Source organism: Pseudomonas sp. FG-3G, from assembly GCF_901007645.1.
GTDB classification, from domain to species: domain Bacteria; phylum Pseudomonadota; class Gammaproteobacteria; order Pseudomonadales; family Pseudomonadaceae; genus Aquipseudomonas; species Aquipseudomonas rhizophila.
Genome location: NZ_CAAKGZ010000024.1, coordinates 1 through 111,107, shown reverse-complemented (window position 1 = coordinate 111,107; position 111,107 = coordinate 1). Strand labels below are relative to the sequence as shown.

The 111,107-nt window shown below is 61.0% G+C and carries 103 protein-coding genes and 4 pseudogenes (1 of these 107 running past the window's edge); 42 read left to right on the top strand and 65 right to left on the bottom strand.

Going from position 1 to position 111,107, the window contains the following annotated elements; translation table 11 throughout:
- The 3 genes from PSEUDOMOFG3G_RS16845 to PSEUDOMOFG3G_RS16835 form a co-directional block, all read right to left on the bottom strand.
- Positions 1-1,082, bottom strand: partial view of a lactate dehydrogenase gene (locus PSEUDOMOFG3G_RS16845; protein WP_257220822.1) — the 5' portion only. 496 nt of this gene lie to the left of the window's left edge; 1,082 of the gene's 1,578 nt are visible here — the first part of the coding sequence; its start codon is at positions 1,080-1,082; the stop codon falls past the left edge of the window.
- A 377-nt stretch (positions 1,083-1,459) separates the two neighbouring features.
- Positions 1,460-1,723: a hypothetical protein gene (locus PSEUDOMOFG3G_RS16840; protein ID WP_047229356.1), complete on the bottom strand. Its 264-nt coding sequence runs from the start codon at positions 1,721-1,723 to the stop codon at positions 1,460-1,462.
- Between the two features lie 131 nt (positions 1,724-1,854).
- Positions 1,855-2,526, bottom strand: a complete 672-nt coding sequence (locus tag PSEUDOMOFG3G_RS16835; protein WP_139050665.1) for a bifunctional 2-polyprenyl-6-hydroxyphenol methylase/3-demethylubiquinol 3-O-methyltransferase UbiG — start codon at positions 2,524-2,526, stop codon at positions 1,855-1,857.
- Between the two features lie 225 nt (positions 2,527-2,751).
- On the opposite strand from PSEUDOMOFG3G_RS16835, the gene PSEUDOMOFG3G_RS16830 reads away from it, so the two are divergent.
- Positions 2,752-3,456 (top strand): TetR/AcrR family transcriptional regulator, encoded by a 705-nt coding sequence (locus tag PSEUDOMOFG3G_RS16830; RefSeq protein WP_107322866.1) that lies wholly within the window; start codon positions 2,752-2,754, stop codon positions 3,454-3,456.
- Entirely contained in the window at positions 3,446-4,231 is a 786-nt protein-coding gene (locus PSEUDOMOFG3G_RS16825; RefSeq protein ID WP_139050664.1) for a pyrroline-5-carboxylate reductase, read from the top strand. Before PSEUDOMOFG3G_RS16830 ends, PSEUDOMOFG3G_RS16825 begins: the two co-directional genes overlap by 11 nt.
- 275 nt (positions 4,232-4,506) lie before the next feature.
- Here PSEUDOMOFG3G_RS16825 and PSEUDOMOFG3G_RS16820 read toward each other — a convergent pair whose 3' ends face one another.
- A complete protein-coding gene (locus tag PSEUDOMOFG3G_RS16820; protein WP_139050663.1) occupies positions 4,507-6,543 on the bottom strand; it encodes an NADH:flavin oxidoreductase in 2,037 nt (678 codons plus the stop codon).
- Between the two features lie 359 nt (positions 6,544-6,902).
- Between PSEUDOMOFG3G_RS16820 and PSEUDOMOFG3G_RS16815 the strand changes: the two genes are divergently transcribed.
- On the top strand, positions 6,903-7,805 hold the full coding sequence (locus PSEUDOMOFG3G_RS16815) for a glycine betaine ABC transporter substrate-binding protein (RefSeq protein ID WP_076385501.1): 903 nt from the start codon (positions 6,903-6,905) through the stop codon (positions 7,803-7,805).
- A 135-nt stretch (positions 7,806-7,940) separates the two neighbouring features.
- On the opposite strand, the gene PSEUDOMOFG3G_RS28420 is transcribed toward PSEUDOMOFG3G_RS16815, so the two are convergent.
- Positions 7,941-8,708 carry a methyl-accepting chemotaxis protein gene (locus tag PSEUDOMOFG3G_RS28420; RefSeq protein ID WP_372241386.1) on the bottom strand — a complete coding sequence of 256 codons (768 nt, stop codon included), beginning with the start codon at positions 8,706-8,708 and terminating at the stop codon, positions 7,941-7,943.
- Positions 8,709-8,801: 93 nt separating this feature from the next.
- Positions 8,802-9,884 (bottom strand): annotated as a pseudogene (locus PSEUDOMOFG3G_RS28415) (cache domain-containing protein); the annotation flags it as partial.
- A 279-nt stretch (positions 9,885-10,163) separates the two neighbouring features.
- On the opposite strand from PSEUDOMOFG3G_RS28415, the gene PSEUDOMOFG3G_RS16805 reads away from it, so the two are divergent.
- Positions 10,164-11,204, top strand: coding sequence for a GlxA family transcriptional regulator (locus PSEUDOMOFG3G_RS16805; RefSeq protein ID WP_139050662.1), 1,041 nt, complete (start codon positions 10,164-10,166; stop codon positions 11,202-11,204).
- Positions 11,205-11,286: 82 nt separating this feature from the next.
- On the opposite strand, the gene PSEUDOMOFG3G_RS16800 is transcribed toward PSEUDOMOFG3G_RS16805, so the two are convergent.
- Positions 11,287-11,700, bottom strand: a complete 414-nt coding sequence (locus tag PSEUDOMOFG3G_RS16800) for a hypothetical protein (RefSeq protein WP_139050661.1) — start codon at positions 11,698-11,700, stop codon at positions 11,287-11,289.
- A gap of 313 nt (positions 11,701-12,013) precedes the next feature.
- On the bottom strand, positions 12,014-12,736 hold the full coding sequence (locus PSEUDOMOFG3G_RS16795) for a pirin family protein (protein WP_139050660.1): 723 nt from the start codon (positions 12,734-12,736) through the stop codon (positions 12,014-12,016).
- A gap of 321 nt (positions 12,737-13,057) precedes the next feature.
- Here PSEUDOMOFG3G_RS16795 and PSEUDOMOFG3G_RS16790 point away from each other — a divergent pair, with 321 nt between their 5' ends.
- Positions 13,058-14,008 carry a GlxA family transcriptional regulator gene (locus PSEUDOMOFG3G_RS16790; RefSeq protein WP_139050659.1) on the top strand — a complete coding sequence of 317 codons (951 nt, stop codon included), beginning with the start codon at positions 13,058-13,060 and terminating at the stop codon, positions 14,006-14,008.
- A 183-nt stretch (positions 14,009-14,191) separates the two neighbouring features.
- Positions 14,192-15,670 (top strand): winged helix-turn-helix domain-containing protein, encoded by a 1,479-nt coding sequence (locus tag PSEUDOMOFG3G_RS16785; RefSeq protein WP_139050658.1) that lies wholly within the window; start codon positions 14,192-14,194, stop codon positions 15,668-15,670.
- On the opposite strand, the gene PSEUDOMOFG3G_RS16780 is transcribed toward PSEUDOMOFG3G_RS16785, so the two are convergent.
- The gene (locus PSEUDOMOFG3G_RS16780) at positions 15,617-18,427 is read right to left on the bottom strand and encodes a winged helix-turn-helix domain-containing protein (protein WP_139050657.1); all 2,811 of its coding nucleotides are present in this window, start codon (positions 18,425-18,427) and stop codon (positions 15,617-15,619) included. The genes PSEUDOMOFG3G_RS16785 and PSEUDOMOFG3G_RS16780 overlap by 54 nt on opposite strands.
- Before the next feature lie 346 nt (positions 18,428-18,773).
- Here PSEUDOMOFG3G_RS16780 and PSEUDOMOFG3G_RS16775 point away from each other — a divergent pair, with 346 nt between their 5' ends.
- From PSEUDOMOFG3G_RS16775 to PSEUDOMOFG3G_RS16745, 7 genes are all read left to right on the top strand, one after another.
- Complete coding sequence (locus PSEUDOMOFG3G_RS16775) at positions 18,774-19,595, top strand: alpha/beta fold hydrolase (protein ID WP_047229364.1); 822 nt, start codon at positions 18,774-18,776, stop codon at positions 19,593-19,595.
- A gap of 132 nt (positions 19,596-19,727) precedes the next feature.
- A complete protein-coding gene (locus PSEUDOMOFG3G_RS16770; protein ID WP_047229365.1) occupies positions 19,728-20,675 on the top strand; it encodes a LysR family transcriptional regulator in 948 nt (315 codons plus the stop codon).
- Positions 20,672-21,085 carry a DoxX family protein gene (locus tag PSEUDOMOFG3G_RS16765; protein ID WP_139050656.1) on the top strand — a complete coding sequence of 138 codons (414 nt, stop codon included), beginning with the start codon at positions 20,672-20,674 and terminating at the stop codon, positions 21,083-21,085. Before PSEUDOMOFG3G_RS16770 ends, PSEUDOMOFG3G_RS16765 begins: the two co-directional genes overlap by 4 nt.
- Positions 21,078-21,704, top strand: coding sequence for an antibiotic biosynthesis monooxygenase (locus PSEUDOMOFG3G_RS16760; RefSeq protein ID WP_139050655.1), 627 nt, complete (start codon positions 21,078-21,080; stop codon positions 21,702-21,704). Before PSEUDOMOFG3G_RS16765 ends, PSEUDOMOFG3G_RS16760 begins: the two co-directional genes overlap by 8 nt.
- Positions 21,705-21,849: 145 nt before the next feature.
- Entirely contained in the window at positions 21,850-23,688 is a 1,839-nt protein-coding gene (locus tag PSEUDOMOFG3G_RS16755) for an amidohydrolase (protein ID WP_076385492.1), read from the top strand.
- Positions 23,689-23,834: 146 nt separating this feature from the next.
- Positions 23,835-24,470, top strand: a complete 636-nt coding sequence (gene ycaC / locus PSEUDOMOFG3G_RS16750) for an isochorismate family cysteine hydrolase YcaC (RefSeq protein WP_139050654.1) — start codon at positions 23,835-23,837, stop codon at positions 24,468-24,470.
- Between the two features lie 250 nt (positions 24,471-24,720).
- On the top strand, positions 24,721-25,599 hold the full coding sequence (locus tag PSEUDOMOFG3G_RS16745; RefSeq protein WP_139050653.1) for a LysR family transcriptional regulator: 879 nt from the start codon (positions 24,721-24,723) through the stop codon (positions 25,597-25,599).
- A gap of 55 nt (positions 25,600-25,654) precedes the next feature.
- Here the strand turns inward: PSEUDOMOFG3G_RS16745 and PSEUDOMOFG3G_RS16740 are convergent, their stop codons facing one another.
- The 15 genes from PSEUDOMOFG3G_RS16740 to PSEUDOMOFG3G_RS16670 all read right to left on the bottom strand — a co-directional run bounded on the left by PSEUDOMOFG3G_RS16740 (position 25,655) and on the right by PSEUDOMOFG3G_RS16670 (position 42,510).
- Positions 25,655-26,131 (bottom strand): hemerythrin domain-containing protein, encoded by a 477-nt coding sequence (locus tag PSEUDOMOFG3G_RS16740; RefSeq protein WP_047227744.1) that lies wholly within the window; start codon positions 26,129-26,131, stop codon positions 25,655-25,657.
- Positions 26,132-26,332: 201 nt separating this feature from the next.
- Complete coding sequence (locus PSEUDOMOFG3G_RS16735) at positions 26,333-27,436, bottom strand: NAD(P)/FAD-dependent oxidoreductase (protein ID WP_139050652.1); 1,104 nt, start codon at positions 27,434-27,436, stop codon at positions 26,333-26,335.
- A gap of 131 nt (positions 27,437-27,567) precedes the next feature.
- Positions 27,568-29,031: an NADH-quinone oxidoreductase subunit NuoN gene (gene nuoN, locus PSEUDOMOFG3G_RS16730; RefSeq protein ID WP_047227742.1), complete on the bottom strand. Its 1,464-nt coding sequence runs from the start codon at positions 29,029-29,031 to the stop codon at positions 27,568-27,570.
- 7 nt (positions 29,032-29,038) lie between these two features.
- A complete protein-coding gene (gene nuoM / locus PSEUDOMOFG3G_RS16725) occupies positions 29,039-30,571 on the bottom strand; it encodes an NADH-quinone oxidoreductase subunit M (RefSeq protein WP_047227741.1) in 1,533 nt (510 codons plus the stop codon).
- Between the two features lie 39 nt (positions 30,572-30,610).
- On the bottom strand, positions 30,611-32,464 hold the full coding sequence (gene nuoL / locus PSEUDOMOFG3G_RS16720) for an NADH-quinone oxidoreductase subunit L (protein WP_139050651.1): 1,854 nt from the start codon (positions 32,462-32,464) through the stop codon (positions 30,611-30,613).
- A complete protein-coding gene (gene nuoK, locus PSEUDOMOFG3G_RS16715) occupies positions 32,461-32,769 on the bottom strand; it encodes an NADH-quinone oxidoreductase subunit NuoK (protein ID WP_044463936.1) in 309 nt (102 codons plus the stop codon). The genes nuoL and nuoK overlap by 4 nt, the downstream gene beginning before the upstream one ends.
- Before the next feature lie 4 nt (positions 32,770-32,773).
- Positions 32,774-33,274 carry an NADH-quinone oxidoreductase subunit J gene (gene nuoJ, locus PSEUDOMOFG3G_RS16710; RefSeq protein ID WP_047227739.1) on the bottom strand — a complete coding sequence of 167 codons (501 nt, stop codon included), beginning with the start codon at positions 33,272-33,274 and terminating at the stop codon, positions 32,774-32,776.
- Positions 33,275-33,283: 9 nt separating this feature from the next.
- Entirely contained in the window at positions 33,284-33,832 is a 549-nt protein-coding gene (gene nuoI, locus PSEUDOMOFG3G_RS16705) for an NADH-quinone oxidoreductase subunit NuoI (RefSeq protein ID WP_047227738.1), read from the bottom strand.
- A gap of 11 nt (positions 33,833-33,843) precedes the next feature.
- Complete coding sequence (nuoH, locus tag PSEUDOMOFG3G_RS16700) at positions 33,844-34,851, bottom strand: NADH-quinone oxidoreductase subunit NuoH (protein ID WP_047227737.1); 1,008 nt, start codon at positions 34,849-34,851, stop codon at positions 33,844-33,846.
- Positions 34,848-37,562, bottom strand: a complete 2,715-nt coding sequence (gene nuoG, locus PSEUDOMOFG3G_RS16695) for an NADH-quinone oxidoreductase subunit NuoG (RefSeq protein ID WP_139050650.1) — start codon at positions 37,560-37,562, stop codon at positions 34,848-34,850. Before nuoG ends, nuoH begins: the two co-directional genes overlap by 4 nt.
- A 137-nt stretch (positions 37,563-37,699) precedes the next feature.
- The gene (nuoF, locus tag PSEUDOMOFG3G_RS16690) at positions 37,700-39,058 is read right to left on the bottom strand and encodes an NADH-quinone oxidoreductase subunit NuoF (protein ID WP_139050649.1); all 1,359 of its coding nucleotides are present in this window, start codon (positions 39,056-39,058) and stop codon (positions 37,700-37,702) included.
- Positions 39,055-39,552, bottom strand: a complete 498-nt coding sequence (gene nuoE, locus PSEUDOMOFG3G_RS16685) for an NADH-quinone oxidoreductase subunit NuoE (RefSeq protein ID WP_003203372.1) — start codon at positions 39,550-39,552, stop codon at positions 39,055-39,057. Before nuoE ends, nuoF begins: the two co-directional genes overlap by 4 nt.
- Before the next feature lie 2 nt (positions 39,553-39,554).
- Positions 39,555-41,339 (bottom strand): NADH-quinone oxidoreductase subunit C/D, encoded by a 1,785-nt coding sequence (gene nuoC / locus PSEUDOMOFG3G_RS16680; RefSeq protein WP_047227734.1) that lies wholly within the window; start codon positions 41,337-41,339, stop codon positions 39,555-39,557.
- Positions 41,340-41,411: 72 nt separating this feature from the next.
- Positions 41,412-42,086 (bottom strand): NADH-quinone oxidoreductase subunit B family protein, encoded by a 675-nt coding sequence (locus PSEUDOMOFG3G_RS16675; protein WP_024779314.1) that lies wholly within the window; start codon positions 42,084-42,086, stop codon positions 41,412-41,414.
- Between the two features lie 10 nt (positions 42,087-42,096).
- On the bottom strand, positions 42,097-42,510 hold the full coding sequence (locus tag PSEUDOMOFG3G_RS16670) for an NADH-quinone oxidoreductase subunit A (RefSeq protein WP_011062185.1): 414 nt from the start codon (positions 42,508-42,510) through the stop codon (positions 42,097-42,099).
- An 872-nt stretch (positions 42,511-43,382) separates the two neighbouring features.
- On the opposite strand from PSEUDOMOFG3G_RS16670, the pseudogene PSEUDOMOFG3G_RS28410 reads away from it, so the two are divergent.
- Together PSEUDOMOFG3G_RS28410 and PSEUDOMOFG3G_RS28405 are read left to right on the top strand one after the other, a co-directional pair.
- A pseudogene (locus PSEUDOMOFG3G_RS28410) lies at positions 43,383-44,402 on the top strand (methyl-accepting chemotaxis protein); the annotation flags it as partial.
- A complete protein-coding gene (locus tag PSEUDOMOFG3G_RS28405; protein ID WP_371516483.1) occupies positions 44,388-45,305 on the top strand; it encodes a methyl-accepting chemotaxis protein in 918 nt (305 codons plus the stop codon). The pseudogene PSEUDOMOFG3G_RS28410 and the gene PSEUDOMOFG3G_RS28405, both read left to right, overlap by 15 nt.
- A 223-nt stretch (positions 45,306-45,528) precedes the next feature.
- Here PSEUDOMOFG3G_RS28405 and aceA read toward each other — a convergent pair whose 3' ends face one another.
- The 9 genes from aceA to PSEUDOMOFG3G_RS16620 all read right to left on the bottom strand — a co-directional run bounded on the left by aceA (position 45,529) and on the right by PSEUDOMOFG3G_RS16620 (position 56,296).
- Complete coding sequence (gene aceA / locus PSEUDOMOFG3G_RS16660; protein WP_014337679.1) at positions 45,529-46,854, bottom strand: isocitrate lyase; 1,326 nt, start codon at positions 46,852-46,854, stop codon at positions 45,529-45,531.
- Positions 46,855-47,311: 457 nt separating this feature from the next.
- Entirely contained in the window at positions 47,312-48,073 is a 762-nt protein-coding gene (locus PSEUDOMOFG3G_RS16655) for a secretin N-terminal domain-containing protein (protein WP_047227731.1), read from the bottom strand.
- 231 nt (positions 48,074-48,304) lie between these two features.
- Positions 48,305-48,730, bottom strand: a complete 426-nt coding sequence (locus tag PSEUDOMOFG3G_RS16650; protein ID WP_139050647.1) for a GNAT family N-acetyltransferase — start codon at positions 48,728-48,730, stop codon at positions 48,305-48,307.
- The gene (locus PSEUDOMOFG3G_RS16645) at positions 48,723-49,889 is read right to left on the bottom strand and encodes a cupin domain-containing protein (protein ID WP_047227729.1); all 1,167 of its coding nucleotides are present in this window, start codon (positions 49,887-49,889) and stop codon (positions 48,723-48,725) included. Before PSEUDOMOFG3G_RS16645 ends, PSEUDOMOFG3G_RS16650 begins: the two co-directional genes overlap by 8 nt.
- Positions 49,890-49,972: 83 nt before the next feature.
- Positions 49,973-51,343 carry an adenylosuccinate lyase gene (purB, locus tag PSEUDOMOFG3G_RS16640; RefSeq protein WP_047227728.1) on the bottom strand — a complete coding sequence of 457 codons (1,371 nt, stop codon included), beginning with the start codon at positions 51,341-51,343 and terminating at the stop codon, positions 49,973-49,975.
- Between the two features lie 258 nt (positions 51,344-51,601).
- A complete protein-coding gene (gene hflD / locus PSEUDOMOFG3G_RS16635) occupies positions 51,602-52,225 on the bottom strand; it encodes a high frequency lysogenization protein HflD (RefSeq protein ID WP_047227727.1) in 624 nt (207 codons plus the stop codon).
- Positions 52,222-53,346 carry a tRNA 2-thiouridine(34) synthase MnmA gene (mnmA, locus tag PSEUDOMOFG3G_RS16630; RefSeq protein WP_047227726.1) on the bottom strand — a complete coding sequence of 375 codons (1,125 nt, stop codon included), beginning with the start codon at positions 53,344-53,346 and terminating at the stop codon, positions 52,222-52,224. Before mnmA ends, hflD begins: the two co-directional genes overlap by 4 nt.
- 59 nt (positions 53,347-53,405) lie before the next feature.
- Positions 53,406-53,852 (bottom strand): NUDIX hydrolase, encoded by a 447-nt coding sequence (locus tag PSEUDOMOFG3G_RS16625; protein ID WP_139050646.1) that lies wholly within the window; start codon positions 53,850-53,852, stop codon positions 53,406-53,408.
- Between the two features lie 218 nt (positions 53,853-54,070).
- Complete coding sequence (locus tag PSEUDOMOFG3G_RS16620) at positions 54,071-56,296, bottom strand: NADP-dependent isocitrate dehydrogenase (RefSeq protein WP_047227724.1); 2,226 nt, start codon at positions 56,294-56,296, stop codon at positions 54,071-54,073.
- A gap of 481 nt (positions 56,297-56,777) precedes the next feature.
- Here PSEUDOMOFG3G_RS16620 and icd point away from each other — a divergent pair, with 481 nt between their 5' ends.
- The gene (gene icd, locus PSEUDOMOFG3G_RS16615) at positions 56,778-58,034 is read left to right on the top strand and encodes an NADP-dependent isocitrate dehydrogenase (protein WP_047227723.1); all 1,257 of its coding nucleotides are present in this window, start codon (positions 56,778-56,780) and stop codon (positions 58,032-58,034) included.
- Positions 58,035-58,115: 81 nt separating this feature from the next.
- Here the strand turns inward: icd and cspD are convergent, their stop codons facing one another.
- A complete protein-coding gene (gene cspD / locus PSEUDOMOFG3G_RS16610; RefSeq protein WP_047227722.1) occupies positions 58,116-58,388 on the bottom strand; it encodes a cold shock domain-containing protein CspD in 273 nt (90 codons plus the stop codon).
- Between the two features lie 227 nt (positions 58,389-58,615).
- Here cspD and clpS point away from each other — a divergent pair, with 227 nt between their 5' ends.
- Complete coding sequence (gene clpS, locus PSEUDOMOFG3G_RS16605) at positions 58,616-58,978, top strand: ATP-dependent Clp protease adapter ClpS (protein WP_015094394.1); 363 nt, start codon at positions 58,616-58,618, stop codon at positions 58,976-58,978.
- 29 nt (positions 58,979-59,007) lie between these two features.
- On the top strand, positions 59,008-61,278 hold the full coding sequence (gene clpA / locus PSEUDOMOFG3G_RS16600) for an ATP-dependent Clp protease ATP-binding subunit ClpA (protein ID WP_047227721.1): 2,271 nt from the start codon (positions 59,008-59,010) through the stop codon (positions 61,276-61,278).
- A gap of 245 nt (positions 61,279-61,523) precedes the next feature.
- On the opposite strand, the gene infA is transcribed toward clpA, so the two are convergent.
- From infA to trxB, 4 genes are all read right to left on the bottom strand, one after another.
- On the bottom strand, positions 61,524-61,742 hold the full coding sequence (infA, locus tag PSEUDOMOFG3G_RS16595; RefSeq protein ID WP_002553999.1) for a translation initiation factor IF-1: 219 nt from the start codon (positions 61,740-61,742) through the stop codon (positions 61,524-61,526).
- Positions 61,743-61,842: 100 nt separating this feature from the next.
- The gene (locus tag PSEUDOMOFG3G_RS16590; RefSeq protein WP_047227720.1) at positions 61,843-62,550 is read right to left on the bottom strand and encodes an arginyltransferase; all 708 of its coding nucleotides are present in this window, start codon (positions 62,548-62,550) and stop codon (positions 61,843-61,845) included.
- A gap of 57 nt (positions 62,551-62,607) precedes the next feature.
- Entirely contained in the window at positions 62,608-63,288 is a 681-nt protein-coding gene (aat, locus tag PSEUDOMOFG3G_RS16585) for a leucyl/phenylalanyl-tRNA--protein transferase (RefSeq protein WP_047227754.1), read from the bottom strand.
- Between the two features lie 70 nt (positions 63,289-63,358).
- The gene (gene trxB / locus PSEUDOMOFG3G_RS16580) at positions 63,359-64,318 is read right to left on the bottom strand and encodes a thioredoxin-disulfide reductase (protein WP_139050643.1); all 960 of its coding nucleotides are present in this window, start codon (positions 64,316-64,318) and stop codon (positions 63,359-63,361) included.
- 318 nt (positions 64,319-64,636) lie between these two features.
- Between trxB and PSEUDOMOFG3G_RS16575 the strand changes: the two genes are divergently transcribed.
- The 6 genes from PSEUDOMOFG3G_RS16575 (at position 64,637) to cysG (ending at position 72,280) form a co-directional block, all read left to right on the top strand.
- The gene (locus PSEUDOMOFG3G_RS16575; protein ID WP_076385477.1) at positions 64,637-67,042 is read left to right on the top strand and encodes a DNA translocase FtsK; all 2,406 of its coding nucleotides are present in this window, start codon (positions 64,637-64,639) and stop codon (positions 67,040-67,042) included.
- A gap of 58 nt (positions 67,043-67,100) precedes the next feature.
- Positions 67,101-67,724 (top strand): outer membrane lipoprotein chaperone LolA, encoded by a 624-nt coding sequence (gene lolA / locus PSEUDOMOFG3G_RS16570; protein ID WP_047227717.1) that lies wholly within the window; start codon positions 67,101-67,103, stop codon positions 67,722-67,724.
- A gap of 168 nt (positions 67,725-67,892) precedes the next feature.
- Positions 67,893-69,218: a replication-associated recombination protein A gene (locus tag PSEUDOMOFG3G_RS16565; RefSeq protein ID WP_047227716.1), complete on the top strand. Its 1,326-nt coding sequence runs from the start codon at positions 67,893-67,895 to the stop codon at positions 69,216-69,218.
- Positions 69,215-69,589 (top strand): fluoride efflux transporter CrcB, encoded by a 375-nt coding sequence (gene crcB / locus PSEUDOMOFG3G_RS16560; RefSeq protein WP_047227715.1) that lies wholly within the window; start codon positions 69,215-69,217, stop codon positions 69,587-69,589. Before PSEUDOMOFG3G_RS16565 ends, crcB begins: the two co-directional genes overlap by 4 nt.
- A gap of 15 nt (positions 69,590-69,604) precedes the next feature.
- Positions 69,605-70,885, top strand: a complete 1,281-nt coding sequence (serS, locus tag PSEUDOMOFG3G_RS16555) for a serine--tRNA ligase (RefSeq protein ID WP_047227714.1) — start codon at positions 69,605-69,607, stop codon at positions 70,883-70,885.
- Complete coding sequence (gene cysG / locus PSEUDOMOFG3G_RS16550) at positions 70,886-72,280, top strand: siroheme synthase CysG (RefSeq protein ID WP_076385475.1); 1,395 nt, start codon at positions 70,886-70,888, stop codon at positions 72,278-72,280.
- 139 nt (positions 72,281-72,419) lie between these two features.
- On the opposite strand, the gene PSEUDOMOFG3G_RS16545 is transcribed toward cysG, so the two are convergent.
- From PSEUDOMOFG3G_RS16545 to PSEUDOMOFG3G_RS16510, 8 genes are all read right to left on the bottom strand, one after another.
- On the bottom strand, positions 72,420-73,424 hold the full coding sequence (locus tag PSEUDOMOFG3G_RS16545; protein ID WP_076385473.1) for a glutathione S-transferase family protein: 1,005 nt from the start codon (positions 73,422-73,424) through the stop codon (positions 72,420-72,422).
- Between the two features lie 88 nt (positions 73,425-73,512).
- Positions 73,513-74,514, bottom strand: a complete 1,002-nt coding sequence (locus PSEUDOMOFG3G_RS16540) for a glycosyl transferase family protein (protein WP_076385471.1) — start codon at positions 74,512-74,514, stop codon at positions 73,513-73,515.
- Complete coding sequence (locus PSEUDOMOFG3G_RS16535) at positions 74,511-74,846, bottom strand: TusE/DsrC/DsvC family sulfur relay protein (protein ID WP_076385469.1); 336 nt, start codon at positions 74,844-74,846, stop codon at positions 74,511-74,513. The genes PSEUDOMOFG3G_RS16540 and PSEUDOMOFG3G_RS16535 overlap by 4 nt, the downstream gene beginning before the upstream one ends.
- Positions 74,843-75,136, bottom strand: a complete 294-nt coding sequence (gene tusB, locus PSEUDOMOFG3G_RS16530) for a sulfurtransferase complex subunit TusB (protein ID WP_076385467.1) — start codon at positions 75,134-75,136, stop codon at positions 74,843-74,845. Before tusB ends, PSEUDOMOFG3G_RS16535 begins: the two co-directional genes overlap by 4 nt.
- Positions 75,136-75,498 carry a sulfurtransferase complex subunit TusC gene (tusC, locus tag PSEUDOMOFG3G_RS16525; RefSeq protein WP_076385465.1) on the bottom strand — a complete coding sequence of 121 codons (363 nt, stop codon included), beginning with the start codon at positions 75,496-75,498 and terminating at the stop codon, positions 75,136-75,138. Before tusC ends, tusB begins: the two co-directional genes overlap by 1 nt.
- Positions 75,498-75,890, bottom strand: a complete 393-nt coding sequence (tusD, locus tag PSEUDOMOFG3G_RS16520) for a sulfurtransferase complex subunit TusD (RefSeq protein ID WP_076386709.1) — start codon at positions 75,888-75,890, stop codon at positions 75,498-75,500. Before tusD ends, tusC begins: the two co-directional genes overlap by 1 nt.
- A gap of 91 nt (positions 75,891-75,981) precedes the next feature.
- Entirely contained in the window at positions 75,982-76,317 is a 336-nt protein-coding gene (locus tag PSEUDOMOFG3G_RS16515) for a DUF6388 family protein (RefSeq protein ID WP_076385463.1), read from the bottom strand.
- Positions 76,318-76,319: 2 nt separating this feature from the next.
- On the bottom strand, positions 76,320-76,580 hold the full coding sequence (locus PSEUDOMOFG3G_RS16510; RefSeq protein WP_047227706.1) for a hypothetical protein: 261 nt from the start codon (positions 76,578-76,580) through the stop codon (positions 76,320-76,322).
- A gap of 142 nt (positions 76,581-76,722) precedes the next feature.
- On the opposite strand from PSEUDOMOFG3G_RS16510, the gene PSEUDOMOFG3G_RS16505 reads away from it, so the two are divergent.
- A complete protein-coding gene (locus PSEUDOMOFG3G_RS16505) occupies positions 76,723-77,073 on the top strand; it encodes a hypothetical protein (RefSeq protein WP_047227705.1) in 351 nt (116 codons plus the stop codon).
- Between the two features lie 177 nt (positions 77,074-77,250).
- On the opposite strand, the gene PSEUDOMOFG3G_RS16500 is transcribed toward PSEUDOMOFG3G_RS16505, so the two are convergent.
- Complete coding sequence (locus PSEUDOMOFG3G_RS16500) at positions 77,251-77,685, bottom strand: N-acetyltransferase (RefSeq protein ID WP_076385461.1); 435 nt, start codon at positions 77,683-77,685, stop codon at positions 77,251-77,253.
- Positions 77,686-77,886: 201 nt separating this feature from the next.
- Between PSEUDOMOFG3G_RS16500 and PSEUDOMOFG3G_RS16495 the strand changes: the two genes are divergently transcribed.
- Genes PSEUDOMOFG3G_RS16495 through PSEUDOMOFG3G_RS16485 form a run of 3 tightly spaced genes read left to right on the top strand, consistent with a single transcriptional unit; the run spans position 77,887 to position 80,351 of the window.
- On the top strand, positions 77,887-78,420 hold the full coding sequence (locus PSEUDOMOFG3G_RS16495; protein ID WP_139050641.1) for a cysteine hydrolase family protein: 534 nt from the start codon (positions 77,887-77,889) through the stop codon (positions 78,418-78,420).
- A 37-nt stretch (positions 78,421-78,457) separates the two neighbouring features.
- Positions 78,458-79,684, top strand: a complete 1,227-nt coding sequence (locus PSEUDOMOFG3G_RS16490; RefSeq protein WP_139050640.1) for an HTH domain-containing protein — start codon at positions 78,458-78,460, stop codon at positions 79,682-79,684.
- Between the two features lie 34 nt (positions 79,685-79,718).
- Positions 79,719-80,351 carry a DUF5074 domain-containing protein gene (locus PSEUDOMOFG3G_RS16485; RefSeq protein WP_107322306.1) on the top strand — a complete coding sequence of 211 codons (633 nt, stop codon included), beginning with the start codon at positions 79,719-79,721 and terminating at the stop codon, positions 80,349-80,351.
- 56 nt (positions 80,352-80,407) lie between these two features.
- On the opposite strand, the gene PSEUDOMOFG3G_RS16480 is transcribed toward PSEUDOMOFG3G_RS16485, so the two are convergent.
- Positions 80,408-81,379 (bottom strand): DMT family transporter, encoded by a 972-nt coding sequence (locus PSEUDOMOFG3G_RS16480; RefSeq protein ID WP_076385453.1) that lies wholly within the window; start codon positions 81,377-81,379, stop codon positions 80,408-80,410.
- A gap of 298 nt (positions 81,380-81,677) precedes the next feature.
- On the opposite strand from PSEUDOMOFG3G_RS16480, the gene PSEUDOMOFG3G_RS16475 reads away from it, so the two are divergent.
- Both PSEUDOMOFG3G_RS16475 and PSEUDOMOFG3G_RS16470 read left to right on the top strand, forming a co-directional pair.
- A complete protein-coding gene (locus tag PSEUDOMOFG3G_RS16475) occupies positions 81,678-82,808 on the top strand; it encodes a sensor histidine kinase (protein ID WP_076385451.1) in 1,131 nt (376 codons plus the stop codon).
- A 97-nt stretch (positions 82,809-82,905) separates the two neighbouring features.
- Complete coding sequence (locus tag PSEUDOMOFG3G_RS16470) at positions 82,906-83,997, top strand: SMP-30/gluconolactonase/LRE family protein (protein ID WP_047227698.1); 1,092 nt, start codon at positions 82,906-82,908, stop codon at positions 83,995-83,997.
- Between the two features lie 114 nt (positions 83,998-84,111).
- On the opposite strand, the gene PSEUDOMOFG3G_RS16465 is transcribed toward PSEUDOMOFG3G_RS16470, so the two are convergent.
- The 4 genes from PSEUDOMOFG3G_RS16465 to PSEUDOMOFG3G_RS16450 form a co-directional block, all read right to left on the bottom strand.
- The gene (locus tag PSEUDOMOFG3G_RS16465) at positions 84,112-84,492 is read right to left on the bottom strand and encodes a DUF1850 domain-containing protein (RefSeq protein WP_139050639.1); all 381 of its coding nucleotides are present in this window, start codon (positions 84,490-84,492) and stop codon (positions 84,112-84,114) included.
- Entirely contained in the window at positions 84,489-86,516 is a 2,028-nt protein-coding gene (locus PSEUDOMOFG3G_RS16460; protein ID WP_139050638.1) for a TRAP transporter permease, read from the bottom strand. Before PSEUDOMOFG3G_RS16460 ends, PSEUDOMOFG3G_RS16465 begins: the two co-directional genes overlap by 4 nt.
- 80 nt (positions 86,517-86,596) lie before the next feature.
- Entirely contained in the window at positions 86,597-87,547 is a 951-nt protein-coding gene (locus tag PSEUDOMOFG3G_RS16455; RefSeq protein WP_047227696.1) for a TAXI family TRAP transporter solute-binding subunit, read from the bottom strand.
- A 112-nt stretch (positions 87,548-87,659) separates the two neighbouring features.
- Positions 87,660-88,679, bottom strand: a complete 1,020-nt coding sequence (locus PSEUDOMOFG3G_RS16450; RefSeq protein WP_139050637.1) for a LacI family DNA-binding transcriptional regulator — start codon at positions 88,677-88,679, stop codon at positions 87,660-87,662.
- Between the two features lie 178 nt (positions 88,680-88,857).
- Between PSEUDOMOFG3G_RS16450 and PSEUDOMOFG3G_RS16445 the strand changes: the two genes are divergently transcribed.
- The 3 genes from PSEUDOMOFG3G_RS16445 (at position 88,858) to PSEUDOMOFG3G_RS16435 (ending at position 92,548) form a co-directional block, all read left to right on the top strand.
- The gene (locus PSEUDOMOFG3G_RS16445; RefSeq protein ID WP_139050636.1) at positions 88,858-90,024 is read left to right on the top strand and encodes a Gfo/Idh/MocA family protein; all 1,167 of its coding nucleotides are present in this window, start codon (positions 88,858-88,860) and stop codon (positions 90,022-90,024) included.
- Positions 90,021-91,121, top strand: a complete 1,101-nt coding sequence (locus PSEUDOMOFG3G_RS16440; RefSeq protein WP_139050635.1) for a sugar phosphate isomerase/epimerase — start codon at positions 90,021-90,023, stop codon at positions 91,119-91,121. Before PSEUDOMOFG3G_RS16445 ends, PSEUDOMOFG3G_RS16440 begins: the two co-directional genes overlap by 4 nt.
- Before the next feature lie 194 nt (positions 91,122-91,315).
- The gene (locus PSEUDOMOFG3G_RS16435) at positions 91,316-92,548 is read left to right on the top strand and encodes a nucleoside permease (protein WP_139050634.1); all 1,233 of its coding nucleotides are present in this window, start codon (positions 91,316-91,318) and stop codon (positions 92,546-92,548) included.
- Between the two features lie 15 nt (positions 92,549-92,563).
- Here PSEUDOMOFG3G_RS16435 and PSEUDOMOFG3G_RS16430 read toward each other — a convergent pair whose 3' ends face one another.
- Complete coding sequence (locus PSEUDOMOFG3G_RS16430) at positions 92,564-93,220, bottom strand: polysaccharide lyase family 7 protein (protein ID WP_047227751.1); 657 nt, start codon at positions 93,218-93,220, stop codon at positions 92,564-92,566.
- Positions 93,221-93,457: 237 nt separating this feature from the next.
- Here PSEUDOMOFG3G_RS16430 and PSEUDOMOFG3G_RS16425 point away from each other — a divergent pair, with 237 nt between their 5' ends.
- Entirely contained in the window at positions 93,458-93,793 is a 336-nt protein-coding gene (locus PSEUDOMOFG3G_RS16425) for a lipoprotein (RefSeq protein WP_047227691.1), read from the top strand.
- 68 nt (positions 93,794-93,861) lie between these two features.
- Here PSEUDOMOFG3G_RS16425 and PSEUDOMOFG3G_RS16420 read toward each other — a convergent pair whose 3' ends face one another.
- Both PSEUDOMOFG3G_RS16420 and PSEUDOMOFG3G_RS16415 read right to left on the bottom strand, forming a co-directional pair.
- Positions 93,862-94,416, bottom strand: coding sequence for a thioesterase family protein (locus PSEUDOMOFG3G_RS16420; protein WP_047227690.1), 555 nt, complete (start codon positions 94,414-94,416; stop codon positions 93,862-93,864).
- Between the two features lie 332 nt (positions 94,417-94,748).
- Positions 94,749-95,129, bottom strand: a complete 381-nt coding sequence (locus PSEUDOMOFG3G_RS16415) for a RidA family protein (RefSeq protein WP_047227689.1) — start codon at positions 95,127-95,129, stop codon at positions 94,749-94,751.
- A gap of 131 nt (positions 95,130-95,260) precedes the next feature.
- Between PSEUDOMOFG3G_RS16415 and PSEUDOMOFG3G_RS16410 the strand changes: the two are divergent.
- Positions 95,261-95,464, top strand: a pseudogene (locus PSEUDOMOFG3G_RS16410) (aldo/keto reductase); the annotation flags it as partial.
- Here PSEUDOMOFG3G_RS16410 and PSEUDOMOFG3G_RS16405 read toward each other — a convergent pair.
- Entirely contained in the window at positions 95,464-96,243 is a 780-nt protein-coding gene (locus tag PSEUDOMOFG3G_RS16405; RefSeq protein WP_139050633.1) for an MBL fold metallo-hydrolase, read from the bottom strand. The pseudogene PSEUDOMOFG3G_RS16410 and the gene PSEUDOMOFG3G_RS16405 sit on opposite strands and share 1 nt — an antisense overlap.
- Here PSEUDOMOFG3G_RS16405 and PSEUDOMOFG3G_RS16400 point away from each other — a divergent pair.
- Complete coding sequence (locus PSEUDOMOFG3G_RS16400; RefSeq protein WP_257220821.1) at positions 96,229-97,305, top strand: GlxA family transcriptional regulator; 1,077 nt, start codon at positions 96,229-96,231, stop codon at positions 97,303-97,305. The genes PSEUDOMOFG3G_RS16405 and PSEUDOMOFG3G_RS16400 overlap by 15 nt on opposite strands.
- 14 nt (positions 97,306-97,319) lie before the next feature.
- Here PSEUDOMOFG3G_RS16400 and kefC read toward each other — a convergent pair whose 3' ends face one another.
- From kefC to PSEUDOMOFG3G_RS16380, 4 genes are all read right to left on the bottom strand, one after another.
- Positions 97,320-99,146, bottom strand: coding sequence for a glutathione-regulated potassium-efflux system protein KefC (gene kefC, locus PSEUDOMOFG3G_RS16395; protein WP_139050632.1), 1,827 nt, complete (start codon positions 99,144-99,146; stop codon positions 97,320-97,322).
- 1 nt (position 99,147) lies between these two features.
- On the bottom strand, positions 99,148-99,669 hold the full coding sequence (gene kefF, locus PSEUDOMOFG3G_RS16390) for a glutathione-regulated potassium-efflux system oxidoreductase KefF (RefSeq protein WP_139050631.1): 522 nt from the start codon (positions 99,667-99,669) through the stop codon (positions 99,148-99,150).
- 102 nt (positions 99,670-99,771) lie between these two features.
- Positions 99,772-101,118, bottom strand: a complete 1,347-nt coding sequence (locus PSEUDOMOFG3G_RS16385) for an ATP-binding protein (RefSeq protein WP_139050630.1) — start codon at positions 101,116-101,118, stop codon at positions 99,772-99,774.
- The gene (locus PSEUDOMOFG3G_RS16380; RefSeq protein WP_047227685.1) at positions 101,115-101,825 is read right to left on the bottom strand and encodes a response regulator; all 711 of its coding nucleotides are present in this window, start codon (positions 101,823-101,825) and stop codon (positions 101,115-101,117) included. The genes PSEUDOMOFG3G_RS16385 and PSEUDOMOFG3G_RS16380 overlap by 4 nt, the downstream gene beginning before the upstream one ends.
- A 261-nt stretch (positions 101,826-102,086) precedes the next feature.
- Between PSEUDOMOFG3G_RS16380 and PSEUDOMOFG3G_RS16375 the strand changes: the two genes are divergently transcribed.
- The 3 genes from PSEUDOMOFG3G_RS16375 to PSEUDOMOFG3G_RS16365 are packed head-to-tail and all read left to right on the top strand — an operon-like array spanning position 102,087 to position 103,653.
- Positions 102,087-102,875: a VacJ family lipoprotein gene (locus PSEUDOMOFG3G_RS16375; RefSeq protein WP_139050629.1), complete on the top strand. Its 789-nt coding sequence runs from the start codon at positions 102,087-102,089 to the stop codon at positions 102,873-102,875.
- Positions 102,868-103,113, top strand: a complete 246-nt coding sequence (locus PSEUDOMOFG3G_RS16370; RefSeq protein WP_047227683.1) for a hypothetical protein — start codon at positions 102,868-102,870, stop codon at positions 103,111-103,113. Before PSEUDOMOFG3G_RS16375 ends, PSEUDOMOFG3G_RS16370 begins: the two co-directional genes overlap by 8 nt.
- Before the next feature lie 60 nt (positions 103,114-103,173).
- On the top strand, positions 103,174-103,653 hold the full coding sequence (locus PSEUDOMOFG3G_RS16365; protein ID WP_139050628.1) for a VOC family protein: 480 nt from the start codon (positions 103,174-103,176) through the stop codon (positions 103,651-103,653).
- A gap of 163 nt (positions 103,654-103,816) precedes the next feature.
- Here PSEUDOMOFG3G_RS16365 and PSEUDOMOFG3G_RS16360 read toward each other — a convergent pair whose 3' ends face one another.
- Positions 103,817-104,221 (bottom strand): RidA family protein, encoded by a 405-nt coding sequence (locus tag PSEUDOMOFG3G_RS16360; protein WP_139050626.1) that lies wholly within the window; start codon positions 104,219-104,221, stop codon positions 103,817-103,819.
- A gap of 130 nt (positions 104,222-104,351) precedes the next feature.
- Between PSEUDOMOFG3G_RS16360 and PSEUDOMOFG3G_RS16355 the strand changes: the two genes are divergently transcribed.
- Entirely contained in the window at positions 104,352-105,278 is a 927-nt protein-coding gene (locus PSEUDOMOFG3G_RS16355; protein ID WP_139050625.1) for a LysR family transcriptional regulator, read from the top strand.
- Positions 105,279-105,311: 33 nt separating this feature from the next.
- Positions 105,312-105,704, top strand: a complete 393-nt coding sequence (locus tag PSEUDOMOFG3G_RS16350) for a GFA family protein (protein WP_139050624.1) — start codon at positions 105,312-105,314, stop codon at positions 105,702-105,704.
- Between the two features lie 15 nt (positions 105,705-105,719).
- Here the strand turns inward: PSEUDOMOFG3G_RS16350 and PSEUDOMOFG3G_RS16345 are convergent, their stop codons facing one another.
- The 4 genes from PSEUDOMOFG3G_RS16345 to PSEUDOMOFG3G_RS16330 all read right to left on the bottom strand — a co-directional run bounded on the left by PSEUDOMOFG3G_RS16345 (position 105,720) and on the right by PSEUDOMOFG3G_RS16330 (position 110,391).
- Positions 105,720-105,872, bottom strand: a complete 153-nt coding sequence (locus PSEUDOMOFG3G_RS16345) for an aldehyde dehydrogenase family protein (RefSeq protein WP_305777676.1) — start codon at positions 105,870-105,872, stop codon at positions 105,720-105,722.
- Between the two features lie 20 nt (positions 105,873-105,892).
- Positions 105,893-108,067 (bottom strand): ATP-binding protein, encoded by a 2,175-nt coding sequence (locus PSEUDOMOFG3G_RS16340; RefSeq protein WP_139050623.1) that lies wholly within the window; start codon positions 108,065-108,067, stop codon positions 105,893-105,895.
- A 290-nt stretch (positions 108,068-108,357) separates the two neighbouring features.
- Positions 108,358-109,311, bottom strand: a complete 954-nt coding sequence (locus tag PSEUDOMOFG3G_RS16335) for an alpha/beta fold hydrolase (protein WP_139050622.1) — start codon at positions 109,309-109,311, stop codon at positions 108,358-108,360.
- Positions 109,312-109,479: 168 nt separating this feature from the next.
- Positions 109,480-110,391 carry a LysR family transcriptional regulator gene (locus PSEUDOMOFG3G_RS16330; RefSeq protein ID WP_083714446.1) on the bottom strand — a complete coding sequence of 304 codons (912 nt, stop codon included), beginning with the start codon at positions 110,389-110,391 and terminating at the stop codon, positions 109,480-109,482.
- A 249-nt stretch (positions 110,392-110,640) separates the two neighbouring features.
- Here PSEUDOMOFG3G_RS16330 and PSEUDOMOFG3G_RS16325 point away from each other — a divergent pair.
- Positions 110,641-111,107: pseudogene (locus tag PSEUDOMOFG3G_RS16325) on the top strand (hypothetical protein); the annotation flags it as partial.

Here is a 111,107-nt window from a genome sequence, read left to right as displayed (position 1 = left end):
GACAGGTGCATCGGGTTGGACGCCTTGTTAGTCTGAGTGATGGACGCCTCGAAGTCTGCCAGTCCGGTCAATAGGCCTTTGTCCGCCGCATTACGGGTCAATCGGTCAGGTAGGGTAATGCCCTCTGGGTAGTGGCTGTTCATGGCGCTGAACGCATCCTTGAACATCTCCATCAGGGCCGCCTTGGCGTTGCCACGCTCCTGCACTCGGTCAAACTGGGCAAGGTAGCTGTTCAGTGCGTTGGCCTGTTGCTTGGCATCGCCCAGGATTGCGCTGTTCTTCAGGTCAACGCTCAGGTTCAGTTTGCCCTCCGGACCGCTCATTTGCGTGGTGCGGCGTTGGTTGTCGGCGCTAAAGGCGAGGGTCAGATCTTCACCGTCCACGCCCTTAAGCTTGGCGTTCAGGTCAATGGATGCCAATACGCTGGAGTCAAACTGCGTCAGCTTGCTCAGGTCGAGCTTGGGTGGCTCGGCGGTCAACCCGTCGACAGCCGCCTGAAAGGCACTGCTCAGAGCGCCAATCGCCTTGAGTTCCTCCTCGCTCAGCGGGCCACCATTCACGGTAGCCTGGACGCCAAGACCATCGTCCTGGCTTGTCAGGCTGAAGGTGACCGTCTTGCCGCTGGCGGTCTTGATGCTGAGACTGATCAGGTTGTCGGCTTTATTGTGCAGTAGCGTCTGTTCGGATTTTATCCCGGCGACGTCGTAAGCCCTGTCCGTGGTGGTATGGAGCACTGACTGGGAAATGCTCGAACCATTCTTGGCGAACTGCTCCACCAAGACCGCACCCAGGCGGTGAAAGCGGTTGGCTATCGACAGCGATCTGGGGTTGGTTCCCATGATGTTGGTGATAGCGTCCTGACCTTCCTTTTCCCAAACACGAACATTCTCCTGGCCAGGCAGTTGCCCGAGGCGGGTATAGGTCTGTGATTCAACATCGACCACCGGGCTGCCCAGGCTGACGATTGCCGACGGTCGAGCCGGGAAGACATCAGCACTGTCTATCGCTGTTGCAGGCGATGCCGCGACAGCGGAGCGAGTCTGGAGGGGAATGGCGGAAGTGATCGAGGATAGGGTAGTCATGACAGTCCGTGTCAACAGAGCAGAGTTGCACTCAATGTAGTGAATACACCACCCGATTGAAAGCGGGGTGGGTGAAATAAATGGCAAAGAGCTATTATGCATTTGCCCGTTAGCGAATTCCCGGAGCGGTTCAGCCCAATCTGCAAAGATTGGGCTTTTTTCACGCCTTGAGAAACGGCGTTCCCAGGCCTGTGGTCGACACTGTCGCCGTCAGAAGACCAGCTTGAACAGGGCGATGACCACGATCAGGCCGATTATGAAAATGATACCTACGGTGCCGCCAAGAAATTTCAACATAATGATGCTCTCATCGGATGGGCTTAATTTTCTAGACCACCCTCGACAACGCTCGTTTCGTTGAATTTCACCCGCAGTGATCAATGAACCGCCCAAGACCTCGGAACAGGCACCTGATCAAACTTCGAAACGGTCTTGATCCAGTAGCGCCGATAGTCGGTCTGGTCCGGCGCCAGGGGTTTGTGGGTTGACCATGGATGCTCCGCCTTCAGGCTCGCCCGGTAGGCTTCCCATTCTTTCTGCTCGGCCACTTCCCTGGCTTTGGTCCTGTCATCGAACCAACCCAGGACGTACGCTTCGCCCTGATCCGTGCCGTGTGCTATCAGCAGATAAATCTCTGTCATTACCTGATCCGCCGTTCAATCCTGAAACCCAGTCACTGGGGTCTTACCTTGGGTATCGGCAGCTTTTTTGTGTTGTTGAGGTTTATTGATGATCGGCGTGCGGTTGAAAGTCTGCCCCGTAGCAAACGCCCTTAGTCTCGCCGCTCGGCTACTAATAGTAACGATTGTGGCATCGCACTTTGCGGGTGCTGTGGCTCCTGTAGGCCGGCGAGCCGAAAGCCGGCCATGTCCAGTGCGTTGAGCCAACTGGATAAGGTTCGCAAGTACCACGGCATGGGTTGCCACTGTCCCTTGAAACCGGTGAAAGTCTCTTCCCGCCAACCATCCTGGTAGTCGTCCGCTGCCATGACCCACGGGTGCAGCGTCTGAATCACCAGCGTACCGCCAGGGGCGAGCAGGGCGTTCATGGCTGCGAGCAAAGGGACGATGTCTTGATGCAGCAGAGCGAAGTTGGCGCAGATCACGTTGTAGTCGCTGCCGATGTCCACCTTGGCCTGCGCCAGCTCTTCGTAGCTGGCCAAATATACCCGCGAAGAACCGACGGCCCGCGCGGCCTCAACCAGCGTAGCATCGCCATCTACACCGACCGCCTCGATACCTCGTTCAGTCAGGGCACGCAACAACCAACCCTCACCGCAACCCAGGTCGAGCACACGCTCGGGTTGGCGGCCTAGCACCGCCAGTATGATGGCCTGGTTGGTGACCTTGAGACGGCTTTCGAGGGTGCCGGTGCGGATGGCTTCGATCCAGGATTGGGCGTTGTGGTGCCAGCTTTGGAGGAGGGTGGATTCGCAGGTGGGCATTCGACTCTCCGGGTGGGTGATTAATGCAAGGATAGGACAAATGCTAATGGAGGCTTTGCCTGCCAGAGATACCGGTCAGGCAATTTGTGTAACCGAGAAACGATGGCGATAAGGCTGATGGTCGACTTCAAGACATATGTCTGTTCATGTCAATAAAATGTACTCACATGTACATTTTTGGGTCGTAGAGGTACATTGGTTTATGTATTTTGAAGGAGGCATGGGATGTCCCAGTTAGGGAAAGCACGTGGCAAGGCTCAAGACGCAGGCTGGCGGGGTTCGCCGGAGGGGTGGCTGGAAGCGGCCTACGAGGCTCTGAAGGAGTCGGGCATCGATGCTGTTCGGGTCATGCCGCTGGCCAAGCGCCTGGGCTTGTCACGCACCAGCTTCTACTGGTTCTTCGAGGACCGCGAGCAGTTGCTGGCGGCTTTGTTGTCTCGGTGGCGGGAGACCAATACCGGGGGCTTGATCAGGCAAAGCGAAAGTTATGCCGAAAGCATTTCCGAGGCGATCCTGAATGTGTTCGAGTGCTGGCTCAACCCGCAGTTGTTCGACTCGCAGTTCGAGTTTGCCGTGCGCAGTTGGGCGCTACAGTCCGCTGAAGTGGCTCAAGAGGTCGCTGCCGTAGACGAGCAGCGGATGAATGCTCTGGCGAGCATGTTCAAGCGCTTCGGTTATGACAGCCAAGGCGCTGATACCCGGGCCCGAACGATTTATCTGACGCAGATCGGCTATATCACCATGAATACGAGTGAGCTGATTACTGTGCGCTTCCAGCGCATTCCGCATTACGTGAGTATTTTCACCGGCAAAGTCCCCAAGCAGCGCGAGCTGGATCGCTTCTATGGGAAGTTCGGCTATGCCGAAAAGGAGCCTGGGATCTTTGTTCCCTTGACCGACACTTTCGAAGGCAGCACCGATGATCAATGAGACCGTGGGGATCATTGGCGGTACCGGCTGGCTGGGCGGGTCGATTGCCAAGGCGATGTTGGCGAAGGGACTGTTGCCGGCGGCGAACCTGGTCATTTCCAATCGTTCGGGAAACCACCCGTTGGCTCAGCAAGGTGCTTGCCTGGTCGCGGACAACCAGGACCTGGTGGATCGCAGCGACGTCGTGATCATCGCCGTTCGCCCCGAGCATTTCGCCAGCCTGAACATCAACGCGACGGGTAAAACCGTTATTTCTCTGATGGCTGGGATTGGCGCACAGACAATTGCTGCACAGACCTCGGCTGCGGCAGTGGTGCGGGCGATGCCCAATGCGGCGGTGGAGATCGGGCAGTCCTTTACGCCTTGGTATTGCTTTGCAGAGGTAGCGGCAACGACGAAAAGCCTCGTGCAGCGCTTGTTCGAGTGTGTAGGCACGGCGGCAGAGGTGCAGCAAGAGGACTTCATCGATTACCTCTCGGCGCTCTCGGGTACGGGCCCGGCTTTCCCTGCCTTGTTGATGACGACGCTGGCCAATCAGGCGATGGCTGCCGGCATTCCCTGCGATATCGCCCAACGTGCCGCGAAAAATGTGGTGGTAAGCAGCAGCCAGTTGTTGGCCAGTCACGATGCCCAACACATGATCGACGCCCTGGTGGCCTACCGTGGGGTGACGGCTGCCGCCTTGCAAGCGATGATCGATGGGCACTTCGAGGAGCAGGTGGGCAGGGCGTTGCAGGCAGGTGCAGCGGTTGCTCGTCAGGGGCTTCAAGCCTGAAAAAAGCAGCCCCTGCGCGATCGGGGCTCGTGTGTGTATCGGTTGCTGGGGTAGCAGTTATCGCGAGCAGGCTCGCTCCCACATTCAATCTTCAGTCGATCTAAAATTCATGTCCAACACAGACCCCCTGTGGGAGCGAGCCTGCTCGCGATGACAACAGCACATCCGGCATCCACGTAGCTGAACCACCGCTATCGCCAGCAGGCTCGCACGGGGTGAAAGTCAATGTTAAGTCTCAAAAATGCCCCTGACTCATGGGGTCAGGGGCATGACCTTCAGACGTCTTTCACCAGCCGCAGTGCATCGTAGATAGCGGCATGGGTATTACGTGCCGACACCGCGTCGCCGATCCGGAACAGTTGGAAACGACCCTCGGGGTTGGTCACGATATTTTGGGTTTTCCCGGCGATCAGATCGTGCTGTTCAACCGCACCGTTGTTGCTCGAATGCGGGCGCAGGTCGAAGTACAGATCGTCCAGGGGCAGGGTGCCGTGGTTGATCACCACCTGATCGACCACGCGCTGCTTGTGCACTTGGCCATAATCGCTGCCGAAGCTGGCCACCAGCTGACCGTCGCGCGTCTCTACGGAGTCGACGCGATAGGTGACCGTGAAGGTGACGTTCAGGTCCTGCAGGCTGCGCATGTAAGGCACCAGGTTCATCGCCATCACCTCCGGCGCAAACGACCGGTCCGGCGTGACGATCTCCAGTTTTGCACCGCTGTTGGCAATGACCTCGGCCGCCTGTAGCGCCGCGTGGTCGCCGGCGTCGTCGAAGATCAGCACGTTCTTGCCAGGCTTGACGTCGCCGGAAATGATGTCCCAGGTCGACACCACCAGTTCATTGCCCTGCTTGAGCACCTCGGTGTGCGGCAAGCCGCCTGTGGCGACGATCACCACGTCCGGTTCCTCGGCGATGACGGTCTCGGCTTCGGCCCAAGTGTTGAAATGGAACTTCACGCCCAAGCGTTCGCATTGCGCCATGCGCCAATCGATGATGCTGATCATCTCGCGACGCCGTTCGCTCTGCGCGGTCAAGCGGATCTGGCCGCCGGGTTGGTCAGCCACCTCGAACACCGTGACGTCGTGGCCGCGCTCGCCGGCGACCCGCGCTGCCTCCAGGCCCGCCGGGCCGGTACCGATCACCACCACCTTGCGCTTGGTGGGTGCCTTGGGGATCTCGTGGGGCATGGTGGTTTCGCGCCCGGTGGCGGCGTTGTGGATGCAATACGCGGCGCCGCCCTGATAGATACGGTCCAGGCAGTAGTTGGCGCCGACGCAGGGGCGGATGTCTTCTTCGCGTTTTTCGATAATTTTGCGCACGATGTGTGGATCGGTCATGTGCGCCCGCGTCATGCCGATCATGTCCACCTTGCCCGAGGCGATGGCGTGCCGTGCCGTGGCCACGTCCGGGATCTTGGCCGCATGGAACGTCGGGAAACCGGTGGCCGAGCGGATCTCGCCGGCAAAATCCAGGTGCGGCGAGTTGCGCATGCCCTGGATTGGAATCACGTCGGTGAGGCCGGCATCGGTGTCGATGTGCCCGCGCACGACGTTGAGAAAATCGACCAGCCCACTGTCCTTGAGCATGTGAGATATCTGAATGCCGTCGCTGGCACCGAAGCCCCCCGGCAGGTTTTCATCGCCGGTGTAGCGCACTCCCAGCAGAAAGTCCTCGCCGCAGCGCTGGCGTATGCCACGCAGCACATCAAAAGTGAAGCGCAAGCGGTTTTCCAGCGAGCCGCCGTAGGGGCCGTCGAGGTCGTTGGTCAGCGGCGACCAGAATTGATCCATGAGGTGCCCGTACGCCTGTAACTCCAATCCATCAAGGCCTGCGGCCTTCATGCGTTCGGCGGCATCCACGTAGTCCTTGATGATCCGGTCGATGTCCCAGTCTTCCAGTTTCTTCGGAAAGGCCCGGTGGGACGCTTCGCGGCGATGAGAGGGCGATACGACCGGGAGCCAGTCGGCCTTGTCCCAGCGTGTACGCCGTCCCAGGTGGGTCAGTTGAATCATCACCGCGGCGCCATGTTCATGGCACTCGTCGGTCAGGTCCTTCATCCATTTGACCACCTCATCCTTGTACGCCAGCACGTTGTTGAACACCGGCGGGCTGTCACGGGAAACGGCAGCGGAACCTGCGGTCATGGTCAACGCCACGCCGGCCTTTGCCCGTTCAACGTGATACGCCCGGTACAGGTCCTTCGGCATGCCGTCGACGGGGTAAGCGGGCTCATGGGAGGTGGTCATGATCCGGTTTCTGAGCGTCAGGTGTTTGATCTTGTAAGGCTGCAGCAAGGGGTCGCTGGACATGGTGTTGCGCTCCGGAGCAGAACGTCAGGCGTGGTTTTGACATAACGGTAAGTTGGATGTTCATGTGTGTCAATTATTCAGACAGTGGTGTACATTTTTCTTGCGCCGTCAAAATGCCAGGATTAAGATCGGCTCGCAGCGAGGTGATTTGGCTTGCTCGGGGTGAGGGAACCCAGGCTTGGGCTCAAGAGGGCTAGAGGCACTGAAAATGTCTGCCGCAGTGAACGGCGCCATTGACCCCAACGTGAACGTAGAGATCAAAACCGCCTGAAGATGAGGGCGCTTTTGCGCTCATGAGTGAAGGTAATTGCTTCTGCTGTCCTGCCAACAACAACTCACACAGAACGCGGAGAGGCACTATGGTTACGTTATCCAGTAAGACTTTTAGCGGCTGGCTTGCAGGCCTGTGTATGGTCTTTTGCAGCTTGCTTGCCCATGCCGAGGAGCCTGCGCCTGTGCGCATTGGATGGGTGAATTGGTCGGATACGGAAATCGCTGTAAAGCTGGCAAGCACCGCCCTGCAAGACCACCTCAAGCAACCGGTCAAACTGGTGCTGGCCGATATCGGCATTCAGTTCCAGGCGCTGGCTAACGGTAATATCGACCTGATCCCGATGGTCTGGCTGCCGAGCACTCACAAAGCCTTCTATGACAAGTACAGCGACAAGCTCGAAGACCTTGGCGTGTTGTATGAAGGTCGGATCGGTATGGCGGTGCCAACTTCCATTGCCGCCAGTGAGATCGCCAGCATCGAGGATCTCAACAAACCAGATGTGCGGGAAAAGCTCGGCGGCAAAATCCTCACTTCAGAAGTGGGCAACGGCCAATACAAGCTGACAGAAAAAGCCATTGAGCTATACAAACTCGATGGCTACAAAATGGTTGCTTCGTCCGAATCCGGGATGTTGAGTGAGTTGGATCGTAACCTCAAGCGTGACAAATGGTCTTTGGTCAACGCCTGGAGCCCGCATTGGATGTTCTCCAAATGGTCGCTGCGCTATCTGGATGATCCCAAGAAGATTTTTGGTGGCGCAGAGCAGATTCACGCGGTGGCCCGCAAAGGTTTTAGCGCGGAATATCCCGACGTCGCCCGCTTCTTCACTCACTTCAATATTCCTCAAGCTGACCTTGAGAGATTGATGGCGGCGGCGCGGGACAGTTCGGCAGACAAGGTGGTCGCCGAGTACTACGCAGCCAACAAACCGCGCTTCGAGGCCATGTTTGGCGGGCAAACCGCATCGGTGACAACAGGGCCGCAATGACTCGGTGACACAGCAAGTGTGGGAGCGAGCCTGCTCGCGATAGCGTCAGCACATTCAATATCAATGCAAGCTGACCCACCGCCATCGCGAGCAGGCTCGCTCCCACATTTGGGGTGGCTGTCTCAGGCTCTACAACTAGAACTTGAACCGCCCCACCAACCCTTTGAGCTGTCCGGAAATATCCGTCAAGCGCCCCGAGCCCGTCTGCGCCGAGTGGGCATATTCTTCCACCAGTTGTGCATCGGTATGGATTTGCGAGATGTGCCGGTTGATGTCCTCGGCCACCTGGTGCTGTTCCTCGGCCGCCGTGGCGATCTGGGTGTTCTGGTCGCGAATCGAGTCCACCGAGATACGGATCTTGTCGAAGCTGTCGCGGGCCTGCTGGATGCGTTCAACGCTGGTTTTGGAGCCCTGCAGACTGCCCTGCATCTGCAGGGTGACTTCCTGGGTCCGGCGCGCGAGGTTGCCCAGCAGGCTGTCGATCTCGCCGGTGGAGTCGGCGGTACGCCGGGCCAGGGCGCGGACTTCATCGGCCACCACGGCGAACCCACGACCTTGATCGCCGGCCCGCGCGGCCTCGATGGCGGCGTTGAGGGCCAGCAGGTTGGTCTGTTCGGCAATCGAGCGAATGGTGTCGAGGATGGTGTTGATGTTCTTGCTGTCCTGCTCCAGCGCCTGCATGGTCTGGGTCGACTTTTGCAGATCCTCGCTCAATTTCAGCACACTGCCCGTGGCTTCGCCGATGTGATGCTGGCCGTCGTGCACGTCGCGATAACCTTCGTCCGCGCTGGAGGCCGCCTGGCTGCAAGAGCGGGCGACCTCATTGGCGGTGGCGACCATTTCGTTGAACGCGGTGCTTACCAGTTCAACGGCCTGGCGTTGACGTCCGGCGGCTTCGTTCATGTTTTGCGCCACTTCGCTGGTATCGGCGGCGGCGCTTTGCAGGTCGGAGGAGGCGCTGCCGATGCGCTGCACCAGTTGGGCGATCATGCCCAGGAACTGGTTGAACCAACTGGCCAGGGTGGCGGTTTCGTCCTTGCCTTGCACCGAGAGCTTGCGGGTGAGGTCGCCTTCACCTTCGGCGATTTCCTGCAGGCCATTGGCGACACCGCGAATCGGTCGCACGATCACGCTGGCGAAACTGGCGCCGACGATGGCGAACACCACTGCCAGCGCGGCGGCGATGATGGCGATCAACCAGGTCAGGCTCGCGGCTTCGGCCATGACTTCGTCGCGTTTGATCAGGCCGATGAAGCGCCAGCCCAGGCCTTTGGAACTGACGACGTTGGCCATGTAGGGCACCCCGTCGATCTCGATCTGAGTCACGCCATCACCGCTTTTGGCCAGTTCGGCATAGTTGGGGCCAATTTCTGCCATGGGCTTGAAGTTGTGCTTGGCATCGCTGGGATCGACCAGGACGTTGCCATTGGCTTCGACCAGCATCAGGTAACCGCTATCGCCCAGCTTGATGTTCTTGACCAGTTCGGTCAGTTGCTTGAGCGACACATCCAGGCCCACCACACCCACCAGCTTGCCGGCGGCGTCGGAGACCGTATGGACGATGCCGATCAGCGACACGTCGTCCGGTGCCCAGTAATAGGCGTCTGTGCGCACGGTGGTGCCCGGCGAAGCGATGGCGGCCTTGTACCAGGGGCGTACGCGGGGGTCGTAATTGGAAATTTTGGGGTCGTCAGGCCAGCTGGCGTAACCGCCGTCGGCCAGCCCCAGAGAAAGATAGGCGGTGGTCGGGTGGCTTTTGGCGAATCTGTCGAATATGTCCAGCAGCTGTTTGTTGTTCTCAGGCAGCGGAATTTGTGCAGCGTCGGCACCGGAATAATTTTTCAGATCCTTGGCCGCGATAATCCGTGGGTCCTTGGCGAAGAACTCGACGTTCTGGCTGATGCCATCGAAGAACTGCTTCATGCCGTTGTCGATCTGGCGGATTTCACGGCCGCTGCTGTCCAGGAAGTTGGTTTGTGCGGCGTCGCGCAGGTTCAACACGACCAGCACCGCCACCAGGATAACTGGCAGGCAGGCGATGGCCGCGAACGCCCATGTCAGCTTCTGTTTGATATTCATGACTTCTCCCGCGGATATTTATAGGTGTTGAAACGGCGGAAACAGGAAACAGTAGCGGTGCGCGTTGCGAGTTTCTGGAACGGGGGAAGCGCCCATGCGTACCTACACGATATCGACCAGAATCGACGGTACTTGAGGTCGAGGAGGGGGCGATGACCCTGCGGTGTCGCGAGTCGATTGCAGCCGTCGTGGTTAATCTGGAAGATGTGCCAATTGCTCTGCTGCTTAAAGCGCGAGCGTGATGCAAGTCCTGATGCCTTCATGTATTGACGAGGCCCTATGCCAAGCGCATTCGAGAGCGTACTTAAAAACAAAAACATGGCTTACCGGCCGCTCGGATCCTCAGGTGCTGACCAGGCTCCGGTTCGTGTCGCGTTCGTATTGATGGACAACTTCTCGATGATGTCCTTTACCGGTGCGGTGGATGCGCTGGTGACGGCCAACCTGATGAGCGACAGGCCTCTGTATGAGGTGCTGACGGTTGGGGCCTCGGGGAGTCAGGTGACCAGTGACCTGGGGATCGTCATCTCGGCCGATATCGAGTTGGCGCAGTTGCCGGAAAACCAGGACGTCCTGATCGTCGCCGGTGGCTTTCGCGTGAAGTTGCAGGGCATGCCGCTGCTGCGACGCAAGCTGCGCGCCAACGCCGCGTCCGGTTCAATACTGGGCGGGTTGTGGAACGGCGTTTTTTTCGTCGCCGATGCCAGTTTGCTCGATGGTTTCGAGTGCGCGGTTCACCCGGAAAGTCGCGCCATGATGGCGGAGGTTTTTCCCCATGTGAAAGTTTCCAGCCGCGCTTATGTGGTGGACCGGCAGCGGGTCAGTTGCGCAGGTGCCAACAGCTCGCTGCGCATGATGCTTCAGTTGATCCGCCAGACGGGAGGCGAAGCGCTGGTGGGGGCGATCGAGGAGATCCTGCGGTGTGATGAGTCGGGCGACGCGTCGGATCTGCCGCCGGTCTTCGTCGAAACCGATCCGACGCTGCCAGAAAGTCTCAAGCTGGCGTTGGAGTTGATGTGGCAAAACATCGAGGAGCCGTTGACCATCGATGAGCTGGCGGCATGCGTGAAGATTTCCAAGCGGCAGTTGGAGCGGCGCTTCTGCAGTTTCCTCGGCGCAACCCCGACACGTTATTACCTGGAACTGCGCCTGACCCGTGCGCGCCAACTTATCCAGCAGACCAATCGATCCGTCACAGAAATCGCCGTGGCGACGGGCTTTGTCAGCTCGCCGCACTTTCAGCGTCGTTTTCGGGATTTCTTCGGCGTTCCGCCTGGCAGTTATCGTTCGACGTTTGAGCGAAAACAAGCGTTGCGCTGAGGTCGCGCAGTTCACGCGGGCCTGCGCTAACGTGTGGCGTTGGCGCAGGTGCGAAGGTGCACCGCAGACCGGCGGCGTGGAATCAGGTTTTATCGTCGGGCAGTTCGTCGGCAGGCAGCTTGTCTGTCTGCGAGGCGGTCTGGGAGGCGGTCATGGTTGTACCCTTGCAGAGCACTTTGCCAACCTCGTCGGCTATCGAGCCTTCAATAATGCGACCTTGCATCTGGTCGAACTGGGCTTTTTCCAGGCCATCGAGGCTGTTGTACATCCCCATGTGGCGAACATTGCGCGAGGCGCAATCGATTTCCAGTTTTGTATAGTTGGTAAAGTAGCGGCCCGATCTTTGCAACGTGGCCTGGATGGATGAATCGCTTTCAACAAACGAGACGATGGAGTATTCAGCGTCTGAATCGTCGTATTGGTAGGTGATTGTCTGGACGTCCGCAGTGGCGCAGCACGCAACGGATAGTGCAACGAAAGAAATAACCGTTTTCATACTTTCTTCCATGAAATAAGCAGAAGCCAGGGGATTTTAATGGCCAAGTGAGATCATTTTGCTTGGCTTGTAACATTCAGTCAATATCACAGAGTGATGGCATCGCCCACCATTGGTCTGAAAGTTCAGTTGAACGGGAACTTATCCAGGCGTTTTTCCCATCAACCAAAGAGCGCATGGAAGGAGGGCGCCGCCCTTGGATCCCATGCGCTACCTCTGATAGCAAAGCTCGATTGCGCCGGATTGCCCGACTTTTTTTAGACGCTTTTAGCGCCCATTGCTCAAGTGTTATAGCCGCGGTAATGGCGACCGCTCATGGCATCTGCGGCAATTCCTGTGGACGCAGATCAAACACCAGGACCTCGGCATCCTGACCGTTGCTCAACGTCAGCAGCTGTTCCTCGCGCACCCGTACACCGTCACCTTCCTGTAACGGCACCCCATTGAGCTCGACACTGCCGCGGGCTACATGCACGTAGGCATAACGATCAGGCGCCAATGTCAGGGTGGCGTTTTCCTTGCCGTCGAACAGCCCGGCATAGACCCGTGCGTCCTGGCGCACCTGGAGCGAGCCGTTGGCGCCGTCCGGGGAAATGATCAATTGCAGACGACCCCGTTTCTGTTCGGCGCTGAAGTGCTCCTGCTGATAGCGCGGTGTGACGCCACTGACGTTGGGCACGATCCAGATTTGCAGGAAGTGCACCAGCTCCTCGGCACTGTGGTTGAACTCGCTATGGGCCACGCCGCTGCCGGCGCTCATCAGTTGCACATCACCGGGGCGAATGACGGAGCCGGTACCCAAGGTGTCCTTATGCTCCAGCGCGCCTTCAAGTACATAGGAAAAAATCTCCATGTCCCGATGAGGATGCTGGCCGAAGCCCTTGGCCGCGGCGACCCGGTCGTCGTTGATGACCAGCAGGTCGGAGAAGCCTTGTTCATTGACGTTGCGGTAGCTGGCAAAGGAAAAGGTATGGAACGAGGTCAGCCAGCCGTGGCGGGCAATGCCGCGGTCTGAAGCTTTGCGAAGGGTCAGCATGGTAGCTCTCCTGATGTGTATGGGCGGCGGCGTTGGGCGTTCGCCAGGTTCAGAAGAAGGTTAATGGTTATTGAATTGTTCAATAAGCAGGTGGAAAACGAAATACTGTCCGTTTTGAGTGGACAATAAGCGGTGCCTACCCGCAGGCGCGTGGCTTCGACATAATGTTGGTTTTGCAGGCTACACAAACCCTGTGGGAGCGAGCCTGCGTGCGTAAAGCCGCTTCAGCTTGGCCCTTTGTTGGTTGCCAGTGCGCTATCGTGAGCTGGCTCGCTCCCACAAGTGGCATCTGCAGGTCCTGAATATTTTGGCGTATTTTTGATGAAAACCGTTGCAATGGTGCTGTTCCCGGATTTTTTATTGCTCGACATGGCCGGGCCTCTTGAAGTGTTTTCCATCGCCAATCGTTACCTTGAACCCGCTCTTCGTTATCAATTGCTGACCCTGGGAACCGAGCGCGGCGCGTTGCGAGCGTCCAATGGCGTGGCGGTACAGGCCGATATCCACATCGACCAGGCTTGGGCGGCCTATGACGTGTTGCTGGTGCCGGGTGGGCCGGGCGCCTATAACGACCAGCATCCGGGATTGCACACCTGGTTGCGCGCGGCAGCGCCGCGGGCCACGCGCTACGGCTCCATTTGCACCGGCGTATTTGTGCTAGGCGAGGCAGGGCTGCTTGACGGCTACCGCGTCACCACCCATTGGCACTACACCGAACGCCTGATCCAGCGTTTCCCCAAGGCACGGGTGGAGACCGACAAAATCTTCCTGCAGGATCGACGCTTGTTTACCTCCGGTGGGGTCACCGCCGGCATCGACCTGGCGTTGTCCATCGTCGCTCAGGACCACGGTCGTAAAGTCGCGCTGGATGTGGCCAAGGTGTTGCTGGTGGTGATGAAGCGCCAGGGCGGCCAGGCGCAGTTCAGCCCGCTGGTGGCGGCGGTGGCGGCTCAAGAGTCTGCCATTACCCGGGTGCAGCATCATGTGATGGAGCACCTGGAGGAACCGTTCACCATCGAACGCATGGCCGCGATCGCCGCCATGAGTTCGCGCCATTTCGCCCGGATGTTCGTTCGCGAAGTGAAGATGACGCCCATGGAGTTCCTGCAAGGTGCGCGCATCGACCGCGCCCGCCAGTTGCTGGAATCCACGGATTTGCCCCTCAAGACCGTGGCGTTTCGCAGTGGCTTCGGCAGTGTGCGGCACATGCGCTCGCTGTTCAGCGAAAAGCTTGGCCTGACCCCCGTGCAATACCGCCAGCAGTTCAGTTGAGCCGTCGGTGTCCGTCCAGGGCACCGCAATGTCCGTGATGCGCCCTGTGCCAGCATTGTCCTCTGGGCGATGGCTGCCAAGATAACCGCGAACCCTCTTGAAAGGATGCGCAGGAGCCAGGGCAGACGCGTTCGGATTGCCGTAGTGTCATGCCCGCGATGGTTATCCGGCGCTGGATCGCCCATGAACAGTTTCGCCAGACCCGACACCGAGCCGGCGGTGTGCTTCGGCCCGTTTAGCTTTTATCGCCAGCAGCGACTTGTCACGCGTGACGGCGAGCCTCTGGTATTGGGCGGTCGCGCCCTGGACATTCTTCAAGTATTGCTGGAGAACGCCGGTCACTTCGTCAGCAAGCAAGCGCTTATCGCGCGCGTCTGGCCTGACAGCGTGGTGGAAGACATCAACCTGCGGGTGCACATCGCGGCGCTGCGGCGGGCTTTCGGTGACGCGGCGCAGGGGGCGCGCTACATCCTCAATCATCCCCGGCAGGGCTATTGCTTTGCCGCGCCCGTGGTCGTGGATGCTGACGTCGAGCAGCCGATCGAGCGCCACAACCTGCCCGCGCGCCTGAGCCCGGTGATCGGTCGCGACAAAGTGCTGGGCCGGTTGCTCAGCGAGGTGCCCCGTCAGCGCCTGACCACCGTGACCGGACCGGGTGGGGTCGGCAAGACCACCGTGGTGCTGCGGGTGGCCGAACTGTTGCTGGAACACTTTGACCACGGTGCCTGGTTTGTGGACCTGTCCGCCATCAGCGACCCGTCGCAGGTGACGAGGCAGGTTTCCCGCACCCTGGGCCTGGGACATGGCGCCTTGGGCCAGCAACTGAAATCCTGGCGGGTTTTGCTGGTGCTCGATGGCGGCGACCATCTGCTCGACGCCTGCCGGGACCTGGCCCGGGCGTTGGGCGCATCGGCCCCGCAGGTCTCGCTGTTGTTCAGCAGCCGCGAGCCCTTGAATCTGACGGATGAGCGCGTCGTACAACTGCCGGGGCTGACAGTGGCCTCGCCCCGTGAGCCGGCGCACCAGATATTGGCGTGTCCGGCGGTGCAGTTGTTGATCGATCAGGTCGCTGCCCGGCAGCAGGGTTTCGAGCCCAATGACCGCGAGCTGGCGGTGATTGTCCAGATATGCCAACGCCTGGACGGGTTGCCGCTGGCGCTGGAACTGGCGGCGGCCCAGGTGGGTGTGTTGGGCGTGGTGGGGGTCTTGGAACAGTTGGATTGTGGGCTGTCACTCTTGAACCATGGACGCCGCACGGCTGTGGCGCGCCATCGCAGCCTGGAGGCCATGCTGGATTGGAGTTTCGAGCGTTTGAGTGACGATGAGCAAGCCGTGTTCCAGCGCCTGGCCGTGTTCGATGGGCCGTTTACGCTCAAGGCTGCGCTGGCCGTCATCAGTTGTGCCGAGCTGGAAGCAGGGCAACTGCCTGGTCTGCTGTCACGGCTGGCGAACCAATCGCTGGTCATGGTTGAGCAGTGCGTGGACGGGGTTCGGTTCCACTTGCTCCACACCACGCGCGCCTATGCCCTGGAAAAATTGCGGCGCAGTGGTCAGTGGGTTGTTTTCAGCCGGCGCCACGCGCTGCAAGAAGCCTGGGAGGTTCGTCGTTCAAGGCCCCAGCCGTCGGGCCAGTTTTTGCAGGAGCGCGCCAGCTTGCTGTAGGTCGGGGGTGTTGAACCCTTCGCTGAAACGACGATAGACCGGCCCGAGCAGATCCTGGGCGGCATGGTCCATGCCCCGGCGTTGCCACAGCCGGGCCAGGGACATGGCGCTGCGCAATTCCCAAGCCAAGGCATTTTGCCGCCGGGCCACCGTCAGGGCGCTCAGCAGTTGCTCTTCGGCGCAGCGCTCAAGGGCGGGGTCGTTTTGCGCCAGCAGGGCTTCGGCATCGGCCCGCAAGATCTCCGCCGAACACCAGCCTGCCGCACCGTTGCGGGCGCGCTCGACCTGTGCCTGGTTGACGCAATCGATGCGCAGGGTGACGACGATGTCCTCGATCAGTCCTGCGTGGGTCGAACTCGCTTCCAGGGTTTCGTCATCGAAAGCGCGGGCATAGTGGCTGGCCCAGTCATGGAACAGCATGACCGAATGTTTTTTCGCCTGGTGCTTCAACAGTTCGAGCCTTTCCCGGGCGCGTGAATGATCGCCGTTGTAGTTCGCAATCACACAACCGCTCAGCGCCAGGGTGTAGCAGATCGAGATGCCGTGGTTGATCTGCAAGGCAATCTGCAGCGCAAGGTCGGCGGTGCGCCGGGCTTTCTCGGCAAAGCCTTGCAGCCAGAGAATGCGCGCCAGCACGGTCAGTGCCGCCACGCTCTGATCGTATTGCACGCCGAAGCCGTGGGAGAAACGGCTGAGGTGGCCGCTCTGGGCCAGGCGCTGGATCACTTGTTCGGCATCACGCCGGGCGGCCGTCTGGTCGCCGGTGAAATGCTGCGCCAGCACCCGCAGGCGTTGGGTGCTCAAGGACAGGGTCGGGTCGCCGTGCATGCCCAGTCGGTCGAAATCCAGGCTTTGCTCCAAGGCCTCTTGGTAGTTGCCGCAGCTGAGGTTGACGGTCATGAGCCCCGACACGGCTCGCAGCTCGCCAGCCAGGTCCTGGCATTGTTGCGCCAGCCCCCGGGCCGTGGTGAAGGCTTCGACAGTGGCAGGCGTGCCGCCTTGGGTATGGTAATTGAAACTGGCATGGGCCAGTTCCAGGGCCAGGGTCAGTCGTGGGCACGGCACGGGGCTTTGGCGCAATAACGCCCGCGCCTTGCTCACGTAAAGCCCGTGCTCCCTGAGCAGCGACAACTCCTGCCAGAGGGGCAGGGTGCGGGCAGTCAGGCGGATCGCTACCGCATGCGACCCCTGCGGGCCCAGCCCTCGGTCGAGCGCGGCACGGATGTCGTCGCGATAGAGGGCGTAGCGGGCGATCCACTGCCGCGTGGGGGTCGTTTCCCAGTCTTTTTCGGCATGCTCCATCAGTGTCAGGCAGCGCTCGGCGTGACGCTGGTGGCTGGCAGCCAGTTCCCCGGCTTCAGTCAGTTTTTCCAGGGCATAGCTGCGGGTGGTGTCCAGCAGGCGATAACGCACCTCTTCATCGCCGACCTCGACGTTGAGCAGCGATTTGGCGACCAGCTGGCTGACCGACATCAGCACCTGGTCCGGCGCGATATGTTGACCCACGATCACCGCTGCGGCCGACGCCAGATTGAAGCTGCCCATGAACACCGCCAGCCGTCGCAGGCAGGTTTGCTCGCAGTCGGTAAGCAGCGCAAAACTCCAGTCCAGCGTGGCCCGCAGGGTTTGCTGGCGTGGTGCGGCGACGTTGGTGTCGTTGTGGAGCAGGGCGACGCTGTCTTGCAGTTGCCGGTGAAGTGCCTCCAGTCCGAATACCCCGATCTGACCGGCGGCCAGTTCGATGGCCAGGGGGATACCGTCCAGCCGACGGCAGATGTCGACCACCAGCGGTATGTCCTGATCCGTCAGCTCGAAGCTGTCATGACTGGCCATTGCCCGTTCGGCGAACAACTGCAGCGCCGGGAACTCCAGGGCCGGATACCCCTCGATGGGCATCTCCCGGGGTGGGAACGCCAGGGAATCCAGATGCTGCACGTGCTCGCCTTCGGCCCGCAGGCCTTCGCGGCTGGTGGCCAGGATGTGCAAGTGAGGCGCACCGCGCAGCAGGGTTTCACTGAGCTGGGCGATGGCATCGATCAGGTGCTCGCAGTTATCGATGACCAGCAGCAGGTGTTGCTCTTTGAGTCGCCGGGTGATGGCATCCAGCGGGTCGCCTTCATGCAGCGGCAGGTCCAGCAGCGCACACAGGTTTGGGACAATCATGCACGGATCGTTGAGCGACGCCAGGTCCAGCAGGTAGGCGCCGTCGCGGTAGTGACCGATCAACCGCTCAGCGACACGCAAGGCGACGGTGGTCTTGCCGATCCCGCCGGTACCCACCAGGGTGATGAACCGTTTTCTCGGCAGCTGGGCCACCAGGTTTTCCACCAGCCCCTGGCGTCCGATCAGCCGGGTGCGGCGCGGCGGCAGGTTGTGGGCCAGGGAAGGGTGCGGGATGCGCGCCAGTTGCTCGACCGGCTCCAGGGACACCGGTGCGACGAAACTGTAACCGCGCTGCGCCACAGTGATGATGTAACGCTGCCCGGACTGGCCGTCTCCCAGGGCCTTGCGCAGCGCCGCCACGTGCACCCGCAGGTTGGTGTCTTCCACCACGCTCTTGGGCCAGACACGGGCCATCAGTTCGTGCTTGCTCACCACGTTTCCAGCGTGTTCGAGCAATACCAGCAGGATCTCCACTGCCCGGCGTCCCAGGCGCAACGGCTGCCCGGCCTCCAGCACCAGCCGCTGGCGAGGATGGACGCGGTAAGGGCCGAAATGCACCGTCTGTTCGACAGGCAGGTTGAGGTATTGGCTCATGTTGCTCTCAATGTTCTGGTCCCGGTGCAGGGGGCTTTTCCCGAGCATATTCCTCAGGTTTTGTTTCAAGCGCAACGGTGAACGTTTTCCAGACGCCGCATTCTCTGTGGCGAGGGAGCTTGCTCCCGCTGGGCTGCGAAGCGGCCCCCAAGGCCCCGTTCCCAATCAATCTGGCACGCCGAGGTGACAGTCTTGGGGCTGCTGCGCAGCCCAGCGGGAGCGAGCTCCCTCGCCACAAAAGCAGTTTTCACACCAACGCTCCAAAAAAATTAACAACGTTTAACTCACGCAAATGCCCCCTCTGACCGGACCATTGAGCAATCCACCCACCTCAAGGAGTCACGTCATGAGCACCTTCATCACCCGCGACGGCACCGAGATCTACTACAAGGATTGGGGCAGTGGTCAACCGGTGGTCTTCAGCCACGGCTGGCCGTTGAACTCGGACAGTTGGGAGGCGCAGATGATGTTCCTGGCGTCCAACGGTTACCGCGTGATCGCCCATGACCGCCGCGGGCACGGGCGCTCCAGCCAGCCTTGGGACGGCAACGACATGGACACCTATGCCGATGACCTGGCCGAGCTGATCGAGCGGTTGGACCTCAAGGAAGCGGTGCTGCTGGGCTTCTCCACCGGCGGTGGCGAAGTCGCCCGCTACATGGGTCGTCATGGTGCCGCCCGCGTCGCCAAACTTGGGCTGATTTCGGCGGTGACCCCGTTGATGCTCAAGACCCCGGCCAACCCGGGTGGCTTGCCCGTGCAGGTGTTCGACGGTTTCCGCCAGGCCTCCCTGGCTGACCGATCTCAGCTATACAAAGATGTGGCCAGTTCGTTCTTCGGTGCCAATCGGCCGGGCGCCAAGGTCTCCCAAGGCATGATCGACTGGTTCTGGATGCAGGGCATGCTCGCCGGTCACAAGAACACCTACGACTGCATCAAGGCGTTCTCGGAGACGGATCTGTCCGAAGACCTGCGCAATATCGATGTGCCGACCCTGGTGGTGCATGGCGATGATGATCAGGTGGTCCCCATCGAAACCGCCGGCATCGCCGCCGCCAAGTTGCTCAAGAACTCGCAGTTGCTGATCTACCCTGGCGCGCCGCATGGCCTGACCGATACCCACAAGGACCGCCTGAACGCGGACCTGCTGGCGTTTATCCAGGGTTGACCAAGCCGCAAGCCTGTGGGAGCGAGCCTGCTCGCGAAAGCGGTGGGTCAGCTGGCACTTATGTCGACTGTGCTACCACATTCGCGAGCAGGCTCGCTCCCACAGGACCGGTATTCAACAGGAACAACACCCATGAACCGCAATGATTTACGCCGCCTCGACATGAACCTGCTGGTGATCTTCGAGGCGCTGATGTTCGAGAAGAACCTGACCCGTGTCGCCGAAAAGCTGTTCATGGGCCAGCCGGCGGTAAGCGCTGCGCTGGGACGGCTGCGGGATCTGTTTGACGATCCGCTGCTGATCCGCAACGGTCGCGGCATGGAGCCGACGCCGCGGGCCCTGGCGATCCTGCAGGAACTGCAGCCGGCCATGGATACGATTTCGGGCGCGGTCAGCCGGGCCAAGGCTTTCGATCCATCCACCAGTTGCGACGTGTTCCGCATCGGTTTGTCCGACGATGCCGAATTCGGCCTGTTTCCACCCTTGCTCAGTCAACTGCGCGAAGAAGCACCCGGCATCATTGTGGTGGTGCGCCGGGCCAATTTTCTGCTGATGTCGTCGCTGTTGGCCAGTGGTGAAATCAGCGTCGGCGTGAGTTACACCACCGACCTGCCGGCCAATGCCAAGCGCAAGAAATTGCGCGACATTCCCTGCAAGGTCTTGCGCGGAGACCAGCGCCCTGGGCCGCTGACCCTGGACGAATACTGCGCGCGGCCCCATGCCATGGTTTCGTTTTCGGGCGACCTGAGCGGCAACATCGACCTGGACCTGGCTCGCATCGGTCGAACGCGCAAAGTGGTGTTGGCGGTGCCGCAGTTCAGCGGTCTGCGAGCCTTGCTGGCAGGCACCGAACTGATCGCCACCGTGCCTGACTACGCCGCCTGCGCGCTGGTGGAAGGCTGCGCGTTGCGCGCGGAGGATCCGCCGTTCCAGATCAATGCCGCCGAGTTGTCGATGGTTTGGAGCGGTGTGCATGACAACGATCCGGCCGAGCGCTGGCTGCGCTCGCGCATTGCCACCCACATGTCTCAATCGTTACCGGCCGCCGCCTATGCGGATCTGGATGGAGTACAGCGATGAGCAATGTGCACGAACGTTCCCTGCAGGATCTGGGTTTGCTGTTTCTGCGCCTGAGCGGTGGGCTGTTTTTACTGTGGGTCCACGGTCTGCCCAAGCTGTTGCATTACAGCGTTGAGCTGACGCGCATCGAGGATCCGTTTCACCTGGGCGCCGCGCCCACCCTGATGCTGGCGATTTTCGCCGAAGTGCTTTGCCCCCTGTTGATCATGGCCGGGGTCCTCGTGCGTCTGGCGTGCGTGCCCATCCTGTTTCTGCTGGCCGTCGCACTTGTGGTGGTACACCCGCAGTGGACCCTGGAAGAAGGGCAGTTCGGCTGGCTGCTGCTGATTGTATTTACCAGCGTGTTGATTGCCGGGCCTGGGCGTCTGGCGATGAACACGCGTTTTGTTGGAGTGCTACGTCATGTCTGAATCTCAAACCGTTGAATCCACCAGCGGCCCTGCAAAACCCGGCTTCGACGAAATCGTCACCCTGGTGATCAAGCACCGGATCAAGTCCGGCCAGGACGCGGCTTATGAGGCCTGGTTGCGCCGCACCGTGCGGGTGGCTGGTCAGTGGCCTGGGCACTTGGGTGTGGATGTGGTGCGGGGCAAGCTGGGCGGGCTGTCGCTGTTTACCTGCGTGCTGCGTTTCTGCTCCACCGAGGCGATGCAACGCTGGCTGGATTCGCCCCAGCGCCGCGAGCTGGTGGAAGAGGCCGCGCCGCTGCTGGCTGATGGCGACCAGACCGAAGTCGCCCCCCACAAGGAGTTCTGGTTCGCCCCGCTGGCCGATGCCGCCATTCCTCCGCCACGCTGGAAACAGGCGGTGGTGACGCTGTTGGTCATCCTGCCCCACACCTTGCTGGTACCGCTGATCTGGGGGCCTGTGCTGCAACTTCACGCATTTCTTTCCAACTACGTAGTCGCCACATTCCTGATCACCCTGACCATCGTGCTGTCGGTGGTGTACGTGTGCATGCCGCTGGCCACCCGCCTGTTCGCGCCGTGGCTAGAAGCCTCCCAAACCCACGAACACCTGGAGCCCTAAGCAGCGCCGAGCTGTTGTGACAAACACTGTTGTGGCGAGGGGATTTTGTGGCGAGGGGATTTATCCCCGCTGGCTGCGGAGCAGCCCCCTGCTAAATGCCACCACCGATTGATTCACCTGCACATTTATCGCCAAAGGAAGTCTGATGAACGCCGATCTGATTCTATTCAATGGCCAGTTCCATACCGTCGACCGTGAGAAACCCCGCGCCAGTGCGGTCGCCATCAGCCAGGGGCGCTTCGTCGCGGTAGGGACCGACGCCGAGGCCATGGCCCTGCGCGGCAGCGGCACCCAGGTTATCGATCTCAAGGGCCGTACCGTCATCCCCGGGCTCAATGACTCGCACTTGCACCTGATCCGTGGTGGCCTGAACTACAACCTGGAACTGCGCTGGGAAGGCGTGCCTTCCCTGGCCGATGCCTTGCGCATGCTCAAGGACCAGGCCGATCGCACACCGACGCCGCAATGGGTGCGGGTGGTGGGCGGCTGGAACGAATTCCAGTTTGCCGAAAAACGCATGCCGACCCTTGAAGAACTCAACCAGGCAGCCCCGGACACCCCGGTATTCGTCTTGCACCTGTATGACCGAGCCTTGCTCAACCGCGCGGCGCTACGAGTTGCTGGCTACACCCGCGATACGCCAAACCCGCCGGGCGGCGAGATCGTGCGCGACAGCAAGGGCGAACCCACCGGCATGCTGGTGGCGCGGCCCAACGCAATGATCCTTTACTCGACCTTGGCCAAGGGGCCGAAGCTGCCTTTGGAGTACCAGGTCAACTCCACGCGCCAGTTCATGCGTGAACTCAATCGCCTGGGCCTGACCAGCGCCATTGATGCCGGCGGCGGTTTCCAGAATTACCCGGATGATTACGCGGTGATCGAGCAGTTGGCCCGGGAGCAGCAGTTGACGGTGCGCATCGCCTACAACCTGTTCACCCAGAAGCCCAAGGAAGAACTCACCGACTTCAAGAACTGGACCGGCAGCGTCAAGTTGCACCAGGGCGATGACTTCCTGCGGCACAACGGCGCCGGTGAGATGTTGGTGTTTTCGGCAGCGGATTTTGAAGACTTCCTCGAACCGCGTCCGGACCTGCCACCGGGCATGGAGCAAGATCTGGAGCCGGTGGTTCGGCACCTGGTGGAGCAGCGCTGGCCGTTCCGCCTGCATGCCACCTATGACGAATCCATCAGCCGCATGCTCGATGTGTTCGAGAAGGTCAACCGCGACATTCCGTTCAACGGTCTGCCGTGGTTCTTCGACCACGCCGAGACCATCACACCGAAGAACATCGAACGCGTGCGAGCGCTGGGCGGCGGTATCGCAATCCAGGACCGCATGGCCTTCCAGGGTGAATATTTCGTCGATCGCTACGGTGCCAAGGCCGCCGAAGCCACGCCACCGATCAAGCGCATGCTGGCCGAAGGCGTACCGGTGGGGGCTGGTACCGACGCTACTCGGGTGTCGAGCTACAACCCCTGGACCTCGCTGTACTGGATGGTCAGCGGCCGCACCGTCGGTGGCCTCTCGTTGCACGAAGAAGGCCTGCCGCGCCTGACGGCGCTGGAACTGTTCACCCATGGCAGCGCCTGGTTCTCCTCGGAGCAGGGCAAGAAAGGCCAGATCAAGGTCGGCCAACTGGCGGACCTGGCGGCACTGAGCGCGGATTTCTTCAGCGTCGAGGAAGAGGCCATCAAGTGGATCGAGTCGGTGCTGACAGTGGTCGACGGCAAGGTGGTGTACGCCGCCGGCGACTTCGAAAAACTCGGCCCCGCCAGCGTGCCGGTACTCCCGGACTGGTCGCCGGTGGTCAAGGTGCCCGGCCACTGGCGTCCGACTTCACCGTTGCAGGCGCAAGTCCACCAGTGCAGCGGCCCGTGCACGGTGCACGCCCATAGCCATGAACGGGCGCGGCTGTCGAACGTTCCAGTCAGCGATTTCCAGGGCTTCTGGGGCGCGTTTGGCTGTTCCTGTTTTGCTTTCTGACTAACGCACCGATTTTCTCCTGTGGGAGCGAGCTTGCTCGCGATGGCGGCGGAACATTCAACATCGCCTCCGCCTGACATTCCGCTATCGCGAGCAAGCTCGCTCCCACAGGGTTTTGTCACAAACCATCCCAAAGGAGTCATCCCATGAGCAACGTTCCTGCTTACGCTTACAATCGCCTGAACAAGGACGACGCAGTCGTTCTGCTGGTCGATCACCAGACGGGTCTGATTTCCCTGGTCCAGGACTTCTCGCCCAACGAGTTCAAGAACAACGTGCTGGCCCTGGCTGACCTGGCGAAATTCTTCGAGCTGCCAACCATCCTGACCACCAGCTTCGAACAAGGCCCCAACGGCCCGATCGTGCCGGAGCTCAAGGAAATGTTCCCGGACGCGCCGTACATTCCGCGCCCAGGCCAGATCAACGCCTGGGACAATGAAGACTTCGTCAAGGCGATCAAGGCCACCGGCCGCAAGCAACTGATCATCGCTGGCGTGGTAACCGACGTCTGCGTGGCATTCCCGACGCTGTCGGCGCTGGCCGAAGGTTTCGAAGTGTTCGTCGTCACCGACGCTTCGGGCACGTTCAACGAAACCGTGCAACAGGCGGCCTGGGTGCGCATGACGGCTGCTGGCGCGCAGATGATGAACTGGTTCTCGGTGGCCTGTGAGCTGCACCGCGACTGGCGCAACGACATCGAAGGCCTGGGCAATCTGCTGTCCCAGCGTATTCCCAACTACCGCAACCTGATGAACAGCTATTCGGCGCTGACCGCCAAGTAAGCTGAGTGGTTGCTGCTGGATGACGCCCGCCTTGTGCGGGCGTTTTTGTGCCTGGCATCCACTTTTCGGCAAGCTGATCGGCCGTCATCGCGAGCAGGCTCGCTCCCACATTTATTCAGGGTGACCACAAGATCCTTGTGGGAGCAAAGCTTGCTCGCGATGACGGCTACACCTTCACCCTCTATGCAACCTGTCTCACCCTATCCACAATACCCACCAGAACATCCTGACTGTCCACCCTGGAATGACAATGAACCCCTTCGAAGAAATGCGCATTTTTGCCCAGGTCATGGAGTCGGGCAGTTTCACCGCGGCGGCGGAAAAGCTCGGGCTGTCCAAGCAGTTCGTCAGCCGCAAGCTCATGGAACTGGAGCAACGACTGGGCGTGCGTTTGCTCAATCGCTCGACACGACGGCTGGATGTGACACCGCTGGGCCAGCGCTATTACGAAGCAGCGCTGCGCCTGCTCAGTGAAGTCGAACAGGTGGAGCAGGGCATCAGCGGCCAGACCAGCGAGCCTCGCGGCACCATTCGTCTTAGCGCACCACTTTCGTTCGCGGTCGCGCACCTGGGCAGCCTGTTACCGCTGTTCTTGCAGCGCCACCAAGAGGTGAGTGTCGAAGTGGATTTGAGTGATCGCTCGGTTGACCTGCTGGGGGAAGGCTACGACATTGCGCTGCGCATTGGCGTGCTGGAGGATTCGACGTTGATCGCCCGGCGTATCGCGACCATCGAGCGAGTGTACTGCGCTAGCCCCGCCTACCTGGCGCAACGCGGTACGCCCGAACGGCCCGAAGACCTGCGCAATCACGATTGCCTGCCCTATGGGCATAGCCGTCAGGTGCAATGGCGGTTCGGTGGACGCAGCAAACCGCTGACCCTGGAGGTCGCCGGACGCATGCGTGCCAATAACGGCGATTTACTCAGGGACGCGGCTATCGCGGGCATGGGCATCACGTATCTGCCGACGTTCATTGTCGGAGAGGCATTGAAGGACGGTCGATTGATCAAGGTGCTCGAAGGCTTCGAGACAGAGGCCTTGGCGCTGTCGGCGGTCTATCCGCAACATCGGCAAAGTTCGCGCCCGGTGCAGGCGCTGGTGGAGTTCTTGCGAGAACAGATGCAGTGAGCTGCCCGGCTGCGTTCAGCCGTGGCAAACGGCTGAACGCATCGGCAGCGCCTGATCAAGCGGCCAGGCTGGAGCTGCTCATTTCTTTTTTGTACTGCGCCTTCATGGCTTCCATCTGCTCGCCCAACGACTCCAGCGTCGCTTTGCCCAGCAGTTTTTTGGCTTGAGGGAACATCTCGGTTTCCTCTTCTTCGATATGGTGCTCAAGCAACTCTTTGACCACTTTCACCCGGCCGGCAAATTCTGGGGTGGACGGGTCGGTGTTCTTCAGGTCCGGCAGCACCAGCGAGTCGACGGTGCGGTGCTCTTCCTTGGCCTCATAGTACATCTCGGCCTGCTCCTTGCCGCCGGCCTGCTTGTAGGCCGGATAGAGAATCTCTTCTTCCAGTCGGGTATGAATGGAGATTTCCATTTCCAGCTTCGCCAACAGGTCGGTGCGTTTCTTGATGCCCCGGCTGGTTGATTCGCTCAGCTGGGCAAGGATGGCCTTGACGCGTTCATGGTCGGCTTTCAACAGGTCGATGGCGTTCATATGTAGCTCCTGGCAATTCACGGATGCGGGCCGGCTTCAAGCGCCAACGCCGCGTTACAGGGAAATTGCATCAGTCGTGCCAGCCAAGGAGTTATATAAACTCGTTTTAAAACAACAGGTTATATCGGCCTGTTTTTTGCGGGTCGTGCAGCCTGCATGAGGGCATGGAAAAATGCATTGCACTTTGCGCTGCCCCCACCGCTAGACGATCAGTTGCCGCACCCGCCCGGCAAGCGCCAGGCAGGAGGTCAGCCCTGGCGATTCGATCCCGAACAGATTGATCAGCCCCGGGACCTGATGCTCGGCGGGGCTGCTGATGAGGAAGTCCCGGGCCGGCTCATCGGGGCCGGAAATTTTCGGACGGATGCCGCTGTAGCCCGGTTGCAGGCTTTGGTCCGGCAAGCCAGGCCAATAATTGCGAATCGCCGGGTAGAAGGCCTCGGCCCGGGCCGGGTCCACGCGGTAGTCCTCGCGCTCGAGCCACTCGGTGTCCGGGCCGAATCGGGCCTGGCCCGCCATATCCAAGGTCATGTGAATGCCCAGGCCGGCAGCTTCCGGAGCGGGGTAGATCAGATGCCGGAAAGGCGCGCGTCCAGTCAGGCTGAAGTAGCTGCCCTTGCACAGATAATCGCGGGGCACCGAGTGCGGCGTCAGGCCTTCGATACGGCGGGCGAGGGCGGGCGCCTGGAGGCCGGCGGCGTTGATCAGTCGGCGGCAGGACAGACTCATCTGCGCCGTACCACCCAGCTCCAGCATGAAACCTCCGGTGATGGTCCGTGCCCTCAGCAAGGGCGTGTGGAATACGATGTCGGCACCGGCCGCTTCGGCATCCCCCTGCAAGGCCAGCATCAGTGCGTGCGCGTCGACGATACCGGTGGAAGGCGAATACAGCGCGGCCACGCACGCCAGAGCGGGCTCCAGCTCCAGCGCCTGCTGTTGATCGAGCAGACGCAGGTCGTCGACACCGTTCTTCAATCCTCGCTCAAGCAAGGTCTTGAGCCCCTCCACCTGAAGCTGATCCTTGGCAACGATCAATTTGCCAAGCCTGTGGGTCGCGACCCCGTGACTCTCGCAATACGCGTACAACCGCTGGCGACCCTCGACGCATAGTTGCGCCTTGAGGCTCCCCGGAGGGTAATAAATGCCGGCATGGATGACTTCGGAATTGCGCGAGCTGGTGCCCATGCCGATGGCTTCGCCGGCTTCGATCAACAGCACTTCGTGACCGGCCTGAGCCAGTTCCCGAGCCACGGCGAGCCCGACCACGCCCGCGCCCACCACCACGCAATCGATGTCCATGCCCAAAGCCTTTCCCTCTTGGAGTCGTATGTTCAAGCGCCTCAGGATAGCCCGAGGTAGGCGACTTCTACAGCCAAAAAAAAAAATGCCCGTATCCAGCGATACGGGCATTTTTTGATGCTACAGCGTTCGGGTGATCAACCCGTCAGGCCGGCCTGCTGAACCAGGGTCAGCAACGGCTGCGGGTACACACCGAGGAAGAAAGCCAGTACGGCGATAGCCAGCAGCATCACGCCGCCTGCCTTCTGTTCCCAGTGCAACTCGGCATCGTGGCGACGCAGGTTCGGTTCCATCAGGTACAGGGTGACCATCACGCGCAGGTAGTAGAACACGCCGATGGCACTGCCCAGCACCAGGGAGCCGACCAGCCACCATTGGTGAGCCTCGACGCCGGTGGCAATGATGTAGAACTTGCCGATGAAGCCTGCGGTCAGCGGGATGCCGGCCAGGGACAGCATCATCACAGTCAGCACGGCGGTCAGGTACGGACGGCGCCAGAACAGGCCGCGGTATTCGTACAGAGCGTCGGCGTCACGGCCGTTGTACGGCGAGGACATCAGGGTGATCACGCCGAACGCGCCGAGGCTGGTGATCACGTAGGTGACCAGGTACACGCCGATGGCTTCCACCGCCAGGCCCTTGCTGGCGATCAGCGCGATCAGCAGGTAACCGAAGTGGGCGATGGACGAGTAACCCAGCAGACGCTTGAGGTTGCTCTGGGTCAGCGCCAGCAGGTTACCGAACAGAATCGACGCGATGGCAATGATGGTCAGCACGTCACTCAGCACACCGCTGCTGGCCACTGGCGAGATCTGGAACAACCGCACCATCACCGCGAACACTGCGACTTTCGACGCGGTGGCCAGGAACGCCGCCACCGGCGCCGGGGCGCCTTCGTAGACGTCCGGGGTCCAGAGGTGGAAAGGCACCAGCGACAGCTTGAACGCCAGGCCGATCAGCATCATGCCCAGGCCCAGTTGCGCGATCGGGCTAGGCAGGCCGGTGGCCGCCAGGGCCTGACCGATGCCGACGAAGCTCAGGGTACCGGCTTCGGCGTAGAGCAGGGCCATGCCGAACAACAGGAACGCGGAACCGGCGGCCGACAGCACCATGTACTTGATGCCGGCTTCCAGGGAGCGCTTGTTGAAGAAGGCATAGGCCACCAGACCGTAGACCGGCACCGACAGCAGCTCCAGACCGATGAACAGGCTGGCCAGGTGCTGCGCGCTGACCAGGACCAGGCCACCGGCGGCGGCCATCAGGATCAGCAGGTACAGTTCTTCACGGTTGCCCGGGTAACCCGTACCGCCATCGCCGAGGTAGGCGTGGGCGAGGGTGACGCAGGCGAGGGTGGCGACCAGGATCAGCGCCATGTACAGGCAGGCGAAGCTGTCGATCTGCAACAGCGGGGTGACCGCCAGCGGCGCGACTTTCAGGGCCGGCAAAATCGACAGCAGGGCCAGGTTCAGCCCCGCCACCGACAGCAGGAAGGTCTGTGAGTGATTGCGCCGCCAGGCGATCGCCAGCATCACCACGATGATCGTGGCGCTGGTGATCAACAGCGGCGCAAGCGCGATAAAGTGTTGAATCGTGAATTCCATAGCGCTCTTACCGGGCCGAAGCGAGTTGAGAGAAGGCGGTGCCGAGCCACTGCTGCACGCCATGCATCGTGGCGGCAGAGGTGTCGAGGAACGGTTGCGGGTAGACGCCGAGGTAAACCAGCAGCACCGCAAGGCCGAGCACCATGATCAGTTCGCGACCGTCCATGCCGCGCAGCACTTCATCCGACTTGGTCGGGCCGAAGTAGGCGCGGTGGATCATGATCAGCGAGTAGACCGAACCGAATACCAGGCCAGAGGTGGCGATGGCGGTGATCCACGGAGCGCTGACGAACGAGCCGATCAGGATCAGGAACTCGCCGACGAAGTTACCGGTGCCCGGCAGGCCCAGGGACGCCGCGGCGAAAAACAGACTGATGGCCGGCAGGTAAGCGATGCGCGACCAGATACCGCCCATTTCACGCATGTCCCGAGTGTGCAGACGCTCGTACAACTGGCCGCTGAGGATAAACAGTGCCGCAGCCGACAGGCCGTGGGCCAGCATCTGGATCACCGCGCCTTGCAGGGCCAACTGGCTGCCGGAGTAGATCCCGATCAGCACAAAGCCCATGTGCGAAACACTGGAGAAGGCGATCAGGCGCTTGATGTCGGTCTGGGCGAACGCCAGGAACGCACCGTAGAAAATCCCGATCAGACCCAGGGTCATGGCAATCGGCGCGAACTCGGCCGAGGCATTGGGGAACAGCGGCAGGGCGAAGCGCAGCAGGCCGTAGGCGGCGGTCTTGAGCAGGATACCGGCCAGGTCCACGGAACCTGCGGTCGGCGCCTGGGCGTGGGCGTCCGGCAGCCAGGAGTGGAACGGCACCACCGGCAGCTTCACCGCGAAAGCGATGAAGAAGCCCAGCATCAGCACATACTCGGTGGTGCGCGACATCTGCACTTTCAACAGGTCGGCGTAGTTGAAGGTAATCACGCCGGTGTTGTTGAAGTTGACCAGCACCAGGCCAAGGATCGCCACCAGCATGATCAGGCCGGAAGCCTGGGTGAAGATGAAGAACTTGGTCGCCGCGTAGATCCGGGTTTTCTTGCCGTCCGAAGAACTGTGACCCCAGAGCGCGATGAGGAAGTACATCGGCACCAGCATCATTTCCCAGAAGAAGAAGAACATGAACAGGTCCAGCGCCAGGAACACGCCGACGACACCGCCCAGGATCCACATCAGGTTCAGGTGGAAGAAACCGACGTGACGCTGGATCTCTTTCCAGGAGCACAGGACCGAGAGGATACCCAGCAGGCCGGTCAGCAGGATCATCAGCAGCGACAGGCCGTCGAGAGCCAGATGCACGCTGATACCGAAGCGTTCGATCCAGATGTGCTTGAACTCAAGCGCCCAGGTTGGATCGGCGCCAGGGGCCGGAGCAAATGAATAGTCGCCGGTCGCCCAGAGCCAGAGGCCGAGTGCGAGTTCCAGGGACATGGTCAGCAGCGCAATCCAGCGCGGGAGGGTGGAGCTTGAACGCTCCGCCATCCAGCACAGCAGGCCGCCGATGAAGGGGATCAGGATTAGCCAGGGCAGAATCATGACGGGCTCGTTTCCTTTCGCAAGTTCGCAAGGTTCATATCAGACCGCTACCAGCACGATGGCGCCGATAACCAGCACGGCGCCAGCCGCCATGGAAGCCGCATACCAACGCAGTTGACCGGTCTCGGTACGGCTCAGGGCAGTGTGGCCGCCCTTGGCCATGCGCGGGATCAGGCCAATGGTCTGGTCGAGCGGGTCTTTGCGCAGAATGTGGCTGATCGCAAGGTATGGCTTGACGAACAGTTTGTCGTAGATCCAGTCGAAGCCCCAGGCAGCGAACCACCAGGTCGAAAGGAATCGCCCGATGCCGCTGTTGGCGATCGCCGTGACGAAGCGACGCTTGCCCAGGAACAGCAGGGCGGCCAGCAGGATACCGGCCAGGGCGATGGCGCCCGAAGCGATTTCCAGGCTGTGCTTGGCGTCGCCGCCGGCATGGCCGACGCTTTGCGGCAGTACATCGGCCAGCGGTGGCGTGATCATTGCGCCGACGAAGGTCGACAGCACGATCAGCACCGACAGTGGCAGCCAGTGGGCAATGCCGTGGCCAGCGTGGGCTTCGGTCTTGGCTTCACCGTGGAACGCGATGAAGATCAGGCGGAAGGTGTACAGCGAGGTCATGAACGCACCCACCAGGCCGGCATAGAGCAGACCCTGGTTACCGCTGGCGAACGCTTCCCAGAGGATCTCGTCCTTGGAGTAGAAACCGGCGGTGACCAGTGGCAGGGCCGCCAGGGCCGCGCCGCCGACGATGAAGCTGGCGTAGGCCAGTGGCAGTTTCTTCCACAGGCCGCCCATCTTGAAGATGTTCTGCTCGTGGTGGCAGGCAACGATCACCGCACCGGAAGCAAGGAACAGCAGCGCCTTGAAGAAGGCGTGGGTCATCAGGTGGAAGATCGCGCCTTCCCAGGCGCCGACGCCCAGGGCCAGGAACATGTAGCCGATCTGGCTCATGGTCGAGTAGGCGAGGATACGCTTGATGTCGGTCTGGACCAGGGCTGCGAAACCGGCCAGCACCAATGTCACGCCGCCGACGATGCCGACCAGGTGCAGGATGTCTGGCGCCAGGGCGAACAGGCCGTGGGTACGGGCGATCAGGTAGACACCGGCGGTCACCATGGTTGCGGCGTGGATCAGTGCCGAAACCGGGGTAGGACCTGCCATCGCATCCGCCAGCCAGGTCTGCAACGGCAGTTGCGCGGATTTACCGACAGCGCCGCCCAGCAGCATCAGGGTCGCCAGGACGATCCAGAAGTCGCCGGCCTGGAAGTGCTGCGGAGCACGTACCAGCAGTTCCTGGATGTTCAGGGTGCCCAGTTGCTGGAACAGGATGAACAGGCCGATGGCCATGAACACGTCGCCGATCCGGGTCACGATGAACGCCTTGAGCGCCGCGTTACCGTTGTTGCGGTTGCGGTAGTAGAAACCGATCAACAGGTATGAGCACAGGCCCACGCCTTCCCAGCCGAAGTACAGGAACAGCAGGTTATCGCCGAGCACCAGGAACAGCATGCTGGCGATGAACAGGTTGGTGTAGGCGAAGAAGCGCGAGTAACCGGCTTCGCCGCGCATGTACCAGGAGGCGAACAGGTGGATCAGGAAACCCACGCCGACCACCACGCCCAGCATGGTCACCGACAGGCCATCCAGGTACAGGGCGAAGTTCGGCGTGAAGCCTTCCACCGCCATCCACTGCCACAGCACCTGCACGTACGCGCCACCTTCAGGCGGGGCGACGTTGAACTGCCAGATCACGTAGGCCGTGACGATGGCAGACAGGCCGATGGACCCCACGCCAACCAGCGCCGAAAGGTTTTCCGACCAGCGTCCACGAGAGAACGACAGCAGCAGGAAACCGATGAGGGGAAATACGAAAGTCAGAAAGAGTAGGTTCATCCGCGCATCTCGCTGGCAGCGTCGATATCGAGAGTGTGGAAGCGGCGATACAGCTGCAACAGAATCGCCAGGCCGATACTGGCCTCAGCGGCTGCCAGGCTGATCACCAGGATGAACATGACTTGTCCATCCGGCTGCGCCCAGCGAGCGCCCGCGACGATGAAGGCCAGGGCGGAGGCATTCATCATGACCTCCAGGCTCATCAGCACGAACAGAATGTTGCGGCGGACCATCAGGCCGACCAGACCGAGGCAGAACAGGATGCCGGCAACCGCCAGACCATGCTCGAGAGGGATAGCAGGCATGTGATTACTCCTTCGCCTCGTTACGGCCCAAATGGAACGCCGTGACGGCTGCGGCAAGCAGCAGCATCGAGGCGAGTTCGACCACCAGCAGGTACGGACCGAACAGGCTGATGCCCACGGCCTTGGCGTCTACGGTGGTGTGGCCGATGGCCTGGCCGCTCTGGTGAGCGAACAGTACATACAGCAGTTCACCCAGCAGCAGCGCGGCGAGAATCACCGGCCCCGCCCAGATGCCCGGCTTGAGCCAGGAGCGTTCTTGCTGCACCGAGGCCGGGCCCAGGTTCAGCATCATCACCACGAACACGAACAGCACCATGATGGCGCCGGCGTAGGCGATCACTTCCAGCGCACCGGCAAATGGCGCACCGAGGCTGAAGAAGGTCATGGCCACGGCGATCAGCGAGATGATCAGGTAGAGCAGGGCGTGCACAGGGTTGGTGTTGGTGACCACTCGAAGCGTGGAGACCACCGCGATACCCGATGCGAAATAGAAAGCGAATTCCATCTTTCTTCCTTAAGGCAGCAAGCTCTTCACGTTGATCGGTTCGGCTTCATTTTGCGCGGCGCCTTTTGGCTTACCGGCAATGGCCATACCTGCAACACGATAGAAGTTGTAATCAGGGTTTTTACCGGGACCGGAAATCAGCAGATCTTCTTTCTCGTACACCAGGTCCTGACGTTTGAACTCGGCCATTTCGAAATCCGGCGTGAGCTGGATCGCGGTGGTCGGGCACGCTTCCTCGCAGAGGCCGCAGAAAATGCAGCGCGAGAAGTTGATACGGAAGAAGTCCGGGTACCAGCGACCGTCTTCGGTTTCGGCTTTCTGCAACGAGATGCAGCCCACCGGGCACGCCACGGCGCACAGGTTGCAGGCCACGCAGCGTTCTTCGCCGTCGGGGTCGCGGGTCAGGACGATGCGGCCGCGATAACGCGGCGGCAGGTAGACCGCTTCTTCAGGGTATTGCAGGGTGTCGCGCTTGCGAAAGCCATGGCCGAAGATCATGACCAGGCTTCGCAGTTGGGTACCGGTACCCTTAACGATGTCGCCAATATATTTGAACATGGGTCAAATCCTCACTGAACCGCGGCCGCAGGCGTGTTCATCAACACGATCGCAGCGGTCACCAGCAAATTGATCAGGGTCAGCGGCAGGCAGAATTTCCAGCTGAAGTCCATCACCTGGTCGTAGCGCGGGCGCGGGATCGAGGCGCGCAGCAGGACGAACAGCATGATGAAGAACGCGGTCTTCAGGGCGAACCAGACGAAGGACAGTTGCGGCAGGATGCCGAACGGACCGTGCCAGCCACCGAAGAACAACGTCACCAGCAGTGCCGAGATCAGGATGATGCCGATGTATTCACCGACGAAAAACATGCCCCATTTCATGCCGGCATATTCGATGTGGTAACCGTCGGCCAATTCCTGTTCCGCTTCCGGTTGGTCGAAGGGGTGACGGTGAGTCACGGCCACGCCGGCCACGAAGAAGGTACAGAAACCGAAGAACTGCGGAATGATGAACCACAGGTTCTGGGCCTGGTACTCGACGATGTCGCGCATGTTGAACGAGCCGGCCTGGACCACCACGCCCATGAGCGCCAGGCCCATGAACACTTCGTAGGACACGGTCTGGGCCGAGGCCCGCAGGCTGCCCAGCAGGGCGAACTTGTTGTTGCTCGACCAGCCGGCGAACAGCACCGCGTACACCGACAGACCCGCCATGGCGAAGAAGAACAGCAGGCCGATGTTCAGGTCCGCCACGCCCCAGGTCGGGGTGATCGGGATGATCGCGAAGGCGATCAGCAAGGCGCTCATGGCCACGACCGGTGCCAGGGTGAAGATCACCTTGTCGGCAAACGGCGGCGTCCAGTCTTCCTTGAAGAACATCTTGATCATGTCGGCGGCGATCTGGAACATGCCGAACGGGCCGACGCGGTTCGGACCGTAACGGTCCTGCCACCAGCCCAGCAGGCGACGTTCGACGAAACTCAGCAGCGCACCGCAGACCACCACGGCCAGCAGAATCACGATGGCCTTGAGAACCGTCAGGATCACGTCGATCACTTCAGGGGTAAACCAGCTCATTGCGCTGCCTCCTGCAGACCGTCGACGGTTTTGCCGAATATCGCCGGTGGAATACCCGCCAGGCCAGCCGGCAGGGCCACCAGGCCGGCGCCCAGTTCTTCATTGATGCGCAGCGGCAGACGCAAGGTCTGGCCCGCGACGTTCAGGCTCAGCAGGGCACCGTCGTTGACGCCCAGGCGATCGGCTTCGGACTTGGCCAGCGACACGTAGGCGGCCGGGATGCGTTCCTGGACCGGAGCGGCTTTGGAAGAGTTCTCTTCACTGCCGAACAGGTGATGGAACGGTACGACCTGCCAGGTGCCCGGTGCCGGGTTGAAGGCGCGCGGCACGCTGGCGAACCAGCTCAGGCCATCGCCCTGGCTTTCGATCAGGCGAGTGCCCGGATCACCGGCACGCAGGTGACCGCCGACTTCGTCCTGGAACTTGTTCCAGGCTTGCGGCGAGTTCCAGCCCGGCGACCAGGCGAACGGCACTTGCGAGCGCGGTTCGGCGGAGCCCGAGTAACCTTCCATGGAGAACGAGAACGCAGTGTCGTTGTCCTGGGAGGTCCGTGGTTCGTGGACGCTGATGTCGGCGCGCATCGCGGTGCGACCGGAGTAGCGCAGCGGTTCGCGGGCCAGCTTCAGGCCCTTGATGCGGAACGCGGCCGATGGCGCGGCATCGACGATGCGAGCCAGTTGCGGGCTGCTCGAAGCGACGGCGGCGGTGACATGGTCCAGTTGCGTCCAGTCGATCGGCTGGTTCAGCAAGGTGGCGCGCAGGGCATGCAGCCAGCGCCAGCCTTCATGGACCAGGATGCTGGCGTCCAGGTAAGTCGGGTCGAACACCTGGAAGAAGCGCTGGGCGCGACCTTCCTGGCTGACCAGCGTACCGTCGCCTTCGGCGAAGCTCGCCGCCGGCAGCACCAGGTGGGCGCGGTCGGTGGTGGCGGTTTTCTGGTGGTCGGCAACGATCAGCACTTTCGCGGCATTCAGGGCAGCGTCCACCCGGGCCTTGTCAGTGCGGGTGTACAGGTCGTTTTCCAGCACCACGATGGCGTCGGCGCTGCCGTCGATCACCGCTTGCAGGGCTGCGTCCAGCGACTCGCCACCGAGCATGGCCAGGCCGAGGCTGTTGGCTTCCGGCACGATCAGGCTGATGGAACCGTTCTTCTCGCGCAGCTTCAGCGCCTTGGCGATGTTGGCGGCGGCTTCGACCAGCGCCTTGGAACCCAACGAGGTGCCGGCGATGATCAGTGGGCGTTTGGCCGCGAGCAGGGCGTCGGCGATACGCTGGGCCAGCGCGGCCGCTTCACTGTCCAGACCTTCGACGGCCGGGGCACTGGCGTCCAGGGCGTGGGCCACGGCAAAACCGATACGCGCCAGGTCATCCGGTGCTGCGTGGACGCATTCTTCGGCGACGTCGTCGAGCTTGGTTTCAGCCAGGCTGGCAATGAACAGCGGGTTCAGCGCGTGCTGGCCGATGTTCTTCACGGCCGCGTCGAGCCATGGCTGTACGCGCATGGCGTCGGCCATGTCTTCAGCCTTGCCCTTGACCGACTGGCGCAGGGCCAGGGCCATGCGCGCGGCGGTCTGGGTCAGGTCTTCACCCAGGACGAACACCGCATCGTGGTCTTCGATGTCACGCATCGTCGGCACGGGCAGCGGGCTGTCCTTGAGCACTTGCAGCACCAGGCGGATGCGCTCCAGCTCACCGGCTTCGATGCCACTGTAGAAGTGCTCGGCGCCGACCAGTTCACGCAGCGCGTAGTTGCTTTCCAGGCTGGCGCGTGGCGAACCGATACCGACGATGTTGCGCCCGCGCAGCAGTTCGGCGGCCTTGTCCAGCGCTTCGTCCAGGCTCAGCTTGGCGCCGTTGGCGAGCAATGGCTGGCGCGGACGATCCTTGCGGTTGACGTAGCCATAGCCGAAACGGCCACGGTCGCACAGGAAGTACTGGTTCACCGAACCGTTGAAGCGGTTTTCGATGCGACGCAGTTCGCCGTAGCGTTCGCCTGGGGAGATGTTGCAACCGCTGGAGCAGCCATGGCAGATGCTCGGCGAGAACTGCATGTCCCACTTGCGGTTGTAGCGCTCGGAGTGAGTCTTGTCGGTGAACACACCGGTCGGGCAGACCTCGGTGAGGTTGCCGGAGAACTCGCTTTCCAGGGTGCCGTCTTCAACGCGACCGAAGTACACGTTGTCGTGGGCGCCGAACACGCCCAGGTCGGTGCCGCCGGCGTAGTCCTTGTAGAAACGCACGCAGCGGTAGCAGGCGATGCAGCGGTTCATCTCGTGGGAGATGAACGGGCCCAGTTGCTGGTTCTGGTGGGTGCGCTTGGTGAAGCGATAACGGCGCTCGTTGTGGCCGGTCATCACCGTCATGTCTTGCAGGTGGCAGTGACCGCCTTCCTCACAGACCGGACAGTCGTGGGGGTGGTTGGTCATCAGCCATTCGACGACGCTGGCGCGAAACACTTTCGCTTCTTCGTCGTCGATGGAGATCCAGCTGCCGTCGGTGGCGGGGGTCATGCAGGACATGACGATCCGACCACGCTTGTCGTTTTCGTCGGTGTACTGCTTGACCGCGCATTGGCGACAGGCGCCTACGCTGCCAAGGGCGGGGTGCCAGCAGAAATAAGGGATGTCGAGGCCCAGGGACAGACATGCCTGTAACAGGTTGTCTGCGCCATCGACTTCGAGCTCTTTGCCGTCTACGTGGATAGTGGCCATGGTTCAAAGTTCTTCGTTGGCCCGGTGTCAGCGGGCGTGGCTAATGGAATCTTGTTATTCGTCCGAATCCAAACAGCCTTCAAAGGCGTCATCGGACGAAGGCGAAGGGCACGGACCCTTCGCCTTTTAAAGCGTCGTTACGCGCCGACCATGGTCGGCGTGACCACCTGATTGAGATCGCCTGCGCGCGTTGGCGCGATGCCGGCCTCGAATTCAGAGCGGAAGTATTTGATCGCGCTGCCCAACGGCTCCACGGCACCCGGTGCATGAGCACAGAAGGTCTTGCCCGGGCCGAGGAAACCCACCAGACCCAGCAGGGTCTCGATGTCGCCGGCCTGGCCTTCGCCGTTTTCAATGGCGCGCAGCAGCTTGACGCTCCACGGCAGGCCATCGCGGCAAGGGGTGCAGAAACCGCACGATTCACGGGAGAAGAACTCTTCCATGTTGCGCAGCAGGGAAACCATGTTGACGCTGTGGTCCACCGCCATGGCCAGGCCGGTACCCATACGGGTGCCGACTTTGGCGATGCCGCCGGCGTACATTTGTGCGTCCAGGTGTTCCGGCAACAGGAAGCCGGTACCGGCGCCGCCGGGTTGCCAGCACTTGAGCTTGTAACCGTCGCGCATGCCGCCGGCGTAGTCTTCAAACAGCTCGCGGCCGGTGACGCCGAATGGCAGTTCCCACAGGCCCGGGTTCTTGACCTTGCCGGAGAAGCCCATGAGCTTGGTGCCCATGTCTTCGCTGCCGTCGCGGGCCAGGGATTTGTACCAGTCGACGCCGTCGGCAATGATCGCCGGCACGTTGCACAGGGTCTCGACGTTGTTCACGCAGGTCGGCTTGCCCCACACGCCGACGGCGGCAGGGAAGGGCGGCTTGGAACGCGGGTTGGCGCGGCGGCCTTCCAGGGAGTTGATCAGTGCGGTTTCTTCACCGCAGATGTAGCGCCCGGCACCGGTGTGGACGAACAGCTCGAAATCAAAGCCCGAACCCAGGATGTTCTTGCCCAAGAGGCCAGCGGCCTTGGCTTCTTCCACGGCACGGTTCAGGTGCTTGGCGGCGGTGGTGTATTCGCCGCGCAGGAAGATGTAGCCACGGTAGGTTTTCAACGCACGGGCACTGATCAGCATGCCTTCGATCAGCAGATGGGGCAGTTGCTCCATCAGCATGCGGTCTTTCCAGGTGTTGGGCTCCATTTCATCCGCGTTGCACAGCAGGTAGCGGATGTTGATGGACTCGTCCTTGGGCATCAGGCCCCACTTCACGCCAGTGGGGAAGCCGGCACCGCCGCGACCTTTGAGGCCGGAGTCTTTGACGGTCTGGACGATGTCGTCCTGGGCCATGTCGGTGAATGCCTTGCGCGCGGCGGCGTAGCCATTCTTGGCCTGGTATTCGTCCAGCCACACCGCTTCGCCGTCGTCACGCAGACGCCAGGTCAGGGGATGGGTTTCGGCCGAACGCTGGATGCGGTTGGCGGGCCCGAAGGAAGTCAGGGTCATACGTAGCCCTCCAGCAGTTTGGCGACGCCGTCAGGCTGGACGTCACCGAAGGTGTCGTCGTCGATCATCAGCGCCGGGGCCTTGTCGCAGTTGCCCAGGCAGCACACCGGCAGCAGGGTGAAGCGCCCGTCTGCGGTGGTCTGGCCCAGGCCGATGCCCAGCTTGTTCTGGATCTCACCGACCACGGACTCGTGGCCGCCGATGTAGCAGACCATGCTGTCGCAGACGCGAATGATGTGGCGACCCACTGGCTGGCGGAAGATCTGGCTGTAGAAGGTGGCAACACCTTCGACGTCGCTGGCCGGGATGCCGAGGATCTCGCCGATGGCGTAGAGCGCGCCGTCAGGCACCCAGCCACGCTCCTTCTGAACGATCTTCAGGGCTTCGATCGACGCCGCGCGCGGGTCTTCGTAGTGATGCAGCTCGTGCTCGATGGCCGAGCGCTCGGTTTCGCTCAGGGCGAAACGGTCTGTCTGGATAAGCGTGCTATTCATGCTTAGCGGTCCACGTCGGCCATAACGAAATCGATACTACCCAGGTACGCAATCATATCCGCGACCATGCTGCCTTTGATCACCGAAGGGATCTGCTGCAGGTGTGGGAAGCTTGGGGTGCGAATCCGGGTGCGGTAGCTCATGGTGCCGCCGTCGCTCGTCAGGTAATAACTGTTGATGCCCTTGGTCGCTTCGATCATCTGGAAGGACTCGTTGGCCGGCATAACCGGGCCCCACGAAACCTGCAGGAAGTGCGTGATCAGGGTCTCGATGTGTTGCAGCGTGCGCTCTTTGGGCGGCGGCGTGGTCAGCGGGTGATCCGCCTTGTACGGGCCTTCCGGCATGTTGCGCATGCACTGGTCGATGATCTTGATGCTCTGGCGCATCTCCTCGACGCGCACCATGCAGCGGTCATAGGCATCACCATTGACTGCCAGCGGTACTTCGAATTCGAAGTTTTCGTAGCCGGAGTAAGGGCGCGCCTTGCGCAGGTCGAAGTCGCAACCGGTGGAACGCAGGCCCGCACCGGTGACACCCCATTCCAGGGCCTCTTTGGTGTTGTAGGCGGCGACCCCGATGGTACGGCCCTTGAGGATGCTGTTCTGCAAGGCGGCCTTGGTGTATTCGTCCAGGCGCTTGGGCATCCATTCGACGAAATCCTTGACCAGCTTTTCCCAGCCCCGCGGCAGGTCGTGGGCAACCCCACCGATGCGGTACCAGGCCGGGTGCAGGCGGAAACCGGTGATGGCTTCGATCACCGTGTAGGCCTTCTGGCGGTCGGTGAAGGTGAAGAACACCGGGGTCATGGCGCCAACGTCCTGGATGTAGGTACCCAGGAACAGCAGGTGGCTGGTGATCCGGAAGAACTCGGCCATCATGATGCGGATGACGTCGACCTTTTCCGGCACCTTGATCCCGGCCAGTTTCTCGACCGAAAGCACGTACGGCAGGTTGTTCATCACGCCGCCGAGGTAATCGATGCGGTCGGTGTAGGGAATGTAGCTGTGCCAGGACTGGCGCTCGCCCATTTTCTCGGCGCCACGGTGGTGGTAGCCGATGTCCGGGACGCAGTCGACGATCTCTTCGCCGTCCAGCTGCAGGATGATGCGGAATGCACCGTGGGCCGAAGGGTGGTTCGGGCCCAGGTTGAGGAACATGTAGTCCTCGTTCGCCCCGGAGCGTTTCATGCCCCAGTCTTCCGGCTTGAAGCGCGCGGCTTCTTCCTCGAGCTGTTGCTTGGCCAGGGACAGGCTGAACGGATCGAACTCGGTGGCGCGGGCCGGGAAGTCCTTGCGCAGCGGGTGACCTTCCCAGGTCGGCGGCATCATGATGCGCGTCAGGTGCGGGTGGCCGGGGAAATCGATCCCGAACATGTCCCACACTTCACGTTCGTACCAGTTGGCGTTCGGCCAGATACCGGTCACGGTCGGCACGCTGAGGTCGCTCTCGGACAAGGCGACCTTGATCATCACGTCACTATTACGTTCGATCGACATCAGGTGATAGAACACGGTGAAATCGACGCCGTCGGGCAGCCCTTGACGCTTGGTGCGCAGACGCTCGTCCACGCCATGCAAGTCATAGAGCATGACGTACGGCTTGGGCAGGTTGCGCAGGAAAGTCAGGACTTCGACGAGTTTGGCGCGGGCAACCCAAAGCACCGGCATGCCGGTGCGGGTCGGCTGGGCGGTGAACGCCTCGGGGCCAAAACGGTTGTTCAGTTCGACGACCACATCCTGGTCGTCTGCCTTGTAAGGCGGGATGTACAGAGCACTGCCTGTAGTCATGGTTATTTATCGCTTTCGGTCAACGTAAAGAATGAAGCCAGGTTCTCGTTTCTTATGCAGAGCAGAGCTGGATCAGACTTCGTCGGGGCTGCGCAGGTTGGTGACTGCGATACGCTGTTCGCGACGCTGTTCCTTTTGCGATGGCATCTCGGCGCGATAGACGCCTTGATCACCAACGACCCAGGACAGTGGGCGACGCTCCTGGCCAATCGACTCCTGCAACAGCATCAAGCCTTGCAGGAAAGCTTCAGGGCGAGGCGGGCAGCCAGGCACGTAGACGTCCACGGGCAGGAACTTGTCCACCCCTTGAACGACGGAATAGATGTCGTACATGCCACCGGAGTTGGCGCACGAACCCATGGAGATAACCCACTTCGGTTCGAGCATTTGCTCGTAGAGACGCTGGATGATCGGCGCCATCTTGATGAAGCAGGTCCCGGCAATAACCATGAAATCCGCCTGGCGCGGCGATGCCCGGATCACCTCGGCGCCAAAGCGCGCGATGTCGTGGGGCGCCGTGAAGGCGGTGGTCATTTCCACGTAGCAGCACGAAAGGCCGAAGTTGTACGGCCACAGGGAGTTCTTGCGACCCCAGTTGACCGTGCTGTTCAGCACGTCTTCGAGCTTGCCCATGAAGATGTTTTTGTGGACTTGATCTTCTAACGGATCGGAAACGGTTTCCCGCTCGCCAATCGGATACTGCTCGTTAGGAGCATCGGGGTCGATCCTGGTGAGATTGTATTGCATTGCCAAAGCCTCATTGTTTCAGCTTCGCTTGCCGCTTACGACGACCTTCCGGAGCCCAATCAAGAGCCCCCACCCGCCAAAGGTAGACAAGACCTGCCAACAGAATTGCTATGAAAACGAGAGCTTCGACGAATCCGGTCCAGCCGCTTTCGCGGACGGACACAGACCATGCAAAGAGAAAGAGGGCTTCGATATCGAAGATCACGAAGAGCATCGCGACCAGATAGAATTTGGCTGAGAGCCGCAAGCGGGCGCCACCGGTAGGCAGCATGCCGGACTCGAACGGTTCATTTTTGCTGCGGCCCCAGGCTTTTGACCCGAGCAGGCTCGACACGCCGAGCATGAAGGCACACAGGCCGACAACGCCCAGAAGGAAAATGGCAAAGCCCCAGTTGTGGGCCATGAGTCCTGTCGCTTCGGGCATGCTGGAAATCCTTAACAGAGAGCAAAGGTCTCTGAGCTTGAAAAGAAATAACGCAGTGACGATATGTCGCAGCAATCAATCGCGGTGATTTTATGGCTAAACACCGGGCAAGTAAAATTCCTATAGCGAAATTATTTATTGGAATAAGCACATAGCGTACCTCCAGGACCCTGCGGCCCCGGCCCCGTGGGCGTTGGCCGGCTGTTGATCAATAATATTTCGTGCGGAATGCAACAATGATAATGGCTTTCAAATGATAATTATTATTATCTGTGACGGCCTTTCTGCTACGCACTTAGTGTTGTGTCCGAGGGGCAGCCTTACATTGCCGCTACTGCAATTGTCAGCGTCGGACGTTTTACTCCTTTTCGGACTGCCCAATACTGCGTTCGATCAATTTTTCTAACCGTGCGCCGCAGTTTTTTTTGGGGCGGGCTCGGTGAAGGTTGGATTTGCATGGGGACTGCTCCTGTGGGAGCCAAGCTTGCTCGCGATGCCGGCAACGCTGTCCCGAGGCAGACTGCGCAATCGTTCATTACGGGCAAGCTTGGCACCCGCAGATGCAGGCTAGCTCCTACAGAGTAGATTGCTTGAAAAAAAACGGCTCAAAAAAGCCGTGGGCGTTCGATCAATGTCGCTCAGCTAACCCCGCGCAAATCCTATGGCCAGGGAATTTCGTGTTTAAGCGACCAGCGTCGTGCGAGCAAAAAAACGGCACGAGGTTGGGTTTAAGGTCTTGAAGAGGTGATATCAAATGGCTATCTTTATGCTTCATTCATCTAATCATCTATATCAATACTGGTTAGATTTTCGGCCCCTTCTTAGATAGCCGCGTCAGTTTCATCGTTCGTGGCTGATACCAAAGGAAAGTCATGAACTCTTGGATCGCGAATATGAGCGTTATGCTCAAGCTGGCTTTGGGCTTTGCTGTTGTGCTGCTTCTGACCGCTATTCTCGCCGCGACCGGCTGGTTCAGCCTGGGAAAAATGATCGAGCGCACGGATCGAATGACCAGCATTACCGAACTGGGCAACCGCCTTGATCACCTGCGCAGAGCTCGCTTGCAGTACCAGTTGGACCGGGGTGATGAACAAAAAGGTGCATTGATCCAAGCGTCGCTGGAGCAGTTTGTCGCCCAGCAGAAAAGCCTCGCCAAAGAACTGAGAAAACCGGAAAACCTGAAGAAACTTGCCCTGATCGAGCAGGCCAGCACGCAGTATCAAGTGGCACTCAATACGATGCGCGAGGCTTATCGCAATGACGCAGCCATGCGCAAGGAAATGGGCGTCAATGCGGTCAAGGGCGCCGCGCTGATTGCCAGGGTCATCGCTGACGTGGAAGCGCTGCCCGCCTCGGATGAGCGCCGCTTTGACCTTTACAAGCTTATTCTCAAGGCCAAAGAGGACGTGGCGCTGGTGCGTTATGAAGTGCGTGGCTATACCGGCAACCCCAATAGCACCACCGAACAAGCCGCCACCCGCCAGCTCGAAAATGCGTTCAAGAGCATCGAAGCGCTCAACAGCGCTTTCGGCCCAACCTATGCCGACACCATCAAGCAGCTGGAAACCGCGCTGATTGCTTACCGTCGTTCGGTACAGGACTTCACGGCCAGTAATCAGGCCATGGGCAAGGCTGTGCAGGACACCACCGATTTGGGTGAAACCATCACCCGTCTGTCCGGCGAAATGTATGCCAGCCAACTGGTTTCCCGTGACGAAGACAGCGCCCAGGCTCGCATCCTGCAACTGAGCTGTACCGCCTTGGCGATGTTGTTGGGGATTTGTGCCGCCTTGATCATCACCCGCCAGATTACGCGGCCGTTGCAAGACACATTGGCTGTGGTCGATCGCATTGCGGCAGGCGACCTCACGCAACACATGATCGTGACTCGTCGTGATGAGCTGGGTGTCTTGCAGCAGGGTATTCAGCGTATGGGCAGCACCTTGCGCGACCTGATCGGTGGCATCCGCGATGGTGTCACCCAGATCGCCAGTGCCGCCGAAGAGCTATCGGCTGTTACTGAGCAGACCAGTGCCGGGGTCAATAGTCAGAAGATCGAGACCGATCAGGTGGCGACCGCCATGCACGAAATGTCGGTTACCGTGCATGAAGTCGCGCGTAATGCCGAACAGGCTCGCGCAGCCGCCTCAGAGGCCGATGCGCAAGCCCGTATTGGCGACCAGGTGGTCGCGCAAGCCATCGTTCAGATCGAGCGCTTGGCCAGCGAGGTCGGGCGTTCAGTCGACGCCATGAACGAGCTGGAGCAAGAAAGCGGTCGCATCGGCAAGATCATGGACGTGATCAGGGCGGTGGCTGAGCAGACCAACTTGCTGGCCCTTAACGCCGCCATTGAAGCCGCTCGCGCGGGTGACGCCGGGCGCGGTTTTGCCGTGGTCGCCGACGAAGTACGTGGGCTGGCCCAGCGTACCCAGCATTCCACCGAAGAGATTGAGAGCCTGGTGGCGGGCTTGCAGAGCGGCACGCGTCAGGTATCGAGCATTATGCAGAGCAGCCGCGAACTGACCGACAGCAGCGTGGAATTGGCATGCAAGGCCGGCACATCCCTGGGCAACATCACCCAGGCGGTTTCTGGCATTCAGGCCATGAACCAACAGATTGCCGCCGCCGCGGTGCAACAAAGCTCGGTGGCCGAGGAAATCAGTCGCAGTGTCCTGAGCGTGCGCGATGTATCCGAACAGACCGCCTCAGCCAGCGAAGAAACCGCAGCCTCCAGCATCGAATTGGCGCGCCTGGGTAACCAGTTGCAGCAGTTGGTCAGTCACTTCAAGGTGTGAAAAGGGGGGCGTCTGGCGGCCATGCTCCAACTGGTAATTCCAGCAATGGTCGTTCCGATCCCCACTCATACCAAAAAACCGCATGGCCTTGACGATCAACGGTTGGTGAAATCTGGAAAAACGGCGAAAAAAAGCCCCGAACCAGTCGGGGCTGTAGAACGTCGGCTTTGCGGTTAGCTTTTATTCGGTCCGCAAGGGCCGTTGACTCAAGGCATGCCGAGGATCAGTGGAACTGCTCTTCTTCGGTGGAGCCGGTCAGCGCGGTTACCGAGGAGGTGCCGCCCTGGATCACGGTGGTCATGTCGTCGAAGTAGCCGGTGCCCACTTCCTGCTGGTGAGCCACGAAGGTGTAGCCCTTGGCGGCGTCAGCGAACTCCTGCTCTTGCAGCTTCACGTAGGCGGTCATGTCGTTGCGGGCGTAGTCGTGCGCCAGGTTGAACATGCTGTGCCACATGTTGTGAATGCCGGCCAGGGTGATGAACTGGTGCTTGTAGCCCATGGCGGACAGTTCGCGCTGGAACTTGGCGATGGTCGCGTCGTCCAGGTTTTTCTTCCAGTTGAAGGAAGGCGAGCAGTTGTACGACAGCAGTTGGTCCGGGTATTCCTTCTTGATCGCTTCGGCGAAGCGACGCGCCTCGTCCAGGTCCGGCTTGGCGGTTTCGCACCAGATCAGGTCGGCGTACGGCGCGTAGGCCAGGCCGCGGGCGATCGCCTGGTCGAGACCGGCGCGAACCTTGTAGAAGCCTTCCTGGGTGCGGGTGCCGGTCACGAACGGCTGGTCGTACGGGTCGCAGTCGGAAGTCAGCAGGTCAGCGGCGTTGGCGTCGGTACGGGCCAGGATGATGGTCGGTACGCCGGCAACGTCGGCGGCCAGGCGGGCAGCGGTGAGCTTCTGCACGGCTTCCTGGGTCGGCACCAATACTTTGCCGCCCATGTGGCCGCATTTCTTCACCGAAGCCAGTTGGTCTTCGAAGTGAACGCCGGCGGCGCCTGCTTCGATCATGCTCTTCATCAGCTCGTAGGCATTCAGTACACCGCCGAAACCGGCTTCAGCGTCGGCCACGATTGGCGCGAAGTAGTCGATGTAGCCTTCGTCGCCTGGGTTCTTGCCGGCTTTCCACTGGATCTGGTCGGCACGACGGAACGAGTTGTTGATGCGCTTGACCACGGTTGGAACCGAATCCACCGGGTACAGCGACTGGTCCGGGTACATCGACTCGGCGGAGTTGTTGTCCGCAGCCACTTGCCAGCCCGACAGGTAGATCGCCTGGATACCGGCCTTGACTTGCTGCACAGCCTGGCCGCCGGTCAGGGCGCCCATGCAGTTGACGAAATCTTTCTCGGGACGGAAGGCTGGCTTGGCGCCCTGGGTGACCAGGTTCCACAGTTTCTCGGCGCCCATTTTCGCAAAAGTGTGCTCAGGTTGAACCGAGCCACGCAGACGGACGACGTCAGCAGCGGAGTAATTGCGCTTCACGCCTTTCCAGCGCGGGTTTTCAGCCCAATCTTTTTCAAGGGCTGCAATTTGCTGTTCGCGTGTCAGTGCCATGGAGATAAACCTCGTCGCATAGGTCTGGGGTGGAAAATTCCTGCTCCTGCCGACCAGGGGTTGGACGGTCAAGTCGGTTCAGGCGGGGAGGCGACGGGATGAACGATGGGCTCGAGGGGAAAGTGAGCAGGTAGAGGCGAACTGCGGGCGCATTCGGGCGTCGTGGGCCTTTATACGAACTCAGAGTGATGCCGGGTTACCTAGTTACGCTTCCGTCCCTCGGGACAACTTCGTTCCAGTCGCAACCTCGTCAAACACACCTTGTGGGCGGTACAGACACGAATCGGCTCGCAGGGTAGTTGCAAGCGTCGACCCGAAGGCCCTTGCCAGGGCCCCTGATTAGCGGGAGCGAGGCCATCATGCCTTCGGTTTTTTGGCTCGTCAAACGTTTTGTAGTGCTTTTTTTATAGCACTACATCTTTGGTCTAATACGACTCGTCAGTCAGTTTTTGGTGCTTCAGTTCAGGGTATCCACCTTGACCCGCAGAATCATGTCGTCCCGGCCTTGGGTCGAGTAGCTGCGGCTCAGCCCCTGTTTATCGGCCTGAGTCTGGCGATTGACCCCGGCCAGGGTGATCCATTCACCCAAGCGGCCGCTGACCGTTGTGTCGGTACTTTGAACGTTCACTACATCGGGACGTTCCTGGCTCATACGGTCACGGTTGGTACTGATGTTCAGATGAACGGTCTCGCCGGTGACGCTGGCCGTGACATAGAAGCCCTGGGTGACGTTGCGGTATTCGGTCTGGCTTTGCAGGCGGCCGTAGGTGTCGGTCTGGGTGCTGGTGAACGGCACGCTCTGGCCGACCTGAATCAGCGCCGGCTGGCCTTCGCTGGCTTGTACCTGCTGCACGCCGCCTTCGCGGCTGGCGGTGCTGCGGTTGATGATGCGGGTCTGGCTGGGAGCGGCGCCGTTGATCGAATAGCCCTGGTCGCCCTGCAAGTTGTTTTCGTTGGTGTCGACCGTGATCAGCAGGCGCTTGGGGGCGGTGTCCAGTTGGGCGAGAAATGCCTTGAGCTCCTCGATTTTACTGGGCTCGGCATTGACGATCAGTTGGTTGCCATAGGCGCTGACCTGGCCGTCCTTGCCGATGAAATTCTGCGCCACCGGCAACAGGTCGGCGCTGGTTCGGTAGTTCAGCGGGACGATTTCAGTAGCGGCCATCACCGACAGGCTGCAGCCGAGCAGCAGGGTGGCGAGCAGGGTGCGTAAGGACATGTCCATTTCTCCGCGAGACAAAGGCTTGATATTGCCAGTTTGTCGGCCTGGGGTGGGGCAAGTTGAATGTTAGACGGCAAAACGCCCCGGCATCGGTGGATGGCGGGGCGTTTTGTGGTGCTGCATGATGCTTTTGTGGCGAGGGAGCTTGCTCCCGCTGGGTCGCGAAGCGACCCCAAAATACAGGGCTGCTGCGCAGCCCAGCGGGAGCAAGCTCCCTCGCCACAGGGGTCAGGTCGAATGGCGAACCATGTCCACATGCGGAATCCCGGCTTCCAGGAACTCCTCGCTGACCACCGCAAAGCCCAATCGCTCGTAGAACGGCGTGGCATGCACCTGGGCGCTGAGCATCTGCTGCTTGAGCCCGCGCTTCTCGGCTTCGGCGATCACGGCGTGCATCAGCGCGTCACCCACCTTCAGGCCGCGCCAGTCCTTGAGGACCGAGACGCGACCGATATGGCCGTCAGTCAACAGGCGCGCGGTGCCGATGGGGAAGTCGCCTTCATACGCCAGAAAATGCACCGCGCTCTGGTCATCGGCATCCCATTCCAGTTCAGGCGGGACGGATTGCTCGGCAATGAACACAGTCTCACGAATGCGCCGGATCTCGGCGTTATCCTTTTGCCAGTCTGCGACACGAACGTGGATTTTATTCATCAGCGAACCCCAGGCTGCCTTGCTTGACCAGCTCGCAGATCAGGCCGCGACCGTCTTCGTCGGCCAGCCACGGGCCGAGGTTTTCGCTGTGCAGGGCATCGGCGGCGCAGATCATTTTCAGCAGGTCGCGCAGCTTGCCCGGCAGATAACGGCTCTGGCCGCTGGCAAACAGCAGCAGGTCATCATCGACTTCCGACCAGGCCAGGCGGGCGCTTGGGTTGCGGATGATCACTGCGCCCTGTTCCAGGCCGGCCAGCAGGTCGTCTTCTTCCAGTTCCGGGCCTACCACCAGCTCCGGGTAGCGCGGCTCGGTCATGAACTGGCCGAACCAGGTCAGCAGCAGGCGCTCGTCGCTCATGTGCTCGGCCAGCAGGCCCTTGAGGCGATCGAGGGCATCGTGCTGGATCTGGTGCGGGTCGGCCACCGGGCGCGCATCGGCGTCGGTGTAGCGTTCTTCGTCCGGCAGGAACTGGCTGAGGAAGTCGGTGAAGTGGGTCAGCACTTCGGCGGCGCTCGGCGCGCGGAAGCCTACCGAGTAGGTCATGCAGTCATCCACGGCCACGCCGCAGTGCGCCAGGCGTGGCGGCAGGTAAAGCATGTCGCCCGGTTCCAGGGTCCACTCGTCGGTGGCCTCGAAGTCGGCGAGGATGCGCAGGTCGGCGTGTTGCAGCAGCGGGCTCTCGGAGTCGCACATCTGGCCGATTTTCCAATTGCGCTGGCCATGACCCTGCAGCAGGAACACATCGTAGTTATCGAAATGCGGGCCGACGCTGCCACCCGGGGCAGCGAAGCTGATCATCACATCGTCGATGCGCCAGCTCGGCAGGAAGCGGAAGTTTTCCAGCAGTTCGCTGACTTCGGGTACGAACTGATCGACAGCTTGCACCAGCAGGGTCCACTCGCGCTCCGGCAATTTGCTGAATTCGTCTTCGGCAAACGGGCCGCGACGCAATTCCCAAGGACGTTCGCCGTGCTCGATGACCAAGCGCGATTCGACTTCTTCTTCCAGGGCCAGGCCGGCCAATTCGTCGGCATCGATCGGGCTTTGGAAATCAGGAATCGCCTGACGGATCAGCAGTGGTTTTTTCTGCCAGTAGTCGCGCAGGAACTCCCGTGCCGTGATGCCGCCCAGGAGTTGCAGAGGAATATCAGGATTCATGTGTAACCTATTGAAAAAATATACTTTTCAGACGCGAATAAAAACGCCCGGCGCGGCCGGGCGTCTCAGGGCAAAACGGTGGATCAGATGCGCTTGGCTTGTGCCGCTGCGTTGCCGATGTAGTTGGCCGGCGTGAGCTTTTTCAGCTCGGCGCGGGCCTCGGCAGGCATGTCCAGGCCATCAATGAAAGTCTGCAACGCTTCAGGGCTGATGCCCTTGCCACGGGTCAGTTCTTTGAGCTTTTCATACGGGTTTTCGATGTTGTAGCGACGCATTACGGTCTGGATCGGCTCGGCCAGGACTTCCCAGCAGGCGTCCAGGTCGGCGGCGATTTTCTGCTCGTTTAGTTCCAGCTTGCTGATGCCCTTGAGGCTGGCTTCATAGGCAATGACGCTGTGGGCAAAACCCACGCCCAGGTTGCGCAGCACTGTGGAGTCGGTCAGGTCGCGCTGCCAGCGGGAGATCGGCAGCTTGCTCGCCAGGTGCTGGAACAGCGCGTTGGCGATGCCCAGGTTGCCTTCGGAGTTTTCGAAGTCGATCGGGTTGACCTTGTGCGGCATGGTCGAGGAACCGATTTCGCCAGCGATGGTGCGCTGCTTGAAATAACCCAGGGAGATGTAGCCCCAGATGTCACGGTCGAAGTCGATCAGGATGGTGTTGAAGCGCGCGATCGCATCGAACAGCTCGGCGATGTAGTCGTGCGGCTCGATCTGGGTGGTGTACGGGTTGAAGCTCAGGCCCAGCTCGTCTTCGATGAAGGCGCGGGCGTTGGCTTCCCAGTCGATGTCCGGGTAGGCCGACAGGTGCGCGTTGTAGTTGCCCACGGCGCCGTTGATCTTGCCCAGCAGTGGCACGGCGGCGACCTGGGCGATCTGGCGCTCCAGGCGGTACACCACGTTCGCCAGTTCCTTGCCCAGGGTGGTCGGCGAAGCCGGTTGACCATGGGTGCGCGACAGCATCGGTACGTCGGCGAAGCGGATTGCCAACTCGCGGATGGCCTGGGCGGTCTGGCGCATCAGCGGCAGCATCACGTCATCACGGCCTTCGCGCAGCATCAGGGCGTGGGACAGGTTGTTGATGTCCTCGCTGGTGCAGGCAAAGTGGATGAATTCGCTGACGTTGGCCAGTTCCGGCAGCTTGGCCGCCTGCTCCTTGAGCAGGTATTCAATGGCTTTGACGTCGTGGTTGGTGGTGCGCTCGATCTCTTTGACGCGCTCGGCGTGCTCCAGCACAAAGTTTTCAGCCAGGGCGTTCAGCACCGCGTTGGCTTGCGCGGAAAACGCCGGGACTTCAGCAATGCCAGGGTGAGCGGCAAGGCGCTGGAGCCAGCGCACTTCAACCAGGACGCGAGCGCGGATCAGGCCGTACTCGCTGAAAATCGGGCGCAGGGCCTGGGTTTTGCCGGCGTAGCGGCCGTCAACAGGGGAAACCGCAGTGAGCGAAGAAAGCTGCATGGGGTGTTCTCGGACAGTCGGGCAACGAAATGGGGCGCGTATCATACATGAAAACAATCGCCGGTCCGTCGCCAACTGACCGGCGTATTACGCGTAACGGAACACTATTTACCACCTGTGGCGAGGGAGCTTGCTCCCGCTGGGGCGCGAAGCGGCCCTGAGTCCAGGCAGTCCGCTGGATCAGCCGGACTCAAAGGACTGCGTTGCAGTCCAGCGGGAGCAAGCTCCCTCGCCACAAAAAAAGCGGGTTGAGGCGACTTATTCGTTGCGCATCAACGGGTAAAGCTCTTTCAGCAATTTGCGTCGGCTGATCACCAGCTGCCAGCGATGACCACCCAACTGCCGCCACAGCCGCGCCGAGCGAATTCCGGCCAGTAACAGGGCGCGGATCTTCGAGGCATTGCTCGGTTGTTGCAGATTGCGCATGTCGCCGTGTACCTGAATGCGCTGGCGCAAGGTGCTCAGGGTGTCCTGGTACAGCGCACCGCAAGCGGCGATGACGTTTTCGTGGGCGGGACCGAAGTGTTCAACCTGGGACTGAATCTGCGGCAGGCGATTGCCGATGGTATCCAGCAGGTCGTCGCGCTTGGCCAATTGACGTTCCAGGCCCAGCATCGACAGGGCGTAGCGCAGCGGCTCGCGTTGCAGAGTGCTGGGGTCGCGCTCCAGGGCGCCGATCAGTGCGCGATAACCCTCGCGCAGGTTCAGGTCATCGCCGCCATAGACTTCAAGTGTGTCCTTGGGATCACGAATCAGCAGGCTGCCGAGCATGCAGCTCAGGCCCGCTTCGGTGGCTTGGCCGGTCTTGGCGATCCGATCCACCAGCACGGCGGCGAGAAACACCCCGCCCAATGCCGTCAGTTGCTCCTGGGTCGGGCTCATGCCTTGCTGCTCCAGGGCTCTGCGACTTCGATCACGCCGCCGCCCAGGCAGATTTCCCCGTCGTAGAACACCACGGACTGGCCGGGTGTGACTGCTCGTTGTGGGTCATCGAACGTCGCGCGATAGCCCGTGGCGGTTTTTTCCAGCATGCAGGGCTGATCACTCTGGCGGTAGCGAACCTTGGCCGTCAGACGGCGCGGTTGGCTGAGGTCGATCGGGTTGACCCAATAGATGTCGGAGGCGAGCAGGGCGCGGGAGAACAACCACGGATGGTCGTTGCCCTGGCCGACGATCAGCTCGTTGTGCTCCAGGTCCTTGACCAGCACGTACCACGGCTCTTCACCGGCGTCCTTCAGCCCGCCGATGCCCAGGCCCTGGCGCTGGCCGATGGTGTGGTACATCAGGCCATGGTGGCGGCCGATGACTTCGCCTTCGGTGGTCTTGATTTCGCCTGGCTGGGCCGGCAGGTACTGCTTGAGGAAATCGCTGAAACGCCGCTCGCCAATAAAGCAGATGCCGGTGGAATCTTTCTTCTTGGCGGTGGCCAGGGCGTGTTTTTCGGCGATCGCGCGCACTTGCGGCTTTTCCAGCTCGCCCACTGGGAACAGGGTCTTGGCGATCTGCTCGCCACCGACGGCGTGCAGGAAGTAGCTCTGATCCTTGTTCGGATCCAGGCCCTTGAGCAGTTCGGTGCGGCCGTCGATGTCGCGGCGGCGCACATAGTGACCGGTAGCGATCAGGTCAGCGCCGAGCATCATGGCGTAGTCGAGGAACGCCTTGAACTTGATTTCCCGGTTGCAGAGGATGTCCGGGTTCGGCGTACGGCCGGCCTTGTATTCGGCCAGGAAGTGCTCGAACACGTTGTCCCAGTACTCGGCGGCGAAGTTGGCGGTGTGCAGCTTAATGCCGATCCTGTCGCAGACGGCCTGGGCGTCCGCCAGGTCGTCCATGGCGGTGCAGTATTCGGTTCCGTCGTCTTCTTCCCAGTTCTTCATGAACAGGCCTTCCACCTCATAACCCTGCTCGATCAGCAGAAGGGCGGAAACGGAAGAGTCCACGCCGCCGGACATGCCGACAATGACGCGCTTGTTGGTGGTGTCAGAAGGGGCTGGATCACGCATAGCAGTTCAATGAGTGTCTTGAAAAAGGACGCGATTCTATCAGGCCCGGACGCGCAAGGCTAAAGAGAAGGACGGATCAGCGTCAGACTGTGGCGATGACCGGCCAGATAATCGTCGATGCAGCGGATGATCAGCTCGCTGCGCCAGTGGTCACGCTGTTCGAGCAACTCGTTGCGGGTCAGCCACTTGGCGCCCAGGATGCCATCATCCAGTGGATAGTCCGGGCGGTGGTTCAAGGCCTTGGCGGCGAAACAGACCCGTTGGTAGGTCACGCCATTGCTGGGGGCGGTGTACAGGTAAATGCCCACCACGCTGGTAGGTTCGACGTCCCAGCCGGTTTCTTCCAGGGTTTCGCGCACGGCGGCTTCGATCAGGGTTTCGTTCGGGTCCAGGTGGCCTGCAGGCTGGTTGAGCACCGCTCGTCCGCCCTTGGATTCTTCCACCATCAGGAAACGGCCGTTGTCTTCGACGATGGTGGCGACGGTGATGTGGGGGTTCCAGTCCATGGGGTTTCCTCTATTTCTCAGATTGGAATGCGGGCCACTGTGGGAGCGAGCTTGCTCGCGATAGCGGTGGGTCAGTCAATATCAATGTTGAATGTTATATCGCTATCGCGAGCAAGCTCGCTCCCACAGGGGAATACTGTGTTGTCAGGGGAATATGGTGTGTCTGGAAACACAAACCCCGGCACCAGGGCCGGGGTTTGTGGTGTTCCTTTACAACCTTACACCAGCGCAGCAATCGCCGCGTTGAAGGTGTTGCTTGGGCGCATGGCCTTGCTGGTCAGCTCCGGGTTGGCGAAGTAGTAACCGCCGATGTCCACCGGTTTGCCTTGGACGGCATTGAGCTCGGCAACGATTTTTTCTTCGTTGTCGGTCAGTGTCTTGGCCAGGGCAGTGAACTGGGCCTTGAGGGCTGCGTCGTCGTTTTGCGCGGCCAATGCCTGGGCCCAGAACAGGGTCAGGTAGAAGTGGCTGCCGCGGTTGTCGATGCCGCCGACCTTGCGCGAAGGCGACTTGTTGCGGTCCAGGAACTCACCGGTGGCCTGGTCCAGGGTCTTGGCCAGCACCAGGGCTTTAGGGTTGTTGTAGGTCACGCCCAGGTGTTCAAGGGACGCGGCCAAGGCCAGGAACTCGCCCAGGGAATCCCAGCGCAGGAAGTTTTCTTCCAGCAACTGCTGAACGTGCTTGGGTGCCGAACCGCCGGCGCCGGTTTCGAACAGGCCACCGCCGTTCATCAGCGGCACGATCGACAGCATCTTGGCGCTGGTGCCCAGTTCCATGATCGGGAACAGGTCGGTCAGGTAGTCGCGCAGCACGTTGCCGGTCACCGAAATGGTGTCCTTGCCTTCGCGGGTACGGGCCAGGGTGAATTTCATCGCGTCGACCGGCGACATGATGCGGATGTCCAGGCCGGCAGTGTCGTGGTTCTTCAGGTAGGCCTGGACTTTCTCGATCACCACGCCGTCATGGGCGCGCATCGGGTCCAGCCAGAAAATCGCCGGGGTGCTGCTGGCGCGGGCACGGTTGACGGCCAGCTTGACCCAATCCTGGATCGGCGCGTCCTTGGTCTGGCACATGCGGAAGATATCGCCCGCCTCGACGTTCTGCTCCAGCAGGGTGCGACCGGTGTTGTCTGAAACACGGACCACGCCGTCGGCCTTGATCTGGAAGGTCTTGTCGTGGGAACCGTATTCTTCGGCTTTCTTGGCCATCAGGCCGACGTTCGGCACGCTGCCCATGGTGGTCGGATCGAAAGCGCCGTGTTGCTTGCAGTCTTCGATCACCGCCTGGTAGATGGTGGCGTAGCAGCGATCCGGGATCACGGCCTTGGTGTCGTGCAACTGGCCGTCGGTGCCCCACATCTTGCCGGAGTCACGGATCATGGCCGGCATCGAGGCGTCGACGATGACGTCGCTCGGTACGTGCAGGTTGGTGATGCCTTTATCGGAGTTGACCATCGCCAGGGATGGGCGCGCCGCGTAGACCGCCTGGATGTCGGCTTCGATCTGCGCCTGCTGCTCGGCCGGCAAGGCCTTGATGCGGGCGTACAGGTCGCCGATGCCGTTGTTCAGGTTGAAGCCGATCTGCTCCAGCACTTGTGCGTGCTTGGCCAGGGCGTCTTTGTAGAACTCGGCGACGATCTGACCGAACATGATCGGGTCGGAGACCTTCATCATGGTGGCCTTGAGGTGGACCGACAGCAGGACGCCTTTTTGCTTGGCGTCTTCGATTTCAGCGGCGATGAAGTCGCGCAGGGCGTTCTTGCTCATCACGGCGCAGTCGAGGATCTCACCGGCTTGTACGGTGGTTTTTTCTTTCAGGACAGTGGCAGTGCCGTCCTGAGCGATCAGCTCGATTTTCACGCTGCCGGCGGCGTCGATCAGGGCGGCTTTTTCGCTGCCGTAGAAATCACCGGTGCTCATGTGGGCCACATGAGACTTGGAGTCGGCTGCCCAGGCGCCCATTTTGTGCGGGTGCTTGCGCGCGTAGTTCTTGACCGACAGCGGTGCGCGGCGGTCGGAGTTGCCTTCACGCAGGACCGGGTTCACGGCGCTGCCCTTGACCTTGTCGTAGCGGGCGCGTGCGTCTTTCTCGGCGTCGCTGGTCACAGTTTCCGGGTAGTCCGGCAGTGCATAGCCCTGGGCCTGCAATTCCTTGATCGCGGCCTGCAGTTGCGGCACCGAGGCGCTGATGTTCGGCAGCTTGATGATGTTAGCTTCAGGCGTCACGGCCAGGTCGCCCAGTTCGGCGAGGTGGTCGGCGACGGCTTTGTCACCCAGTTGCTCGGGGAAGCTGGCCAGGATGCGCCCTGCAAGGGAGATATCGCGGGTTTCCACGGCGATGTCGGCCGAGGCGGTAAAGGCTTCGACGATCGGCAGCAGCGAATAGGTGGCGAGGGCGGGAGCTTCGTCGGTGAAGGTGTAGATGATCTTCGAGCGGGTGGGCATATTCGGATTAACTCTCTTCTTTGCTAAAGCATGCGCAGAAACTCGAGGGGCGCCGGGTAAGCGCGTTCGTTCAAAGTCATCCGTGAGTCGAATGTCGAGGTTTCTTCGCGGTGATGTTGGGTGCATCAGTCGAGCGTCAAGCGGTCGGGCCGCGGTAACGGTCCGGCTTTCAACGGGCCGAAAGTCTTGTGATAGAGCCATCAGCCGTCGTGACCCTGTGGTCAGCGGCGGCATTATACATAGGTAGCTGGCGATCTGCCGATGGTTCATATACTTGCGTACTCGTCCATTGGTCTAAACGTCGCAGTGCTAGAGGAGCAGACTATGCTCACGTTTGGCGCTTTTCCCTTGTTTTTCAGGGTTGTACACCGCGAACTGCAGCGCTTTTCCCCGGATGAGCCTAACGTAGGGTTTGCGCGCCGATACAACTGGGGTACGCTCGAACGCAGCCAGATGTTCAATCCAAGCAATGGAGTTCAGCATGGGGTATCAAAAGATTCAGGTTCCAGCCGTCGGTGACAAAATCACCGTCAATGCAGACCATTCTCTTAATGTTCCCGACAACCCGATCATCCCCTTCATTGAAGGCGACGGCATTGGCGTCGATATCAGCCCGGTCATGATCAAGGTGGTGGACGCTGCGGTTCAGAAGGCCTATGGCGGCAAGCGCAAGATTTCCTGGATGGAAGTCTACGCCGGTGAGAAAGCAACTCAGGTTTACGACCAGGACACCTGGCTGCCCCAGGAAACCCTGGACGCGGTCAAAGACTACGTGGTTTCCATCAAGGGCCCGCTGACCACGCCGGTCGGTGGTGGTATTCGCTCGCTGAACGTCGCCCTGCGCCAGCAGCTCGATTTGTATGTATGCCTGCGTCCGGTGCGCTGGTTCGAAGGCGTGCCAAGCCCGGTCAAGAAGCCTGGCGACGTGGACATGACGATCTTCCGTGAGAACTCCGAAGACATCTACGCCGGTATCGAGTGGAAAGCCGGTTCGCCCGAAGCCACCAAGGTCATCAAGTTCCTGAAAGAAGAAATGGGCGTTACCAAGATCCGTTTCGACGAGAATTGCGGCATCGGCGTCAAGCCGGTTTCCAAGCAGGGCACTCAGCGTCTGGCCCGCAAGGCCTTGCAATATGTAGTGGATAACGATCGCGATTCGCTGACCATCGTGCATAAAGGCAACATCATGAAGTTCACCGAAGGTGCCTTCAAGGAGTGGGCCTACGAAGTGGCGGCCGAGGAATTCGGCGCGACCCTGCTCGACGGTGGGCCTTGGATGCAGTTCAAGAACCCGAGAACCGGCAAGAACGTCATCGTCAAGGACGCCATCGCCGACGCCATGCTCCAGCAAATCCTGCTGCGCCCGGCCGAATACGACGTGATCGCGACCCTGAACCTCAACGGCGACTACCTCTCCGACGCCCTGGCGGCGGAAGTGGGGGGCATTGGTATTGCGCCGGGCGCCAACCTGTCCGACACCGTGGCGATGTTCGAAGCCACCCATGGCACGGCACCCAAGTATGCCGGCAAGGACCAGGTCAACCCGGGTTCGCTGATCCTGTCGGCGGAAATGATGCTGCGACACATGGGGTGGACCGAAGCGGCCGACCTGATCATCAAGGGCACCAACGGCGCGATTTCCGCCAAGACCGTGACCTATGACTTCGAGCGCCTGATGGACGGCGCTACGCTGTTGTCTTCCTCGGCCTTCGGTGATGCACTGATCTCGCACATGTAAGCGGATCTGCAGTCAGCAAAACAATGCCCGGCTCGAGTGATCGAGTCGGGCATTGTTGTTGTCAGGGGAGGCTTGTGCCGATCAATGGGCTTCAGTGGTCATGGCATTGACGGGGGTAGCGCAAGAGGTATCTTCGACGGTGTCGGGTGCAATATTGACCGCGTGCAGGCCCTTGGGCCCCTGGATGACTTCGAACGTGACGCGTTGTCCGGCTCTCAGGGTTTTATAGCCATCCATCTGAATCGCCGAGTAATGGGCGAAAAGGTCTTCATCCCTGCCGTTTGCGATAATGAAACCGTAGCCCTTGGCATTGTTGAACCATTTGACTTTGCCACTCATCTTGACGACCGACATAGGCCATATCCCTCTGCAACACACTCCGTCAGTGGAGTATCATCCAATCCATCCGCAGGCTAATCTTGGAAAACAGGATCGATTCCACGGACCTTTTTAACCCACGATGGGCTCTATTGGTTGTAACACCGTTTTCCCGATAGTCAAGGTGACCCGGCGAACGTGGTTGAAATCGCCTACAAGCGCCCCCATCACTGTATTTGCCAACTAAACGAACCTTTCTTTCCATGCATGCAATCAGCCAGATTCGACTAACATTCAATCAGGATCGCCCGGATCTACATGACGACGATTCCGCAGGCATTGCTGTTCAGGAAGCAAAGCCTGCATTACAGGCGCCACCGATGTACAAGGTGGTTTTGTTCAACGATGACTACACACCGATGGATTTCGTCGTCGAAGTGCTCGAGGTGTTTTTTAACCTGAATCGCGAGCTGGCGACCAAGGTCATGCTGGCCGTCCATACAGAGGGACGGGCAGTATGTGGAGTGTTTACCCGCGACATCGCCGAGACGAAGGCCATGCAGGTCAACCAGTACGCCCGGGAAAGCCAGCATCCGCTACTCTGTGAAATCGAGAAGGACGGTTAACGCCGACCACTTGGGTATGAGGTGAAGCTATGTTAAACCGCGAGCTCGAAGTCACCCTCAATCTTGCCTTCAAGGAGGCTCGTTCGAAGCGTCATGAATTCATGACCGTCGAGCACCTGCTGCTGGCCCTATTGGATAACGAGGCTGCCGCCACCGTTTTGCGTGCCTGCGGCGCAAACCTCGATAAACTCAAGCATGATTTGCAGGAGTTCATCGACTCCACCACGCCATTGATCCCCGTTCATGACGAGGATCGCGAAACCCAGCCAACCCTGGGCTTCCAGCGTGTCCTGCAGCGTGCTGTCTTTCATGTACAGAGCTCGGGTAAGCGTGAAGTGACCGGCGCCAACGTGCTGGTCGCCATCTTCAGCGAACAGGAAAGCCAGGCGGTTTTCCTGCTCAAGCAGCAGAGTGTTGCGCGCATCGATGTCGTCAATTACATCGCCCATGGCATTTCCAAGGTACCTGGGCACGGCGATCACTCCGAAGGTGAACAGGATATGCAGGATGACGAGGGCGGTGAGTCTTCTTCTTCGGGCAATCCGCTGGACGCCTATGCCAGCAATCTGAATGAACTGGCGCGCCAGGGGCGTATCGATCCACTGGTCGGACGCGAGGCGGAAGTCGAGCGGGTCGCGCAGATCCTGGCTCGACGCCGCAAGAACAATCCGCTGCTGGTGGGCGAGGCGGGCGTGGGCAAGACTGCGATCGCCGAAGGCCTGGCCAAGCGCATCGTTGATAACCAGGTGCCGGACCTGCTCGCCAACAGTGTGGTGTATTCCCTCGATCTGGGGGCCTTGCTGGCGGGCACCAAGTACCGCGGTGATTTCGAGAAGCGCTTCAAGGCATTGCTGGGCGAGCTGAAAAAGCGTCCGCAGGCGATCCTGTTTATCGACGAAATCCACACCATCATTGGTGCCGGTGCCGCGTCCGGTGGGGTCATGGATGCCTCGAACCTGCTCAAGCCGCTGCTGTCTTCGGGTGATATCCGTTGCATCGGTTCGACCACGTTCCAGGAATTTCGCGGGATCTTCGAAAAAGACCGTGCCCTGGCCCGGCGTTTCCAGAAAGTCGATGTGTCGGAGCCTTCGGTGGAAGACACCATCGGTATCCTGCGTGGGCTGAAGGGGCGTTTCGAACTGCACCACAATATCGAATACAGCGATGAAGCCCTGCGCGCCGCTGCTGAGCTGGCCTCGCGCTATATCAATGACCGGCATATGCCGGACAAGGCCATTGATGTTATCGACGAGGCGGGTGCCTATCAGCGGCTTCAGCCAGTGGAGAAGCGCGTCAAGCGCATCGAAGTGCCACAGGTCGAGGACATCGTGGCGAAAATCGCGCGGATTCCGCCCAAGCACGTCACCAGTTCCGACAAGGAGCTGCTGCGTAATCTGGAGCGTGACCTGAAGCTGACCGTGTTCGGTCAGGATGCAGCCATCGATTCGCTGTCCACCGCCATCAAGTTGTCTCGCGCCGGACTCAAGTCGCCGGACAAACCAGTGGGTTCTTTCCTGTTCGCAGGTCCCACCGGTGTCGGCAAGACCGAGGCCGCACGGCAATTGGCCAAGGCGATGGGGATCGAGCTGGTTCGCTTCGACATGTCCGAGTACATGGAGCGTCACACCGTATCGCGTCTGATTGGTGCGCCTCCGGGATATGTCGGTTTCGACCAGGGCGGCCTGCTGACCGAGGCCATCACCAAGCAGCCGCATTGCGTGCTCTTGCTCGATGAAATCGAGAAGGCGCATCCGGAAGTCTTCAACCTGCTCCTGCAGGTCATGGATCACGGTACGCTGACCGACAACAACGGGCGCAAGGCGGATTTCCGCAATGTGATCATCATCATGACCACCAACGCCGGCGCCGAAACCGCGGCTCGCGCTTCGATCGGTTTCACCCATCAGGACCATTCGTCCGATGCGATGGAAGTGATCAAGAAGAGCTTCACGCCTGAATTCCGCAACCGCCTGGACACCATTATCCAGTTTGGTCGCCTCAGCCATGAGGTCATCAAGAGTGTGGTGGACAAGTTCCTTACCGAACTTCAGGCGCAGCTCGAAGACAAGCGTGTGCTGCTGGAAGTCACCGATGCGGCCCGCAGTTGGCTGGCGGCCGGTGGTTACGATGTGACGATGGGGGCACGGCCGATGGCTCGCCTGATCCAGGACAAGATCAAGCGTCCACTGGCGGAGGAGATCCTCTTTGGCGAACTGGCCGAACATGGCGGTGTGGTCCACATCGACATCAAGGATGGCGAGCTGACCTTCGACTTCGAAACCACGGCTGAAATGGCCTGATCGTTACACGCAGGAAAAGCAAAAGGCGCCGAAAGGCGCCTTTTTGCTTTTCCGAACTCACATCAATCCCTTGTGGGAGCGAGCTTGCTCGCGATGGCGGCGGTACATTCGGCATTGGGGCAAGCTGGCCCACAGCTATCGCGAGCAAGCTCGCTCCCACAGGGTTTTGTGTGTTCATGGAGAGAGGGGCAAATCCCAGACAAACAAAAACGCCCGGCATCAGCCGGGCGTTTTGTATTGACTTGTTAGCGAGCGCGGTAAGTGATGCGCCCTTTGCTCAAGTCATAGGGCGTCAGCTCGACGCGCACTTTGTCACCGGTAAGAATACGAATGTAGTTCTTGCGCATCTTGCCGGAGATGTGCGCGGTTACGACGTGCCCATTTTCCAACTCCACACGAAACATGGTGTTGGGCAGGGTGTCGACGACAGTGCCTTCCATTTCGAAGCTGTCTTCTTTCGACATGCAGTAAAGCCCTCGGTATCCAGTGAATGGCCCGGTGCAACTGCGCCAGGCAAAAGCGGCGTGCATTGTGCCCGAAAAAGGGGGTTTAAGCCAAGGGGTTCTAACTGAGGACGACCCATCTCTGGTTAATCAGCAATTCGATGGGGCGATATTGGGTCTTGTAATTCATTTTTTTGCAGTTTTTGATCCAGTAGCCCAAGTACACCGCTTCCAGCCCGAGGCGCCGGGCTTCGTTGATCTGCCAGAGGATGGCAAAACGCCCCAGACTGCGCCGTTCTTCGTCGGGCTCGTAGAAGGTGTACACCGCCGAAAGCCCGTTGGGCAGCAGGTCTGTGACGGCGATGGCCACCAGTCGCCCTTCGAGGCGGAACTCATAGAAGCGGGAAAAGGGCAGGTCGCGGACCAGAAAGGTCGAAAACTGATCACGACTGGGCGGGTACATGTCGCCGTCGGCGTGGCGCTGCTCGATGTAGCGCTGGTACAGATCGAAATACTCCTCGCTGAACTGCGGCTTGGCTGGCCGGACCTGCAGGTCGGCGTTGCGCTTGAAAATCCGCTTCTGCTGGCGATTGGGTACAAACTGAGCCACGGGAATGCGCGCCGGCACGCACGCATTGCAATGTTGGCAATGGGGCCGGTAGAGATGATCGCCGCTGCGACGGAAGCCCATCTCCGACAGATCTGCGTAGACATGCACATCCATGGGCTGGCTAGGGTCGAGGAACAGCGTCGTGGCCTGCTCCTCGGGCAGGTAACTGCAAGAGTGGGGTTGAGTGGCATAAAACTTCAAGCGCGCCAACTCGGTCATGATCAACCCTCGGGAGTAAGCTTTGGATTAAGTGTAAGCCAGGAGCGCCATTGTCGCTCAGCAAACCCAGGTTGCGTGGTTGGGCTGGTCCAGATGCGCCTTGAGGTAGCCGGCAAACTCAGCCCTTGGGATCGACCGGGCGCCGAGGCTGTGCAGGTGTTCGGTGGGCATTTGGCAGTCGATCAGCACGAAACCGGCCGCTTTGAGATGTTGGACCAGGGTGGCGAAGCCGAATTTCGAGGCGTTATCGGCCCGACTGAACATGGACTCGCCAAAAAACAGCTGCCCCATGGCCAGGCCATACAGGCCGCCCACCAATATACCCTGGTCCCATACCTCCACTGAATGGGCGAAACCGCGTCGATGCAGCTCCAGATAGGCGGTTTGCATGGCCTCGGTGATCCAGGTGCCGTCAGCATAGTCCCGGGGCGCGGCGCAGGCCTCGATGACAGCGGCAAAGTCCTTGTCGAACGTCACGGCATAGCGTTGCTTGCGCAGAAGCTTGCCGAGGCTGCGCGATACATGCAGTTCGTCGGGAAACAATACGGTGCGTGGATCCGGTGACCACCACAAGATCGGCTGGCCTTCGGAGAACCACGGGAAACAGCCGTGGCGATAGGCCCGGATCAGCCGATCGGCGGACAGGTCGCCACCGGCGGCCAGCAAGCCATTGGGGTCGCTCAAGGCTTTGGCCAGTGGCGGAAAATCGAACGTGTTGCGTTGTAGCCAAGTCAGCATGGTCATCCGGGCGCGCAGAAGGGGAGGGCGGGTCTTGTGCGCAGACAAGAGCCCGCCTAAAGGTTAACCGTCAAGCCACCGGAATGTCATCGAGATACTTCTCGGCGTCGAGTGCGGCCATGCAACCGGCGCCGGCCGACGTAATGGCTTGTCGATACACGTGATCGGCCACGTCGCCGGCGGCGAACACGCCTTCGATATCGGTTGCAGTGGCATTGCCCTCGCTGCCGCCGCGGACGATCAGGTAGCCGTCGCGCATTGTCAGTTGGCCCTGGAACAGCTCGGTGTTGGGTTGATGGCCGATAGCGATAAACACGCCGGCCAGGGACAAGGTGCTGGTCTGGCCGGTCTCACTTTGGCGCAGACGCGCGCCGGTGACGCCGCTTGCATCGCCCAGCACTTCATCCAGATTCTGCTTCCAGTGCAGCTTCACATTGCCGTTGCGGGCTTTTTCGAACAGCTTGTCCTGCAGTATTTTCTCTGCGCGCAGTTTGTCCCGGCGGTGAATCAGGTGTACCTCACGGGCGATGTTGGACAGGTACAAAGCCTCCTCAACCGCCGTATTACCACCGCCGACCACCGCCACTACCTGATTGCGGTAAAAGAATCCGTCGCAGGTTGCACAGGCGGAAACGCCCCTGCCGGCGAAGGTCTGCTCTGAGGCCAGGCCCAGGTATTGGGCTGAAGCGCCAGTGGCGATAATCAGCGCGTCGCAGGTGTAGGTGCCGCTGTCGCCGATGAGTTCGAAAGGGCGCTGTTGCAACTTGGCGGTGTGGATATGGTCGTAGACGATCTGCGTGTCGAAGCGTTCGGCGTGGCGTTGCATGCGTTCCATCAGCACTGGACCGGTCAAACCCTCGACATCGCCGGGCCAATTGTCGACTTCGACAGTGGTGGTGAGCTGGCCACCGGCCTGCAGGCCAGTAATGACAACGGGTTTGAGGTTGGCACGGGCGGCATAGACAGCGGCGCTGTATCCCGCAGGGCCGGAACCGAGAATGATCAGGCGTGAATGCTTCACTTCGCTCATAAAAACACCTCATAAGCCTTTGTCACGAAAGAGAATGCATGCTCCAATTGACGCCAACACAGCTGGTTTTTGGCTATGCTGTAGCCCATCGTGCGGGCAATGCCTTGGGGCTGACAAACCCGTACAATGCTTGAGTTTTGAACGCAGGCGAGGCAAAAGATCAAAATCTTCGGCAACACCTGCGGTTTTCTGGATGCACGTCACAGTGGTAAAAGTAGTACCGGTTGTGCACATTCACTTTTTTGCCTGCTCGTGATGAGCAGTTTTTTATAGTCATTCAACAGATGGACGCGCCTTTGGCGCAGGAAAAGAAGCGTTTTGAAGAAATCCACCGCAGCACCTAAAACAGTCGTTCCGCTCTGGCGCCAGCAATTGCACTACCGGCTCAAGGAAGGTGCGTTGATCGCCATCGGCGCCTTGTGCCTGTTCCTGATGATGGCCTTGCTGACCTATGGCAAGGACGATCCGGGCTGGAGCCACAACAGCAAGATCGACGATGTGCAGAATTTCGGCGGTCCGGCCGGTTCCTACAGCGCTGACATCCTGTTCATGGTGCTGGGCTATTTCGCCTACATCTTTCCGCTTTTGCTGGCGATCAAGGCCTATCAGATTTTCCGTCAACGCCACGAGCCCTGGCAGTGGAGTGGTTGGCTGTTTTCCTGGCGCCTGATCGGCCTGGTGTTCCTGGTGCTGTCGGGCGCTGCGCTGGCCCATATCCATTTTCACGCTCCCACCGGCCTGCCGGCCGGAGCGGGCGGTGCCCTGGGGGAAAGTCTTGGCGAGCTGGCCAAAAACGCCCTGAACATCCAGGGCAGCACGCTGCTGTTCATCGCCCTGTTCCTGTTCGGCCTGACGGTGTTCACCGATTTGTCATGGTTCAAGGTGATGGATGTCACCGGCAAGATCACCCTGGACCTGATCGAGCTGATCCAGGGAGCGATGAATCGCTGGTGGGCGGCGCGCACCGAGCGCAAGCAACTGGTGGCGCAACTGCGCGAGGTGGATGACCGCGTCCACGACGTGGTGGCCCCGACCGTCACGGACAAGCGTGAGCAGGCCAAGGTCAAGGAACGCCTGATCGAACGTGAACAGGCCCTGAGCAAGCACATGTCCGAGCGCGAGAAACAGGTGCCGCCGGTCATCACCATGGCTCCGGCCAAGGCGCCGGAGCAGAGCAAGCGCGTGCAGAAAGAGAAACAGGCGCCGCTGTTCGTCGACAGTGCAGTGGAAGGCACCTTGCCGCCGATCTCGATCCTGGATCCGGCCGAAAAGAAACAGCTCAACTATTCCCCCGAATCCCTGGCGGCCGTCGGTCACCTGCTGGAAATCAAGCTCAAGGAGTTCGGCGTCGAGGTTTCGGTGGATTCGATCCACCCGGGCCCGGTGATTACCCGTTACGAAATCCAGCCGGCCGCCGGCGTGAAGGTCAGCCGTATCGCCAACCTGGCCAAGGACCTGGCACGTTCTCTGGCCGTGACCAGCGTGCGGGTAGTGGAAGTGATTCCCGGCAAGACCACCGTGGGCATCGAGATTCCCAACGAAGACCGGCAGATCGTGCGCTTCTCCGAAGTGCTCTCCACCCCTGAATACGACAACCACAAGTCGCCGGTCACCCTGGCCCTGGGCCATGACATCGGCGGCAAGCCTGTCATCACTGACCTGGCGAAAATGCCGCACCTGCTGGTGGCCGGTACCACCGGTTCCGGTAAGTCGGTGGGTGTGAACGCGATGATCCTGTCGATCCTGTTCAAGTCCGGCCCGGAAGACGCCAAGCTGATCATGATCGACCCGAAAATGCTCGAGCTGTCGATCTATGAAGGCATTCCGCACCTGCTGTGCCCGGTGGTGACCGACATGAAGGACGCCGCCAACGCCCTGCGCTGGAGCGTTGCCGAGATGGAGCGCCGCTACAAGCTGATGGCGAAGATGGGCGTGCGTAACCTGTCGGGCTTCAATGCCAAGGTCAAGGAGGCCGAAGAGGCCGGTACGCCGTTGAGCGACCCGCTGTACCACCGCGAGAACATCCACGACGAAGCGCCGCTGCTGCACAAGCTGCCGACCATCGTGGTGGTGGTGGACGAATTCGCCGACATGATGATGATCGTCGGCAAAAAGGTCGAAGAACTGATCGCCCGGATCGCCCAGAAGGCCCGTGCCGCTGGTATCCACCTGATTCTCGCGACGCAGCGGCCGTCGGTGGACGTGATCACCGGCCTGATCAAGGCAAACATTCCGACCCGCATGGCGTTCCAGGTGTCGAGCAAGATCGACTCGCGGACCATCATCGACCAGGGTGGCGCCGAGCAGTTGCTGGGCCACGGTGACATGCTCTACATGCCGCCGGGCACCAGCCTGCCGATTCGTGTGCACGGTGCGTTCGTGTCCGACGATGAAGTGCACCGGGTCGTTGAAGCCTGGAAACTGCGTGGCGCCCCTGAATACAACGACGACATCCTCAATGGTGTCGAGGAGGCCGGCAGCGGCTTTGAGGGCAGCAGCGGTGGTGGCGATGACGATGCCGAAACCGATGCGCTCTATGACGAAGCGGTGCAGTTTGTCCTGGAAAGCCGCCGGGCCTCGATTTCCGCCGTTCAGCGCAAGCTCAAGATCGGCTACAACCGTGCCGCACGCATGATCGAGGCCATGGAAATGGCCGGGGTCGTGACGGCGATGAACACCAACGGTTCGCGCGAAGTACTGGCGCCGGGCCCGATGCGCGATTAATGACCTGAGCGGCCTGGCGACACGCCGCTCGACCTCCCACGACTTCAAGAGGACTCCCATGCGCCTGATTCGCATGTTGCTGTTGCCCGTACTGGCCCTGACCACCTTGTCGGCCCATGCCGATGAAAAGGACGTGGCCCGCCTGACCCAGTTGCTGGAACGTTCCCAGACCCTGACCGCTCGCTTCTCCCAACTGACCCTCGACGGCAGTGGTACCCAGTTGCAGGAAACCGCCGGTGAGATGGCCTTGCAGCGTCCGGGCCTGTTCTATTGGCACACCGATGCACCGGCTGAACAACTGATGGTTTCCGATGGCAAGAAAGTCTCGCTGTGGGACCCGGACCTGGAACAGGTCACCATCAAGACCCTGGACCAGCGCCTGACCCAGACCCCGGCGTTGCTGCTCTCCGGCGATGTTTCCAAGATCAGCCAGAGTTTCGACATCAGCTCCAAAGAGGCCGGTGGCGTGATTGACTTCACCCTCAAGCCCAAGACCCGGGACAGCCTGTTCGACAGCCTGCGCCTGTCCTTTCGCAACGGTCTGGTCAACGACATGCAACTGATCGACAGTGTCGGTCAGCGTACCAATATCCTGTTCACCGGGGTCAAGGCCAACGAGCCGATCGCTGCGTCCAAGTTCAAGTTCGACATCCCCAAGGGTGCGGACGTGATCCAGGAGTAAACCCAAGCCCCCTGTGGGAGCGAGCTTGCTCGCGATAGCTGCATCACATTCAACATCTCCGTTGATTGACACACCGCTATCGCGAGCAAGCTCGCTCCCACAGGGGAACTGTGTTGTTCGTTGTTTAACTGATCGGCAACAGGACCCAGCGGAGGTTTTGTAGTAATCATGGACCTGTTTCGAAGCGCCCCGATTGCCCAGCCATTGGCCGCCCGCCTGCGCGCGACCAACCTGGATGAGTACGTCGGCCAGGAGCATGTGCTCGCTCGCGGCAAGCCTCTGCGCGAAGCGCTGGAGCAGGGCGCGCTGCATTCGATGATTTTCTGGGGCCCGCCGGGCGTGGGCAAGACCACCCTGGCGCGGCTGTTGGCCGAAGTCTCGGATGCCCATTTCGAGACGGTTTCGGCAGTGCTGGCCGGGGTCAAGGAAATCCGCCAGGCGGTGGAAGTCGCCAAGCAACAGGCCGGGCAATACGGCAAGCGCACCATCCTGTTTGTCGATGAAGTGCACCGTTTCAACAAGTCGCAGCAGGACGCGTTCCTGCCCTACGTCGAAGACGGGACGCTGATCTTCATTGGCGCGACCACCGAAAACCCTTCGTTCGAACTCAATAACGCCTTGCTGTCCCGGGCGCGGGTCTATGTGCTCAAGAGCCTCGACGAGGCGGCGATGCGCAAGTTGGTGCACCGGGCGCTGACCGAGGAACGCGGCCTGGGCAAACGCCAGTTGAGCCTCAGCGACGAAGGCTTCCAGATCCTGTTTTCGGCCGCCGATGGCGATGGCCGGCGCTTGCTCAACCTGCTGGAAAACGCCTCGGACCTGGCCGAAGACAACAGCGAGATTGGCGTCGAACTGCTGCAAAGCCTGTTGGGCGATACCCGTAGACGCTTCGACAAGGGCGGTGAGGCGTTCTACGACCAGATTTCGGCGCTGCACAAATCCATCCGTGGCTCCAACCCCGACGCGGCCTTGTACTGGTTTGCGCGCATGATCGACGGCGGCTGCGATCCGCTGTACCTGGCGCGTCGAGTGGTACGCATGGCCAGCGAAGACATCGGCAATGCCGATCCCCGCGCCCTGAGCCTGTGCCTGGCCGCCTGGGATGTGCAGGAGCGCCTCGGCAGCCCGGAAGGCGAACTCGCCGTGGCCCAGGCCATCACCTACCTGGCTTGCGCGCCAAAGAGCAATGCGGTGTACATGGGCTTCAAGGCCGCGATGCGCAGCGCCACCGAGCATGGCTCCCTGGAAGTGCCGCTGCACCTGCGCAACGCGCCGACCAAACTGATGAAGCAATTGGGCTATGGCGATGAATACCGTTACGCTCACGACGAACCGGACGCCTATGCCGCCGGTGAAGACTATTTTCCCGAAGAACTCGAACCCCAGCCGTTCTATCAGCCGGTGCCCCGTGGCCTTGAACTGAAGATCGGCGAGAAACTCAATCATTTGGCACAACTGGACCGTCTGAGTCCAAGGCAGCGGAGAAAACCTTGATCCCCTTGATCCTCGCAGTCTCTGCTGGTGGCGTTGCCGGCACGTTGTTGCGCTTTGCGACTGGCAATTGGGTCAACGCAAATTGGCCGCGGCACTTCTATACCGCCACGCTGGCCGTTAATATCGTGGGCTGTCTGCTGATCGGCGTTCTATACGGTCTGTTTTTGATTCGCCCCGAGGTGCCCATCGAGGTGCGCGCGGGGCTGTTGGTCGGCTTTCTTGGCGGCCTGACGACTTTTTCATCCTTTTCACTGGATACGGTGCGCCTGCTGGAAAGCGGGCAGGTGCCGCTGGCCCTGGGCTACGCGGCCATCAGCGTATTCGGCGGGCTGCTCGCCACCTGGGCTGGCCTGTCCCTGACCAAACTTTGATAACGAGAGACCGACATGCTCGATTCCAAACTGTTACGTAGCAACCTTCAGGACGTAGCGGACCGCCTGGCATCCCGTGGCTTCGCCCTGGACGTCGCGCGCATCGAAGCGCTGGAAGAACAGCGCAAGACCGTCCAGACCCGCACCGAAGCCCTGCAGGCTGAACGTAACGCGCGCTCCAAATCCATCGGTCAGGCCAAGCAGCGCGGCGAAGACATCGCACCGCTGATGGCCGATGTCGAGCGCATGGCGGGTGAGTTGAGTGCTGGCAAGGTCGAGCTGGACGCGATCCAGACCGAACTGGATTCGATCCTGCTGGGTATCCCCAACCTGCCGCATGAATCGGTCCCGGTCGGTGAAGATGAAGACGGCAACGTCGAAGTGCGCCGTTGGGGCACGCCCAAAGTCTTCGATTTCCCGGTGCAGGATCACGTCGCCCTGGGCGAGAAGTTCGGCTGGCTCGATTTCGAAACCGCCGCCAAGCTGTCGGGCGCCCGTTTTGCCTTGTTGCGCGGGCCGATTGCCCGTCTGCATCGCGCCCTGGCGCAGTTCATGATCAACCTGCACGTCACCGAGCACGGCTACGAAGAAGCCTACACGCCTTACCTGGTTCAGGCGCCAGCCTTGCAGGGCACTGGCCAGTTGCCGAAGTTCGAGGAAGACCTGTTCAAGATCAGCCGCGAAGGCGAGGCCGACCTGTACCTGATCCCTACCGCCGAAGTGTCGCTGACCAACATCGTCGCTGGCGAGATCGTCGACGCCAAGCAACTGCCCATCAAGTTCGTCGCCCACACACCGTGTTTCCGCAGTGAAGCCGGGGCATCGGGCCGTGATACCCGGGGCATGATCCGTCAGCATCAGTTCGACAAGGTCGAGATGGTGCAGATCGTCGAGCCCTCGGTGTCCATGCAAGCGCTGGAAAGCCTGACCGCCAACGCCGAGAAAGTCTTGCAACTGCTGGAGCTGCCATATCGCACCCTGGCGCTGTGCACCGGCGACATGGGCTTCAGTGCGGTGAAGACTTACGACCTGGAAGTCTGGATCCCGAGCCAGGACAAGTATCGCGAGATTTCTTCGTGCTCCAACTGTGGCGATTTCCAGGCCCGCCGCATGCAGGCGCGTTTCCGCAACCCGGAAACCGGCAAGCCGGAGCTGGTCCACACCCTCAATGGCTCCGGCCTGGCCGTGGGCCGCACCCTGGTGGCGGTACTGGAAAACTACCAGCAGGCCGACGGTTCGATCCGTGTGCCCGAGGTGTTGAAGCCCTACATGGGCGGCATCGAGGTCATCGGCTAAATGGACTATTTGCCACTGTTCCACAACCTGCGCGGCAGCCGCGTGCTGGTGGTCGGCGGCGGCGAGATTGCCTTGCGCAAGTCTCGCCTGCTGGCCGATGCCGGCGCGTTGTTGCGGGTGGTCGCACCCGATATCGAACCGCAGTTGCGGGAACTGGTCAGTGGCAGCGGCGGTGAATGCATCCTGCGTGGCTACGTGGAAGCGGACCTGGACGGCTGTGGCCTGATCATCGCCGCCACCGACGACGAATCGCTCAACGCCCAGGTGTCGGCCGACGCCCACAAGCGTTGCGTGCCGGTCAACGTGGTGGACGCACCGGCCCTGTGCAGCGTGATCTTCCCGGCGATTGTCGACCGCTCGCCGCTGGTGATCGCGGTGTCCAGCGGCGGCGATGCGCCGGTGCTGGCGCGGTTGATCCGAGCCAAGCTGGAAACCTGGATTCCTTCGACCTATGGGCAACTGGCCGGGCTGGCGGCGCGTTTTCGCAGCCAGGTCAAAGGGCTGTTCCCGGATGTGCAGCAACGCCGGGCGTTCTGGGAAGAGGTGTTCCAGGGGCCGATCGCTGATCGACAGTTGGCCGGGCAGGGCGCCGAGGCCGAGCGCCTGTTGCGTGAAAAGATTGCAGGCCAGGCGCCGAATGCACCGGGTGAGGTCTATCTGGTGGGCGCAGGCCCTGGTGATCCGGACCTGCTGACCTTCCGCGCCTTGCGCCTGATGCAGCAGGCGGACGTGGTGCTTTACGACCGTCTGGTGGCTCCGGCGATCCTTGAGCTGTGCCGGCGTGACGCCGAGCGGATCTACGTCGGCAAGCGTCGCTCAGAGCACGCGGTGCCCCAGGAGCAGATCAACCAGCAATTGGTCGATCTGGCCCGGCAAGGCAAGCGGGTGGTGCGATTGAAGGGCGGTGATCCGTTCATCTTCGGTCGTGGCGGTGAAGAAATCGAAGAACTGGCGGCCCACGGCATCCCGTTCCAGGTAGTTCCGGGCATCACCGCCGCCAGCGGCTGCGCGGCCTACGCCGGGATCCCGCTGACCCATCGCGATTATGCCCAGTCGGTGCGATTCATCACCGGTCATCTGAAGGACGGCACCAGTGACTTGCCGTGGGCGGACTTGGTGTCGCCGGCGCAGACGTTGGTGTTCTACATGGGGTTGGTGGGGCTGCCGATCATCTGCGACGAGTTGATCAAGCACGGTCGCGCGGCGGACACACCGGCGGCGCTGATCCAGCAAGGCACCACCTCCAACCAGCGGGTGTTTACCGGCACCTTGGCAGATTTGCCGAAACTGGTGGCCGAGCATGAGGTTCATGCACCGACCCTGGTGATCGTTGGGGAAGTGGTGCAACTGCGCGAGAAACTGGCGTGGTTTGAAGGGGCTCAGGGGCAGGTCTAGACAGACCGTGTCGCTCCAATCGCGAGCAGGCTCGCTCCCACAGTGATCGTGTACAACCGCAGATTCATGGTTGAACAACGATCACATATGGGAGCGAGCCTGCTCGCGATTGGCCTTCAGAATCAACAAAGATCCTGGATCAGTTCTCAACCCCCCGCCAAATCCCTTTCCCACTCAACCGCTCCCGATCATGGGCAACCCTGAAGTCCTGCTCCGGCCCCTTGGGCACGATTCCGTTGGGGTTGATGGTCTTGTGGCTGCCGTAGTAATGGCGCTGGATATGGGTGAAGTCCACAGTCTCGGCAATCCCCGGCCACTGGTACAACTCCCGCAACCAGTTCGACAGGTTCGGATAATCCGCAATGCGCCGCAGGTTGCATTTGAAATGGCCGAAATACACCGCGTCAAAGCGGATGATGGTGGTGAACAGGCGGATATCGGCTTCGGTCAGGTATTCACCGGCCAGGTAGCGTCGGGTTTGCAGCAATGCTTCCAAGCGGTCCAGCTCAGTGAACAAACCATCGAACGCTTCTTCGTAGGCTGCCTGAGTGGTGGCGAACCCGGCGCGGTACACGCCATTGTTCACTGCCGGGTAAATGCGTTCGTTCAATGCATCGATATCGTGGCGCAGGTGCTCGGGGTAGAGGTCCAGGTCGTTTCCGGTCAAGCCGTCGAAGGCGCTGTTGAACATGCGGATGATTTCCGCTGATTCGTTGTTGACGATGCGTTGTTGCCGTTTGTCCCACAGCGCTGGCACGGTGACGCGACCGGTGTAGTGCGGCGTATCGGCGGTGTAGCGCTGGTGCAGGAAATCCAGGTGATCGAGTTTGTCGCCAGTGGAGCCATGGCGCTTGTCGAAGGTCCAGCCGTTTTCCAGCATCAGGTAGCTGACCACCGAGACATCGATCAGGTCTTGCAGGCCTTTGAGCTTGCGATAGATCAGCGTCCGGTGGGCCCAGGGGCACGCCAGGGATACATACAAATGGTAGCGCCCGGACTCGGCGGCAAATCCGCTGTCGCCCGTGGGGCCGGCGCTGCCGTCGGCGGTGATCCAATGGCGGCGTTGCGCCTGTTCACGCTGGAAGGCGCCGTCCTTGCTTTCATACCACTGGTCCTGCCAGCGACCTTCGACTAACAAACCCATCTCGATCTCCTCTACCAATAAACGTTGGAGAGGAGTCTATTCCCATAGGTTCGAACAAAAAGCGCAAAGGTTGGGCGTTGATGATCGGTTAAATCGATCGATCCCGCGCGGCCCAGTATTGGCGGGCTTGCTCTAACGCGTCTTCCCGAGCCAGACCCAGGCCGCGCAAGGCCAGGGCCATGGTGGCGATCAGCGCCAGTTGCGGGTAGCTGTCTTCAACATCGCCTCGCCAGATGGCTTTGAGGTGCTCAGGGTCGAGGCTTTGCGGTTTGACGTGGCGCTGTTCGGCCAGTCGCGGCCATTCCTCATCCCAGCTCACACCGTCGCGGGTGCCATACAGGTGGCTGTCGGCGTCCGGGTTGATCTCGATCTCGCCACCGTCGCCCTTGATCACGATGGTGGTGTCTCCCAGCAAACCGCTGGCATCGCGGTGGACCGCCTGGTAGCCCGGATGGAAAATGCTTTGCAGCCCGCAACGGGCGCCCAGGGGGTTGAGGATCCGCGCCAGGGAATGGATCGGCGAACGCAAGCCCAGGGTGTTGCGCAGGTCGATCATCCGTTGCATCTGCGGTGCCCAGTCCACCAATGGCATGAAGGCCAGGCCACCGTCGTCCAGCGCTGCGCCAACCTGCTGCCAGTCGCGGCACAGAGGGATGTTCAGGAAGCCAAGCAGTTGCTCGGTGTAGAGCCGGCCCGCCGTATGCGCGCCGCCGCCATGCATGAAAATCCGCACACCGTTCTGCCCAAGGCATTTGGCTGCCAGCAGGTACCACGGTAAATGACGCTTCTTGCCGGCGTAGGTCGGCCAGTCCAGATCCACCGCCAACGCCGGGGTCTGCAGGCGCTCACGCAAGGCTTGGGTAAAACCGGTCATTTCTTCGGCGCTTTCTTCCTTGTGCCGCAATAGCATCAGGAAGGCGCCGAGCTGGGTGTCCTCGACTTGCTCGTCCAGCACCATGCCCATGGCTTGCCGCGCTTCTTCGCGGGTCAGGTCACGGGCGCCGCGCTTGCCTTTGCCGAGGATGCGCACGAATTGGGCGAACGGATGTTCGGCCGGGGTCTCAAGGGTCAGCGGTGGGAAGTCGGTCATAAGCAGTTCGTCGGTTTGGGCAGGCCCGCCAGCTTGGCGGCGAGTTTGGCGGGGGTGCCTTTGAACAATCGGTTCAGGTGCAGGCTGTTGCCCTTGTCGGCGCCCAGTTTCAGCGCCGTGTACTTGATCAGCGGCCGGGTCGCGGGGGAGAGCTGGAATTCGTCGTAGAAGCCGCGCAGCAGTTCGAGGACCTCCCAGTGTTCGGGGCCCAATTCGATGTCTTCGGCGGCCGCCAGGGCTGTGGCGACTTCGGCCGACCAGTCATTGAGATCGGCCAGGTAGCCGTCCTTGTCCAGCGCAATGGCGCGTTGGCCCACGTTCAGCACGTTCATAACCAGGTGTTGACCTTGTCATGGTGGACCGATAGCGCGACGAACGCCGGGTAGTCGATGGCCTCGGCCCATTGCGGAATGTCCAGGGCCCGGGCTTGTGCGTCTTCGCCAAGCACGAAAAGCTTCAGGCCTCTGCGCTGCAGTTCTGCAAACGGCACCGTGGCGGCTCGCAAGGCGTATGTCGCGTCGCCGCACAGCAGCAGTGCGTCCGGCTCGCCCAGTACCCGCAGGCAACTGGCGAAGCGGCTATCGCCGAAGGGGGAATGAGACAACACATGCAAAGTCGACATCAGAGGGTGATCACCTGGTCATAACGATCAATGAGCGCGGCGATCTGCGGCGCGCTGAGTATTTTCAGCTCGTCCAGCGCCAGGTTAGCGGTTGCGACGCCACGTTCGGCGGCACTGTCGGCGCAGACGTAGAGGTCCTCGACGCCAAACATGGGCAACGCCTGCAAGTTCGCGCTCAGGTCCTTTTGCTGGAGCGCCTTGGCGTTCTGGCCGTTGGCGAGCTGAAAGACCCCGTCGTCGAGGAACAGCAGGCCGATGGGCAGGTCGAACGCGCCGCCGGCCAGCACGATGTCCAGCGCTTCCCGGGCCCCGGGGCCCGACCAGGGAGCCTGGCGGCTGATGAGTAACAAGGATTTGGCCATTACGCGCCTCCGAAACAGATCAAGCGGTCGGCGTCCTGGATCGCATCATGCAACTGGCCCAGGCCGGACAAGGCCCAAGGGGAGCCGACGCTGACCGCCGAACGCTGGTAGCGCTGCGCCTCTTCATCGTTCAGCACGCCACGGCGCAACGCCGCTGCGATGCAAACCACGCCGTCGAGCTGGTTGTCGCTGACAAAGGCGCGCCACTGTCGGGGCAGATCCTGTTCATCCTGGGGCGTTACGAGGCTGTCGGCAGCGTTATAGACGCCATCCTGATAGAAGAACAGCCGCACGATTTCATGCCCACCGGCCAGCGCGGCCTGGGCAAACAACAGGGCGCGGCGCGAGGAGGGCGCATGGGCGGCGGAAAACAACGCGATGGCAAACTTCATGACAGACCCGATCAGCAAAACTGCGGCCATGATAAAGCTTTATGGACGGGGGGGCGATTGCCAGGAAAGGGGCGAGCGCCACAGGAAGTACTCAGCCTTGGTTTTTGAGACCATTCAACTCGCAATACTCCGCCCACTCCATCCCCGCCATCTGCGCCACCTCCTTGTGGACTTCCATGCGCTGGTTTTCGTAGTCCTGAGGCGAGGTGGCGGTCAGTTGCAGGGTCAGTTCCCAAGCGAACAGGCCCTGGTGCTCAGCCTCGGCTTCGAATGCTTCATGCAAGCGCTCGGCGCGATACTGCGCGGCGGTCTCGCCCTTGGCCTGGGCCAACAGCGGGTTGAGGTTGTCCAGCTCGACGCGCAGGTCGGGGCGTGCATCGAGAAATTTTTCCAGCGCTCGTTCATGTTGCTGTTCGGTTGCCGCCATGGTCACTCCTTGGGTGCCGGGGGTTGTTTCTTGCTGGCCTTGGCCGCAGCGGCCAGGCATTCGAGGGCGAACTGTTCGGTGTAGGTCATCTGTATCGGCGTGGTTTCGCCCTTGACGGTGCGTTCGCCGTCGAGGATGTAGCGAATCCGCTTGTCGGTGACGCCGATTCGCTTGGCGATCCAGGCCGGGGTCTGGCCGATCTGGCTGATCAGTTTGTCAGCGTATTCGGTGCTGGGTTTGTAGAACTCGGCATTGGGTGTCATGGGCTGTTCCGCGCGGGCAAGTGGCAATGGCGCGACAGGTTGCGCGAATCATCGCCCGGTGTCGCGTATAAATTTCAGTAAAGCAGCATGAAGGCCCAGGTCGCAGTGCTACAGTCGGTTTTTTTCTCTATGAGTGAACGCAATGCGAATGCTGATGGTGGCCGTGGCCGCAACGTTGCTGGTTGGCTGCGCGGGTTCGGCGATGAACCAGGCCCGTACTCAAGCACCCTATAAGACATTGACTTCGGACAAACCGCAGCAGGTGGTGGCCGAGTGTGTGCAGTTTTCCTGGCAGGACGAAGCTGTGTTTGGCGTCGATGCCGGTGCCTATCTGCAACCCGGCAAGACGGGTGGCATGACCGTGTACACCCGCTCGGCTGAGTCGTTTGTGGATCTGCAAACCAGCGCTTCCGGCACGGCGCTGAACTACTACGCCCGGCATGACGACTTTGTTGCCAAGCGTCGGTTGGCGGCGTTGGCGACTTGTCTGTAGACCACTTGCACTGCTATCGCGAGCAGGCTCGCTCCCACAGGTTTTTGTGTCGTTTGCAGATCCTGTGAACACTCGCAACCCATATGGGAGCGAGCCTGCTCGCGATGAGGCTGGCACAGCCCACATCACCGCAGTTGACCCACCGCTATCGCGAGTAAGTCCACAATAGCCTGTATTTCACTCGGTCTGGCTCAGGCGCTTCTGGAAGAAGAAGCGCTGGTGGCCCGGCGGGTAATCGTCGATCTGGCCGATTTCCGTGAAGCCGAGTTGCCTGTAGAACGCGGGCGCCTGGAAGTCGAAGGTGTCCAGCCACATGCCCACGCAGTTTTTCTCTCGGGCAAAGTCTTCGGCCATCTGCATCAACGTCGAACCGGTGCCCTGGCCACGGGCCTGTTCCGGCACCACCAGCAACTCGATATAAAACCATTGAAAGAACACTCGACCGTAGAGCCCGCCCACGGTTTCGCCGCTGTGTTCGTCGCGCACCAGCCAGGCGACCAACTCAGGCACCGTCCCGCCGGTCTTGGCCGTGTTGTAGGCGCGCAGCGGGACGAGGATCGCCTCGCGGTCTTCTGCGGTGGGGGTGTCCGTACGTTCGATTCGTAGCGTCATCGGCAATGTCCTTGTGCGGTGAGGGATGAGCCGCACGAGCCTATCCCAAACCTGGCTTTTGCGTCACCCAAGCGACGGCGAACAGGCGTACTACGCAAACCGGGCCATACTGCCTAGTGTTTTGACGCGATCCGCGACAGGGAATGATCGCCAGGTTGTTAATCTGTTGTCGGGATCCAACACGTTTTGAAGAGGAACGTCATGAACACCGCATTGCTGATCATCGATGTCCAGAGCGCGCTGTGCAGCGGCCAAGAGGAGTGTTTCGACAGCCCACGCATGATCCGGACAATCAACGAGCTCAGCGCCAGGGCCAGGGCCGTCGGCTTGCCGGTGATCCTGATCCAGCACGAAGAGCTGGAGGGGGCGCTGACTTATGGTTCCAGCGCCTGGCAACTGGCCGACGGCCTGTTGACCGCACCGGATGACCTGCGAGTACGCAAGACCACGCCGGACGCCTTCTACCAGACCGATCTGCTGTCGCTGCTGCAAGCGCGGATGATTGATCGCGTGGTGATCTGCGGGTTGCAAACCGACTATTGCGTCAACGCCACCGTACGTCAGGCCCATGCCCTGGGTTACGACGTGGTGCAGGCCGCGGACGCCCATTCCACCGTGGACAACGGCAGCATGGCGGCCGAGCAGATCATTGCCAACCACAACAACCGGCTGGGACGCCTGAGCAGCGCGGTGTCGCGGATCGATGTGCTGCCGGCGGGGGAAATCCGTCTCTGACCGCGACACCCAAACCTGTGGCGAGGGAAACCGGACGATGGCATCGGATGCGTTGATCAGCGCCGCAGCACGAGCACTGGCGGCGGGGGATCCGGTGGCCGCGCTCAATCGCGTTTCCCTGCGTGACGATGCGCCGGCCTTGGCGCTTCGCGGCATTGCCATGGCGCAGTTGGGCGAGCTGGAGCGGGCCAGGGTGCTGATGCGGCGGGCGGCTCGGGCCTTCGGGCCCCGGGAGGCCGTGGCACAGGCGCGGTGCGTGGTGGCCGAAGGGGAGATCGCCCTGGCGTCCCGTGATCTGGCTTGGCCGGTGAAGCGCCTGGAGGCTGCGCGGGCGGTGCTTGAACGCCAGGGCGACCGGACGAACGTCGCCCACGCACGCTCAATCGAAATCCGCCGCTTACTGCTGCTAGGCCATCTCGACGAGGCCGAGGCGAGGCTGGTTGACCTTGACCCGGGCTGTCTTCCACCGCCGTCCAGAGCCGCTTGCGAACTGGTGGTGGCGGGCATCGCCATGCGGCGGTTACGAACGAAAACCGCACGGGCGGCACTTGAACGTGCCACCCAGGCTGCGCGACAAGCCGGCATTGGCGCGCTGACTGCCGAAGTCGAAAGCGCCTGGGGCGTCCTGCAGGCTCCGGCGGCGCGTCTGATTGCAGGGGGCGAGGAGCGCTTGCTGACCCTTGAGGAGGTTGAAGCACTCCTGTCCAGCGACGCGTTGGTGGTGGACGCATGTCGCAATGGCGTGAACAGGGCGAGCCTGCGGATCTCTCTTGCCAGGCGCCCGGTGTTGTTCACCCTCGCCAGGCAATTGGCTCAAGCCTGGCCTGCCGATGTGTCCAGGGAATCCCTCGTTGCCCAGGCCTTTGGCTTGAAACTGACGGATGATTCCCATCGCGCCCGACTGCGTGTTGAAGTCGGGCGCTTGCGGGTGGCGCTGCGCCCGCTGGCCGAGGTGACGGCGACCCGGCGTGGGTTTGCTCTGGTGCCGCGCAGGGAGGGCGAAGTGGTGGTGCTGGCGCGTCCTGTAGAAGAGCCCCACGCCGCAGTGCTGGCGTTGCTGGCCGATGGCCAATCCTGGTCCAGTTCCGCCCTGGCGCTGGCCCTGGAGGTCAGCCAGCGCACCGTGCAACGGGCCCTCGACACGCTGGCCGCGTCCGGCAAGGTGCAGTCGGTCGGGCGTGGGCGGGCCTGTCGCTGGCTGGCGCCACCGTTGCCCGGATTCACGACGGTATTGTTACTCACCGCGCTGCTGCCCGATGGTTAGGATGCAGTCACACCCCAACGAGGAGGCTTGCAAGATGAAACGTTCAGATGCGCAGATCCTGCGTGAATACGGCCCTTTTCCCGGCGTCGATTGCGTGCATGGTGTCAGTCATGACGGCGAGCTCGTCTGGTTCGCTTCCGGCGACAAGCTGCATGCCCTCGATCCGGCCAGCGGGCAGACGTTGCGTTCGCTGGACGTTCCGGCAAACGCCGGAACGGCTTTTGACGGTGAACACCTGTTCCAGATCGCCGGAGACACCATTCGCAAGATCGACCCGCGCAACGGCCAGGTACTGGCGACCATTGCGGCGCCCAATAGTGGTGATGATTCAGGACTGGCCTGGGCCGAAGGATCACTCTGGGTCGGCCAGTACAAGGCGCGCAAAATCCTCCAGATCGATCCCTCCACTGGCAAGATCCTGCGCACCCTCGAATCCAACCGCTTCGTCACGGGCGTGACCTGGGTCGACGGCGAACTCTGGCACGGCACCTGGGAAAACGATGAAAGCGATCTGCGGCGCATCGACCCGCAAACCGCAGAAGTGCTGGAAAGCGTGACCATGCCGCCGGGGATTGGCGTGTCGGGGCTTGAGTCAGACGGCGGCGAGCGGTTCTTTTGCGGCGGTGGCAATAGCGCGAAGGTGAGGGCGGTGCGTCGGCCGGCCTGAAGCGTGTGTGGGAGCAGCTTTTGCTCTCACACAGCGGCGATGGATGCTGATGTGTTTCAGCTGCGTCCAGCGGCTTCGGCAACCGGTGCCTTGATGCGCTCGACCTTGCGATACGTCAGCAATACGATGCCGGTGACCACAATCGCGCCGCCAATCACCTGGCCCGGGTTGAGCATCTGGTCCAGCACCAGCCAGCCGATCAGCAGGGTCGCCAGCGGTTCGATGTTCATCACCGGGGCGTTGCGCGGCATGTCCAGGCGGGGCACGGAAATGAATAGCACGATAAACCCGGTGCCATAGAGCACCACCAGGGTCGCCAGGGCAAACCAGCCGGTGCTGGTGGCCGGCAGGTCGAAGCCACCGGGAAGGGCGCCGGTCAGGCCGGCGAGGTTGACGCTGCTGAACACGATGAAAATGGTCAGCAGGCTGCGGACCGACCCGCGCACCTGGGACAGTTTGTGATCGGTGATCCATAGCGCGCAGGCGAACACGCAGGCGGCACAAAAGGCCAAGCCCACGCCCAGCAACCACTGCGGGCCGACGCTTTCTTGCGATGACAGCCGGGCCGGTACTTCCAGCACGAACACCAGGCCAACCAGAATCATGCCCATCAACGCGGCAGTGCGCGCGGTCGGGCGTGGCCCGCCGAGCGCCCAGGTCAGCAACGCCAAGAGGATCGGAAAGACATTGCCCACCAACAGCGCCAGGGCGACCGGGACCCGAGCCACGGCGGAATACAGGCACAGACTCTGGGCGGCAATCAACAGCCCCAGAGCCAATTGCCAGCGCCAGACCCCCTGCGGCAGGCGCAGGTTCTGGCGTTGCCAGAGCACCATTGCGGCCAGCACCAGCAAGGTGCCGCCCGAGCGCAGCAGGATCGCCAGCAAGACCCCGGCACCGTCATCAAATGCTGCCCTGGCGGCGACATGGTTGCCGGCGAAGGCACATCCCATGCACAGCAGAACCAGCACGGCGAGGTGCCGAGGGAGCGGAGTGGGGGTGTCAGGTGCAGCCGTGGAGCGGGTCATGGCAGGGGGTCTCAAAGGGAGGCCGCCGAAGCAAGACGCTTCGGAACGGCTAATATAGTTATAGGTTGTCGTACAACATCAAAAGGGATTTGTACCGTATAGCGTTGCAAGAGACAAGTGCCCTATTTTGGCGCAAGGCTGTTCATTCAAGCGCCTACGCGGTGTGGCGTCAGCTGCGCGCGCGCCACGATGAATCACAAAGCCCCCTCGGTTTGCTGTACAACAATGGAACCGAGGCCGGCAGCCCATGCGTTGTTGCGACACTGACCCTCGATAATCCCTTTCTGCGGAGCAACCCATGCGCCTGGCTGATTTCATCCTCGACAATATCGAGCCGATTCTTCAGGCGTGGGAAGACTTCGCCAAAACCATCACGCCCGCCTCCCATGGCATGGATTCGGTGGCTCTGCGCGATCACGCCGAGCAGATGCTGCGCACCATTGCCGCTGACCTGCGCACCCCGCAGACGGTCAAGGAACAGATCGCCAAGTCCCAGGGCGATGCGCCGGCGGTAGAGGCTGAAACCGCAGCCGAAACCCATGCGGTCATTCGCCAGTCCTCGGGGTTTACGGTGGAGCAGATGGTTTCGGAATACCGGGCGCTGCGCACCAGCGTGCTGATGCTCTGGATGCCGCAGACCCAACTGGACCACGAGCAAGTGGTGTCCGACGTGATCCGCTTCAACGAGGCCGTAGACCAGGCCCTGGCGGAGTCCGTGGTCAGCTATTCGGGCGCCGTCGATGCGGGCCGCAATATCTTCCTCGGGATTCTGGGGCATGACTTGCGCAGCCCCCTGGGCGCGATCCTGCTGAGTTCCGAAGTGCTGCTGCGGGCAGGCGACTTGCCCGCCAAAGCCACCAAGATCTCTTCGCGCATCTACACCAGCGTCAAACGGGCCAACAAGATTGTCGGCGATCTGCTGGACTTTACCCGTACCCAACTGGGGGCGGGCATTCCGGTGCAGCGCTTCAACGGTGACCTGGTAGCGGCCTGCGAGGGCATGGTGGAAGAGGCGCGGGCCTATCATCCGGAAAGCAGAATCATCTTTGAAACGACGGGCGCCCTTGAAGGCCTGTTTGACCAGGCGCGTATGGAGCAAGTGTTCGCCAACCTGATTGGCAATGCCGTCCAGCATGGCAGCGAGGGTGCGCCGATTACTGTTTCGTTGAGTACCGAAGAGGATACGGCGGTGATTGCCATCAACAACCAGGGCAAGCTTATCGAGAAGGACGCCATTGCCAGCATCTTCAACCCGATGGTCCGGCAATTGCGCAGCGGTGATATGCAGTATGGCTCTGCGGCTGGGCTCGGGCTGGGCCTGCACATCGCGTCCGCCATCGTATCCGCCCATAAGGGCACTATCGAGGTTCATTCCAAGGCCAGATCGGGCACCACCTTCACCGTACGGATCCCGCTCCACGCCAACTGAATTTTTTCCTGCACAGGGCAGAGCGCATACTTGTACGATGTCCTATCACGGAGTAAAACTGTCGTCGCCGTCCAATAATAATTAACGGAGACGCACGATGGATGCTTCGCAACCTGCAACGACTGCCCATCAGGGCCGCCGGGTATTCCTGAAAAAATCCTTGGTGGTTTCGGCCGCCGCCGCAACCCTGGGCAACCTGCCCGGGCTGACTCAGGCAGAACCCTTGAGCCAGCGCTACCCTGACCCGCTGATCAAGATCCTCGACCCCAGCTTCATGGACCTGCGGCTGTTCAACGCCAGTGTTGAAAAGCTCGCCAGCGGCCTGCGCTGGGCGGAAGGGCCGGTGTGGGTCGGCGACGGTCGTTATTTGCTGGTCAGTGACATTCCCAACAACCGCATCATGCGCTGGGATGAAGTCACCGACAGCCTGTCGGTTTACCGCGAGAACTCCAACTTTTCCAACGGCCTGTGCCGCGATCGCCAAGGGCGCTTGCTGGTCTGCGAAGGCTCCACCACGTCGACTGAAGGCCGGCGCGTCACCCGCACCGAGCACAACGGCACCATCACCGTGCTGGCGGACAGTTTCGAGGGCAAGCCTTTCAACTCGCCCAACGACATCGTGTGCAAGCGCGACGGTTCTGTCTGGTTCACCGATCCACCGTTCCAGACCGGCAACAACTACGAAGGGCATAAAGTCGCCCCTGCCCAGCCCCACGCGGTGTATCGCATCGACGGTGAAACCGGCAAGGTCACGCGAGTGATCGACGACATGGCAGGGCCCAACGGCCTGTGCTTTTCGCCAGACGAGAAGATCCTCTACGTGGTCGAAGGCCGGGCCAAGCCGAACCGCCTGGTGTGGGCGATCACGGTCAAGGACGATGGCACCCTGGGCGAACGGCGCAAGCACATCGAAGGCTTGGATTACGCGGCCATCGATGGGCTCAAATGCGACGAGAGTGGCAACCTCTGGTGCGGGTGGGGCGGTAATGGCGATCCCAAGGCCGACCTGGAAAAGCTCGACGGTGTGCGAGTGTTCAACCCCGAGGGCAAGGCTATCGGCCACATCTCCCTGCCGGAGCGTTGCCCTAACGTCTGCTTCGGCGGACGGGAGGGTAATCGCCTGTTCATGGCCGGCAGCCACTCGTTGTATGCACTGTTTGTGAATACCCGTGGGGCGACGTTTGCGTGAGTGACTGACCTTCAGACCCTGGGTTTGATTGTGGTGAGGGGGCAGTTGTGGGAGCAAGGCTTGCTCCCACAAAAAAACCTCGCCACAGAGTTCTGTTTGGACCAGGGGACCTGGTTATCCGCAACTCCACAATTCCACCGTTGGCTGACTTGCCTTGGGCGGCCCGAGCCAGTGGCCCATCGGCTGGCAAGCCCCGTCGACGCACAACTGGTAATCACCCGCTTCGGGTGTTCGCCCCAGTTTCAGCGGTTGCAGGGGCGGCAACTGGCGCTGATAGTGCCAGCTGCCGTTTTTCAACCGGGCACCGTCCGGAACTTCCATGCCGGCGCCGTTGCCCTTGACCCTGGCTTCGCCCAGAACCAGGCCTTGTTCAGTCACGCGGTAATCTTCCTCCCAGCGGATTTTCTCGATGGTGTGATTCCACGCCAGGGTGAAATCCGTGACAGGAAGTTGGGCCCAGACCGCACCGGCCAGGCCCAGGCACAAACCGATCACGCCAAGGCCCGTCCGGTGCGCCGCGAGCGCCATACGTGTTGAAAGATCAGCAGAGCCCCCACCACGAAGCCGATCTCATCGGTCAGCGGCAGCGCCACGACCAGCAAAGCCCCGGCGGCAAAGCACATCAGGCGTTCCCAGATCGGCATTTTCTGTTGCAGGTAGCCGGTGGACGCCATGCCCCACAGCCCGACCGCCAGCATCGTCTTGATCAGCATGTAAGCGGTCATCCATAGGCTGTCGCCCTGGAGCATCAGCGCCGGGTTATAGACCGCCATGAATGGAATGACGAAACCGGCAAGGGCGATGCGCACCGCCCAGAAGCTGATTTTCAGCCCCGTTTCCCTGGCAATGGGCGCAGCGGCGAAGCAGGCCAGCGCGACCGGCGGCGTCAGGTCGGCGAGGATGCCGAAATAGAACACGAACATGTGCGACACGATCAGTGGCACGCCCAGTTCCAGCAGGGCGGGCGCGGCGATCGAACTGGTGATGATGTAATTGGGAATGGTCGGGATGCCCATGCCCAGCACCAGGCAGGTGAGCATGGTCAGGATCAGCGACAGCAGCAGGTTGTCCTTGCCGATGGCCAGGATGTAGCCGGCGAAGGTTGACGCCACACCGGTCAACGACACCACGCCGATGATGATCCCTACCAGGGCGCAGGCAATCCCCACCGGCACCGCATGTCGTGCGCCGTCCACCAGTGCGTGCAGGCAAACCGTCAGGGTTTCCCGTGCGCCTTTGATGAACCAGCAGATCGCCACCAACACTGCGATCACCGCAAATATGACGCCAATGCCTAACTGGAAAAAGCCCACGCACAAGATGCCCAGGGCGATCCAGAAAGCGCAGCGCATTGCAAAGCTCGACACCCGCAAAATGATCGCCGAGCCGAGAATCACGATGGCAGTGAGTGCCAGTCCGACCATGCCGGAAAAGAGCGGCGTGCGACCGGAGAACAGCAGGTAGATCAGCACGGCGAGTGGGATCAGCAGGTACCAGTTCTCTTTGACGGCGCCCAGCGCGCTGGGGCATTGGTCTTTGGGCAAGCCCTTGAGGTTGGAGCGCTTGGCTTCCAGGTGAACCATCCAGAACACCGAGCCGAAGTACAGGCACGCGGGAATCAACGCCGCTTTGGCGATTTCAACAAATGGCACGTTGATGGTCTCGGCCATGATGAACGCCACGGCGCCCATGATCGGCGGCATCAACTGACTGCCCATGCTCGAGGTGGCTTCCACGCCGCCGGCAAACGCGGCCTTGTAGCCGAAGCGTTTCATCAGCGGGATGGTGAATTGCCCGGTGGTCACCACGTTGGCGATGCCCGAACCGGTAATGGTGCCCATCAAGGCAGAGGAGGCAACCGCCACTTTGGCCGGGCCGCCGAGCTTGTGGCCGAACAGGCCCATGGCGAAATCGGTGAACAGCTTGATCATTCCGGCCTTTTCAAGAAAGGAACCGAACAGAATGAACAGGAAAATGTAGGTGGCCGATACGTAGGTGGGCGTGCCATACAGGCCTTCGGTGCCGAAGGATAACTGATTGACGATCTGATCGAAGCCGTAGCCGCGATGGGACAGGTCGCCTGGCAAGTATTCACCGAACAGCCCATAGGTCAGGAACAGCCCGCAAATCAGCGGCAGGGCAATCCCCATCACCCGTCGGGCCGCTTCGAACACCAGCACGATCAAAACGATACCGATGATGAGGTCCGCGGACGTCAGGTCACCGGAACGCTGGATCAGGTCGGCTTCGAACACCCACTGATACACCGCCGTGGCCACGCCGGCCAGGGACAACAGCCATGCCAGAGGTTGCCAGGGGCGGCTTGCGCCATAGGCGGGGTAACTGAGGAACACCACCCACAACAGGAAACCCACGTGCACGGCACGCAGCACCTGGCTGGAAATGGGGGAGAAGGCGGCGGTGATGATCTGGAATACAGAAAACAGCAGGGCCACGTAGAACAGCGTCTTGGGCCAGTCTCGTGGGTCGGAGGGAAGACCGTGCTGAATTTCACTCATTAACTGAAAGCCTCTTGTCTACATCGAAGGTGCGAACCAGGAGGGTGCAACGGCGATCATCGCCGCTGCACCGGGTCGGTCTACAGCGCGCCGACTTCCTTGTAGTAGCGCTCGGCACCGGGATGCAGCGGGATAGGCAGGTTCTTCGCGGCATTTTCCAGCTTGATGTCCTTGGCCGCCGAATGGGCGTTGCCCAGGCGGGTGAGGTTATCGAACATCAGCTTGGTCATCTGATAGGCCACCTCGTCCGAGACGTCCGCGCGGGTAACCAGGATGTTGGTGATGGCCACGGTCGGCACGGCTTCGGCCTGGCCGTCGTAGGTATTGGCCGGGATATTTGCGCTCTGGTAGGCCGGGTTGCCGATCTTCGCCACCACGTCTGCCGGGATCGACACGTAGTTGAGCGCCATGGTCGAGGCCAGGTCACGAATGGCCGCCATCCCAAGCCCGGAGGACTGGAGCGTGGCATCCAGTTGACGGTTCTTGATCAGGTCTACCGATTCGGCGAACGGCAGGTACTGGACCTTCATGTCGCTGTAGCTCAACCCTGCGGCCTTGAGGATGGCCCGCGCGTTGAGCTCGGTACCGGATTTGGCCGCCCCCACGGAGATGGATTTACCCTTGAGGTCGGCCAGGGTCTTGATCCCCGATTCCTGGCTGGCAACGATCTGGATGTAGTTGGGGTAGGCGCCGGCGATGGCCCGCAGTTTGGTCAGAGGGGCTTTGAAACCGGCATCTTCCACGCCGTTCTTGGCGTCCGCCACCGAGTCGCCCAGCGCCAGCGCCAGCTCACCGCGACCGGCCTGCAGCAGGTTGAGGTTTTCCACCGAGGCCTTGGTGGCCTGTACCGACGTCTTGGAGCCTTCGATCCCGTTGCTGTAAATCTGCGACAGGCCGACCCCGATCGGGTAATAAACCCCGCTGGTGCCCCCCGTCAGGATGTTGATGTACACCGGTGCTGCCTGGGCTGTGGTCGTGACCACCAGTGCTGCCGCGGCGGCCAGAAGGGTGAAGCGCTTGTTGACTCGCATGGGAAACTCTCCGTCTTGTTATGGCTTTATGCAGAGTAGTGCCACTGTAGTCGAAACGGACCGGCAGGTGGCGAGTCAATAGCGCATCAAAAGGTGACGGGCGTCGTTTTTTTCAAGCATCTTTGTTAAACGCCGGGCCTGGCGCAGCGCTGCTGCCGCGCACGGTCAACTCGAACGGCAGCACGACATGCCGTTCGGCAAGCGGTGTTTTCTCGATCAGGGCGATCAGCATTTGCACCGCCCGCTGGCCGAAGGTTTCGGCAGGTTGTGAGAGAGTGGTCAGCGGCGGATCACAGTAGGCGGCGAAAGGAATGTCATCAAAACCCACCAGTGAAATGTCCTCGGGCACCCGCAACCCCATTTGCTTGATGCGCTTGAGCGCGCCAATGGCCATCTCGTCGTTTTCACAAAACAGCGCGCTGGGGCGCTCGGCCAGCTCCAGCATCGCGCCGGCCCCGTCGTAACCGGCCTTCAACGTGAAGTCGCCGTGACAGATCAGGCCAGGGTCTGCGGCGATACCGGCTTGGTGCAGTGCATCCTGATAACCGGCTACGCGGTCCAGGGTCAGGGGACTGCTTCGGGGCCCTTTGATGATGCCGATGCGCCGGTGGCCGAGCCCGATCAGGTGTTCGGTCATGGCCTGGGCGGCGGCCCGGTTGTCGAGGCTGATGGTCGGGTAGGGGGCGCCTTTGACCACTTCGCAGGCGTTGACCAGCGGCAAGGATTCGGCGCCCGCGGGAAGCGATTCGAAAGGGTTGCTCGCGCGCAACTGGATCACCCCGTCGGCTTGGTGCGCGTAGACGAGGGCGGCAAATTCGCGCTCGATCTCTTCCTGACCCTGGGTGTCGCACAACAGCAGTCGATAACCGGCCGCCTGCGCAGCCTGCTGGGCCCCGCTGATGACCCGGGCGAAAAAGGTGTTGGCGATGGTCGGGACCAGAATCACCAGGTTGCCGGTTCTCCGGGAGCGAAACTGCACGGCCATCAGGTTGGGCCGATAACCGGCCTGTTCCACCGCCGCGTTAACCTTGTCGCGAGTCTGGGGCAGCACCCGTTCGGGAGATTTCAGCGTTCTGGAAACCGTGGCCACCGAAACTCCGGCCAGCCGGGCTACTTCACGGATATTGGACAAAATCACCTCGATTCGGCGCCAGGAATGCCGGCACGGTTGGGGAGCTTACCGCAGGTTGCGCGTCGCACAAATGCTCATGCATGTGCCAACGGGTTTGACATGCCGCAAAACTGAGCCTAGATTTCCGCCATGATGTAACCGGTTACATTGTCATCAGTCCCAGCATAAGAGAGTCGCGATGAATCCTGTAGCAGCCAAAATAAGAATGGGCTTTGTCGGCGGTGGAGAGGGCGCTTTCATCGGCCAGGCCCACCGTCAGGCCGCGGGTCTGGACGGTGGTTTTGAACTGGTGTGCGGTGCGTTCAGCCGTGATGCGCACAACAATCAGCAGACCGGCGCGGCCCTGGGGCTGGCCGCGTCCCGTTGCTACAGCGATTGGCAAGGCATGCTCGACAGCGAAGCGGCGCTGCCGGCCCACTTGCGCATGGAACTGCTGGTCATCGTCACTCCCAATCATCTGCACGCCCCCATCGCCAACCAGGCGCTGAAGGCGGGTTTTCATGTGTTCAGTGAAAAGCCCGCCGCTATGAACCTGCGTGAGTTGCTGGCCCTCAAGCAAGTGCTTCAAAGCAGCGGCCGGCTCTACGGCCTGGCTCACACCTACCTGGGTTATCCGATGGTCTGGCAGGCCCGAGAGATGGTGCGTACCGGCGTGATCGGTGCGGTGCGCAAAGTGCTGGTCGAATACCCCCAGGGCTGGCTCAGTCAGGACGTCGCCGGGCAAGGCAACAAACAGGCCGGTTGGCGCGACGATCCTCAACAGTCAGGGTTGGGTGGTTGCATTGGCGACATCGGCACCCATGCGTTTTCCCTGGTGGAGTTCGTCGCCGACCAACCCATCGAGCAGATATGCGCGGCGTTGGGCACCCACATCCCGGGTCGGCAACTGGACGACGACGCGGCGATGCTGTTGCGCATGGCCGGTGGTGCCAGCGGCGTGCTGATTGCCAGTCAGGTCTGCGCAGGTGAAGAGAACCCGCTGAAAATCCGTCTGTATGGCGATAAGGGTGGATTGGAATGGCGCCAGGAAGAACCGGCCAGCCTGATCCATCGTCCCATCGACCAACCCTTGCGAGTCTTGCGGTCCGGTGTGGGCCAGTCCTGGCTGTGTGAGGCCGCCCGCCAACGGATGCGGCTGCCGGCCGGGCATCCTGAAGGTTATCTGGAAGCCATGGCCAACCTCTATGGCGATTTTGCCCGTGCCATACGGGCCGCCGCGCCAGGGCCAGACGCCCCCGGCGTACCCGGCATCGAAACCGGTCTGCGGGGCATGGCCTTTATCGAAGCGGCCATTGCCAACCATCGCGGCGATACCAAGTGGACCGCACTGGCCTGCACACAATGAATCAGGAGAGCCCCGCCGTGAATCCCATTGCCCAAACACCGACAGGCCTGCGTGGCCCAGGTATTTTCCTGGCGCAGTTCATGTCCGCCGACGCGCCGTTCGACACCCTGGCGAACATCGCCCAATGGGCGGCCGCACAAGGTTACAAGGCCATTCAACTGCCGACGTCGGGCACGCAATACATCGACCTGGCCCGCGCCGCCGAGAGCCAGGACTACTGCGACGAACTCAAGGCCATTTGTGCCCAGGCCGGTGTCCAGATCAGTGAGTTGTCGACGCACCTGCAAGGCCAGTTGGTGGCGGTGCATCCGGCGTTCGACGCACTGTTCGACGACTTCGCCCCGGCCCATCTGCGCGGTCAGCCCCAGGCGCGGACCGAATGGGCGATAGAGCAATTGAAGCTCGCCGCCCGCGCCAGCCAGCGACTGGGCCTCACCGCCCATGCGACGTTTTCCGGTGCGCTGTTGTGGCCGTACCTGTACCCGTGGCCGCAACGCCCCTCTGGCCTGGTGGAGCAGGGATTCGCCGAACTGGCCCGACGCTGGTTGCCTATTCTGGACTGCTTCGACGCAGCCGGTGTTGACCTGTGCTACGAGATCCATCCGGGTGAGGACCTGCACGATGGCGCCTCGTTCGAGCGCTTTTTGCAGGCCGTCGATCATCACCCTCGGGCAGCGATTCTCTACGACCCCAGCCATCTGCTCCTGCAGCAGATGGACTACCTGGGCTTCATCGATCGCTATCACGAGCGTATCCGCATGTTCCACGTCAAGGACGCCGAGTTCAGGCCCGACGCCCGTTCCGGTGTGTACGGCGGCTATCAGGGCTGGGTCGATCGTCCTGGACGGTTCCGTTCGCTGGGCGATGGCCAGATCGATTTCAAATCGATCTTCAGCAAACTCACTCAATACGATTTTAGCGGCTGGGCGGTGTTGGAATGGGAGTGTTGCCTGAAGGACTCACAACAGGGTGCTGCAGAAGGCGCGGCGTTCATTGAGCGACACATGATCAGCAAGACCCGAAAGGCGTTTGACGATTTTGCCGGGGTAACGGCCGATGAAGATTCCAACCGGCGGTTGTTGGGCCTGTTGAGGTAACCGGCCCAACCCAAAACCCTATGGCGAGCAAACTCATTGTGGGAGCAAGGCTGGCCCGCGATGAACGAAAACGCGGCTCAACGGTTGGACCGCGGCGCGGCCATCGCGGGCCAGCCTTGCTCCCACAGCGGCTCGCCACAACAGCGCTTCTGAGCATTTTTCTTCACAAGAACAACAATAAAACGGTGACTGTCATGACCACGATGAACGCACGCTTGAGCGTGATGATGTTTCTGCAGTTCTTTATCTGGGGTGGCTGGTTCGTCACCCTGGGGACCTTTCTGTCCAGCACCCTGGGCGCCAGCGGTGGGCAGATCGGCATGGCGTTCTCCACCCAGTCCTGGGGAGCGATCATTGCCCCCTTCGTGATCGGCCTGATCGCCGACCGCTACTTCAATGCCGAACGCATCCTGGCGGTGCTGCATCTGTTGGGCGCGGTGTTGTTGTATCAGCTGTATGCGGCGGCGGATTTCAGCGTGTTCTACCCGTACGTGCTGGCGTACATGGTGATCTACATGCCGACCCTGGCCCTGGTCAATTCCGTGGCGTTCCGCCAGATGCGCGACCCGGCGCTGGAGTTCTCCCGTATCCGGGTGTGGGGCACGATCGGCTGGATCGTCGCCGGCGTGGTGATCAGCTTTGTGTTTGCCTGGGATTCGCGCGAAGCGATCTCGGCGGGCGGCTTGCGCAATACTTTCCTGATGGCCGGCATCGCCTCGCTGGTCTTGGGACTCTACAGCTTCACGTTGCCGGCCACCGCACCGCTCAAGGCGCAAGCGAGCGCAGGTGGCGTCAAACAGCTGCTGGGCCTGGATGCCTTGGGCCTGTTGAAGGATCGCAGCTACCTGGTGTTCTTCATCGCCTCGATCCTGATCTGCATCCCCCTGGCCTTCTATTACCAGAACGCCAACCCGTTCCTGGCCGAAACCGGCATGACCAATCCCACGGCAAAAATGGCCATCGGGCAAGTCTCCGAAGTGCTGTTCATGTTGCTGTTGCCGCTGTTCATCCAGCGCTTTGGCATCAAGTTGGCGCTGCTGGTAGGCATGCTGGCCTGGGCACTGCGTTACGTGCTGTTCGCCTACGGCAATAACGGCGACCTGGCGTTCATGCTCTTCACCGGCATTGCCCTGCACGGCATCTGCTATGACTTCTTTTTTGTCTCGGGGCAGATCTACACCGATGCCAAGGCGCCGGAGCGTTTTCGCAGCTCGGCCCAGGGGCTGATTACGTTGGCGACCTATGGCGTGGGCATGCTGATCGGCTTCTGGGTGGCGGGGCAGGTGACCGATCACTATGCCGTGGACGGCGGCCATGAGTGGAAGAGCATCTGGTTGTTCCCGGCCGGTTTTGCGCTGCTGGTGTTTGTCTGCTTCCTGTTTACCTTCAACGGCCGGCAGGCGGTCGTTGCCGCTTCAAAGGCCTGAGGGGCTGGACGTCAGTCATTTATGGCTGACGTCCAGTTTGGTGTAGGTCACTTTCCCGCCTTCGCTGGAAGAACCGACGTTGTCCAGGGTGTAGACGCCGGCCTTGAAGTAAAAGTTGTAGCCATGCCAGGCGCGGTCCAGCTTCACCTGCTTGCCAACGTTGTTGATCAGCACCGTGAGCTTGCCTTGCTTGTCCATCTGCAGGGAGTAGCTGAAGGTTTTGTTCAGTGCCACTTTTGGCACGGTATAGATCACCGGGCTCTTCTTGTCCTTGGGTTTTACCCGATATTCCACATCGATGTTGCCGGTGCCCTTGGCGTAGCGATACACCAGTTTCAACAGCGGCGTAGGGGCATCCTTGGCGTGGATCTGCGCCACGACTACACGGCCCTCGGAAGGGACCTGGTTCACCGCCAAAGTACCTTTGAGGGTATTGACGCCGCTGTTGTAACGCCAGTTGCGCAACTTGCCGTCTTTGGTGGTTTCGCGCAATTCGGAGCGCGGGTAGTCACTTTTACCGGTGTGGGAGCCGGTCACCGGCGCCCAGAAGACAATCCGCTCGCCGGAGCGGTTGAAATACTTGTTCTGCAGCGTCGGCATGGCCTTGGTCGCCACGACTTGCGCCGGGGTCTGCACGGGCAGGGTGATGTTCCAGACAGTCAAATCGATCATGGTCAATGCTCCGACGGAACCGGCCATTACTCATCAGCCGGAATGGGCAAGATTACCTTCCGTGGCACAGTGTCCATGGTATCGACGGGGGCCTGTTTAGCTGCAGAGGCAACTGACGAATGGCTCTGCGCTGAGCCTTGCGGTCGGTTGAGCGCAGTGATGTCAATTTGACGCTGATCGGTTAGAGTACGCGCCGCCCGAGAGATGGATCCCGGGCGTTTTCTCATGGAGTATTCAATGAACCACCTCAGCAAAATTGTCGCCTGCGCACTGGTTGGCCTGGCCTTGGCGGGTTGCACCGGCACCCCGATGAAAACCAAGCAGTACGACAGCAGCCAATACACCGTGGTCGGCCACAGTGAAGCGAAAGCCACCGGCCTGCTGCTGTTCGGCATGATCCCGATCCGCCAGAACAACCGTTTCGTGCGCGCTCAGAATGCCGCGATCCTGGCCAAGGGCGGCGATGCCATGATCAACACCCAAGTGCAGGAAGACTGGTTCTGGGCCTGGGTCCTGACCGGTTACACCACCAAGGTGTCCGGTGATGTGGTCAAGCTGAAAACCGTTCAGTAAGACTCACGCTGTTGTGGGGGAGGGATGTGCAGTGCCGGCTGGCGCGGATCGATCTGATCCAGTCACTGCTAGTCAACAGTACGAGCACTTTCCTCCTCCCGAAGCCCAAGGCTCATGTCATCGCAGCTTTGCGACCAGGCGCTGAGCCATTCGGGCATGGCCGGTGAGTGTTCGGCCAACCCCAGTGCGCGAATAAACTCTCCCGGTGCAATCGTGCCTTGGGCCGAACGGAACAGGCCGCGCATCATCACCACGCCCACCACGCGCCCCTGGCTCAGGAAGCGGTGTTCCATGAAGGTCCACTTCTCGTCCCAGCCCAGCAGGCGGGTGTGCACCTCGAACGCTTCGAACAGCTTCAGCTCCCGGCGGAACTTACCCCACACATCCCCCACGATCGGCACTGCCCTGTTGCGCAAGGCCACTTTGTAGGCGCCGCTGCGCAGCACGTAATCCATACGCCCTACGTCGGCCAGGGTGAAATAGCGGCCGTTGGTGACATGGCGGTTGAGGTCCAGGTCCAACGGCCACACCCGCATGCGCACCACGGTGGTATCCAGGGGGCCGGTCGGCTTGCGCCAGGGACGACGAAACAGCATGAGCAACAGTCGGAACCAGAGATTCATAAATACGCCCGCGAGGGTGGAAAACGCCGCACTTTAGACAGGCGCCGAGGCTTGGGCTAGGTGCGCAAATGACTGTTTTCGTGGAAATCGCACATTTGGGACAGGTCCGGCGGGTTTGAGCTCATCAAGAACCTGAGTTTGCGACGGCTGCGCCGCCGAGCGGGAGCAAGCTCCCTCGCCATAAAGGGCACTTTGGATTATCGATCGTTCCCACGCTCCTGCGTAGGAACGTCGCCAGGGACGCTCCGCGTTCCGCTTCTGGAAGGTGACGCAGAGCGTCACGGGATGCATTCCCACGCAGAGCGTGGGAACGATCAAAAACAGCCGTAACCTCAGCCTTTGGCCGCCATCGCAGTCACTTCCACTCGCATTCCTTCAACCGCCAGCGCCGCCACGCCCACTGCGGCGCGTACCGGCCAGGGTTTGGCGAAGAAACGCTGATACACCTCGTTGAAGGCCGCACGGTCGGCCATGTCGGTGAGGTAGATGGTCAGGTGCAAGACCCGGTCCATGGAACTGCCGGCGCCTTCCAGGGCAGTCTTGAGTGCCTGCAATGTGCATTCGCTTTGCAAGGTGATGTCACCCAGTTCCAGGCTGCCGTCAGGGCGAGTGGGGATCTGGGTGGAAACCAGCAGGCCGCCGAAGCCGGCGACGTCGGAAGAGATGGAGTCCGCGTCCGGGTCGGGGATGAACGTGATGTCTTGGTTTGCCATGAAAGCCTCTTGTTCAGGAAAGGGTAATGGGGCGGTCGCGACGCAAGCGGCCCTTGCGCGGCCAGTTTACCGTCCATCGTCGAGCCTTTCGTGATTTCCTTTCTGCTCATGGACGCCAGGGTCGATGCGTGCCGCTGCAGTCGGAAGCTCTTTCGAGCGTAGCGGCGCGCCTGGAGGCGTCGCCGTTGTACGTGGCGTTGGCGTGGCTGCTGCAACGCGCGCCAAACATCCTGTTGATTCCCGGTACGTCGTCAGTGGCGCACCTGCGGGAAAACCTCACGGCAAGCGAGCGGAGGATTCCAGTGCAGATGCTGACCGAGTTGGACGGGTTGGTTCAGGCAGGCTGGAACACCACCGTCTCGCCATCTTCCGGTACCCGTATCCGACCTTCGAGGCCGGCCATCGCGGCGGCGTCGCGCAGTGCCTTGCGCGTCGTCGGGCAGTGGCTGAGCGCTTCGAGGTGATTGGCGACCACGGTTCCGCGAGACAAGCGGGCGAACTCAAGGGTTTCCTCGATGCCCATGATGATGTCGCCGCCTAAATCGAACCTGGCCCCGCCTGCCGGCACCACGCTGACCTGCGGTTGATGGTGCAAGACGAACTCGCGCACGGCGGGGCTAAGCAGGGTGTCGCCGGTGAGGTAGACGCTGGGTTCGCCAGGCAGCTCGATCAGGTAACCGACGCCGTGTTCCATCAGCTTGCCCACCAGGCCCTGCCCATGGGTGCATCTGACTGTACGGATCGTGCCGCCCAAAAATGCGCCGGGCTGTTGGTGTTCCTTGGCAAGCGGCTGGACATTCAAGCCCCGCTTGGCGAGGTAGGGGGCATCATGAGGCGTGCAGATCACCGGGATCTGTTTTTCCCTCAACCACCGCTTGGCCGCTCGGTCCAGATGATCGAAATGGCCTTTCTGGCAGTGCGTGATCAGGCAGTGAGTCACGGTCTCCAGGTCGCCAGTCGTAGCTGGCAGTTCCACCAGCGGATTGCGCTGGGTGGCGCCGAACAACCGAAGCGGCGGCAGCATGCCTTTGCCGGCCAGCATCGGATCGACGAGCACGCGATACGGGCCGGATTCAAGGATGATCGTGGCGTTACGAACTTGCTGAATTTTCATGGAGCGTTCCTTTTTTGGGCGAGCGCTTCATGGTGTCGATCTGCGGTGATGGGCATAATGGCCGAATCTGACATCATTGATTCATTTCAAGCCATGCCCAAAAAACTCCGTGTCGGTCTACTCTTGTTTCCCGGTTGCATGCCTGCCGGCCTGTTTGCGTTCGCCGATCTGCTGCATGCGGCCAACCGCCGAAGCGGCCGGGTGTTGTTCGAGGCGACTTATGTCGCACTGCAAGCAGGCCCGGTAACCTGTGCACATGGCATAAGCCTGCAAGCGCAGGCGGCCCTGGGCAGCTGCGAACTCGACGCCGTCCTGGTTCCCGGTTTCTGGGCCGAATCGGCCGAGCAGGTAAACGCGGTACTTACCGGGCAGACCCAACTGTTGAAAGCACTGTCGAAACGTCCCCGACACCTTCAGCTCTGGGCTTACTGCACAGGCGTCTGCCTGCTGGCCGCCTGCAGGCAACTGGACGGGCAGGGCGCGACGGTGACGTGGTGGCTGGCTCAGGCGATGCAAGCGCAGTATCGAAAAGTCCGTTGGCAAAGCGATCAGAACTGCGTGTTCAATGAGCGAACCGCCACCGCTTCGGGGGTGAATGGTTATTTGCCCATCGCGGAAAAATTGATCGAACAGAGCGTCAGCCGTGATGTGCTGCGCGACATTACCCGGCTCATGGTGCTTGCGCGCCCAGCGGTGTCTCACGCGGCGTTCCAAGGGATCGCCCTGGTCCAGCAGCCCGATGGGTTGCTGCGTCGGTTGCATGGGCTGATCGAGCAAATGCCAGCGGAGCACATCACGGTCAAGGCGCTGGCGGAGCGGCTCGCCATGTCCGAACGCACGCTCGCGCGCAAGGTCGGCAGCGAAACGGGCCAGACCGTCGCAGCGTACGCCCGGAGCATCAAGCTGAACCAGGTCAGCGAACGCCTGACGCTGACATCATTATCCCTCGCCAGCATCGGCGCCGAGCTGGGTTTCAGCAGCAGTTCCAACCTGCAACGGATGTTCAAGGCACTGACTGGGCTGACGCCGGTGGAGTACCGGCGCCAGTTCGGGCGGGTGTGACGCCGGGGGACGGATCAGCTGCGCGCCTCATCCGTTTCGTTTCGATGATGGTCAGGCCAATTGTCGACGGGGCGCGCACGGTCTTCGTTGAACATTTCGGTGAGCAACGCGTTGGCGCGCTGGTAGGCGTCGTGCCTGAACTTGAGGTCGTCTTCCGGCTGGGCGACGATTTCCTCCAGCATGTGCAGATTCAAACGACGGAACTGATCCGCGCGCTCGCGCGCTTCGTAAGCCCCGACGCCCATCTGCACCAGCGCATTTCGGCCCAATGCCAGCGCGCTCTCGAAGGTTTCCCGCTCGGCGGTCTCTACGCCCATCTGCCGCAGGGTGATCAGGTGCCCCATGTCCCGCGCACGGACGATCAGTTTCAACGCGGGGAAGTGCTCCTGGGCCAGTCGGGTCAGCGTCAGGTTGTCCTGCTGGTCGTCAATCGCATTGATCAGCACCACCGCCTGGCCGGCGCCGGCCGCGTGGAGCAGATCGAGGCGAGTGGCGTCGCCGTAGAACACTTTTACGCCGAATTTGCGCAGCGTCTCGATGTTGTCGGGGTCATGGTCCAACACCACCACCTCGACGCCGCAGGACATCAAGAGACGCCCGGCGATCTGTCCGAAGCGGCCGAACCCGGCGATGATCACCCGTGGGTTCTGCTGATCGACGAGGTCGGATTCCTGGCGGTCTTTCTTGGTGGCGGACTCTATTCGATCCAGCAGCAGGATCAGCAACGGCGTCAGGCACATGGACAGGGCCACCGCCAGCGTCAGGCTCTTGCCCCACTGGTCGGTCAGAATGCCGGCCAGCGTGGCGGCGCCGAACACCACGAAGGCGAACTCGCTGCCCTGGCCGAGCAACACCGCTTGCCATGAGCGTTGGCCGGCAGGGACGTTCAGCAAACGGCTGACGGCCTTGATCACCAGCAATTTGATCAGAATGAAACCCAGGGTCAGGGTCATGACCTTCAGCGGTGCATTGATCAGCGTGCCGAAATCGATCGACATGCCGACACCGATAAAAAACAACCCCAGCAGCAAGCCTTTGAACGGTTCGATGTCGCTTTCCAGGGCATGGCGGTATTCAGAACTGGCCAGCAGCACCCCGGCGAGGAACGCGCCCATGGCCATCGACAAGCCGGCCTCTTCCAGCAGAAACCCGAAGCCGAACACCAGAAACAGCGCCACGGCGCTGAAGATCTCACGTAGACCCGAGCGCGCGGCGAAGCGCAGCAGCGGGCGTGTCACGTAGCGTCCCAACAGCACGACGACGCTGATGGCCACGACGATCTTGATAATCGAAAGCACCAGGGCGGTGCCGGACGGCGTGTCGCCGTGGGCCGCCAACAACGGAATCATGGCAACCAGCGGAATGGCCGCGATGTCCTGGAACAGCAGGACGGCGAAGCTGCTGCGCCCGACGGCGGTCGACGTCAGGTTGCGCTCGTTCATGGCTTGCATGGCGATGGCCGTGGAGGACAGGCTCAGGGTCAGGCCGACCAGCAGCGCGGCCGTCCAATTCAGCCCCAGGGCCGCACAGAACACCGCGATTGCCCCGCCACAGGCGAGCATCTGCAAGGCGCCGCCACCGAACACCATCCTGCGCAACGCCCAGAGCCGCTTGGGATCGAGCTCGAGCCCGATGACGAACAGCATCAGGACGACGCCGATTTCGGCGAATTCCAGAATCGCCTTTACGTCAGTAACGAGCTTGAGTCCCCACGGGCCGATCACGCACCCGGCCAGCAGATAACCCAACACCGGGCCCAGGCCCAACCTGACGGCAATCGGCACGATCAACACTGCCGAACCCAGGTAGATAAGCAGTTCAATCAGGCTGTGAGTCTCCATATCAATCTTCCTTCCAGGAGGCCAGGCGTGCGCTGTAGTGTTCGATTTGTGCATCCAGGGTTTCGGACGCGCCGGCATACGCGCCGTGTACCACGACCGGCTCCAGCCAGCGCATGTGGCAGTAGATGGCCGTTGCGTGGAGGGGCTGGGCCAGCACCTGGAAGCCCGGGTAGGCGCCGATCTGGAAATGATCGTGGTTGCCACCCGTGGATACGGCCCACAGCAGGGGCTTGCCTTTGAGGGCTGTGGCGTCTCTGCCATAGGCCCAGCCATGGGTGAACACTTTATCGATCCACAATTTCAGCAGCGGCGGCATGCTGTACCAATACATCGGGTGTTGGAGGACGAGCAGTTGGCACTGTTCGATGGTGCGTTGTTCGGCCTCGACGTCGATGTCGAAGTCCGGATAAAGATCGTAGAGGGACCGTATGACCACGTCCGGATGACTGGATGCCCGCTGGAGCATTTGCTGGTTGACCCGTGATTGGTCAGGGTAGGGGTGGGCGTAAATGATCAGAATCATCAGGGCAATTCCGGGAGGCCGGTCCTGGTCAAAAGGCCGGACATCCTACCGAGGAAGGCGCGTGTTGTTTAGAACATTGTTTGCCGGCGTATGGTGCCGGGGTCAATTAAGCGGCAGCGAGACCTTGACCTCCAGGCCGCCGCCCCGCCGATTCCTGAGGGTCAGCGTCCCGCCATGCTCCAGCACCGTCGCCCGCGCTGCCGACAGCCCCAGCCCGACACCGCCGGTGTTCTTGTTGCGCGAGCCTTCGATGCGAAAGAAGGGCGCGAAGACTTGCTCATGGAACTGCGGGGCGATACCAGGCCCGCGGTCGTGGACGCGAATTTCGACACGGTCCATGAACGCCTTGAGCTGAACACCCGGCTCGCTGCCATATTTGCTCGCATTGTCGATCAGGTTGACCAGGGCTCGCTTGATCCCGATGGGCCGGCCCATGTAAACGAAACGAGGAGCGCCCTCGAATGAAACCTCGGTGCCGGCATCCTTGAAGTCGTCGACGACCGTGTGCAGCAGTTCGGCCAGGTCGAACGCGGTGGCGTGTTCGAGCCGAGCTTCGTCGCGGAAGAATTCCAGCGCACTGTTGACCATCGCCTGCATCTCATCCACGTCCCTGAACAGCCTCGATTGCTGTTCGGCGTCGTCGATGAACTCTCCACGCAGGCGCATGCGGGTCAGGGGCGCGCGCAGGTCGTGGGAGATGGCAGCGAGCATCTGCGTGCGGTCCTGGACGAAGTGCTGCAGCTGGGCCTGCATGGCATTGAACGCGAGGATCGCCTGACGGATTTCGTGAGGGCCGACCACCGGGATGGGCGGCGCCCTGAAGTCCACGCCAAAGCGCCTGGCGCCTTCGGCAAAGCGTTCCAGCGGTGTTGCCAGATGCCGTGTAGCAATCAGGGCGACGATAAACGTCGATAGAAGAATCAGCCCGATAATGATCAGGTTGCGCATCCACTCTTTCAGGCCCCAACTGCGAGAGGCTACGGAAAATTCCACCCAGGAATCGTCGGCCAATTGGATGAGGACCGCGTAGCGCCTGTCTGGATGATCGGCGGGCCAATCGCCGGGCTCGAAGGCCTCTATCCTGGCCTCGGGCCTGCCCAGTTGCTTGCGCAGGAACGTCGCCCCCTCACTGAACTGTGGGTCGTCGATCACCGGCACTCGTGCGTCTTCACGACGGGGCAACCATTGTGCGGCGAACGCCTGGTCGCTGGCCGCCCTGGCGATATCGGGCCGTTGTCCGGGCGCCACCGAGTCGATGATACGAGTGATGGCGGCGGCTTTCTCCATCAGGCCGGTTTCCATCAGGGGAGGGCGTGCCCAGGTCCCAGCCAACAGGCCGAACAGCTCGTTCAGGGCCAGTAAAGTCAGCATGGCGAGCATGGTGGTCAGGGCAATCCAGCGGGCTACCGTATCGCGTGGCCGATGGAAAGCTGAGTGCCGGGGCTTCATCGCTTCACCACATGGGGGCTGAAAAGGTAGCCGCTGTTGCGAATGGTGCGGATCATCGATGGGCCAGTGATATCGCTCTCCAGCTTGCGGCGCAGCCGGCTGACCTGGACGTCGATGCTGCGATCGAACGCGTCATACGTTTCGCCGCGGGCCAGGTCCAGCAGTTGCTGGCGAGTGAGGACCCGGCGCGGGTGTTCGGCAAAGACCAGCAGCAACTCAAACTCGCCGGTGGACAGCGGGATCATGACTTTGTCCGGTGAACGCAACTCGCGGCGGGTGACGTCCAGTTGCCAATTTTCGAATTCCAGAATCAGGCGCGAATTGTTGTTCAATGTGCCCCTGGCTTCGCCGGTGCGCCTGAGCACGGCGCGCACCCGGGCCAGCAGCTCGCGCGCATCGAACGGCTTGGTCAGGTAATCATCCGCCCCCAGCTCAAGACCGACGACGCGATCACTCAGCTCACCCATGGCCGTGAGCATGATGATGCCGACCGTATGTTCGGCCCGCAGTCGCTGGCAGAGCACCAGTCCACTGTCTCCCGGCAACATGACGTCGAGGATGATCAGGTCCGGCAATCGACGCGCCACCGCCTGCCACAGGGCGGCACCGTCGGCGGCCACTTCGACGCTATAGCCATGTTGCTCGAGGAATTTGCGCAAGAGGGCGAGGACTTCGAGGTCGTCGTCCACCAGTAATAGATGGCTCACAGTGGGCACGCAGGGCAATGAATACAGAAGGGGATACTAGGGTCAATCCGGGGCCTGCGTCATATATTTCAACTCGGTAATAAAGTTGCCGACGGGCAATGTTGTGGAAATCTTCAGGCAAAGAATCAGGGGCAGGATCACCCGATGTCAGTCAGTTAAACGACGGCCAACCCAACACAACCCTCGCCACCAGAGCTGTGTACGGCGGTGTCTTCCCAAACTGACCGGTATCGCCCCAATTCCTCGCCGAGATAGCCTTGTATGCCGATCACCAAGCCCGCTCCGCTGTTTGTTCGTTGCACTGTTGTCGTAGGACTCGTGGCATTCGCCAGCGGCTGCACCAGCACGCCCGCTGCAACCCCTGGCAGTTGTGAACGTGCGAGCTACACCGTCGATGATCCGGCAGAGCCCGTCAACCGGGGCATCTTCGCTTTCAACCGGACTGTCGATGACTATGCGCTGGCCCCGGTTGCCCGTGGTTATCTCAAGCTTCCGGATGTGGTGCAGACGGGGGTGCATAACTTCGTGGCGAACTTCGGTGAGCCCAAGGTCTTCATCAACGATCTGCTGCAAGGCAACGCTCAACGCTCGGTCAACACCCTGGGTCGCTTCGTCATCAACACCACCGCAGGCATCGTCGGGCTGATCGATGTGTCGGGCAAACTGGGTATCGAACGCCACAAGGCCGATTTCGGCCAGACGTTCGGCGTCTGGAACATCGCTCCCGGGCCGATCGTCGAACTGCCGCTGCTGGGAACGTCCAGCCTGCGCGACGCAACCGGCAAACTGCTGAGTTCTGCGGTCGATCCGTTCGGCAGCAACAGCGATACGGTCGATACGTTAGGCACGATCAATACCGTAGGCGGGGTCGTTGATGGTCGTGCCGAGGCGCTCCCGCTGACGGACAAGTTGCGGGCCCGGCCGGATTACTACGTGGCGCTTCGTGACGCGGTAGCGCAGCGGCGCGCCGATTTTGTCGCCCAGGGCAAGTTGGGCGCGGTGGCGGGGGACGACGCCGCTTGCCCGGAGGGAGAGACCGTTGATGAGTAACCCCGTATTGGTTCTGCACCGGCGAGTGAAAAACCTTGAGCAAGGCATTCTGCATTGCCGGGAGATCGAGTTGCAGTTGACGGAGGATGGCCGACATTTACTGCTCAGCCGTTACCTGGAGTTGTACAGCCATGACCAGGTTGGCGCGTGCGACATCCAGAATTACCGGGTGCCTCTGGCGAGCATGATTCGCTGGATGGTCAGTCATGGGGAGCGGATGAGTCCACTGGTCCGCTAGCCTTGCGCCGACGCAGAGACTGCTAGACTTTACCGTCCAGTTATCTCTCGGAGAGATCGGATGAATAACAAAAACACGATTTGTCTCTGGTACGACGGTGCTGCGCTGGAGGCTGCGCAGTTCTACGCCGCGACGTTCCCGGACAGTGCGGTGCAGGCTGTTCATCACGCCCCCGGTGACTACCCGATGGGCAAGCAGGGCGATGTGCTGACGGTCGAGTTCACGGTAATGGGCATTCCCTGCCTGGGGCTGAACGGAGGCCCGGCGTTCCAGCACAACGAAGCCTTTTCGTTCCAGGTCGCGACCGATGACCAGGCCGAAACGGACCGTTTGTGGGAGGCGATTATCGGCAATGGTGGCCAGGCCAGTGCCTGCGGCTGGTGCAAGGACAAGTGGGGCCTGTCCTGGCAGATCACCCCGCGCGTGCTGACTGCCGCGATAGCCAATCCCGATCAGGCAGCCGCCAAGCGCGCGTTCGAAGCCATGATGGAGATGACAAAGATCGACATCGCGGCCATTGAAGCAGCGTTGAAAGGTTGAGCGGCGCAGCCTGACAGTCCGCTATCGCGAGCAGGCTCGCTCCCACATTGGATCTGTGTCGGTCTCGATGGGTGGGTCAACACAACCCCCTGTGGGAGCGAGCCTGCTCGCGAAGACGGCGGCACATTCAACATGGCTGCAACCTGACCCACCGCCAGTCAGCTCATCCCTGTGCGGCTTCAGGCAACCTGGCAATCACCTTGATCTCGAACTGAAAACCATACAGCCACGTCACCCCCACCGCCGTGAGTGTTGGATGCGGTGCGCTGCCCCAGAATTCGGGCACCACTTTCCAGATCGTTTCGAATGTCGATTCTGGATCGACGATGAACACGGTGACGTCAACCACATCATCAAAGGTGCAATCGGCGGCGGCGAGAATCGCCTTCAGGTTGTTGAACGCCCGCCGAACCTGATCCTCCAGTTCGGGTTCTGGCGAGCCGTCTTCGGTGCTGCCGACTTGCCCCGATACGAATAAAAAGCCATTGGAACGAATCGCCGGCGAATAGCGATTACGCTCATAAAGTGCCTGGCGTCCGGCGGGGAAAACTACATCGCGCTGTGTCATGGGTGCCTCCATCAAAGGGTCGGATTCAATGTTGAAAACACTCTAGGGGCTTGTGCGCGGACGATAAACGAGCAACCTTGGCGATCACTGTTTGTAAAATCCAAACAATCTGACGGACACCGGGGCAGTAATGGATCGTTTCGACGCGATGCAGGCATTCGTTCGAGTGGTGGAGGCGGGCAGCTTCACCAAAGCCGCCGAAACACTGCATATGAGCAAGACCACCGTGACCCAACTGGTGCAGCAACTGGAGGCCCGGCTGCGCGTCAAGTTGCTCAACCGCACCACGCGCAAGGTCAACGTCACCGCTGACGGCGCCGCTTATTACGAGCGGGTGATTCGCCTGCTGGCCGACATGGACGATGCCGAGACCAGCCTGTCCGGCGCTCAGGCACTGCCCAGAGGGCGACTGCGAGTGGACGTGCCAAGCCCGCTGGCAACCATGATCCTGGTGCCGGCATTGCCGCAATTTTACGCGCGATACCCGGACATTCAGATCGACATGGGCGCAAGCGACCGCATCGTCGACATGCTCGATGAAAACGTCGATTGCGTGGTGCGCGGCGGCGAGCTGACGGACCAGTCGCTGATCGCCCGGCGCGTCGGCGACCTGGCTCTTGGCGTGTTTGCCGCACCGAGCTATCTGCAGCGCGTGGGCACGCCTGCGCATCCGCGAGAACTGGAAGATTCCCAGCATCGCATCGTCGGCTTCCTCTGGGCGCGCACCGGCAAACCGCTCCCTTACGCCATGCACAACCACGGCGAGCATTTGCACATCAAAGGACGCTACGCACTGGCCGTCGATGATGGCAACGCCTACCTCGCGGCCGGTCTGGCGGGGTTGGGTGTGCTCTGGCTACCCGAGTACATGTCCAGATCCCACCAGGCGCGAGGTGAGTTGGTGCGCCTGTTCGAAGACTGGCGCCTCGACCCGATGCCGCTCTACGTGGCCTATCCTCCTAACCGACACATCAGCGCCAAGTTGCGGGTGTTCATTGAATGGGTGGTGGAGTTGATGGCACAGCATGCGCCTGTTATCGACCGGTCGGGGTTATGAAACCCGATCGCATGACTGCAGAGGAGACGCACCATGGACCGATTCACCGGCGGTTGCCTGTGCGGCAACGTTCGCATCCAAGCCTCGGGGCGCCCGTACCGGGTTGGTCTTTGTCACTGCCTCGACTGCCGCAAACATCACGGGGCGCTCTTCTACGCCTCCGCCGTGTTCCCCCAGGATGCCGTGACGATCGAGGGCGAAACCCGGGACTACGCCGGGCGCTTCTTCTGTCCGCGCTGCGGCTTGTCGGTGTTTGCACGTACCGGCGACGAGGTGGAAGTGAACCTGGGAACGCTGGATGCCCCGGATCAACTGATGCCCACCTACGAAAGCTGGACCGTGCGCCGTGAGTCCTGGTTGCCGGCGTTTCCGTTCACCAGGCACTACCCGCATGATCGTGAGGGTACGGGTCGCTCCGAGGAGTAGGCGCGGTAGCGGGTCTTAGCCAAAGCCCACAATCGCCTTGATCTCCAGGTACTCCTCAAACCCATGGAGACCATACTCACGGCCATTGCCGGAACGCTTGTAGCCACCGAACGGTACCCTCTGTGCGCAAGGACGAGATTCCGTTGCGCAAACTGTTGCGGCACTGATTCAAAGGAAAAGGGGCCCCGTCATCCAGCGCTGTCCTCACTGGCGTGAATCAACGCACTCACCCGTCGGCCCAGGTCAGTCAAGCTGAAAGGTTTGGCCAGTACGTGGGTCGTGGTGTCGACCGAAACCAGATTTTTCCCCTCGGCAAATCCGGTGATGAACAACACTTTCAGCGAGGGATATCTGGCCTTCATTTCATTCGCCAGGCTGATGCCATTCATGGTTCCCGGTAGGCCGATATCTGTCAGCAATAAATCGATATGCTCGGTCTTATCGGCCTGCTTGAGGGCAGAGACGCTGTCCAGCGCATCGATGACGTGATAGCCGGTTTCAGTCAGGAATTCCGAGACCAACTGGCGAATCGCCGCTTCGTCATCCACCACCAGAATGGTTTCGTTGGCGCCGGGCTGCAAGGGTGCGGTGTCATCCAGATGCGCGCTTTTCACCCTGATGGGGGACTGGCTGACAACCGGAAAATACATTGTCACGGTCGTGCCCACGCCGACGCTGCTCTGAATCTTCACCTGCCCTCCGGATTGCTGGGCAAACCCGTAGATCATCGACAGGCCCAGGCCGGATCCTTCGCCAATGCGCTTGGTGGTGAAGAACGGATCGAACACCCGAGACAGGATGTCGGCGCTGATCCCCGTGCCCGAGTCGGTGACCGAGATCGCCACATATGGGCCCGGCGGCATCATTTTTTCGCTGGAAGATGTCGCGTCGATAACGCAGCGTTGCACGTCAAGTTTCAAGGTTCCGCCACCGGGCATCGCATCCCGGGCGTTGATGGCCAGATTGAGCAGGGCGTTCTCCAGTCCATTGGGGTCGCATTTGATCGGATCATGCCCCCTGAAAGCGCATTCGACATGAATGCTCGGGCCCACGGAGCGTCGGATCATTTCTTCCAGGCCGGCCACCACTTTGCGCGGTTCGAGAACTTCCGGTTCTAGCGATTGCTGCCTGGAAAATGCCAGCAGGCGCTGGGTCAGTGCGGCTGCGCGTGTCGCTGAGGTCAGGGCGACGGAGTTGTAGCGAGACAGTTCGTCGTAGCGTTGACGGTCGATGTGCCGTTGCATCAGCTCAAGGCTGCCACTGATGCCAGCCAGCAGGTTGTTGAAGTCGTGGGCAATACCCCCCGTCAGTTGGCCTACCGCTTCCATCTTCTGACTTTGCCGCAGTTTCGACTCGGCCAGCGCACGCTCCTGTTGTTCGGCTTCAAGCTGCTGGGTACGGGTTGCAATCCGGTCTTCGAGCAGGTCGTTCCAGTCCCTGAGCGCCGCCTCCAGTTGCACCCGCTCGTTGATGTCTTCGACGGTGCCATACCAGCGCTCGCATCGTCCCTCGGGATCCAGGCTACAAAACGCGCGGATTCTGAACCATCGATATTCCCCCGTGGATTTTCGCAACTGGATCTGTGCGTCGAAGGGTTGCAAACTCGCCAGCGACTGATTCCACAACCGGGCAAATGATATGCGGTCATCGGGGTGCGTTGCGTTCAACCACTGGCGCCCCAGTGTCTGTTCCGGCGACCGTGCGGTGTATTCATACCAGCGTTGATCCAGCGATGTCACCGCGCCATGGCTGTCGGCCGTCCAGGGCCAGAGTGGATTAAGCTGCGCGGCGATTCGATAGTGTCTTTCGCTTTCCCGCAATTTTTCTTCAGTCAGGCGCATGGCCTGCATGGTTTTGGCGCGTTTCAACGCCGCACCCAGCAGGTTGCTGTAGACGCGCAGAAAGTCGATGTCGCTCTCGCTAAACTGCCGGGGGCTGCGGCTGTCGACTTCGAAGATGCCGAAGGGGCGCGTCTCGGTGGCGCCGTGTACCAGCACATTGACGAACGCTTGGACGCCGTTGCGCGTTTGGAAGTCGTGATAGTGAAAGCGTGTTTCTGTCGCAATGTCCGTGGAAATGACGGCGCCGCCGGAGTCCAGGGAATACCGTTCCGGGGTGCCTTCCAGTGCCTGAACCCGGACTTCGCCAACGACCCCCGGCAACCAGCCCACACCGTTGCGCACCAGGAAAGTGACACCGTCGTCTTCCAGCGACATGAACTTCGCCAGATGGGTTTCCAGTGCTTCACCGACCAGACGACACGCCTCGTCGAGGATGTGTTCAAAATCGTCTGAAACCAGGGCTAGCTCGCCGAACTCGGCAAGTACCTTGCGTTGACGTAATAAAGTGTCTTCGATTGTCATGTGGATCACCCTTGGTACGTCTTGAATATCCGAGGGTTGCAGGACGGCTAGGTTCACATGAATTGATAAGCGTGCCGACCACAAGCCGTTTGACGTGAGAGGCGTAGAACGCAAAAGCCCTTCCTGAGAAGGGCTCTGCAAAGTGGGCGCAGAATCTGGGCGCCCCTGGACAAAGGTGGGAGCGAGTCTGCTCGCGATGGCGCTAGGTCGCCTGGTCGGGGTCGTGAATGTTCCGACGCTATCGCGAGCAGGCTCGCTCCCACACAGGTCATGCAGTGCATGTCATTGTTTTATTCCTGAAGAAACGTCAGCAGATCCTGGTTCAGCCGGTCCTTGTGCGTATCGGTCAGGCCATGCGGCGCGCCGGGGTAGACGATCAGACGTGCACCCTTGATCAGCGCCGCCGAGGCCCGACCGGAAGCATCAATGGGAACAATCTGATCATCGTCTCCATGAACGACCAGCGTCGGCACATCGAACTTCTTCAGGTCGTCGCGAAAATCGGTGGCCGAGAAGGCCGCGATCGACTCATAGGTGTTCTTGCTGCCCGCCTGCATGCCCTGCACCCAGAACGACTGGATCAGCCCTTGGGATGGCTTGGCACCCTCGCGGTTGAAACCGAAGAATGGACCGGAGGCGATGTCCAGGTAAAGCTGTGAGCGGTTCTCCAGGGACGCCTTGCGCAGCCCGTCGAACACCTCGATGGGCAGACCGCCGGGGTTGGTTTGGGTCTTGAGCATCAGCGGTGGGACGGCGGAAACCAGCACGGCCTTCTTCACCCGGCTTGTACCATGGCGACCGATGTAGCGAGCCACTTCGCCGCCCCCCGTCGAGAACCCCACCAGGGTGACATCCTTCAAGTCCAACGCTTCAATCACCGCCGCCAGATCGTCGGCGTAGTGATCCATATCGTTGCCTTCCCACGGCTGGCTGGAGCGGCCATGACCGCGACGGTCGTGGGCAACGACGCGATAACCCTTCGAGGCGAGGAACATCATCTGCGCTTCCCAGCTGTCGGCGTTCAACGGCCAGCCGTGACTGAAGGTGACTACCTGGCCATCCCGTGGACCCCAATCCTTGTAGTACAGCTGCACGCCATCCCGGGTGGTGATGTAGCTGGCGGACTGAATCACGCTGCCGACGGCGGACATGCTCGCAGCGGTCTGGGCGGGGGAGGCAGCTTCGGCGCTGAGGGTTGCCAGTGCCAGTGTCGCGATGGCCATGGTGCGGTTGAGTGTGTTCATCGTCTCTCTCCATAGGGGTCGGTTTGACCTGTCGCGACCGCCGTCGATCGCGTTGGTGGGCAGATTAGAGAGAGAGGCTGCTACCGAGAACCGCTGCGCTATCGATAGCTGCTATACGCATAAACGATGGTTGCGGCGCGCTTGGATGGACCCCCTATGCTGGAGCACTCAAGCGGGCTCCAGTTCCGCGCTGAGATAGACCTGGCGGCGCAGCCATTGATGGCCGGCATCCTTGTTATTGCGCGGGTGCCAGGCCAGCACCAGGCGCAGCGCCGTCAGCTCGAGGGGTGGTTCGAACAGGTCCAACCGGTCGCGGTACTGGCAGAGGAAGCGCGAGGGCAATGTGCACAGGGTATCGGTGGACGCAACGAGCAGCGGCGCCAGTGCGTAATTCTGAATGGAGAAGGCGACGTTGCGAACCTGGTTGATCTCCACCAGTGCCTCGTCGACCACCCCGGCAAAACGCCCGCCTTCCGAGGACACGAGCACATGATCAAGGGCGCAAAACGTCTCGAGATCAAGTGGTCCCGTGCCGCGAGGATGGCCCTTGCGCTGGGCGGTCAGGAAGCCATCCTCCCAAAGAGGTCGCTGCATGAGGTCGTCGCGAAGAGCGCCTGGCACGGTGATCAGAAGATCGATCTGGCCTTGCTCAAGACGCTCGAACACGTCGCGTGGGGGATGGATGAACGCCAGCTTTGCATGCTTTGCCTCATGCTTCAGACGGGCGCAGAGATCCGGCGCCAGAACGGCCGCCGGCGTTTCGAACAAGGCGATGACGAAGGTGCGGGTCGTGGTGGCCGGATCGAAACGTTCCGGTTGACTGACCAGGCGTTTGAGTCCTTCGAGCACTTGCAGCAACTCTTGCTCCAGTGCCTGCGCCCGGGGCGTGGGGACCACGCCACGACCGTTCGCCGCCGGGACGAACAACGGATCCGCCAGGATATCCCGCAGACGCGCCAGCCGTGCCGACAGAGCCGGTTGGCTGATGCCCAACTGGGCAGCGGCACGTGTGACATTGCGCTCTTGCAGCAGCGCCTTGAGTGCCAGCAGCAACGCTCCGTCGAAATCTGTGTAGTTCATCTTCATCTCCCGATCAGCGCCATCAGACAGGCTGCTGTGCGGGCATGAAATCAAACAAGGTGCCGGTTTGTATAGCGTTGCGCAGGTGGGAGCGAGCCTGCTCGCGAAAGCGGTGTATCAGTCAGCAAAGATGTTGAATGTGCCGCCGCCTTCGCGAGCAAGCTCGCTCCCACCCTTAATCGCCGCCAGCCGCAGAATCTTCATTCACCGCAAATCCCCTGTGGGAGCGAGCCTGCTCGCGAAAGCGGAGTGTCAGTCAGCAAAGATGTTGAATGTGCCGCCGCCATCGCGAGCAAGCTCGCTCCCACCCTTGATCGCCGCCAGCCGCAGAATCTTCATTCACCGCAAATCCCCTGTGGGAGCGAGCTTGCTCGCGAAAGCGGTGTGTCAGTCAGCAAAGATGTGGGATGTGCCTACGCCATCGCGAGCAGGCTCGCTCCCACCCTTGATCACCGCCAGCCGCAGAATCTTCATTCACCGCAGATCCCCTGTGGGAGCGGGCTTGCTCGCGAAATCGGTGTATCAGTCAGCAAAGATGTTGAATGTGCCGCCGCCATCGCGAGCAAGCTCGCTCCCACCCTTGATCACCGCCAGCCGCAGAATCTTCATTCACCGCAAATCTCCTGTGGGAGCGAGCCTGCTCGCGAAAGCGGTGTATCAGTCAGCAAAGATGTTGAATGTGCCGCCGCCATCGCGAGCAAGCTCGCTCCCACCCT

Excerpts from the sequence above, each read along its gene's own strand:
- PSEUDOMOFG3G_RS16840 (WP_047229356.1), bottom strand. The coding sequence starts at position 1,723 with ATGACAGAGATTTATCTGCTGATAGCACACGGCACGGATCAGGGCGAA.
- PSEUDOMOFG3G_RS16835 (WP_139050665.1), bottom strand. The coding sequence starts at position 2,526 with ATGCCCACCTGCGAATCCACCCTCCTCCAAAGCTGGCACCACAACGCC.
- PSEUDOMOFG3G_RS16830 (WP_107322866.1), top strand. The coding sequence starts at position 2,752 with ATGTCCCAGTTAGGGAAAGCACGTGGCAAGGCTCAAGACGCAGGCTGG.
- PSEUDOMOFG3G_RS16825 (WP_139050664.1), top strand. The coding sequence starts at position 3,446 with ATGATCAATGAGACCGTGGGGATCATTGGCGGTACCGGCTGGCTGGGC.
- PSEUDOMOFG3G_RS16820 (WP_139050663.1), bottom strand. The coding sequence starts at position 6,543 with ATGTCCAGCGACCCCTTGCTGCAGCCTTACAAGATCAAACACCTGACG.
- PSEUDOMOFG3G_RS16815 (WP_076385501.1), top strand. The coding sequence starts at position 6,903 with ATGGTTACGTTATCCAGTAAGACTTTTAGCGGCTGGCTTGCAGGCCTG.
- PSEUDOMOFG3G_RS28420 (WP_372241386.1), bottom strand. The coding sequence starts at position 8,708 with ATGAACGAAGCCGCCGGACGTCAACGCCAGGCCGTTGAACTGGTAAGC.
- PSEUDOMOFG3G_RS16805 (WP_139050662.1), top strand. The coding sequence starts at position 10,164 with ATGCCAAGCGCATTCGAGAGCGTACTTAAAAACAAAAACATGGCTTAC.
- PSEUDOMOFG3G_RS16800 (WP_139050661.1), bottom strand. The coding sequence starts at position 11,700 with ATGAAAACGGTTATTTCTTTCGTTGCACTATCCGTTGCGTGCTGCGCC.
- PSEUDOMOFG3G_RS16795 (WP_139050660.1), bottom strand. The coding sequence starts at position 12,736 with ATGCTGACCCTTCGCAAAGCTTCAGACCGCGGCATTGCCCGCCACGGC.
- PSEUDOMOFG3G_RS16790 (WP_139050659.1), top strand. The coding sequence starts at position 13,058 with ATGAAAACCGTTGCAATGGTGCTGTTCCCGGATTTTTTATTGCTCGAC.
- PSEUDOMOFG3G_RS16785 (WP_139050658.1), top strand. The coding sequence starts at position 14,192 with ATGAACAGTTTCGCCAGACCCGACACCGAGCCGGCGGTGTGCTTCGGC.
- PSEUDOMOFG3G_RS16780 (WP_139050657.1), bottom strand. The coding sequence starts at position 18,427 with ATGAGCCAATACCTCAACCTGCCTGTCGAACAGACGGTGCATTTCGGC.
- PSEUDOMOFG3G_RS16775 (WP_047229364.1), top strand. The coding sequence starts at position 18,774 with ATGAGCACCTTCATCACCCGCGACGGCACCGAGATCTACTACAAGGAT.
- PSEUDOMOFG3G_RS16770 (WP_047229365.1), top strand. The coding sequence starts at position 19,728 with ATGAACCGCAATGATTTACGCCGCCTCGACATGAACCTGCTGGTGATC.
- PSEUDOMOFG3G_RS16765 (WP_139050656.1), top strand. The coding sequence starts at position 20,672 with ATGAGCAATGTGCACGAACGTTCCCTGCAGGATCTGGGTTTGCTGTTT.
- PSEUDOMOFG3G_RS16760 (WP_139050655.1), top strand. The coding sequence starts at position 21,078 with ATGTCTGAATCTCAAACCGTTGAATCCACCAGCGGCCCTGCAAAACCC.
- PSEUDOMOFG3G_RS16755 (WP_076385492.1), top strand. The coding sequence starts at position 21,850 with ATGAACGCCGATCTGATTCTATTCAATGGCCAGTTCCATACCGTCGAC.
- ycaC (WP_139050654.1), top strand. The coding sequence starts at position 23,835 with ATGAGCAACGTTCCTGCTTACGCTTACAATCGCCTGAACAAGGACGAC.
- PSEUDOMOFG3G_RS16745 (WP_139050653.1), top strand. The coding sequence starts at position 24,721 with ATGAACCCCTTCGAAGAAATGCGCATTTTTGCCCAGGTCATGGAGTCG.
- PSEUDOMOFG3G_RS16740 (WP_047227744.1), bottom strand. The coding sequence starts at position 26,131 with ATGAACGCCATCGACCTGTTGAAAGCCGACCATGAACGCGTCAAGGCC.
- nuoN (WP_047227742.1), bottom strand. The coding sequence starts at position 29,031 with ATGGAATTCACGATTCAACACTTTATCGCGCTTGCGCCGCTGTTGATC.
- nuoM (WP_047227741.1), bottom strand. The coding sequence starts at position 30,571 with ATGATTCTGCCCTGGCTAATCCTGATCCCCTTCATCGGCGGCCTGCTG.
- nuoL (WP_139050651.1), bottom strand. The coding sequence starts at position 32,464 with ATGAACCTACTCTTTCTGACTTTCGTATTTCCCCTCATCGGTTTCCTG.
- nuoK (WP_044463936.1), bottom strand. The coding sequence starts at position 32,769 with ATGCCTGCTATCCCTCTCGAGCATGGTCTGGCGGTTGCCGGCATCCTG.
- nuoJ (WP_047227739.1), bottom strand. The coding sequence starts at position 33,274 with ATGGAATTCGCTTTCTATTTCGCATCGGGTATCGCGGTGGTCTCCACG.
- nuoI (WP_047227738.1), bottom strand. The coding sequence starts at position 33,832 with ATGTTCAAATATATTGGCGACATCGTTAAGGGTACCGGTACCCAACTG.
- nuoH (WP_047227737.1), bottom strand. The coding sequence starts at position 34,851 with ATGAGCTGGTTTACCCCTGAAGTGATCGACGTGATCCTGACGGTTCTC.
- nuoG (WP_139050650.1), bottom strand. The coding sequence starts at position 37,562 with ATGGCCACTATCCACGTAGACGGCAAAGAGCTCGAAGTCGATGGCGCA.
- nuoF (WP_139050649.1), bottom strand. The coding sequence starts at position 39,058 with ATGACCCTGACTTCCTTCGGGCCCGCCAACCGCATCCAGCGTTCGGCC.
- nuoE (WP_003203372.1), bottom strand. The coding sequence starts at position 39,552 with ATGAATAGCACGCTTATCCAGACAGACCGTTTCGCCCTGAGCGAAACC.
- nuoC (WP_047227734.1), bottom strand. The coding sequence starts at position 41,339 with ATGACTACAGGCAGTGCTCTGTACATCCCGCCTTACAAGGCAGACGAC.
- PSEUDOMOFG3G_RS16675 (WP_024779314.1), bottom strand. The coding sequence starts at position 42,086 with ATGCAATACAATCTCACCAGGATCGACCCCGATGCTCCTAACGAGCAG.
- PSEUDOMOFG3G_RS16670 (WP_011062185.1), bottom strand. The coding sequence starts at position 42,510 with ATGCCCGAAGCGACAGGACTCATGGCCCACAACTGGGGCTTTGCCATT.
- PSEUDOMOFG3G_RS28405 (WP_371516483.1), top strand. The coding sequence starts at position 44,388 with ATGATCGTGACTCGTCGTGATGAGCTGGGTGTCTTGCAGCAGGGTATT.
- aceA (WP_014337679.1), bottom strand. The coding sequence starts at position 46,854 with ATGGCACTGACACGCGAACAGCAAATTGCAGCCCTTGAAAAAGATTGG.
- PSEUDOMOFG3G_RS16655 (WP_047227731.1), bottom strand. The coding sequence starts at position 48,073 with ATGTCCTTACGCACCCTGCTCGCCACCCTGCTGCTCGGCTGCAGCCTG.
- PSEUDOMOFG3G_RS16650 (WP_139050647.1), bottom strand. The coding sequence starts at position 48,730 with ATGAATAAAATCCACGTTCGTGTCGCAGACTGGCAAAAGGATAACGCC.
- PSEUDOMOFG3G_RS16645 (WP_047227729.1), bottom strand. The coding sequence starts at position 49,889 with ATGAATCCTGATATTCCTCTGCAACTCCTGGGCGGCATCACGGCACGG.
- purB (WP_047227728.1), bottom strand. The coding sequence starts at position 51,343 with ATGCAGCTTTCTTCGCTCACTGCGGTTTCCCCTGTTGACGGCCGCTAC.
- hflD (WP_047227727.1), bottom strand. The coding sequence starts at position 52,225 with ATGAGCCCGACCCAGGAGCAACTGACGGCATTGGGCGGGGTGTTTCTC.
- mnmA (WP_047227726.1), bottom strand. The coding sequence starts at position 53,346 with ATGCGTGATCCAGCCCCTTCTGACACCACCAACAAGCGCGTCATTGTC.
- PSEUDOMOFG3G_RS16625 (WP_139050646.1), bottom strand. The coding sequence starts at position 53,852 with ATGGACTGGAACCCCCACATCACCGTCGCCACCATCGTCGAAGACAAC.
- PSEUDOMOFG3G_RS16620 (WP_047227724.1), bottom strand. The coding sequence starts at position 56,296 with ATGCCCACCCGCTCGAAGATCATCTACACCTTCACCGACGAAGCTCCC.
- icd (WP_047227723.1), top strand. The coding sequence starts at position 56,778 with ATGGGGTATCAAAAGATTCAGGTTCCAGCCGTCGGTGACAAAATCACC.
- cspD (WP_047227722.1), bottom strand. The coding sequence starts at position 58,388 with ATGTCGGTCGTCAAGATGAGTGGCAAAGTCAAATGGTTCAACAATGCC.
- clpS (WP_015094394.1), top strand. The coding sequence starts at position 58,616 with ATGCATGCAATCAGCCAGATTCGACTAACATTCAATCAGGATCGCCCG.
- clpA (WP_047227721.1), top strand. The coding sequence starts at position 59,008 with ATGTTAAACCGCGAGCTCGAAGTCACCCTCAATCTTGCCTTCAAGGAG.
- infA (WP_002553999.1), bottom strand. The coding sequence starts at position 61,742 with ATGTCGAAAGAAGACAGCTTCGAAATGGAAGGCACTGTCGTCGACACC.
- PSEUDOMOFG3G_RS16590 (WP_047227720.1), bottom strand. The coding sequence starts at position 62,550 with ATGACCGAGTTGGCGCGCTTGAAGTTTTATGCCACTCAACCCCACTCT.
- aat (WP_047227754.1), bottom strand. The coding sequence starts at position 63,288 with ATGCTGACTTGGCTACAACGCAACACGTTCGATTTTCCGCCACTGGCC.
- trxB (WP_139050643.1), bottom strand. The coding sequence starts at position 64,318 with ATGAGCGAAGTGAAGCATTCACGCCTGATCATTCTCGGTTCCGGCCCT.
- lolA (WP_047227717.1), top strand. The coding sequence starts at position 67,101 with ATGCGCCTGATTCGCATGTTGCTGTTGCCCGTACTGGCCCTGACCACC.
- PSEUDOMOFG3G_RS16565 (WP_047227716.1), top strand. The coding sequence starts at position 67,893 with ATGGACCTGTTTCGAAGCGCCCCGATTGCCCAGCCATTGGCCGCCCGC.
- serS (WP_047227714.1), top strand. The coding sequence starts at position 69,605 with ATGCTCGATTCCAAACTGTTACGTAGCAACCTTCAGGACGTAGCGGAC.
- cysG (WP_076385475.1), top strand. The coding sequence starts at position 70,886 with ATGGACTATTTGCCACTGTTCCACAACCTGCGCGGCAGCCGCGTGCTG.
- PSEUDOMOFG3G_RS16545 (WP_076385473.1), bottom strand. The coding sequence starts at position 73,424 with ATGGGTTTGTTAGTCGAAGGTCGCTGGCAGGACCAGTGGTATGAAAGC.
- PSEUDOMOFG3G_RS16540 (WP_076385471.1), bottom strand. The coding sequence starts at position 74,514 with ATGACCGACTTCCCACCGCTGACCCTTGAGACCCCGGCCGAACATCCG.
- PSEUDOMOFG3G_RS16535 (WP_076385469.1), bottom strand. The coding sequence starts at position 74,846 with ATGAACGTGCTGAACGTGGGCCAACGCGCCATTGCGCTGGACAAGGAC.
- tusB (WP_076385467.1), bottom strand. The coding sequence starts at position 75,136 with ATGTCGACTTTGCATGTGTTGTCTCATTCCCCCTTCGGCGATAGCCGC.
- tusC (WP_076385465.1), bottom strand. The coding sequence starts at position 75,498 with ATGGCCAAATCCTTGTTACTCATCAGCCGCCAGGCTCCCTGGTCGGGC.
- tusD (WP_076386709.1), bottom strand. The coding sequence starts at position 75,890 with ATGAAGTTTGCCATCGCGTTGTTTTCCGCCGCCCATGCGCCCTCCTCG.
- PSEUDOMOFG3G_RS16515 (WP_076385463.1), bottom strand. The coding sequence starts at position 76,317 with ATGGCGGCAACCGAACAGCAACATGAACGAGCGCTGGAAAAATTTCTC.
- PSEUDOMOFG3G_RS16510 (WP_047227706.1), bottom strand. The coding sequence starts at position 76,580 with ATGACACCCAATGCCGAGTTCTACAAACCCAGCACCGAATACGCTGAC.
- PSEUDOMOFG3G_RS16505 (WP_047227705.1), top strand. The coding sequence starts at position 76,723 with ATGCGAATGCTGATGGTGGCCGTGGCCGCAACGTTGCTGGTTGGCTGC.
- PSEUDOMOFG3G_RS16500 (WP_076385461.1), bottom strand. The coding sequence starts at position 77,685 with ATGACGCTACGAATCGAACGTACGGACACCCCCACCGCAGAAGACCGC.
- PSEUDOMOFG3G_RS16495 (WP_139050641.1), top strand. The coding sequence starts at position 77,887 with ATGAACACCGCATTGCTGATCATCGATGTCCAGAGCGCGCTGTGCAGC.
- PSEUDOMOFG3G_RS16490 (WP_139050640.1), top strand. The coding sequence starts at position 78,458 with ATGGCATCGGATGCGTTGATCAGCGCCGCAGCACGAGCACTGGCGGCG.
- PSEUDOMOFG3G_RS16485 (WP_107322306.1), top strand. The coding sequence starts at position 79,719 with ATGAAACGTTCAGATGCGCAGATCCTGCGTGAATACGGCCCTTTTCCC.
- PSEUDOMOFG3G_RS16480 (WP_076385453.1), bottom strand. The coding sequence starts at position 81,379 with ATGACCCGCTCCACGGCTGCACCTGACACCCCCACTCCGCTCCCTCGG.
- PSEUDOMOFG3G_RS16475 (WP_076385451.1), top strand. The coding sequence starts at position 81,678 with ATGCGCCTGGCTGATTTCATCCTCGACAATATCGAGCCGATTCTTCAG.
- PSEUDOMOFG3G_RS16470 (WP_047227698.1), top strand. The coding sequence starts at position 82,906 with ATGGATGCTTCGCAACCTGCAACGACTGCCCATCAGGGCCGCCGGGTA.
- PSEUDOMOFG3G_RS16460 (WP_139050638.1), bottom strand. The coding sequence starts at position 86,516 with ATGAGTGAAATTCAGCACGGTCTTCCCTCCGACCCACGAGACTGGCCC.
- PSEUDOMOFG3G_RS16455 (WP_047227696.1), bottom strand. The coding sequence starts at position 87,547 with ATGCGAGTCAACAAGCGCTTCACCCTTCTGGCCGCCGCGGCAGCACTG.
- PSEUDOMOFG3G_RS16445 (WP_139050636.1), top strand. The coding sequence starts at position 88,858 with ATGAATCCTGTAGCAGCCAAAATAAGAATGGGCTTTGTCGGCGGTGGA.
- PSEUDOMOFG3G_RS16440 (WP_139050635.1), top strand. The coding sequence starts at position 90,021 with ATGAATCAGGAGAGCCCCGCCGTGAATCCCATTGCCCAAACACCGACA.
- PSEUDOMOFG3G_RS16435 (WP_139050634.1), top strand. The coding sequence starts at position 91,316 with ATGACCACGATGAACGCACGCTTGAGCGTGATGATGTTTCTGCAGTTC.
- PSEUDOMOFG3G_RS16430 (WP_047227751.1), bottom strand. The coding sequence starts at position 93,220 with ATGATCGATTTGACTGTCTGGAACATCACCCTGCCCGTGCAGACCCCG.
- PSEUDOMOFG3G_RS16425 (WP_047227691.1), top strand. The coding sequence starts at position 93,458 with ATGAACCACCTCAGCAAAATTGTCGCCTGCGCACTGGTTGGCCTGGCC.
- PSEUDOMOFG3G_RS16420 (WP_047227690.1), bottom strand. The coding sequence starts at position 94,416 with ATGAATCTCTGGTTCCGACTGTTGCTCATGCTGTTTCGTCGTCCCTGG.
- PSEUDOMOFG3G_RS16415 (WP_047227689.1), bottom strand. The coding sequence starts at position 95,129 with ATGGCAAACCAAGACATCACGTTCATCCCCGACCCGGACGCGGACTCC.
- PSEUDOMOFG3G_RS16405 (WP_139050633.1), bottom strand. The coding sequence starts at position 96,243 with ATGAAAATTCAGCAAGTTCGTAACGCCACGATCATCCTTGAATCCGGC.
- kefC (WP_139050632.1), bottom strand. The coding sequence starts at position 99,146 with ATGGAGACTCACAGCCTGATTGAACTGCTTATCTACCTGGGTTCGGCA.
- kefF (WP_139050631.1), bottom strand. The coding sequence starts at position 99,669 with ATGATTCTGATCATTTACGCCCACCCCTACCCTGACCAATCACGGGTC.
- PSEUDOMOFG3G_RS16385 (WP_139050630.1), bottom strand. The coding sequence starts at position 101,118 with ATGAAGCCCCGGCACTCAGCTTTCCATCGGCCACGCGATACGGTAGCC.
- PSEUDOMOFG3G_RS16375 (WP_139050629.1), top strand. The coding sequence starts at position 102,087 with ATGCCGATCACCAAGCCCGCTCCGCTGTTTGTTCGTTGCACTGTTGTC.
- PSEUDOMOFG3G_RS16370 (WP_047227683.1), top strand. The coding sequence starts at position 102,868 with ATGAGTAACCCCGTATTGGTTCTGCACCGGCGAGTGAAAAACCTTGAG.
- PSEUDOMOFG3G_RS16365 (WP_139050628.1), top strand. The coding sequence starts at position 103,174 with ATGAATAACAAAAACACGATTTGTCTCTGGTACGACGGTGCTGCGCTG.
- PSEUDOMOFG3G_RS16360 (WP_139050626.1), bottom strand. The coding sequence starts at position 104,221 with ATGACACAGCGCGATGTAGTTTTCCCCGCCGGACGCCAGGCACTTTAT.
- PSEUDOMOFG3G_RS16355 (WP_139050625.1), top strand. The coding sequence starts at position 104,352 with ATGGATCGTTTCGACGCGATGCAGGCATTCGTTCGAGTGGTGGAGGCG.
- PSEUDOMOFG3G_RS16350 (WP_139050624.1), top strand. The coding sequence starts at position 105,312 with ATGGACCGATTCACCGGCGGTTGCCTGTGCGGCAACGTTCGCATCCAA.
- PSEUDOMOFG3G_RS16340 (WP_139050623.1), bottom strand. The coding sequence starts at position 108,067 with ATGACAATCGAAGACACTTTATTACGTCAACGCAAGGTACTTGCCGAG.
- PSEUDOMOFG3G_RS16335 (WP_139050622.1), bottom strand. The coding sequence starts at position 109,311 with ATGAACACACTCAACCGCACCATGGCCATCGCGACACTGGCACTGGCA.
- PSEUDOMOFG3G_RS16330 (WP_083714446.1), bottom strand. The coding sequence starts at position 110,391 with ATGAACTACACAGATTTCGACGGAGCGTTGCTGCTGGCACTCAAGGCG.